Here is a 114,145-nt window from a genome sequence, read left to right on the forward strand (position 1 = left end):
CTCCTGAGTCGCCGAAAGCGATTCCGGATCAAGGGATTCGAGGGACAAAGAATGTCGAACATGATGAAGGCGCTGGTGAAGGCCAAGGCCGAACCAGGCATCTGGATGGAGGAGGTGCCGGTGCCGGAGATCGGCCCCAACGACGTGTTGATCAAGGTCAGGAAGACGGCGATCTGCGGCACCGACGTCCACATCTACAATTGGGACCAGTGGGCGCAAAAGACCGTGCCGGTGCCGATGGTGACCGGCCATGAATTCGTCGGCACCGTCGCCGATTTCGGTGCGGCGGTCACCGAGTACAAGGTGGGCCAGCGCGTGTCGGGCGAAGGCCACATCGTCTGCGGCCATTGCCGCAATTGCCGGGCGGGCAGGGGGCATCTGTGCCGCAACACGCTCGGCGTCGGCGTCAATCGCCCCGGCGCCTTCGGCGAGTATCTGGCGATCCCGCAGCACAATGTCGTGCCGATCCCGGATGACGTGCCGGACGAGATCGCCGCTATCTTCGATCCACTAGGCAATGCCGTCCACACCGCACTGTCCTTCGACCTGGTCGGCGAGGATGTGCTGGTCACCGGCGCCGGGCCAATCGGCATCATGGGCGCGCTTGTCGCACAATGCGTCGGTGCCAGGAAAGTCGTCATCACCGACATCAACCCGGTGCGGCTGGCGCTGGCGAAAAAACTCGGTGTCCAGCATGTTGTCGATGCATCCAAGGAAAAGCTGCGCGACGTGATGCCGGCGCTCGGCATGACCGAGGGTTTTGATGTCGGCCTCGAAATGTCGGGCGCGGCTCCCGCCTTCCGCGACATGATCGACACCATGAACAATGGCGGCAAGATCGCCATTCTGGGCATCGCGCCGACCGGCTTCGAGATCGACTGGAACAAGGTCATCTTCAAGATGCTCCATCTCAAAGGCATCTACGGCCGCGAGATGTTCGAGACCTGGTACAAGATGATCGCCCTGGTGCAAGGCCCACTCGACGTCTCCGGCCTGATCACGCACCGCATCGGCATCGACGATTTCCAGACCGGCTTCGATGCGATGCGCAGCGGCAGTTCGGGCAAGGTGGTGATGGACTGGTAGCCGATTAGAGACGTTGGCGGGACAGCACCTCCCTCTGGCCTGTCGGCCATCTCCGCGCAAGGGGGGAGATCGGGGGGTGTGAAGGACCTACGGTGCGGATAAGGTCCCCTCCAGCGCCACCACCCCGCGGACGATCGCCGCCCGGTCTTCCGCACCAAGCCTCCCCAGCAAATCCCTTTCAAACGCCTCCGCCAGCGGCACCATCTCGCGATAGGCGGCAAGCCCCGCCTTGGTCAGCGTCAGATGCTCGACGCGGCGATCGTTCTCATCCGGCGTGCGCGTCAGCCAGCGCCGCCGTTCGAGTTCGGCGACGGCGCGCGAAACCTTGGTCTTGTGCATGGCCGATTGTTCGCCGAGCGCCGTCGCGGTCATCGTGCCACGCTGCCCGAGCCCGGCCAGCGTGCGCCATTCGGGCCGGGTCAGGCCGTGACGATCCTTGTAGATCTTCGAGAATTCGTGGCTGACCGCATCGGCAAGACGGTACAGCCGGTAGGGCAGGAAGCTTTCGAGTTCAAGTATTTCCTGTTCCATGGTTCATAATCCGAGGCAGCGCCTGCGCGGCATTGATAGTTACATTTTCAATGGTTACAAATGAAACCAATTTGGTCAATCCGGGAGGAAGCGATGGCCTTTTCCTACATGCCGGGCTTCGGCAACGATTTTGAAACCGAAACCTTGCCCGGCTCGCTGCCGCAGGGGCGCAATTCTCCGCAACGGCCGGCCTATGGTCTCTATGCCGAACAGCTTTCGGGCTCGCCCTTCACCGCGCCGCGCGGAACAAACGAGCGCTCCTGGCTCTATCGCATCCGGCCGAGCGTCAGGCACACCGGGCGCTTCAAACCGGCCAGCTATCCGCTGTGGAAGACCGCCCCCAATGTCGGCGACCACGAACTGGCGCTCGGCCAGTATCGCTGGAACCCGGTGCCGATGCCGAAGGAGCCGACCGATTTCATTCAGGGCATGCGCAGCATGACCACGGCCGGCGACGTGCTGGGCCAAACCGGCATGGCTGCACACGTCTATGTCGCCAACCAATCGATGGTCGATGACCATTTCTTCAACGCCGATGGCGAATTGCTGATTGTGCCGCAGGTGGGTGCGCTGCGCTTCGTCACCGAAATGGGCGTCATCGAGCTCCGGCCGGGCGAAATCGCCGTTCTGCCGCGCGGTCTGGTGTTCAAGGTCGAGCTGGTCGACAAGGAAGTCCGCGGCTATGTCTGCGAGAATTACGGCGCCAAGCTGACGATGCCCGACCGCGGCCCGATCGGCGCCAATTGCCTGGCCAATCCGCGCGATTTCAAGACGCCCTGCGCCTGGTTCGAGGAGAAGGAGACGCCGTGCCGGCTGATCGTCAAATGGTGCGGCAATTTCCATGTCACCGAGATCGGCCATTCGCCGCTCGACGTGGTGGCGTGGCACGGCAATTACGCGCCCTATAAATACGATCTGGCGACCTTTTCGCCTGTCGGCGCCATCCTGTTCGACCATCCTGACCCGTCGATCTTCACCGTACTGACAGCGCCGAGCGGCGAGGAAGGCACCGCCAACATCGACTTCGTCATCTTCCCGCCACGTTGGCTGGTGGCGGAAGACACGTTCCGGCCGCCCTGGTACCACCGCAATATCATGAGCGAGTTCATGGGCCTGATCCACGGCCAGTACGACGCCAAAGAGGAGGGCTTTGTCCCTGGCGGCATCAGCCTGCACAATCTGATGCTGGCCCACGGCCCTGACGCCCCTGGCTTCGAAAAGGCCTCGCGTACCGAGCTGAAACCGGTCAAGCTCGACAGCACCATGGCCTTCATGTTCGAGACCCGATTCCCACAGATGCTGACCCGCTACGGCGCCGAACTGGAAACCCGGCAGGACAATTACATCGACTGCTGGGCCGATCTGAAGAAGCGTTTCAATGGCACGCCGGAGGGCGACTGGTCTTGAGGCTCACCCAATGAGCAATCGGCTGGTGCTTCTCGGTTCCAAGGGCGGCCCAGCACTGCGGCCGGGCGGACCATGGCCGAGTTCGTCATTGTTGGAACTCGGCGGTCGAACCATCGTCGTCGACTGCGGGCTCGGCATCACTCGCGGAATGGTCGATGCCGGCATTGGCCTGAAGGCGCTCGACCTGATCTTCATCACGCATCTGCATTCCGACCATGTTCTGGAACTCGGGCCACTCATCCACACCGCCTGGACAGCCGGCCTGGCGAACCCAGTCAAGGTCTTCGGACCACCCGGCACCGGCTACATCTGGCAGCATTTTTGCCAGGCGATGGCGTTCGACATCGAGATCCGCATCGTCGACGAAGGCCGGCCGGATATCCGCGAGCTGGTTTCGGTCGTCGAGTTCGGCGAAGGCCTGGTTCTGGAGGAGGGCGGTCTGAAGGTCACGGCACTGCGTGTCGACCATCCGCCGGTGACCGACTGTTTTGCGTTGCGCTTCGAGCATGGCGGCGGAAGCGTCGTCTTCTCCGCCGACACGGCGTTCTTCCCGCCGCTGGCCGGTTTCGCCAGGGGCGCCGACATTCTTGTCCACGAGGCGATGCTGGAGCAAGGCATCGAGCGGCTGGTCGCAAAAACCGGCAACGGCGCGCGGCTGAGGGAACACCTGCTCGCAAGTCATTCGTTTGCCGAGGAAGCAGGGCGCATCGCCAGCGACGCCGGTGTGAAAAGACTTGTGCTCAATCACCTCATTCCGGCCGACGATCCGGAGGTCGGCGAAGCCGATTGGATCGCCGCCGTCAGGAAAACTTGGACTGGCGACTTGACGATTGCCCGCGACGCCCTTGTTGTGGGCTTAAGCTGCGCCGAAGCCGCAGTAGGAGAGGAAACCGCATGAAGCTTGCCACATTGAAGGACGGGACGCGCGACGGGAAACTTGTCGTCGTCTCGCGTGACCTGACGCGCTTTACCGATGCCTCGTTTCTGGTGCGCACCCTGCAGGCCGCGCTCGACGACTGGAGCCGCATCGCGCCGCATCTTGCCGCCATGGCGGAATCGCTGGAGAACAATGCGGTACCTTCGGCGCGCTTCCACGAACATGACGCCCATTCGCCGCTGCCGCGCGCCTATCAATGGGCCGACGGTTCGGCCTATGTGAACCATGTCGAGTTGGTGCGGAAAGCGCGTGGCGTCGAGATGCCGGCCAGCTTCTGGACCGATCCGCTGATCTACCAGGGCGGCTCCGACAGCTTCGTTCCGCCGCGCGATCCGATCCGCATGGCGGATGAGGAATTCGGCATCGACATGGAGGCGGAGGTCGCCGTGATCGTCGACGACGTGCCGATGGGTGCCGGCCTCGACGAGGCAAAAGCCGCAATCCGGCTGGTCATGCTGGTCAACGACGTGACGCTGCGTGGCCTCACCGGACCTGAACTCGCCAAGGGTTTTGGCTTCTTCCAGTCCAAACCTTCGTCGGCCCTCTCGCCGGTCGCGGTGACGCCGGACGAATTGGGCGATGCCTGGGATGGCGGCAAGGTCAGTCTGCCGCTGCTCGCCGATCTCAACGGCAAGCCGTTCGGCCGGGCGAACGCCGGCATCGATATGACCTTCGACTTTCCGGCGCTGATCGTCCATGCCGCGAAAACAAGACCGCTGGTTGCCGGCACCATCATCGGCTCCGGCACCGTGTCAAACAAGCAGGGCGGCGGGCCGGGCAAGCCTGTCTCAGCAGGTGGCGCCGGCTATTCCTGCATCGCCGAACTGCGCATGATCGAGACCATCGAAGCTGGCGAACCCAAAACGCCGTTCCTGCGCTTCGGCGACACAGTGCGCATCGAGATGAAGAACAAGGCGGGAAGTTCGATCTTCGGCGCCATTGAGCAGAAGGTCGAGAAATACGAGAGGTAAGGGAATGGCGGGCGGGGCATTCTATCTTCTGTGCGGCGTCTGGGCGCTAGAGCAGTTCATATTTTGAGAGAATCATAGGATTCCCAAAGCAGCTGGTTTGTGATTCAAGATACTGGCTGGACGGAGGCCAGCGTCTGATGACACGAGCCCTTTCGAACGATCTTCGTGAACGTGTTGTTGAAGCCGTCGGCACCGGCGAGAGCTGCCGTGTGGTGGCGTCGCGTTTTGGCGTCGCAGTATCCTCGGTGGTGAAGTGGTCGCAGCGTTACCGCGCCACCGGCTCGGTTGCGCCGGGCAAGATGGGCGGGCACCGCAAGCGGGTTCTGGAGCCGCATCGAGCTTTCATCGTGGAGCGGATCAACCAGACCTCTGATCTGACGCTGCATCGGCTGAAGGATGAGTTGGCCGCACGCGGGGTGATGGTCTCGCACAATGCGGTCTGGATGTTCTTGAGGCGCGAGGGCCTGAGCTTCAAAAAAAACGCTATTCGCCCTTGAGCAGGCCCGTGCCGACATTGCTCGTCGCCGCCAGCGCTGGAGGTCGTGGCAGGGTCGCCTCGATCCGGCGCGTCTGGTCTTCATCGACGAGACGTGGATCAAGACCAACATGGCTCCGCTGCGAGGTTGGGGGCCGAAGGGCAAGCGGCTGCGCGGCTTGGCTCCGCACGGCCACTGGCGCACGCTGACCTTCCTCGGCGCGTTGCGCTGCGATCGGCTCGCGGCACCTTGCGTCTTCGACGGACCAATCAACGGCCAATGCTTCCGTGCTTATGTCGAGCAGCAGCTTGTCACCGTGCTGAGGCCCGGTGACATCGTCGTCGTGGATAATCTCGGAAGTCATAAGTCGGCGGCCATCAGGCAGATGATCAAGGCTGCCGGCGCCAGGCTCTGGTACCTGCCGCCCTACTCCCCGGACCTCAATCCGATCGAGCAGGCCTTCGCCAAGATCAAACACTGGATGCGCCAAGCCCAGAAGCGCACCGTCGAGGACACTTGGCGCCACATCGGCCACCTCGTCGCCACCATCGAACCCGGCGAATGCAAGAACTACTTCGCAAACGCCGGATACGCTTCCGTCAAAACGTGAAAGGCTCTAGTGATGCTGGCGATCTTCATCCAGGCGATCCGGCTGAGCTATCGCATCGAGGCGCGCTCGCCTGACCTCACTAACCGCAGCGGCTTTCCGCGCAACGCGATGATGTTCCACACCGTCACCAACACGAACGTCGCGCGCGACGAGGAAACCCAAGCCATGCGGCGCCGCATGAACCGGCTGCTGCTGATCGTTCTCGCTGGATTCGTGGTCATGTGGGCAGGCCTGTATCTGGTGCGGTCAGGAGGAGCGTGACTGAAAATGCCCTACACTGCTCAATACCTTTGGGTTTCAGGACTTTGCAGCGTCGCAACCGGCTGGCTTCTGATTTCCGCAATCCGGCTCTGCCGGCAGGTCGAGGATCGATCTGAAAGACTGCGCAACTTCAGCAGCGTAGCGCGCCGGGCGAGGCTTGTTCATGTCGCTTTGAACCGAGACGTAGCAACTAAAACGCAAGGGCTGCGGCGCGGCATCAACGTTCGTCTTCTGGGCATAGTTGCCATAGCCGCCATTGTGAATTTGGTTGTCTGGGCTGGTTGGGCAAGCGCATAGCATGGATATTCTCACCCATCTCCGCCGCATGGCCGGCAACAATCTCTGGTCGAACGACCGGCTTTATCGGGCCGTGCTGCAGCTTGGGCCGGGTGAGTTCGAAGCCGAACGCACCAGCTTCTTCCCCTCGATCAAGGCGACGCTCAACCACATCCTTGCGGTCGATTATCTCTATCTCGATTTCCTGGAGCAGGGTGGTGTCGGCGCTGCTGCCTATGATGATTGCGTACCGTTCGACAAGCCGCAGGCGCTGTTTGCCGCCCAGGTCGCGGCCGACCGAAGGCTCATCGCTTTCTGCGACGCCCTGTCAGAGGCCGATCTCGACCGCCGCGTCATCACCGAACGGCGCGAGGATGGCTTGATCCCGGAAAAGATCGGCGACCTCCTCGCCCACGTCTTCCTGCACGACATCCATCACCGCGGCCAGGTGCACGCCATGCTTTCGGGCACCTCGGTAGCGCCGCCACAACTCGACGAATTCCTGCTCGACTATGATCTGAAGCTCAGGCGGGCGGAGGTGGAGCGGCTTGGCATCGATGGCAGCGATTGAATTATTGTAGCTACGAAAATTCTTGACTCAATTGTTGTAGGTACATAAATTCTGATGAAGATCGTTTGGGATGAACCGAAACGGTTGGCCAACATCGGCAAGCACGGGCTGGATTTCGCCGATCTGGATGAGGACTTTTTCCTTGCCTCGACGATCCGGGCGGCCAAAGACGGTCGTCTCATGGCGATTGGCCGGATCGTCGACGGTGTCGTTGCCGTGGTTTTTGCTCGGCTCGGCTCCGAGGGCATCTCGATAATTTCGATGCGGCCGGCTAACCAGGCGGAAAGGAGATTGTTCGATGGCAAAACCTAAGCTGAACGCTACGAAGCCTGACAGGGAGTTTCAGCCAGGCAAAGGCTTTACCAAAGAAGATTGGGATGCCGTTTCGGACAACCCCGAATGGACCGAGCAGGATTTCAGAAACGCCCGTCCCTTCGCCGAAGTGTTTCCGGATCTTGCCGAAAGCATTCGTCGCTCGCGCGGCCGGCCGGCACTCGACAATCCGAAGAAGCAAGTGACGCTCCGGCTCGACAGCGACGTAGTCGCCCGCTTTCGCGCCGGCGGCCCCGGCTGGCAGAGCCGGATCAACGACGTTCTGCGTAAGGCCGCGGGCCTCGCCAAATAAACGTCGTGCCGTGCGGCTGCCTTACGCGGCCTTGCCATCCACCTTGATGACGCCGCGCTTGATCTGGTCCTGCTCGATCGACTCGAACAGCGCGCGGAAATTGCCCTCGCCAAAGCCTTCGTCGCCCTTCCTCTGGATGAACTCGAAGAAGATCGGGCCGATCACGGTTTTCGAAAAGATCTGCAGCAGGATCTTGGTCGTGCCGCCATCGACCACACCTTCGCCGTCGATGAGGATGCCGTGCTTCTTCATCCGCTCGATCGGCTCGTCATGGCCGTTCACCCTGTCATAGGACATGTCGTAATAGGTTTCCGGTGGTCCCGGCATGAATTTCAGCCCGTTGGCCGCCAGCTTGTCGGTGGCGCCGTAGATCTCGTCCGTGCCGACCGCAATGTGCTGGATGCCTTCGCCATTGTACTTCTTCAGGTACTCGGCGATCTGGCTGGTCTCGTCCTTGGACTCGTTGAGCGGGATGCGGATCTTGCCGCAGGGCGAGGTAATCGCCCGGCTGACCAAGCCGGTGATCTTGCCGTCAATGTCGAAGAAATGGATCTGCTTGAAGCCGAACAGTTCGCGGTAGAAATCCCACCACTTGTCCATCTGGCCGCGATAGACATTGTGGGTGAGGTGATCGAGATAATAGAAGCCGACGCCTTGCGGCCGCGGGTCACGCGCGCCCAGCCATTCGAACTCGGCGTCATAGGCCGAACCCTTCTTGCCGTAGCTGTCGATGAAATAAAGCAGCGATCCGCCGATGCCGACGATGGCCGGCATGTCCAGCGCCTTGTCCTTGCCTTCGTAAGGCGTGGCGCCCTTGGCCACGGCATGGTCGAAGGCATGCTTGGCATCGACCACCCGCCACGCCATCGAGGCCGCGCATGGTCCGTGCTTGTCGACGAACTTCATCGCATGCGAGCCGGGCTCGGCGTTGACGACATAGTTGATGTCGCCCTGGCGCCAGACGGTGATGTTCTTCGAGCAGTGCTTGGCCACCGCGACATAGCCCATGCGGGTGAAAAGCTCGGCGAGCTTCTCCGGCTCCGGATGCGCGAATTCGACGAACTCGAACCCGTCGGTGCCGGCGGGATTGGTCTTGCTGATCTTGGCGGGCGGTGCGTCGTGCGGGAAGGGGCCCATGGCAATTCTCCAAAAGCTGTTCTGGCCGCTCTTGGCCATCCTTGCTCATTATAGCGCCAACCAACTGCACAGAGCTTGCATTCAAACGCTTGAAATGCTGATCTGATGCGCAAAGCGTGCACAGGAGGAGAGACGACCGTGGATGATGTGCGCATTGATCAATTTGACCGCAAGATACTGGCGCTGTTGCAGGCTGACGCGCGGCTGACCAACAGCGATTTGTCGGACCGGGTGAATCTATCGCCGTCGCAATGCTCGCGCCGCCGTCAGCGACTGGAGGAGGACGGCTATATCAAGGGCTACCGCGCCGTGCTCGATCGCGACCGACTGGGCTTTTCGCTGGTCAACGTCATCTCGGTGACCTTGGCCACCCACAACCGCGACAATGCCAGGCGCTTCGGCGAATTGCTGGCGCGGCTGCCGGAAGTGCAGGAGGCGCACGCGCTGACCGGCGAGATGGACTACATCTTGAAAGTCGTGACGCCCGATCTGAAGTCGCTGTCCAAATTCGTCAACGACGTGCTGTTGCCGCACGAATCCGTGCAGCACGTGAAGACGGCGATCGTGCTCGAAACACTGAAGGAAACCGGTGCGCTGCCGATTTAACCCTTCTGCTGCTGGATCAGTCCATAAAGGTTGGTGCAGCGCGCGCCGGAGCGGCAATAGGCGAAGACGGGGCCTTCAAGTTCGTCGAGCGCTTTGGCCTGGTCCTCGACATTCTCAATGCTGATCTGGCCGCTGATAACCGGGATGAAGCGGAAGGTGAGCCCCGCCGCTTCGGCCGCTGCCTTGACGCTGTCGGCCGAGGGTTGGCCGGGCTGCTCATTGTCGGGCCGGTTGCAGATGACGCTCTTGAAGCCGGCTTCCTTGATGGCGACGATATCGTCGGGCTGGATCTGCCCCGCGACCGAATAGTCTTCGCTGATCTGGCGGTATTCCATGGTGTCCTCGCAATCCGATTTGGCGGCAGTCTTGCCACTCCCCGGTCGGACCGGCAATCCGCGCAGGGAAGAAATCTCTCTGCGCAGATAGACATTTCCGGCGAGGAATCCAACCGGCCTCGCTCAACTGCCGAGGATCGCGCCTTTGATCTGGGCGATATTGTTGTGCATCATGTCGATATAGGTCGAGGCCGGGCCGTCGGGCTGCGACAGCGCGTCCGAGTAGAGCGTGCCGCCCACCTTGATGCCGGTCTCGCTGGCGATCTGCTCGACCAGGCGCGGATTGGTGATGTTCTCGACGAAGATCGCCGCCGCCTTGTCCTGCTTGACCTGTTGGACCAGCTTGGCGACGTCGGCGGCCGAAGGCTCAGAATCGGTCGACACGCCCTGCGGCGCCAGGAACGTCAGGCCGTATTCGTGTTCGAAATAGCCGAAGGCGTCATGCGAGGTGATGACGACGCGCTTTTCCTCTGGGATCGACTGGATCGCCGCTTTCACTTCGCCTTCGACCGCATCGAGCTTCTTGGTGTAGGCGGCGGCATTGCTCTGGTAGCTGACGCAGCCCGCGGAATCGGCGGCGCAGAAGGCATCGGCGATGTTCTTCACATAGATTTTTGCGTTAGCGATCGACTGGAAGGCATGCGGGTCGGTGACCGTCTTGCCGCCACCCGTGCCGGCCCCTTCGGCAGCGTCGGCATCGGCGAATTCAGGCTTGAAATCGATCGGCGTCACACCCTTGGTCAGCACCGCGATCGTCGCCTTGGTGGCGCTGGCGTCGACCAGGCGCTGCAGGAAACCTTCGAAATGCAGGCCGTTGACCAGCACCACATCGGCGCCGGCCATCGCTACCGCATCGGCCGGGCTCGGCTCGTAGACATGCGCGTCGCCATCGGGCCCGACGATGGTGGTGATGTTGACCCGGTCGCCGCCGACATTTTTCGCGAAATCGGCAATGACCGTGAAGCTGGCGACCACTTTCAGCGGCGCCGCGAAGGCCGAGGAGGCTCCAAAGGCGCTTAATGTCATAACGCTCATTGTCAGAACGGCACGGAACGATTTCAGCATTGGGAAGGTCTCCTTAGGGCGCGGATGGGGATCAGGCGGTTCGGTGGCGGTGATGCACGATGCTGGCGCGCAGCACGCCGCGCGTACCGAACAGGATCGAGGCGAAATAGACGACGCCGGCCGACAGGATGATGGCAGGCCCCGAAGGCAGCGACGCGTGATAAGACAAAAGCAGCCCGGCAATGCAGGAGGCAAAGCCGATCAGCACCGCCAGCACGCACATAGGCTCGACGCGCACGGTCCAGAAGCGGGCAGCTGCGGCCGGCAGCATCATCAGCCCGACCGAGAGCAGCGTGCCGAGCGCCTGGAAGCCGCCGACGAGGTTGAGCACGACGAGGCCGAGGAAGATGAAATGCACCGGGCTGCCGAGACGGCTGACCGAACGCAGGAACAGCGGGTCGAGGCATTCCGCGACCAGCGCTCGCCAGAAGATGGCGAGACTGACCAACGTCACTGCGACAATGCCGCCGATCAGCGCCAGCGCCTCGTTGTTGAGCGCCAGCACGGTACCGAACAGCACATGCATGAGATCAACGCTGGAGCCGCGGATCGACACCATCAGCACGCCGATGGCCAGCGAAATCAGATAGAAGGCCGCCATCGAGGCGTCCTCGCGCTGGATGGTGAAGCGCGAGACGGCGCCGGCACCGAGCGCCACGATGATGCCGGCGATCAGCCCGCCAATGGTCATCGGCAGGATTTCCAGCCCATAGAACAGGAAGCCGGCGGCCGCGCCCGGCAGAATGGCGTGCGCCATAGCATCGCCTGACAGGCTCATGCGCCGCAGCATCAGGAAGACGCCGACCGGGCAGGCACCGAGCGACAGCATCAGCGAGCCGATCAGAGCCCGCTGCATGAAGCCGAAATCGGCGAACGGCGCGATGAAGAGGCCGTAGAGCGCGTCCATCAGGCCGCTCTCGGCCCGGAGTCATGATGGTGGTCATGAGCGTGATCGTGCCCGTGGACATGGTCATGCCCGTGATCATGGCCTTCCGGCTCGCACCACGGCGCATTCTCTTCCCAGGCTTCGTGGAAGCGGCGGGCGCGCAAAAGGTTTTCCGGCCGCAGCGTTTCCTTCGTTTCGCCCCAGGCGACAGGCTGGCGGGCAAGCAGCAGTGTCTCCGGAAAATTCTGCCGCACCAGTTCGAGATCGTGCACGACGACCATGATGGTGCGTTCCTCGCCATGCCAGCGCTTGATCAGCGCGATGAGGTCGCCGACCGTCTTGGCATCGACGGCGTTGAACGGCTCGTCGAGCAGGATGAGGTCGGCATCCTGCAACAGCACCCGGGCAAACAGCGTGCGCTGCAACTGACCGCCCGACAACGTATCGATCGGGCGCTTCTCGAAGCCGCCCAACCCGACAGCCATCAGCGCCTGGCTGACGGAGTCGCGGTCTTCCTTTGTATAGCGGCCAAGCATGCCGCGCTTGGGCCAGAGGCCCAGCGAAACCAGGTCGACGACCCGCGCCGGAAAGGAGCGGTCGAGCTCCGATTGCTGCGGCAGATAGGCGGCGCGCACGCCGGGCGCGCGGATCACGCTGCCGGCCATCGGCTTGAGAACCCCGACAATGCCCTTCATCAGCGTCGACTTGCCCGAACCGTTGGCGCCGACGACGGCGGTCAGCGATCCCCGGCGGATGGTGCCGTCGAGATGATGGATCGCCGGGTGGCTGCCATAGCCGAGCGTCAGGTCGCGGAATGTCAGGCAGGCATTTGTCATAAAGCGATCCGTGGCGCGGAAATCCGCGCTGCTGCAGGCGGCCATGTCGATATGTGATGTTATTACATAAGTCAACAAGCCAATCCGGCGGAATTGCGGCGCTCCGGTCAACTCGCCGTGTACGGTTGGCTTCGCGCCCATCGCTTGGCTCAAGAGGATTCGGCCCGGCGGCCTTGCCCGAAGCAGGCCGCGACTCTAAAGAGGCGCGACCCACAAAAGGAAGGAAACGTCCCATGAGCATTCGTCGCATCGATGTAGGCCCGCGCATGACCCAGATCGTCATCCACGGCAACACCGTCTACCTGGCCGGCCAGGTCGGCGAGCCCGGCGGCAACGTGGCCTCGCAGACCCGCGATATTCTGGCGACCGTCGACGAATTGCTGGCCAAGGCCGGCACCGACAAGACCAAGATCCTGCAGGCGATCATCTGGCTGGACGACATGGGCACTTTCGCCGAAATGAATGCGGAATGGGACAAGTGGGTGCCGAAGGGCCACACGCCGGCCCGCGCCACCGGCGAGGCCAAGCTCGCCGGCCCGGAATACCTGGTCGAGATGATCATTACTGCTGCGATTTGAGAGCGCAGCGCTTTACCTTCTCCCTTGTGGGAGAAGGTGGCCGAGCGGAGCTCGGTCGGATGAGGGGTGTTGGACGGATCGCCACGCCAAGTATTAAACTCCTAAAATCATTCGATATTTTAACGCCTCTGCGCGCCGATCCACCTTCTCCCACAAGGGGAGAAGGGGCGTGGCGCTACCCCTGCGATGGCCTGAACCGCGCCACCAGCGTGTGGCTCTCGGCCGCATAGGTAAAGCGGACATGGGTGACCGGATGCTCGGCGCTCCATGTCCGCCGTTCGACCACCAGGCAGGGCGCGCCGGGCTCGATGTCGAGGCTATCAGCGATGTGCTGGTCGGCGGCGATGGCGCGGATGCGGTGTTCGGCCTCGCTCCACGGCACGCGGCCGATCAGCCAGGGGCCGGGCGCGATATCAAGAAATTCCTCGTCGGCTGCTTCAGTGACGGCGGTCAGATTGATCAGCCGCTGTTCGTGCGCGAACGGCCGATGGCCGGCGAAATGCAGGCATTCCAGCGCCAGCACCGGCCCTGCGCCGGTTAGCTCCAGCAGCGCGCGGTCCTCGGCGCTGCTGCGCCGCTTCAGCCGCGCCAGCCTTTCATAGCGATAAAGCAGGCCGAGGGCCTCGACCTCGATCCGGATGTCGTGGATTTCCAGCACCGCGGCCTGCGATTGCGGCCGGCGCACAAAGCTGCCCGAGCGGCGGCGGCGCTCGATCAGTCCGGCCTTGGCCAGCTGCGACAGCGCCTTGTTCACCGTCATGCGCGAGCAATTGTATTGCGCCGTCAGCTCGTGTTCGAAGGGGATGCGGTGACCGGGCGCCCAGGCACCTGACAGGATTTTCTCGCTGATGTCGGACAGGATGCGCTGATGCAGCGAGCCGCCGCCTTCGACCGCCGCTGTTTCGATCAGGCTCATGCCGAAAGCGCCGTCATCACTTTGCGAAAACGTGCGGCAATCGCCTCGCGCTTCGCGTGCCTGCCGCCGCTAACCAGTTTTGCGCCATGCACCCAGACGCAGTCGACCTTGGTGCCATTGGCGAAGATCCAGGCGTCCAGGATCGCGTCGCCAGCCTTTCCGGCCAGCGATGGATTATCTGCATCGAGCGAGACGAAATCGGCAGCAGCCCCCGCGACAATCCGCGACGGGCCGGCACCGAGCGCGGCGCTGCCGCCGTCGAGCGCCGCATCGAACAAGGCGCGCCCGGTCGAGCCGCCGGCGACCGCCAGCACATTGCGGGCGCGATGCGCAAGGCGCTGCGAATATTCGAGCTGCCTGAGCTCGTCAGGCAAGCCGATCAGCACATTGGAATCGGAGCCGACACCGAAGCGTCCGCCATGTTCTCTGAACAGCGGCGCGGCAAAGGTGCCGTCGCCGAGATTGGCCTCGGTGATCGGACACAGACCGGCGATGGCGCCGCTTTTGGCCATGCCGATTGTCTCGGTTTCAGTCAAATGGGTGGCGTGGATCAGGCACCAGCGCTGGTCCACCGCGACATTGGCGAGCAGCCATTCGACCGGGCGTGCGCCGGACCAGGCGAGGCAGTCCTCGACCTCCTTCACCTGCTCGGCGACGTGGATGTGGATCGGCCCGTCCGGCGCCATCGCAGCGACCGCGGCGAGTTCATCCGGCGTCGCCGCGCGCAGACTGTGCGGGGCGACGCCGACGACGGCTTGATCTAGAGCGCGAACACACTCCCGGCTTTTCTCAAGCAGCAGCGCGAACCTGTCCACATCATTGATGAATCGCCGCTGGCCTTCGTTGGGAGCAGCGCCACCCAAGGAGGAATGCGCGTAAAACACCGGCAGCAGCGTCAGGCCGATGCCGGTATCGGCGGCAGCGGCAGCGATGCGCTCCGCCATCTCGGCGAGATTGGCATAGGGTTTTCCGTCGCGGTCGTGATGCAAATAGTGGAACTCTCCGACGCGTGAAAAACCGGCCTCCAGCATCTCGACATACAGTTGCGCCGCGACTGCCTCGACCTGGTCGGGCGTCATCGACAGCGCGAACCGGTACATCACCTCGCGCCAGCTCCAGAAACTGTCGGCGGAAGGGCCGCGCAATTCGGCGAGACCCGCCATGCCGCGCTGGAACGCATGGCTGTGCAGATTCGGCATGCCGGGAACCACTATGGCATGGCGTTCGTCGCCGGCTTGCGGCGATGCACTTGGGTCGACTGTCACGATGCGGCCATCAGCCAGCGATATCCTGACATTGCCGTGCCAGCCGTCGCTCAGCAGCGCCTGTTCCGCAAAGATCGCCGTCACGTTTTTCTCCGAATCCCGCTTTCCATTCACGATAGCACTTGCAGTGCGTTTCAATATGTATATACATAATCGCCATCCATTGAAACGGAAAAGATGATGGCGGCACAAATGAAAAGCCGGGCAGGGGGCCTTCACCTTTGGCGCAATGCGCGCCTGGCGACCATGGCCGAAAACACAGCCGGGCTGAGCATCGTCGAAAAGGGCGCGATCGCCGCGCACGATGGTCTGATCGTCTATGCCGGCCCGGAAGCTGAGATGCCGTCGGGCCTCGCTCAAGGCGCCGAGACCATCGACTGCGACGGCCGCTGGATTACGCCCGGCCTGATCGACTGCCACACGCATCTTGTTTATGCCGGCAACCGCGCCAACGAATTCGAGATGCGGCTGGCCGGCGCCACCTATGAAGAGGTAGCAAAGGCCGGCGGCGGCATCGTCTCCTCGGTCAAATCCCTGCGTGCCGCGAGCGAAGACGAACTGGTCGCCCAGACGCTGCCGCGCCTCGATGCGCTGATGGCGGAAGGCGTCACAACGATAGAAATCAAGTCGGGCTATGGCCTCGACCTCGATAATGAGAAGAAGTCACTGCGCGCCGCGCGAAAGCTCAGCGCCGAGCGTCCAGTAACGGTCCGCACGACATGCCTCGCCGCCCACGCGCTGCCGCCAGAGGCAAAGGGCGACAAGGACGCTTTCATCGATCTGGTCGCCAAGGAGATCCTGCCTGCCGTTGCGGCCGAAGGCCTGGCTGATGCGGTCGACGGTTTTTGCGAAGGCATCGCCTTTTCGCCCGAGCAGATGGCACGTGTCTTCGACGCGGCGAAGGCGGCAGGCTTGCCCGTAAAACTCCACGCCGACCAGCTTTCCAACCTGCATGGCGCCGAGCTTGCCGCCCGCTATGGCGCGCTGTCGGCCGACCATCTCGAATACACCGACGAGGCGGGTGCGGCAGCGATGGCCAGGGCCGGCACCGTGGCGACGATCCTCCCCGGCGCCTATTATTTCATCCGCGAAACCAAGAAGCCGCCGATTGCGCTGTTCCGCCAGCACGGCGTCAAGATGGCGGTCGCTACCGACTGCAATCCCGGCACCTCGCCGCTGACCTCGCTGCTGCTGACCATGAACATGGCCGCGACTCTGTTCGGCCTGACGGTCGAGGAATGCCTTGCCGGCGTTACCCGCGAGGCCGCCCGCGCGCTGGGGCTGCAGGACAAGACCGGCACTTTGGAGGCCGGCAAATCCGCCGATCTTGCCATCTGGGACATCGAGCGCCCGGCCGAACTCGTCTACCGCATGGGCTTCAACCCGCTGCATGCCCGCATCTGGAGAGGACAATGACCGAACTCATTCTGCAGCCCGGCAATGCGACGCTGGCCGACTGGCGCGCTATCTATCGTGGCGCCGTGCCTAAGCTGGACGATGCCTGCCGGCCAAAGATCAAGGCAAGCGCCGAGGCCGTGGCCCGGATCGTTGCCAAGGGCGAGCCGGTCTATGGCATCAACACCGGCTTCGGCAAATTGGCGAGCGTCCGCATCCCCGCCGCCGACCTCGAAACGCTCCAGCGCAACATCGTGCTGTCGCATGCCGCCGGTGTCGGCGAGCCGATGCCGGTTGCTGTCACCAGGCTGATGATGGCGCTGAAGCTCGCCAGCCTGGCGCAGGGCGCTTCAGGCGTGCGGCCGCAGACCATCGAATTGCTGGAAGCCATGCTCGCCAACGACGTTATTCCGGTGGTGCCGGCGCAAGGTTCGGTCGGCGCCTCCGGCGATCTGGCGCCGCTGTCGCACATGACCGCGGTGATGATCGGCGTCGGCGAATGTTTTACCCCGCATGGCCGTTTCCCGGCCAAGGTCGCCTTCGTCTCGCACGGGCTGGAGCCGGTCACGCTCGGCGCCAAGGAAGGGCTGGCACTGCTCAACGGCACGCAGTTCTCGACCGCCTATGCGCTGGCCGCCCTGTTCGAGGCCGAAGTACTCTACCAGTCAGCGCTGGTCGCCGGTGCCCTGTCGACCGATGCCGCCAAGGGCTCCGACGCGCCCTTCGATCCGCGCATCCATCTCTTGAGAAAGCATCGCGGCCAGATCGAGACGGCGGACGCGCTGCGCAATCTGATGGCCGGCAGCGCCATCCGGGAATCGCACCGTGTCGGTGACGAGCGCGTGCAGGACCCATACTGCCTGCGCTGCCAGCCGCAAGTGATGGGTGCCGCGCTCAATGTCCTGCGCCAGGCCGCCGATACGCTCGGCACCGAGGCCAATGGCGTCACCGACAATCCCCTGATCTTCGCCGAGGACGATACCGCGCTTTCCGGCGGCAATTTTCACGCCGAGCCGGTGGCCTTCGCCGCCGACATGATCGCGCTCGCCGTCTGCGAGATTGGCTCGCTGTCGGAGCGCCGCATCGCCATGTTGGTCGACCCGGCGCTGTCGGGCATGCCGGCTTTTCTCACGCCGAAGCCCGGGCTGAATTCCGGCTTCATGATCCCGCAGGTGACTGCGGCGGCCCTCGTTTCCGAGAACAAGCAGAAGGCTTACCCGGCCAGCGTCGATTCCATCCCGACCTCGGCCAACCAGGAAGATCATGTTTCGATGGCAGCACACGGCGCGCGCCGGCTGATCGGCATGATCGAGAACGCGACGGCTGTCATCGGCATAGAATTGCTGGCCGCAGCCCAAGGCTGCGACTTCCACGCGCCGCTGGCGTCGAGCGCCGCCCTTGAGGCCGTGCGCAAGCTGGTTCGGGCGGAAGTGCCGCATCTCGACAACGACCGCCACTTCCACCCCGATATGGAAAAGGCCATCGCCATGGTGCGCAGCGGCGCTGCGGTGAAGGCGGCCAGCGCGGTGGCACTGCCGGCGATTTCGGGAGCGGCATGATGAACGAGCGGGATTGGCTCACCGTCCACGAGGGAAGCAAGCCGCTGATTGTCAGCTTGCCGCATACCGGCACCGATTTGGCTGGTTTGGAAGATCGGTTCGTTTCGCCGTGGCTCGCACGTCGCGACACCGACTGGTGGATCGAGCAACTCTACGACTTCGCGGCCGATCTTGGCGCCAGCGTCGTTCGGACATCGATCTCGCGCAGCGTCATTGACGTCAACCGCGATCCGTCCGGCGTTTCTTTGTATCCCGGACAAACCACTACCGGCCTTTGTCCGACGGAAACATTTGATGGCGACCCCCTCTACCGTTCCGGCCAGGAACCGGACACTGAGGAGATAGAGCATCGGAGCCGTCGCTTTTTCCATCCGTATCACGCCCAAATTGCGGGAGAGATTGCGCGGATAAAGGGCGCTCATGGCAGGGCCGTCGTCTACGACTGCCATTCGATCCGCTCGGTGTTGCCGCGCCTGTTCGAAGGCACGCTGCCGGTCTTCAATCTCGGCACCAACGATGGCAAGAGCGCCGATCCTGCGTTGCAGGCGATGGTTGGCCAGATCATGGCCGAGACCGGCGAAAGCTTCGTCGTCAATGGCCGCTTCAAAGGCGGCTGGATCACGCGCAATTTCGGCCAGCCGCAGAACGGCGTCCATGCGCTGCAGATGGAACTCTCCAACCGGGGCTATATGCGCGAGCCCGAGGGCAAAGGCACGCCGGACAATTGGCCGGTGCCTTACGACGCCGAATTTGCAGCACCGATCCGCGCCACGCTGAAAAAGATCCTCGAAACCGCGATTGACTGGGCCGGGCGCTGACGCGCCGCCTTACTCGAAAGGGATAATGATGACCGATCCTCGCCACAACATCCGTGAAGTCCGCAGCCCGCGCGGCGCCGAGCTCAACGCCCGCACCTGGCTGACGGAGGCGCCGCTGCGCATGCTGATGAACAATCTCGATCCCGACGTTGCCGAAAACCCCAACGAACTGGTCGTCTATGGCGGCATCGGCCGCGCCGCGCGCACCTGGAACGACTTTGATCGCATCGTCGCATCGCTGAAGACGCTCGGTGACGACGAGACGCTGCTGGTCCAGTCCGGCAAGCCGGTCGGCGTGTTCCGCACGCATCCGGATGCGCCGCGCGTGCTGATCGCCAATTCCAATTTGGTGCCGCACTGGGCGACCTGGGAGAAATTCAACGAGCTCGATAGGAAGGGCCTGATGATGTACGGCCAGATGACGGCCGGCTCCTGGATCTATATCGGCACGCAAGGCATCGTCCAGGGCACCTACGAGACGTTCGTCGAGGCCGGCCGCCAGCACTATGGCGGCAATCTCAAGGGCAAGTGGATCCTGACCGGCGGCCTTGGCGGCATGGGCGGCGCCCAGCCATTGGCCGCCGTCATGGCCGGCGCCTGCTGCCTGGCCGTCGAATGCGATCCCGACCGCATCGATTTTCGCTTGCGCACCCGTTATGTCGACGAGCGCGCCGATACGCTGGACGAGGCGCTGGAGAAGATCGAGCGCTGGACCAAGGCCGGCGAGGCGAAGTCGGTCGGCCTGGTCGGCAACACAGCCGACATCGTGCCCGAACTGGTACGGCGCGGCGTGCGCCCCGACATGGTCACCGACCAGACCTCGGCGCATGACCCGCTGAATGGCTACCTGCCCAAGGGCTGGACGCTGGCCGAATGGCGCGAGAAGCGCACGTCTGATCCCAAGGCAGTTGAGAAGGCGGCCCGCGCGTCCATGCGCGAGCATGTCGAAGCGATGGTGGCGTTCTGGAATGCAGGCGTGCCGACGCTCGACTATGGCAACAACATCCGTCAGGTGGCCAAGGATGAAGGCTTCGAGAACGCCTTTGCCTTCCCGGGCTTCGTGCCCGCCTACATCCGTCCGCTGTTTTGCCGCGGCATCGGTCCGTTCCGCTGGGCGGCGCTGTCTGGCGATCCGGAAGACATCTACAAGACCGACGCCAAGGTGCGCGAACTCACCCCCGGCAACACCCATCTGCACAACTGGCTGGACATGGCGCGCGAGCGCATCGCCTTTCAGGGTCTGCCGGCGCGCATCTGCTGGGTCGGCCTTGGCGACCGGCACAGGCTTGGCCTCGCCTTCAACGAGATGGTCGCCAAGGGCGAGCTCAAGGCGCCTGTCGTCATCGGCCGCGACCACCTCGATTCCGGCTCGGTCGCTTCGCCCAACCGCGAGACGGAAGCGATGAAGGACGGCTCCGATGCCGTCTCCGACTGGCCGCTGCTCAATGCACTGCTCAACACCGCGTCCGGCGCCACCTGGGTGTCGCTGCACCATGGCGGCGGCGTCGGCATGGGCTTCTCGCAGCATTCAGGCATGGTCATCGTGGCCGACGGAACTCCGCAGGCGGCCAAACGGCTGGAGCGGGTGCTGTGGAACGACCCGGCGACCGGCGTCATGCGCCACGCCGATGCCGGCTACGACATCGCTATTGAATGTGCGAAGCAGCACCAGCTCAACCTGCCGGGCATTTTGGGGTGAGAAACGTCCGGCCGCAGGCAGGCGAAAAGCCGCAGAATCGGCTTTTCGAGTTTCGAACGCCCGTAGCCATAGCGGAGGGCTAAGCATGCGCATCCTTCGTGCCGCCGACTACCGCGTCATGCCGTGGAAGAACGGCGGCGGCACGACGACCGAAATTGCCGTCTCGCCTGAAAGCGCCGGGCTCGACGATTTCGACTGGCGCGTCTCGATCGCGCGCGTCGAGGCCGGCGGGCCGTTCTCGAGCTTTGCCGGTGTCGATCGCACTTTGGCCGTGCTGGAAGGCGAGGGCATTGTCCTCGATATCGCCGGCCGGGTTCCGAAGGAACTGACCAGCGCCTCCACCCCGCTTTCCTTCCCGGCCGACGTGCCGACTGGAGCATCGCTGATCGCCGGGCCGATCACCGATCTCAACGTCATGACCCGCCGCACCCGCATGACCCACGCTGTCGAGCGGCTGCTGATTTCGGCCGCGAGCGACGTTCTGCCGGCGGCCGATGCGACGCTGGTCCTGTGCCTCGACGGCGAACTCGCGGTGCACGGCGCCTCCCCCGTGCGCCTGGGTCCGCTGGACGCGGTTCTGCTGGGGCAGGGCGCCGAAAAGCTTCGCCTTGAGCCCGCCGGGACGGTGGCTCTGTTCGTCGTCCGCATCGGTCGCGTTGCCGGCAACGGTTAACGCCTGTCTCCAAACATGATCGCGCTGCCGGCGAAATATCGCGTAAGCTGTTGCCCGTACCACGAAAAAGCCTGAATCCGATCAAATCCGAAAGGGTGCGAGGGGCGCTCATCCGGAAGTTGTCGAGAGACAGCGCCCTGTCGCGCGCGGAAACAACATTTCGGCCAATGTCGCAATGCAACCAATTGCATTTGAATCGGTTTTAGGGACATTGCCGTGGCGGGGACGCCGCATCGCGCCCGCTATACGGAATTTTCAATGAACATACAGACGAACCCCGCCAAGATCGAAAAGACGAGCGCCGCCTTTCCGGCCATTACGGAAGAGCCGATCCGCTCCAATTTCCTCCCAGAGGACCGCCTGCGTACGCTGGGCAGCGGCCTTGCCGAGGGCGAGGTCGGGGATCTGTTCGGGCTGACGCCGTTCGAATTCCAGGCCCGTATCCGCGATAGCGCGAAACGGATTCTCGAAGTCTACCGCTCGACCAACGCCGCACAGGCCAAGGGCGAAACCATCACGCCGGCGGCGCAATGGCTGCTCGACAACAACTACCTGGTCGAGGAGACGATCTTCCAGGTCAAGCGCGATCTGCCGCGCCGCTTCTATCGCCAGTTACCGACCCTGAAGCTGGCCGATGGCACCAGCGTGCCGCGCGCCTTGGCGCTGGCCTGGACCTATGTCGCGCATTCCGACAGTTCCGTCTCGGCGACCATGTTCAAGTCGATCGTTGAGGGCTTCCAGTCGATCGAGCCGCTGAAGATCGGCGAACTGTGGGCGCTGCCGTCGCTGCTGCGTTTCGTGCTGATCGAAAACCTTCGCCGCATCGCCGTGCGCGTCAACCGCACGAGGCAGATGCGCCAGATCGCCAACGAGGTCGCCGACCGCGTGCTGGCGACCGACGACAATGCCGACCGCCAGGCGATCCTGTCGCATTACGTCACCCATGCGCAGGACACCACCTTCGCCACCCAGTTGCTCTACCGTCTGCGCGACGGTTCGCAGAATGCCGGCCGGGCGCTGGAATGGCTGGAGGGCGAGCTCGAGAAGACCGGCTCCGACGCCGAGGAAATCATCATCTCGGAGCACCACACGCTGTCCAGCGGCAACGTCACCACCGGCAACATCATCCGCGGCCTGCGGCTGATCAACGACGTCGACTGGACGGTGTGGTTCGAAGGCGTCAGCCGCATCGACACGCTGCTGCGCGAGCGCACCGATTTCGCCGCGCTCGACTTCTTCTCGCGCGACCAGTACCGCACCGCGATCGAGCAACTGGCGCGCCGCTCCGAGCTTTCGGAATACCGCGTCGCCGAGAAGGCGATCGAGCTTGCCGGCCATGCTACCGGCGCTGACGCCGTCGAGGCTGCGACGCATACGGATGTCGGTTTCTTCCTCGTCGGCCCGCGCCGGCTGGAGCTGGAAAAGGCGATCGGCTACCGGCCGACCGTCAGCGTCACGGTCAAGCGGACCTTCGCCAGCACCGGCTGGCTGGGCGTCGTCGTGCCGGTGTTTGCGCTGACCGTCCTGCTTCTGGCGCTCGCCGGCAATGCGCTTGCCCATCTCGGCCTGTCCATGCCGTCGACCGTGCTGATGCTGGCGCTGTTCGCGGTGCCGGCCAGCGAAGGCGCGCTCGCCTTCTTCAACACCGTCGTGTCGCTGTTCCTGAAGCCGACGCGGCTCGTCGGTTACGACTACAAGCACGGCGGCGTCCCGGCCGAAGCGCGCACCCTGGTCGTGGTGCCCTCGCTGATCGGCTCGCGCGACGATGTCGAGGAAAACATCCGCAACATCGAGGTGCATCACCTCGCCAACACGGCCGACGAGATCCGTTTCGCGCTGCTTTCGGACTGGCCGGACTCCAAGACCGAGATCGACGCCGCCGACATCGAAATCCTGCAATATGCCCGCGACGAGATCGCCCGGCTCAACGCCCGCTATCCGTCGGAAGGCGCGCCGCGTTTCTATGTCCTGCACCGGCGCCGGCTCTACAACGCCGCGCAAGGCTGCTGGATGGGCTGGGAGCGCAAGCGCGGCAAGCTGCACGAGCTGAACCTCTTGCTGCGCGGCGACAGCGACACCACCTTCCTGCCGCTCGACGTGCCGTTGCCGGAAAACGTCGTCCATGTGATGACGCTGGACGCCGATACGCGCACCACCCGCGATGCCGTGGCCACCTTGGCCGGCAAGCTCAGCCATCCGCTCAACCGGCCGCATTTCGATGCGGCCAAGCGCCGTGTCACCGCCGGCTACACCATCCTGCAGCCGCGCATCACCGCCTCCTTGACCAGCGGCGACGACGCCTCGTTCTTCCAGCGGATTTTCTCCGCCAATCGTGGCCTCGACCCTTACGTCTTTGCCGTTTCGGACGTCTACCAGGACGTCTTCGGCGACGGCTCCTTCACCGGCAAGGGCCTCTACCATGTCGATGCCTTCGAGGCGGCGCTGAAGGGCCGTATCGAGGAGAACACCATCCTCAGTCACGATCTGCTCGAAGGCGCTCTGGCGCGCTCGGCTTTGGTTACCGACGTCGAGCTGGTTGAGGACTATCCGACCCGCTATTCGGTCGATGCTTCGCGCCATCACCGCTGGGCGCGTGGCGACTGGCAGCTGCTCCGCTTCATCTTCAGTCCGCGCTCCGGCGTACCGGCACTGTCGCGCTGGAAGATGGTCGACAATCTGCGCCGCTCGCTGACGCCGATCTTCTGGGTGATGGCGGCGATCGCCGGCTGGACGCTGCTGCCCTTCACGCAGGCCGCGCAATGGCAGGCGCTGCTGATCCTCAGCCTGTTCATGGCGCCGACCTTCGACATCGTCAACGGCATCCTGCCGAAGAGCGGCGACCAGACACCACGCGGCCATTTCTCGGCGCTGGCGCGCGACACCGTCTTCGGCACGGCCCTGGTGGCGCTCAAGGTTCTGTTGATGGCGCACAATGCCTGGATGATGGGCGATGCCATCGTCCGCACGATCTACCGCCTGTTCGTCAGCCGGCAGAACCTGCTCGAATGGCGCACCGCCTCGCAGGCGCACAAGAGCGGCGGCAGCGATCTCGGCGCCTATTACGGCATGATGTATGGCGCCGTGATCATCGGCGTCGTCGGCTTGGCCATTCCGGTGCTCGCCGATTCCACCGGCGCCTTCGTCGCCTTCTTCTTCGCGATTTTCTGGATCGGCTCGCCGGCGGTGGCGTGCTGGATCAGCCGCTCGGCCGAGACCGAGGACCGGCTGCGCATCTCGGCCGCCGATATCCATACGCTGCGCACAGTGGCGCGGCGCACCTGGCATTATTTCGAGACCTTCGTCACCGCCGAGCACCACAATCTGCCGCCCGACAATTTCCAGGAGAGTCCGGCACCGGTGGTGGCGCCGCGCACGTCGCCGACCAATATCGGCGTCTATCTCCTGTCGGTGGTTTCGGCGCGCGATTTCGGCTGGATCAGCCTGTCCGACGCCATCACCCGCATCGACGCGACGATGGCGACGATAGAGAGCATGCCGCGCGACCGCGGTCATCTCTACAACTGGTACGACACCACCACGCTGAAGCCGCTCTATCCGCTCTACATCTCGGCGGTCGACAGCGGCAATCTTGCCGGCCATCTGGTGGCGGTGGCGGCAGCCTGCGCCGAATGGGCGGAAGCGCCGTCCGTTCACCTGCAGGGCGATTTCGAAGGCATCCTCGACACGGTGACCATCCTCGACGAGAGCCTCGAGGAATTGCCCGACGACCGCCGCCAGCTCAGGCCGCTGCGCCAGCGGCTCGCCGACCGTCTCGACGGCATGCGGCGCGCGGTGATGACCATCAAGGCACAGCCCGAGATGGCGTCGATCCGCACCATCAACCTGGCCGTGCTCGCCGGCGAGATCCGCAAGCTTGCCGTTGCCATCCACACCGAGGCGGCGTCGCCGCGCAGCGACGTTATCGCCGATTGGGCGGCGAGGCTGGAGGCCACCTGCGAGGCGCACGTCCATGACTCGCACAATGACGAAAACGCCGTCGAAACCTTGCGCGGCAGGCTCCTGGCGCTGCGCGAGCGCACGCGCCGCTACGCCTTCGAAATGGATTTCTCCTTCCTGATGCGGCAGGAGCGCAAGCTTCTGTCGATCGGCTACCGGGTCGAGGAACACCAGCTCGACGAAAGCTGCTACGACCTTCTCGCCTCCGAGGCGCGGCTGACCAGCCTGTTCGCCATCGCCAAGGGCGACCTGCCGACCGAGCACTGGTTCCGGCTTGGCCGGCCGATCGTCGAGATCGGTTTCCAGGGCTCGCTGATGTCCTGGTCGGGCTCGATGTTCGAGTATCTGATGCCGCCGCTGGTGATGAAGGAGCCGCAGGGCAGTATCCTCAACCAGACCAGCAAGCTGATCATCAAGCGCCAGATCCAGTATGCCCGCTCGAAGAATGTGCCGTGGGGGATTTCGGAAGCCGCCTACAACGCCCGCGACCGCGAACTGACCTACCAGTACACGAATTTCGGCGTGCCCGGGCTCGGCCTGAAGCGCGGCCTCGGCCAGAACACGGTGATCGCGCCTTACGCGACGATCCTTGCGGCGCAGTTCACGCCGCGCGAATCCGTGCAGAACCTGGCCAGGCTGAAGGCCATCGGCGCGCTTGGCCGACACGGCTTTTACGACGCCGTCGATTTCACGCCGCAGCGTGTGCCCGAAGGCGCCGACCACGCCGTGGTGCTGAACTACATGGCCCACCATTCCGGCATGTCGATCGCAGCCGTTGCCGACGCCATCTTCGAAGGACGCCTGCGCGACCGCTTCCACAGCGACCCGGTTATCGAGTCGGCCGAACTCCTGCTGCAGGAGAGGGCGCCGCGCGACATCCCGACCGCCACCGTCAGGACCGAAGCCGACGAGCGCTCCAAGGACGAGACCGAGACCGAGAGCCCCGATACACGCATCATCCTCGATCCGGCGCGGGCGCTGCGCTCGACCAACGTCATGTCCAACGGCCGCTATTCGGTGATGGTCACCGCCACCGGCTCGGGCTACAGCCGCTTTGGCGAGCTTGCAGTAACCCGCTGGCAGCCGGACCCGACCGAGGATCGGCTCGGTTCTTACGTCTTCCTGCGCGACGCCGGCACTGGCGACTGGTGGTCGGCGACCTCAGAGCCGAGGCGGGCGGAGAACGAGCGCGTCCAGACGCTGTTTTCCGACGACAAGGCGAGCTTCATCAAATCCGTGGGATCGCTGCGTTCGGAGGTCGAATGCATCGTCATCTCGGAAGGCAACGGCGAAGGCCGTCGCGTCACGCTCTACAATGACGGCGCCGTCGACCGGTACATCGAGGTGACCTCCTTCGCCGAACTTGTGTTGGGCAACGAAGCCTCGGACAATGCCCATCCGGCCTTCTCGAAAATGTTCATCGAGACGGAGATTGCGTCGAACAAGGCTGCGATCTTCGCCACCAGGCGCAAGCGCGAGAAGTACGAGCCCGACCTCACCATGGCGCATTTCGTCACCGATCCTTCGGGGCCGGCGCGCGATGCCGAGGCCGAGACCGATCGGCGCGCCTTCATCGGCCGCGGCCGCAACATCGTCGATGCGGCTGCTTTCGATCCCGGCGCCAAGCTCGGCGGCCATTCCGGCTTCACGTTGGATCCGGTCGCGGCCCTTCGCCGGCAGGTGCGCGTTCCCGCCAACAAGAAGATTTCGCTGACCTTCTGGACCGTCGTCGGCGCCAACCGGGCCGAACTCGACGAAGCCATCGCCAGGCTCGACCATCCGGAAAGCTTCGCCCGCCAGGCGATGCTCGCCTGGACCCGCAGCCAGGTGCAGACCCGCCATCTCGGCCTCAGCCTGACCGACGCCGCCAATGTGCAGAAGCTGGCCCGCTACCTGGTCTATCCCGATCCGTTTCTGCGCCTGCCGGCCGAATCCATCGCGTCGGGGCTCGGCAAGCAGTCCAGCCTGTGGCCGACCAGCATCTCCGGCGACTTCCCGATTTTCCTGGTCCGCATCGGCGACGTCGCCGACCTGGAGATCGTCGCCCAGGCACTGCGCTTCCAGGAATATATGCGCGCCCGCGGCATGATGATCGACTTCGTCGTCGTCAACGAGCAGGCGTCCTCCTATGTGCAGGACCTGCAACGGGCGGTCGAGACGCTGTGCGAAAACGCCCGCCTGCGCGGCAAGGAACTCGGACCGCGCCAGCACATCTTCGCTGTGCGCCGCGACCTGATGGACGAGGCCACCTACAAGACCTTGCTCGCGGTTGCGCGTGTCGTGCTGCACACGCGCAACGGCACCATCTTCGACCAGATCGAGCGCGCCGAGGCGGCAGCGCTGCAGGCGCGTGATGCCCTGCAGCCGGCGCTGGGCGCGGTAGGCCCGCGCGAGCCATCGCTGCCGGCACCGGCCTTCATGGCGCGCCCCTCGGCGGAAAGCAGCGCCGATGGCAGCGGCTTGAACCTCTGGAACGGTTTTGGCGGCTTCGACGGCGACGGCCGCCACTACGTCACCCGTTTGACCGGCTACCGCACGACGCCGCAACCCTGGATCAACGTCATCTCCAACGCCTCGTTCGGTTTCCATGTCTCGGCCGAGGGGGCGGCCTTCACCTGGAGCCGCAACAGCCGCGACTACCAGCTGACGCCATGGTCGAACGATCCGGTTTCGAACCGGCCGAGCGAGGGCATCTACATTTACGACCACGCCAGCGGCAAGGCATTCTCGCCGATGGCCGCTGTGCTGCGCGATCCTGCCATGAGTTACGAAACATGGCACGGGCAGGGTTTTTCCACCTTCCGCTCGAAGCGCGGGCCGCTGTCGATGGACCTGACGCATGTGGTGGATCCGGACGATCCGGTGAAGATCACCCGGCTGCGCATCCAGAATTCCGGCTCGGTGTCGGCGCGGCTGCGCATCTATGCCTATGCCGAATGGGTGCTTGGCGGCCATCGCTCGCGCACGGCGGCGACCATCGTCCCGTCGCGGGACGTGGCCACAGGCGCACTGCTGGCGAAAAATCCCTACGGGCTCGACTTCAGCGAGCGGGTGGCCTTCCTGGCCGCCGGCGGCCAGGTGCATTCGGTGACGGCGGACCGTGGCGAGTTCATCGGCCGGCACGGCAGCAGCGAGTACCCGCAGGCGGTGCTAGCCGGGGCCAACCTGTCCGACCGTGTCGAGGCCGGTGACGATCCCTGCGCTGCGATCGCCAGTGACGTCGACATCCCAGCCGGCGGCGACGTGACGTTGTTCTGGCTGCTCGGCGACGCGGACTCGGCCGAAGAGGCGAGCGCGCTGGTGCAGACCCATCGCGGCAAGGATTTCGACCAACGGCTGGCCGACAATGAGCGCGCCTGGCGCGGCTTCCTCGACACCATCCAGGTCGAGACGCCCGACAAGGCGCTCGACGCCATGGTCAACCACTGGCTGCCCTACCAGAGCCTCGCCTGCCGCATCCGCGCCCGCTCGGCCTTCTACCAGGCGAGCGGTGCCTTCGGCTTCCGCGACCAGCTGCAGGACACGCTGGCGCTCTTGGCGCATGATCCGAAGCTGGCGCGCGACCAGATCCTCAACGCGGCGCGCCGGCAGTTCCCCGAGGGCGACGTGCAGCACTGGTGGCTGCCGCGCACCGACGCCGGTGTGCGCACCATGATCTCGGACGACGTGGTCTGGCTCGCCCACGCCACCAGCCGCTACATCGACGTCACCGGCGATGCCGGCATCCTGAAGGAGCAACTGCCTTTCATCGACGGACAGGAGCTCGGCGAAGGCGAGCACGATGCCTTCTTCACGCCGGAAATCTCCAAGACCCACGCTTCGCTCTACGACCATTGCGCGCTGGCGCTCGATCTTGCCATCAAGCGCAGCAGCCCCGCCGGCCTGCCGCTGATCCTCGGCGGCGACTGGAACGACGGCATGAACCGCGTCGGCGAAGGCGGCAAGGGCGAGAGCGTCTGGCTGGGCTGGTTCCTGCTGAAGACGCTGGGCGACTTCGCCCCCGTTGCCAGGACGCAGGGCGACACCAAGCGCGCACAAGCCTGGAAAAAGCACGCCGATGCGCTGAAGCGGGCGTTGGAAAGCACCGCCTGGGACGGCCAATGGTATCGCCGCGGCAGCTTCGACGACGGCAGCCCGCTCGGCTCGCACAACTCCGCAGAGTGCAAGATCGACTCCATCGCCCAGTCCTGGAGCGTGCTGTCGGGCGAGGGCGATCCGGCGCGTTCGACCACCGCCATGCAGCAGGCGACGAAGATGCTCGTCGACGACGAGCTCAAGATCGTCAAGCTGTTCACGCCGCCCTTCTCCAGGACCGACAAGGACCCGGGCTACATCAAGAGCTACCCGCCGGGCGTGCGCGAGAACGGCGGCCAGTACACCCATGCCGCGACATGGTTCGTCATCGCGCTGGCCGAGATGGGCCGCACCGACGATGCCTACCGCTGCTTCTCGATGCTGAACCCGGTCAACCATGCTGCTGACGAGGCTGCCGCCGAGCACTATCGGGTCGAGCCCTATGTCGTGGCGGCCGACATCTATGCCGGGGAAGGCAAGGGCGGCCGCGGCGGCTGGACCTGGTACACCGGCTCGGCCGGCTGGCTTTACCGGGCCGCGGTCGAAGGCATTCTGGGCATCGAGCGGCGCGGCAAGCAGATCACGTTCCGGCCGAAACTCCCCGGCCACTGGGACGGCTATGCGGCGACGCTCAAGATGCTGGAGGCCGAGGTCAAGGTTCGCGTCATCCGCGACAAAAAGGCCAAATCCATCTCGCTCGAGGTCAATGGAACCAAGACAAAATCCTCGTCCTTTGAGCCGAAGGCCGGCGACAAGACCGAGGTGGTTGTCAGGATACCTGCGTGAAATCAAAGGCTTGAAGCACTATCTGCACGCCCCTCGGGGCGTGCAGTACTCTCTCGTCTTTATTTGCGGATGATCTTGGCGAATGGGCGGTTCGGCCTATTGGCCCCAGCTACGCAAGCTTCCGGTGATTAAAAATGTGGCAGCGCTTCGGCGCTGCCATGATTTTGCCGCAAGGCTGACATTTCACCTTTTATCTCAAACCGTTAGGTGATCACGACAGATTTCGCAGCGTCGTCATCTTTTGTTCGCGAATTGGGAACGGAAGAGCTAGACGGGCATTGTTTTGCGACACGTTAACCGGTACGTGTCAAGAAATGGTGCGGTGCACAATAATATTTTTGGCGGAGTAGCTGAAGTGTCCCTTCTGCAGATCTACTGGAGAGCGCTGGGTTATCTCGCGGCCGACAGAAAGCGCGTTGCGCTGATCTGCGGCGCGAATGTCGCGCTTGCCATTATCGCCATCCTCGAGCCGATCATGTTCGGACGAGTGATCGATGCCATCTCCGAGCATGGCTCGGTGTTCTCGACGCTGGGCTTGTGGGCCGGCCTCGGTGCGTTCAACATCGTCGCCTTCGTGCTGGTGGCGCGCGGCGCCGACCGTTTCGCCCATAAGCGGCGCAGCGAAGTCCTGTGCCAGTCGTTCGAGCGCGTGATCACCATGCCGCTCGCCTGGCATCACCAGCGCGGCACCTCCAACTCGCTGCACACGCTGCTGCGTGCGGTGGAGACCCTGTTCAGCCTCTGGCTCGAATTCATGCGCCAGCACCTGTCGACCGCCGTCGCCCTGGCGCTGCTGATCCCGACCGCGCTCAGCATGGATGTTCGCATGTCGATGGTGCTGCTTGCCCTCGGCGCGCTCTATGTCGGCATCGGCCGACTGGTCATGCGCCGCACCAAGGCAGGCCAGGCAGCGGTCGAGCGGCACTACCACACCGTGTTCGCGCATGTGACCGACTCGGTCAGCAACGTCGCCGTGCTGCAGAGCTATAACCGCATCGGCCATGAGACCGAGGCGCTGAAGCGTTACGTCAAGAACCTGCTCGATGCGCAGAACCCGGTGCTCGACTGGTGGGCCATCGCCAACGCGCTGCACCGCCTGTCGTCGACCATCTCGATGATGATCGTGCTCTTGATCGGCGCCTATCTGGTCACCCATGGCCAGCTGCGCATCGGTGACGTCATCGCCTTTACCGGCTTTGCCACGCTGCTGATCGCCCGTCTCGACCAGATGTCGGCCTTCGCCAACCAGATCTCCGAGGCCCGCGCCAAGCTCGAGGACTTCTACCGCCTCGAGGACTCGGCCGCCGAAACCGCCGAGCCCGACGGTCTGCGCGATCTCGTGAACGTCACAGGTCACGTCCGTTTCGAGCATGTCGGCTTTGAGTTCGCCAATTCCGGCCAGGGTGTCGACGACGTGTCGTTCGAAGTCCAGGCCGGCCAGACGGTCGCCATCGTCGGCCCGACGGGCGCCGGCAAGACGACGCTCATCAACCTGCTGCAGCGCGTCTTCACGCCGTCCAGCGGCCGCATCCTGATCGACGGCATCGATACCCGCTCGGTGACCCGCAAGTCGCTGCGCCATTCGATCGCCACCGTGTTCCAGGACGCCGGCCTGCTCAACCGCTCGATCGAGGACAACATCCGCGTCGGCCGCGCCGAGGCGACCTATGACGAGGTGCACGCCGCCGCCAATGCCGCTGCCGCGCAGGATTTCATCCTGTCGAAGAGCGGCGGCTACGACACCGTCGTCGGCGAGCGCGGCGGACAGCTTTCGGGCGGCGAGCGCCAGCGCATCGCCATTGCCCGCGCCGTGCTCAAGGATGCGCCGATCCTGGTCCTCGACGAGGCAACCAGCGCGCTCGACGTCGAGACCGAGGACCGCGTCAAGGAAGCGATCGACGAACTGCGCCGCGACCGCACCACCTTCATCATCGCCCACCGCCTGACCACTGTCCGCGACGCCGACCTGGTCGTGTTCATGGACAAGGGCAAGGTGGTCGAGTTCGGTGGTTTCGCCGAACTGTCGCTGCGCAACGGCCGTTTCGCCAGCCTGCTGCGCGCCGGTGGCCTGCTCAACGACGAAGAGGTCCGCCGCCTCAGCCGCACAGTGAACGAAGCCGCGTAAGCTCCTCTTCCTTCTCCCCTCGGGGGAGAAGGTGAGACCTTGGTGCGACAACCACTCGATTGCCCCAAACACGCCGCCGGTCTATGTAAGGCCGCATGAGCGACACCACCTCACGCCTTGCCGGCTGGATGGATCTGGCCAACCCGACGCGGTTCGTCGGGCTGGCCGACAGGCTCGTGCCGTGGCTGGCCTCGGTCGCCGCTATCCTGCTTGCTGTCGGCCTCTATATGAGCTTCGCAGCGCCTGAGGATTTCCAGCAGGGCACCACCGTGCGCATCATGTACATCCACGTGCCTTTCGCATGGCTCGCCATGATGTGCTACACGCTGATGGCGGTTTCGGCGCTCGGCACGCTGGTCTGGCGCCATCCGCTGGCCGATGTGGCGCTGAAATCGGCGGCACCGATCGGCGCCGTCTTCACGGCACTTGCGCTGATCACCGGCTCGATCTGGGGCAAGCCGATGTGGGGCACCTGGTGGGTGTGGGACGCCAGGCTGACTTCGGTCTTCGTGCTGTTCCTGATGTATCTCGGCATCATCGCGCTGACCCGCGCGCTCGATGACGCAAGCCGCGCCGCCTGGGCGGCAGCCGTCATCACGCTGGTCGGCTTCATCAACATCCCGATTATCAAATTCTCGGTCGACTGGTGGAACACGCTGCACCAGCCGGCATCAGTGTTCCGCATGGGCGGCTCGGCCATCGATCCCTCGATGTTGCGGCCGCTGCTGGTGATGGCGCTCGGCTTCACCGTGCTGTTCTTCGCCCTCCATCTGATGGCGATGCGCACGGAGATCCGCCGCCGCCGCGTCATCTCGATGCGCCGTGTCGCGGCACGGCAGGCTAACTGACCTCGGCCGAGAATCAGCTACCGCTACTCACCCCATCCGCCCACGCGCGGCCACCGGCAGCGTTTCCAGCACCTTGTCGCCGTCGACCAGATGCACCTGGTCGAACAAATTGGTAACGACGCAGCAATGGTCGGGCACGACCCGCACGCGCTCGCCGATGCGCAGCTTTGCATCGCCCGAAAGCGTGACGTTGCCGTGCTCTTCGCTCAAGCCGGTGACCCTGGCGCCCGGAATGCCCAGCAACTCGCCGAAATCGGCCAACCCCAGCGTGTCGCTGGACAGCGCCTTGCTGCCGGCATCGAGAATGGCGCGCGTCGGCGTCGGGTGGCTGACAACCGTCGACAGCACCGTCAGCGCGCAATCGTCGAGGCTGCCGACGCCTTTGGCGACCTGGTAGCGGTCGAGATAGATGTAGGTGCCGGGACGGTATTCGGTGACGACGCTGTCCTCGCCCGAGCGCCACATATCTGGCGTGCCGCCGCTGGAGATGCGCTGGCATTCGAGGCCCGCTGCCGCCAGCGCTTGTTTGGCATCCACTAGCCACGCCTCGGCTTGCGCCGCGCGGCCCGCCGCCGGATAGGTCATCAGCCCGCCGAAGCGAAGGCCCCTGGCCTTGTCGATCTCGCGCGCCAGCGCGACCGCTTCGTCCGCCGTCTGCACGCCGCAGCGGCCCATGCCGGTGTCGCATTCGACCAGCACCGGCAGGGGATGGCCGACATCGGTGAAGGTGGCAGCCAGCCCCATCAGCGTGTCCCTGCTGTCCGATGTCACCGACAGCGTGACGCGGCCGTGCAGCGCCTTGAGGCGCTCGAGCTTCGCCCGGCCAAGAATATTGTAGGGGAGAAAAATATCGGCGAGCCTCGCATCGGCCATCACCTCGGCCTCGCCGATCTTCTGGCAGGTGATGCCGACGGCGCCGGCCGCGACCTGCTTCTTCGCCCAATAGGGCAGCTTGTGGGTCTTGATATGAGGCCTGAGCTTTAGCCCCTGGCGGTCGGCATGCGCCTGCGCCCGCGCTATGTTGGTTTCGGCGCGGGCGGCATCGATCAGGATCGCCGGCGTATCGAGGTCGTCTATGTTGCGCATGGATTGTCACCTTGGGATTTGCTGGACTTATGACCCTGATCGGTCCGGATGTCATGAGGCCAGCATAGAGTTTGCGTCGACACCGGATCGGTGTTCGGCTATGCGCTGTAGGCGCCGCCTGAAGAAGGGATCACCACCATGAAACGCTCCACCATCAACGACATCATCCGCGACGCCGACGCCTTCATCCGCTCGTTCGGCTACATCATGCCGCCCTTCGCCTACTGGAGCCCGGAAGAGATGAAGACGCGCAAGGCTGACTCCGCGGCCATTTTCACCTCGCGCCTCGGTTGGGACATCACCGATTACGGCCAGGAGAAGTTCGACGAACTCGGTCTGTTCCTTTTCACCGTGCGTAACGGCGTCTACGCGGACATGAAAAAGGGCATGGGCATGCTCTATGCCGAGAAGATCATGATCTCGCGCAAGGACCAGCTGTCGCCGATGCATCGCCACAACATCAAGGCCGAGGACATCATCAACCGCGGCGGTGGCAAGCTGGTGCTGGAACTGTTCATGCACGATCGCGACGGCGGTATCGATCCGAAGGCCGAGGTGTCGGTGCCGGTCGACGGAACCATCCACAGATTGCCGGCCGGCGGGCTGCTGAAGCTCGATCCGGGCCAGAGCGTTACCCTAATGCCGGGCGTCTGGCACGCCTTCTGGGCCGAGGGCAAGGACGTGCTGATCGGCGAGGTTTCGACCGTCAATGACGACCTGACCGACAACGTCTTCCGCGAGCCGATCGGCCGTTTTTCGAACATCGACGAAGACGTCGCGCCGCTGCACCTGCTGGTGTCGGATTATGAGAAGTGGGTGGGGTAGGGGCGGCGGCCCGCCTTCCTTCCTTCCTTCCTTCCTTCCTTCCTTCCTATGTCGGGCGATTGAGGAGTCCGCGCAGTCTACGGACTTCGGCGATCAGACGAGGGATGTCCTGACGCGCGGCGGCCATGAAATCCTGGTCCGCGACAGTCGCACCGCTGAGTTCGATGTCATCGCCTCGATCCGTTCCTTCACCGGTTTGGATGAAATTCGATCCGCCAAGAAAATCCCGACCCTCGACCCATGATTTCCAAGGGCCAGTTTGGGCCGCGGCCACTCGGGCTTCCATCTCTTGAAGTTCAAGCTCGGACAGAGAAGTGTTCATGGCAAGCCTCATCCGTTCGTGGACGCTACCGTGCGTGCTTGTCGGCCTTGCGGGTGCCGAGCAGCAGCTTGCGCTCGAGATGCGCCCTGAGATCTCCGTAATAGGCGGTCAGGAACGGCTTTGCGTCATGAGGCTGCGGCGCGGCGCCAATCTTGCGCCCGATCGTGTCGGCGACTGCCCTTAGCGCGAAATAGTCGTCACGGCGCAGCACCTCTTCCAGCTTGTGCAGTTCGGCGATGCCATAGGCGTCGAGCTGGGCCGGGCTGAAATGGAACGCGTTGGCGACCGGATCCTGCCGCAGCGACAGGTCCTCGACCAGCGCAAGCTTCGGCGCCTCGACCACCCAGGTGCCTGCCAAAAGGTCGCCGATGCGCAGGCGGTCGCGGTTGAAGAGCGGGAACAGCGCGAACAGCAGCGCCCACACCAGCCCGAAGATCGTCGTCAACGTGTCCGCTACGCCCGCGCCGCCGCGCCCGGCGAGGATGGACAGCGGCAGGAAGATCTCGATCTCACGCATCAGATTACGCGCGATCACCTGATCGATCGAGAGACCCGCGCCGCTGCGCGAGGCGACCCGTATGCCGACGATACGCTTGCCGGGCGTCGCGGCGCGCCGGCCGGCCTCGAAGGCGATGAAATAGGCATTTCGCAACAGGAAGATCAGGATGATCCAGACGATGAAAAGCGGCTGCAACTCGTGCTCGCCAAGGCCTCTCAACCCGAACAGCGCGACGATCGTGATCACCACCGCCGCGGTGGAGATGATCACGACATCGAGCAGGAAGGCGGAAGCCCGCGTGCCGGCGTCGGCAAGCCTGACCCTGAGATCGACACCCTCCGGCGTGATCAGCGGTCGTGCCGCCACAAAGGCAGCGCGCCTAGCCATGTCGCACCACCCGGAACAGGTAGAAATAGCCGCTCCCCAGCGCCAGCATGCCGCCACCTATGGCATAGCGCGCGCCATCGCTGGTGATCGTCTGCCGGCCGATGCCTTCGAGCAGGCCGGCAAACAGCAGCATCACCACGACGCCAACCATGGCGGTCGCGGCCGTCCGCCCGGCCTGGGCAGCGGCCGCCATGCGGGGCAGTTCGCCGGGAAAGGCGATGCTCGTGCCGATCCGCATGCCGGCGGCGCCCGCCAGCGCGATCGCGAACATCTCTGTTGTGCCGTGGATGGAGAGCCAGCCGCCGAGTTCGAAGCCCAGCCCCTTGGCCGCGTAAATCTGGAATATCGCGCCGAGCATGCAGCCGTTCATCAGGATGAGCAGCACGCTGGGCACGGCAAAGGCGAAGCCGAGGGCAAAGGCCAGGATCGCCACCTGCGTATTGTGCGTGAAAAGATAGGCGGCGAAGCTCGACAGGAATTCGCTGCTGGCGCCGTCATAGAGCACGCTGCGCAGCATCTCGGCCGACGAATCCGGATTGCGGCCGCCGGCAAGGCCAGGCGCGATGATGGCGTCGTACCAGCCCTTGTCGGACGCCACCAGCCAGTAGCCGGCGCCGGCGCCGATCGCCGTCAGCCCGACAGACACCAGCGTCTCGCGCCACAGGTCGCGAATGGCGTGCGGCCAGTCGTGCAGGAAGAAATCGCCGATGCGCTGCCGCAGGCCGCGGCGCGCGCCATAGAGGTAGAAATAGCCGCGCAGGCAGAGCGATTCGAGATAGGAGACCAGGGCATTGTCGAGCGATGTTGCCCGCGCCACCGATAGCGAAGACAGCGCCGACCGGTAGAGCAGGGGCAGCGACAGCAATTCCTCTTCCGATAGCGCGCGCGGCGCCCGTTTCTCGACACGCGCCAGCAGCGCCTCAAAAGACTTCCAGTCGGCCTCGCGTTCCTGGCGGAAGCTGGCCAACGACTGGCGCACCGCTTTCGTGCCGGCTTGCATCGTCACAACAGATCCTCCTGCTTGAGCTGCAGGTAGCGTTCGACCAGCGCCGGGCCCAGCCGCTGATGGCTGGCCTCGATCACATGCGCGCCGAGCAGGCGCAGCCGGCCGATCACCACTTGCCGCTCCCTGAGCAGGCTGCCGGCGGTCACGGCGCGCGCGACGTCTTCGGGGGCGATAGGCGGCATGTCGGCCAGCGTTTCCAGTTCGACGTCCTTCATCATCATGAACAGCACCAGATGCCGTTCGGTCAGCCGGCCGACGGTGCGCAGCATCAGTTCGGCACTGATCGGGTCGACGAAATCGGTGAAGACGATGACCAGCGAGCGCCGGTCGAGCTTGGCGGAAAGTGTCGTCAGCGCCAGCGTGAAATTGGTCTCTTCGCTGGAATAGTCGATCTCGGCCGCCCGCTTCTGGATCATCGCGAAGCTGGCGGAGCCGCGCACCGAACCGCTGGTGACGCGAGGCCGGGCATCGAACGAGAACAGGCTGACCATGTCGCCGCCCTTCAGTGCGATGAAGGCCGACAAAAGCGCCGCCGTCACGGCACGATCGACCTTCGGCACACCGTCGACCGGCTCGCACATCAGGCGCCCGCTGTCGATGGCGAGCACGATATTGTTGTTCTCCTCGATCCGGAATTCGCGCGCCAAAAGCTTGCCATGGCGGGCGCTGCGCTTCCAGTCGATCATCCGCCGGCCCATGCCGGGCTGATAGTCCTTCAGCGCCTCGAACTCGCGGCCCTGGCCGGCGCGGCGCTGGGCATGGCCGTCGGCGAGCGCCGAGCGTTGCAAAAGGGTGATCGCCTCGTCGCGGGCGCTGCTGACATCGGGCAGCACCGCCACCTTCTTGTCCATCGGCAGCACGACCTGGTTCCAGACCAGCCCGAACGGTCCGCGCCAGCGCAGCCACAGGCGATCGAAGCTGGCAATGCCGCGCCGCAACGCCTCGAACTGCAGGTCGAGCGTGCCGCCGTCCTTGGTCGGAGCCAGCGCGCCGCCGCTGCCGGCGACCGGCACTAGCCGCGCATCATGGCCGACCCGCGCCTGCAGTGCCCGCGGCCGGCCGGCAAAGCGAGCGGCGATCTGCAGGTTGAAGCGACCGCCGACGCCGATCTGCGGCGGCGCGTCGAGGCTGGCGCTGAGCGATGCCCGTCCGCGTCCGGCGGCCGCATCCACCGCCAGGAAGGCAAGCAACAGGCAGATCCACAGCAATCCAAGATACCAGAGTGACGGCAATGCCAGCGCCACCAGGAATGCCGGAATGGCCCCCGCCGCTGCTGCCCAGATCGCTCTGCCGCTTGGATAGATCAACGTGGCGCTTCCGTCTGGTCGACGAGGTCGGAGACGATCTGCTCGACCAGCCGCCCGTCGATCTGCGCCGCCGGCGAAAGGATGACGCGGTGGCGCAGCGCCGGCACGGCGAGCGCCTTGACGTCGTCGGGGATGACATAGGCGCGGCCGTCGAGTGCCGCCCTGGCGCGCGCCGCCCGGGCGAGCATTGCGCCGGCGCGCGGGCTGGCGCCGACTTCAAGTTCCGGGCTTTGGCGCGTAGCGCGAACGAGGGAGGCGATATAGCCGACGACATCGTCGACGAGCGTGACATCGCCGACCGTGGCAAGCGCCTTCTCCAGCGTCTTGCGGTCGGTCTGCGCCTCGATGCCGTATTGCTTGATGTCATGCGAGGCGGAGCCGCCGCCATGATGGACGATGATCGCGCGTTCCTCCTGCGCGTCGGGGTAGCTCACCCGGTGCTTGAACAGGAAGCGGTCGAGCTGCGCCTCCGGCAGCGGATAGACGCCCTGGTGCTCGATCGGGTTTTGCGTCGCCACCACCATGAAGTTGCTGCCGAGCGAATGCGTGGTGCCATCGAAGGTGACGGCGTGCTCCTGCATGGCTTCCAGAAGCGCTGCCTGCGTCTTTGGCGGCGTGCGGTTGATCTCATCGGCGAGCAGCAGGTCGCAGAAGATCGGGCCGCGCGTCAGCGTGAACTGCCCGCTCTGGAAATTGTAGATGTTCGAGCCGACGATGTCGCCGGGCATCAGGTCGGGCGTGAACTGGATGCGCCCATAGGCGACGCCGAGCGCTTGCGCGAAGCAGCGCGCCGTCATCGTCTTGGCGGTGCCCGGCGGTCCTTCGAGCAGGATGTGCCCGCCGGCGAACAAGGCCGTCAGCATCAGGTCGACCGTATCGTGCTGTCCCGTGATCGCCTTCGCCACCTCTTCCCTGATCGCATTCGCCAGGGTCTTCACATCATCGACGTTCACTGAGCCTCCTTGCCGTCCAGTCGTGCAGCCGTTCGGCTGCCTCATGCATTTGCGCCAGGGTCCTGGCATTGTTTGCGGCCTGCAGGCGGACAGTAAAGCCGCCGGCTTCATCCTTGTCGCGGGAATCCAACCAGTGGTCGAGCGCTTCGCCCTGCAGGCCGTGCGGCGCGCCGAGAAGTGCCGCGGCGCGCGCCCGCGCCAGGGCGCCGTAGCGGTCGCCCAGTTTCTCCAGCCGTCCGGCGCGCCTGAGCAGCATCGCCGTGGTGTCGACCAGCGCCTGTTTGCCGAAGGCGATCGCACGGCCCTCGGCACGCGGCGGCCCGAAACGGCCAAGGCCGTGCAGGAACGCCAGCGCCGAGGCGGCGAGGATCGTCAGCGTCAGTGCCAGGAACGGCGGCTCGACCAGGAGCTTGGCGAGATCGTATTTGCGCCCTGCGCCATGCAGGGTGAGGTCGAAGATGACCGCGCCCTCATCGGGCGCCAGAAAGGTGATCAGGTCGCGCGCCGCCGCTGCCTTGTCCGTGTCCTTGAGCGCGGCGTTGTTGATCAGGTCGGGGTCTGTCAGGATGTAGAAAGGCTTGTCGGCAAGCTCGGTGAGAACGGCCTTGCCATTGCCAGCGGCGATCAACGGGTGATCGTCGGCCACCCACTGCATATCCTCTGGCGCGGCAATGAGCCTGCCTTCAATGTCGAGTTTCTCGACCGTGCTTTGGCCGACGCCAAGCTTTGCCGTGGCGATGCGGCTAAGCCACTGGTTCACCACCATGTCGGGCAGCCGCTCGATCTTCATCTCCCAGCCCTCGTGCTCCCGATGCGGCATCGTCTGCCATTTGGGCAGCACGAAAAGCGTCGGCAGGTCCTGGCGGAGATCGAGGATGCGGGTGAGCGCTTCCGGATCGCTTTCCGGCGAGATGGTGACGATCAGCAATTTGTCGCTGGTAAGGTCGTCCTCGTTCCTCGCCATCGACGGCGGCTCGCCGGTCAACTTCAGCCATTCCACCAGGCCCGCATAGCCGGAGCCGCCCTTGGACAGTGGCGTGGGGCCGCCGCTGCTGGGCTGCCGGAAGTCGGGGGCATAGGTGGAAAGCAGGAAAAAACCGGCCGCGGCCAACAGGCTGGCGAAAATGCCCCAGAACAGCGTTCTGCGGCTGAATGGTTCCTGCGACGGAACTTCGGCTGCCGAAGCGCTCATGCCCAGGCGTCCCGGAAGGCGAATCGCTCATAGGCGCCGCGCGCCTGTTGCCAGCCTTCGGCACCGACCGGCCGCTGGGCGAACAGGGCGGCCTCGACGATGCGCGCGATCTCGCTGAAGGCGCCGCGGGCCCGCGCCGGCAGGGAAGGCGCATTGGCGATGTCGCGCGACGTCAGCGACGGCCGTAGGAAGTCGGGCAGCCGTCCGGCAATGTCGGCGACGCTGCGGCGAAGCAAAAGATGCACCGCCTCGTCATAATCGCCGCGCGCGGCGAGCGCGTCCGCCTCCGACAGCAGGATCTGGGCTGTGCCTGCGTCGGGGCGCCATTCCTCTTCCGCCTCGGTCTCCTTGCGCGCGCGCCGCCACGGCAGGCGCCAGGCGACGCCTTTCACTTCAAGCGCGATCAACAGCAGGATGATGGCGGCGCCAGATATCACCGCGGCCCAGAACAGATAGATCATATAGGGGCCGAGCCGCGCCAGCATCTCCAGCAACGGCTTCAGCCATTCGGGCGGCTCAGGCTGAACAAGGGCCGGCAGGCCGAACTGAATCGAATCATCGGCCAGCAGCTGCTTGTGCATCTTGGCCAGCCATTCGGCGTCCACCGTGCCCGGCCCTGCATTTGCCACCCGCTCGCCCCCTGCAACCTGCGGTTCCGCGCCGACAGTGGCAATGCAGAATAAGAATTGCAAGTGGGCTGGACGCCGACCTTCTATCTTGGCAAATTTACTGTCGAGGCTGCCAGCTTGCATGCGGCGGCGAGCACGGGGGGTGCATCATGACTTCGACGACACTGGAACGGCCCGAGAAATTTCAGATCGGCAGGGTGTTCAACAACTCATTTGCCGTAATCGGTCGCAATATCGGTCTTTGCGTTGGTTTGGCTTTGCTGTTTTCAGGTGTGCCGACGGTTGTTTTTCGATTTTGGACCGACTCGCGCATGCAAGCGATCTTGCAGACCGATCCTGGCGCCGCGGCAGACCCCACCTTCGCGTTTGGCAATCCCTGGATCACGATTGTTGCCGTTCTCATAAGCTCCATGCTCGCGCTGCTGCTGCAGTCGGCGCTTGTGCGGGCCACCATCGAGGACCTGAACGGCAAGCGGCCGACCTTTGGCGACAGCCTCCAGATCGCCACCCGCTTTTTGCTGCCGACCCTGGGGATCGGCCTGCTCGTCGGCCTGGGATCGGGCTTGGCCATGATCGCCTTGGTGGTGCCCGGCATCATCCTGTGGCTCGGCTGGTCGGTGTCGGTGCCGGTTCTGATCCAGGAGCGGCTCGGCGTGTTCGGTTCGATGTCGCGCAGTCGCGTCCTGACCAAGGGCAGCCGCTGGTCGCTGTTCGGCCTGTTCTTGGTTTTGATCATCATCGCCATGGTCATCCAGGGGGCGGTTGGAGTGGTTGTCTACCTGTTTCACGGCACTGTCGCTTCCATCATGGAGGGGCTGGTGCAGAGCGTGGTGTCGATGGTGCTGTCGGTCGCCGCCGCGGTCAGCTATGTCGAACTGCGCCAGGTCAAAGAAGGCACCAGCGTCGACGAACTGGCGGAGATCTTCTCCTGACGAAAGAGACCGCCGTCACCCTGTTCGTGGCCGCTGTAGCGGCTTTGTTGGCTCGCTCGACGCGTGATCCTGCACTCGCCTCCATGATGAAGGCGTATAATACGCAGCACAGAGAGTGATTGCCGCCAGCAATGGTGGGAGGACGCTCGACATGCTCGCCGATCCCGACGAGCCGCGCGACCTGTTTGGCATGCTGCTGAGGGCGGCAGTGCCGGTGAAGGTGGGTTCGCCTGGAAATAAGTGAATCCATTGCGTGGGCGGCGCGCACATTGAGCGCAGGGACGCGAGCGGCCTGCTCACGGCCCCAAAGCCTTGAGCGCCGCCGGAACCGGATAGCGGCTGCCGTCATAGCGCAGCCGGTAGGTCCGGTTGACAGGCTTGCCGGGATGGGACTGGCATTCGCCGTTCGTGTCGGGGGAGGGCTCGTCGGTATCCCTTCGCTCAACCACGGTGATGTCGTGATAACCGTGGTGGCTCGCCTGGTTCATCGCCAGGCTGACCTGGCTGGAATGAAAGGAGCCGGCGCAACTGGCATCGCCTTCGCCGCCAAAGTCGGCCACGACGAGGCCGTCGAGCACAACGCGCAGGGCATCGCGGGTGAGGGCATAGAGCCGCAGGTCGGTTTCACGGAAGGGATTGGGCTGCGAATGGTTTGCCATTTCGATGCGCAGGCCGAAGGCAGAGACATCGGACGCCAGCCTATAGCGGCCAGTATCGAATTCGATCGTGCGGATGGCGATGGCATCATCGTTCATCAGCCCGGGTTGGAGCAGGCGCTGGCGCACCTGCAGGCTGTTCTTGTCAACGACCAGGAGTTCGATATCGCCGACATGCTGGCCGTCGCTGGACTTGGCGCTGTCGATCAGCGGCACTGCGACCAAAAGCAGATCGTCATGAGCGGGCCAGATCTTGCAGACCAGGCCAAATGAATTATCGCCCTCCGGGAGCGTCAGGGCGATGCTGGCATGGGGTTCGAGCGTGAACGAGGCGCCGTCGGCGCTCTTTTGGGCCTGCGGATAAGCGAGTTGCACCAGTGCGGCAGCATCGCCGCAATCGTCGGCCGCGGCCTGGGTGGGCGACAGGCTGACGGCGGCGAGGCCAAGGAAGAGAGTACTTAACAGCAATCGCATGGGAGGTTCTCACGTCGCAGGGCCGGGTTCGGCCAGGATTGTCTACGCGAGATTGGTGGCGGCGCACAGGGGCGCAGGAAGTCACGACACCTCCTTAGGCTATCGTCAATGGCAGCAGCTCTGCCCTGACTGCACACTCGTCCGGCAGAGGCAGGACGAGGTGATCGGCATGTCCGTTCGGGCCAGCGCGGTGGCGAGCCTCGCCTGCAGCAAGGGTAGTTCCTCGATCTCGTCGCGTCGATTCAGGCATTCGACCAGGCCATGCAGCGCCCAGACATTGTCCGGGTGCTGCGCGCAGCGCTGCACGGTGCCACTGAGGCCCAGATCGTCGCGGTAGACCTGCTCGGCCTCTTCAGCGTGACCCTGGTCGAGAAGCAGCGCGGCCAGCGCATGGCGCGGCGGATGCATCCACGCCCACGGCTCGGTGTAGGACAGATTGTCGTCGAGCTCGACCGCTTCCCTGAGATTGACATAGGCCTCCTCGTGCCGGCCCTGGTGATACGCAAGCTCGCCGTCGAGCAGGGCGGCGCCGACGGCGAGCGAGGCGCGGGTCGGGTTGCTGAGGAAGCGCCGCTCCGGCGGGATGCGGCTCAGATGAAGGTGGAAGCGCTCGCGCTCCTCTTCGGCTGCTCGGAAATCCCGCAGCGTCGCATGCGCGACGCCCTTGGCGTAGTGCTGCATGGCCGTGGTCAGGACATAGAGCTCGGGCTCTCCAGCCATCGGCTCGTCGATGATCTCCCGCCAGCGGCCGAAGCGCACCTGCACATGCGATTTCATGGCGTGGTAGCCTTCCACCGTCTGGGTGAGTTTCGGCCGGTCCGGCATGCCGACGACGTCGCGCGTCACCAGGCTGCGCACCTTGTCGGCCGCCCGCAGCGCCGGTTCATGCTGACCGAGGAACATGCAAGAAAACATCATCAGGTGCAGATCGTGGCAGCAGCCAAGCAGGTAATAGGAAGTCTCCTGCGCATAGGCCAGATAGAGGTCGTTGGCGCGCACCGCCTTTTCGCTGGCGAGTTTTGCTTTCTCGTATTCGCCGCACAGAACATAGATATGCCCTGGCATATGGTTCATATGCCCGGCATCGGGGCACATCGTGCCGAGCAGGTCCGCCGAGCGCATGCCGCGTTCCGGCATGGTCGACATTTCCAGAAGATGAATATGCAGATGGATGATCGCCGGATGCTGCGCGACGCGACTTTCGTCTGCGAGTTTGATCGACCGCTCGCAGACCTCCAGCGCCTCAAGCACGTTCGAGTTCGGCGCCGGCCTGCCGGTCTTGAGGTCCCACAGACGCCGGACTGTGCGCATCATCAGCGCCTCGACGAACAGCGCCATCACATCGTGGTCATCGGAAAAGGCTTGGTAGACGCGCCGCATCTCGGCGGCATAGGCATCGTCCCATTGCTCGAATTCCGCTGGCGTCACGCGCTGCGGCTTCTGGAAGCGACAGGCCAGCGCCTCGATCAGCCGCCTTTCGACCGCGCTCGCCTGATCGGCCTTGGCACGCGCAAGCTGGACATGGTCGAAGCAGAGTTTGGTCGCCCTGTTCGCCTCGGCCTCGCCATGCTCCTTCCAGGTCAGATTGTAGAAAGGTCCGGCGGCATAGGCGAGGCCCCAATGCACGAAGGCACAATCAGGGTCCGTCTCCAGCGCCTTCTCGAAACACTTGATGCCTTCCTCGTGGTTGAAGCCGTAGCACCAGTTCAGCCCGATATCGAACCAGCGCTGCGTCTCCGCCGATCGCGTGGTGATGGGGCGCCGGTAGGTGCCGAGATCGAAATGATCCATGCCTGATTGCTTCTCGCGCCGATGGTCGGTCAGGCGCAATCTGTGCCAAAATTCACGCGCATGGCAAATGGCATTCGGCGGGCGATTGCTTCCGCTCAGCTATCAAACCGTCCAGGGCGAAACGATTCAAGCAGCATGTGAGGGCTGCCGCTGACGATTTCTCCGGCCAGCAATTCTCCGGCGACAAGGCCAAGCGTCGCGCCGCTATGGCTGAAGACGACGTGATAACCCGGAATGCCGGTCAACTGGCCGATCACCGGCTCGCCGTCGGCGGGAATTGGTTTTGGCCCGGTGTGATGGCTCTCCAGAGCGAGCGTCGGATTCCCCTCCAGCACCTTGGAGGCTTCATCGAGCAGTCCCGCAATTGTCGACGGCTTCGCCTCGTACGCCCCGTCGTCCCGCACGATGACTTCGTCTTCGGACCAGGCCGAGTCGAGCGCAAAGGCACCGTTCGGCGTCGGCCGGATGGCGACGCGCGGCGTGTTGACCACGGCCCGAAGCGGGTGCTGCAGCGGCTTGGCGAGGACAAGCAGCGCGCGTGTCGTGCCGTCGCCTATGCGCTTGCCGACTTTCGCGACCATGCCCGGCACCGCCGAGCCCGTCGCAACCACGACGGCGTCTGCATTGACGACCTGGCCGGAAGCGGTCTTCACGCCGCTGACACGGCCGTTGGCGAGCGTGACGTCGGCGGACCCGGCATCGGTCAGGACACGGCCGCCGCGTTCGCCAAACTCCTTCAGCAGCAGGCCGATGAGCGACGGGAGGTCGACCCATCCTTCGCCGGCATTGAAGATCGCGCCCTGAGTTGAAACCGCCTTTGCATCGACACCCGGGGTGACGGCGGCGATATCGTTGGGCGCGAGCAGGCGCGTCACATAGCCGATCGCCTGCTCATGACGGAAGATTTCCGGGATCTGGTTGGAAGCATCGTCGGCATCCCAGGTGAGGCCGCCATCGAAGCACAGCCAAGCGCCGCAATCATTGCCGGCGGCAAGCGCCCGGTAGCGGTCGAGGCCCTGCATGCGGAGCTTGTGATAAGCGGCCGAACGCTTTCGCGCCGAATTGAGCCAGGCGAGCGAGCGCGACGATGCGCCATTGGCAACCGGGCCGTCATTGATGACCGTCGTCTCCACGCCGAGGCGGGCGAGATGGACGGCCGTGGAGATGCCGAAGATGCCGCCGCCGATGACGACGACCTTGAGGGCAGGATTGTGGGTCATGAATGCAGCTTTCGATGGTCGGACGATTGGATTTCGGGGTGTGCCCTGCGCCTGGCCCGGCCGGCCCGTGCGCGGCGGCATCGTTCATAGGACCTCGGCGAGGAATTGCCTGAGCCGCGGGCTCTTCGGCCTGTCGAATATCTCCGCGGGTGGGCCGACCTCGACGATACGGCCTTCGTCCATGAAGGCGACCTGGTCCGCCACCTTGCGGGCAAAGCCCATCTCGTGGGTGACGACGATCATCGTCATGCCGCGCCGGCCGAGATCGGCCATCAGGTTGAGAACGCCCTTGACGAGTTCGGGATCGAGCGCGCTCGTCACCTCGTCGAAGAGGATGACTTCGGGGTCCATCGCAAGCGCGCGTGCAATCGCCACGCGCTGCTGCTGGCCGCCTGACAGACGGCTCGGCCGGTAGTCTTTGCGCGCGGCGAGGCCCACTTCGGCAAGGCGTGCTTCCGCCTGGCGCCTGGCCTGGTCTGTCGCCATGCCCTTGATCTTGGTCAGGGCGAGCATGACGTTCTCGAGTGCCGTATGGTTCGGGAACAGATTGAAATGCTGGAAGACCATGCCGACACGCCGACGCAGCGTCTCCGGTCTCATCGCCAGGATGCTTTCGCCATCGAGCAGCACGTCGCCGGCCTTCGGCTCGACCAGGCGATTGAGGCAGCGCAGCAGCGTCGACTTCCCGGAGCCCGACGGTCCGATGACGCAGGTGACCGTGCCCGGCTCGACCTTGAGCCGGATCTGCTTGAGCACCTGAAGCTCGCCATAGGCCATATCGAGATCGCGGACTTCCAGGCTGCCGGCCTTGACGGCTGACGGCGTGGCACCAGTCGTCGCTGAGGCTTTGCCCGCTGTGTTCTCCAGCTCGCCGACTTCGACAAGGCCGCTGACAACGCCGCCGTGCTTCTGCTTGCCGAGCCGAAGGCGATTGTCGATGGTGTTGACCACATGCGTCAGCGGCACGGTGATAATGAGATAAAACATGCCGGCCAGAAGCAAGGGCGACAGGTTCCCGGTGACCACCGCCTGGTCCTGGCCGATGCGGAAAATCTCGCGTTCGGAGGCAAGCAGGCCGAGGAAGTAGACGAGGCTGGAATCCTTGACGTTGCCGATGAACTGGTTGACCAAAGCAGGAAGCACGCGGCGCACACCCTGCGGGATCACGATCAGCCGCATGCCCTGGCCGTAGCTCATGCTGAGCGCGCGGCACGCTTCCATCTGGCCGGTTTCGACACTCTGGATGCCTGAGCGAAAGATTTCGCCAATATAGGCGCCGGCGATCAGGCTGAGCGCGAGGATGCCGAGCGGGTAGGGGGAAGGGCCAAAGATGTCCCGGCCAATGCGCGCGAACCCCTGCCCGATCAGCAGGATGGTGAGGATGGCGGGCAGCCCGCGAAAGATGTCGGTGTAGATCCGCGCCGGTATGCGCAGCCAGGCGGAGCGCGAGATGCCCATCACCGCAAGGACCATGCCGAGGAAGATGCCGATCACGGTCGAGGCCGCCGCGAGGATCAGGGTATTTTTCAACCCGACGGCAAGCAGCGCTGGCAGGACCGATGCCATCGCGTCCCAGTCGAAAAAGCTCCGCTGAAGGTTCTCGAGCCAATTCATCTGCAAACCTGCCTTGTGCGGCGGCATAGCCGCCGGTCGCGCGATTGCTCATGCCTATTTGAGGCCGCCGGCACGAATGCCGGCGGCCTCGTGCGGCTCAGTTCTTCTTGGGAAGATATTGCTCCGGCATCGGCGATCCGGGGAACCATTTCTGGTAGAGATCCTTCCAGGTGCCGTCCTGCATCGCTTCGTGAATGCCCTTGTTGAGTGCTTCACGGAATGCGTCGTTGCCCTTGCGAACGACAAATCCGGCCGGTGCATCGAAGGACGGGATGTTGATCGCGATCTTCAACGCCGGATAGCGCTCGCCATATTGTTTCGCCGCCTCGTAGTCGAGGAAGTGCGCATCGACCGTGCCATTGTTGAGCGCGGCGATGGCGGAGTTGTTGTCCGGGAATTTTACAAGGTCCGTATTCTTGAAATTCTTCGCGGCATAGATCTCCTGCAGCGTGCCCTGGACGACGCCGAGGCGTTTGCCGGCGAGGCCTTCGGCGCTGGTGATCTTGGCGTCGGACGTCAACACCGACAGATATCCGGCCAGGTAGCCGTCGGAGAAATCGACGTTCTTCTTCCGCTCGGCCGTGGTTCCGATGGCGGCGACCGCGACGTCGAAACGTTCATTGGCGACCGAGGGCATGAGCGCGGAGAATTCCTGGCCGGTGAAGGTCACCTGGTCCGCCTTGAATCCCATCCGGCCCACCACGTTCAGGAAGAACTCGAGGTCGAAGCCGGTGAACTTGCCGTCGGCGGTCGTGAAGGCATAGGGCTTGGCATCGCCCATCGTGCCGACGCTGATGGTCTTGGCATCGATCAGATTGTACGGGTTGTCGGCGGCCCAGGCCTTGGGCAGGGACAGGGCGGCCAGCGTGATGGCGAAAATGATGGAGCCGATGCGCTGCCGCGGGCTCGATGTGAAAAGACCTCTGATGCTCATGGTTGTTCTCCACTCTGAAGATCGGTCCGCGGGGGGCGCTGAAGCTTTCACGGCGGACACGCGCCAATTTTCGATACGGCTTGCGATGCGACGCCTCCAGGCGCTCTTTTTCTTGTGAGACCGGTCTCAAACGGAAATGAGACCGGTCTCTTGACATTTGTAGTCACGGGAATGACCATCCGTCAACGAATTCGGAAGCGATTTTTTCCACAATGAAACGTCCGCCCAAGGCTCCCTCCATCACTGTCAGCGACGTCGCCCGCCAGGCGAAGGTCTCGAAAGCCACGGCAGCGCGCGTGCTGGGCGGCTATGGCCGGGTGAGCAAGACGGTGCGTACCGCCGTGCTCGAAGCCGCGAAGGCGCTCGACTATCGTCCGAACGAGCTGGCGCGCAGCATGACGACGGGACGCTCAGGCAGCATTGGCGTGGTCGTCGGCGACATCGAGAACCCGTTCTTTTCGCTTGCGGTGCGCGGCATCAGCGACGTGGCGCGTCTGTCGGGCATCAATGTCATCCTGGCCAATTCGGGCGAACAGGTCGAAGCCGAGAAGAATGCGATACGCGTCCTCATGGCCAAGCAGGTTGACGGGCTGATCGTCACGCCCGCCCAATCCGGAGAAATCGCCCATCTCGTCGAGATTGCGCGCTCCGCCTGCCCTCTGGCGCTGCTCGACCGGGCGCTGCCGGACCTCGATGTCGATACCGTCACCGTCGATGACCGGGATGCGGCCTTGCGCGCCACCCGCATCCTAACGCAGGCAGGGCATACCAGGATCGCCTATATGACCGCTGCGGTGTTGTCTGGGGATTTTCGCGGCAGCGAGTCGAGGATCAACACGTCTACCGTGCGTGAGCGCATTCTGGGATTTCTCGATGCCTGCCGGGAAGCCGGCATCGGGCGAGCCGAGCGCAACATCCATTTCGGAACCGGACGCTCCGAGACGTCGCGGGCCGCGATGCAAGAACTGCTCCGGAGCCCCGGCCGGCCGACGGCCATTCTCGCATCCGACAGCCTCGTGGCGCTCGAACTGTTCAAGGCGATCCGGGAATGCGGCCTGCGCATTCCGCAGGACATGTCGCTGATCACCTTTCACGATGCCGACTGGACGAGCGTGACGACGCCTCCCATCACGGTCATCGACCAGCCGGTCTACGCGCTGGGAAAATCAGTGGCGGAGCTATTGATACGCCGCCTGAAGGGCGATGACCGGCCGCCCGAAAGGATCATCCTGCCGACGACCATCATCGAGCGGATGTCGGTCGCGCAGGCTCCGGATGTCGTCAGGCAGGCCACTGCCTGACGCGCCCACATTGGGTGGCCACGTCAGAAGCCGATCAACAGATCAGCTCTCCAGCCAGACCTTCTCGAAATGCTGCTCGAGCGACTGGTGCTGCTCGCAGCCATGCACGCCCTTGCGGTAGGTGCGGTAGACCGAACGCCAGTAGGGCTGGATGATGATGCCGGAGTCGCGCAAATTCTGTTCGATCTTGGCCATGATCTCCTTGCGCGCCTTGGCGTCGGGCATTGCCAGCGCCTTGTCGAGAAGTTCGTCGAACTCCTTGTTTGCATAGGCACTTTCGTTCCAGGCCGCACCCGATTTATAGGCGAGCGCCAGCACCTGGACGCCGAGCGGCCGTCCCAGCCACTCGGTGCAGGAGAAGGGATATTTGCTCCAGTCGTTCCAGAAGGTGGCCGCTGGCAGCACGGTGCGCTTGATCTTCAGCCCGGCTTCGCGCATCTGCGCGGCGATCGCATCGCCGGTGCTCTTCTGCCATTCGACGTCGACGGAGATCAACTCATACTCGTGGTCGGCCTTGCCGGCCTCGGCAAGCAGCTTCTTTGCCTCATCCACATCACGCCTGGCCAGGCCGATATCGGCATATTCGGGGTGCATGGGGCCGACATGGTGGTTGTCGGCGGGCTTGCCACGACCGTCGATACCGAGTTTCAGCACGGCTGAATTGTCGACGGAAAGCTGTGCGGCGCGGCGAACCTTGACGTCGTCATAGGGCGCATTGCCGACATTGAAGCGGGCGACAATGGTCGAACCGGTGGCGATCTCGGAATTTTCGAGCCCCATCTGCTCGGTCTGCGACACGGCATCGGAAGCGGTCTCGTGGTCGGTGTCGATCTCGCCGGATTCGAAGGCCGACAGCATCGCGTTGGGGTCGGAGCCGTAGTCGACCCATGTGATGCCGTCGAGATGGAACTCGCCCTTCCACCAGGGCTTGTCCTTGCGCCGCACCTCGGCGCTGGTCTCGGCATCCCATTTCACCAACTCGCAAGGGCCGGTGGTGATGGCCAGCGCCTTCATCGGATCGCCGTCGCCCTCATAAGAGCGGTGCATGATCAGCGCCGGATAGTCGGCCATGCCGGCGATCAGCGAGATGTCGGGCTTCGGCAGATTGAGCTTGACGGTGAAGTCGTCGACCTTCTCGATGCCGCCGTCGACCGGCTTCTTGGTGTCGGCATTGACCAGCGCGCCCATGCGCGCGGCGACCGAATTGCCGGCGACGGAGGCGTCGCACCAGCGCGTCAGATTGTGGATGACATCGTCGGCGTTGAACGTGTCACCGTTCGACCAGGTGATGCCTTTGCGCACATGCAGCGTCAGCGTCTTGGCGTCGTCGCTGGTCTCCCAACTTTCGAGCAGCCATGGCTCGAAGCTGAAGTCGGTGTTCCAGCGCACCAGATATTCGTTGCAGTGGCGCGCCACATTGGACATTTCGACGCCGTCGAAGGTGCGCGGGTCCTTGAAACCCTTGACGTTCATGGCGACGCGCAAGGTGCCGCCGCGCTTCGGCTCCTCTGCGCGGGCGGGCGAGGGCGCAAGGCCGCCGAGCGCCAGCGCCCCGGCGGCGCTGACGCCGAACCCGGCCATCAGGGCGAGGTACTCGCGCCGGCTGATGCCGCCCTTTTTGAAATCGTCGGCGATCGGCTTTGCGCGCGGGTGCAGCTTTCGGTCGGTCAGCATGAATTTCATCGTCGTTCCCTCCTGTTGGTGCATGTCGCCCAAAAGTGCGCTGCGGTTTTTGGGGCAACGACATGCACGAAAAACCAAGGCGCCCCGGTTGCCGCCAGACGCGGGGGAGGATGCGGTTCACCGGAGCGCCATTGCCTCGGGCGATGATAGGGCGGGCTGACGCCGGGAAATGTTCGCTCTTCCGCAATTCTTGTGCGTTGTTCCGCAACGGACTGCGCGCGCGGCGAGGCAACGAGATGGCGTTCAGGACGGCCGGTTGTTCTTTCCCAGCATGGTCACGGAAGCGATGGCCGAAAGGATGTCGAGGAAAGCCTCGCCGGCGCGCGGCACGCTCTTGCGGGCGCGCAGAAAACTGTGCACGAGGCGCGGCTCCTCCTGCCACCAGGCCGAGCCGCCGGCGGCGACGATGCGGTCTCGGTAGGCCTCGCCGTCCGACGATAGCGGGTCGCATTCGGCTGTGATGACGAAAGTCGGCGGCAGGCCGGAGAAAACGCTGTCCTTGAGCGGTGAAAAGGTCGGCTCGTCGAGCGATTGTCCCGACGCCGAGCGGATGCGGCGATAGAAATCGACATCGCTGATGCTGAGTAGCGGCGCGTCCGCATGCTCGACGTAGGAACGGCCGGTCCCGTCGCCGCCGAGATCGGGATAGATCAGCACCTGTCCGGCAGCGTGGCGCGGGTGGCGGCGCGTGGCGTGCGCCACTGCCGCGGCAAGATTGCCGCCGGCGCTCTCGCCGCACAGCACGATCGGCAGGGCGCTCGTCGCGGCAATCCATTCGAATACGGCCAGCGCATCCGCGAAGGCGGCAGGATGGAGATGTTCCGGCGCCAGCCGGTAATCGGCCGACAGCACCTCGAACCCGGTCGCCGCGCAGATCTCGGCGCAGATATCGTCATGGCTGTCGAGCCCGCCCAGCACAAAGCCGCCGCCATGATAGTAGACGACGATCGCCTGCGGCGCCTTGCCGGCGATTTGGTAGCGCCGGACCGCGATGTCATGATCGGCGACGACGATCAGGCCGTCATTGGCCGAGACACCCGGCGGATGGCCCTGGTGGAAGGCCCGGCACATCGCGTCGTAGACGGCCCTCTGCTCGGCGATTGGCAACTCGGCGATCTCGGGCGGATACCATTCGTTGACCCGGTCGATATAGACCCACAAAGCCGGATCGAGCCGCCGGGCGTATTTCCCGCGCTTGGTCATGTGGTGGACCGTGCCCATCGCATCCGATCCCGGGTCAGAGGTCGTCGTAGAGCCCGGCCGCGTTCTCATAGGTGAAGCGCAGCGGCACCGAACCCTCGACCTGCCAGACGCTGACCGTGTCGCCCGACAACAGCCGGCAGGCATCCACGGTGTTGCTAACGGCGCCGCCATAGAGCCGGTTGGCGAGGTTGAGGATGGCGGTCTGGTGCATCGCGGCGCTGGCGCTGCCGCAGGCGTCCTTGACCAGCAGTACGCGAAAGCCCAGCGCCGCCGCGTCCCTGACAGTGGCGTCGATGCAGGCCTCGGTCCACACGCCGGCGATAACCAGCCATTCGATGCCGCGCGCTTTCAGTTCGCCCGCCGCGGAGCCTGCGCCGAAGGCGCTGGCCTCGGTCTTGACCAGCATCGTCTCGCCGGCAGCCGGCGCCACTTCCGGGCAGATCGCGGTGAGCGGATCGTCCTTGTCGGAGAAGGCCGATTTGCCGCTCGCATCGACCGGATGAAACGGCCGCGCCTTGGCGAGGTCGACGACATAGGCGAAGTGGTAGAGCGGCACGAAATTGCGCCGCGCTGCTTCTTGCAGGCGCTGGACGTTGGCGAGGATGGCGCCGAACCCTTCGACCAGGTAGCGCTTGTCCTGGCGATGCTCCTCCTGGAGATCGATGAACACCGCCGCCACGGTGCCTCTGCTGATCGAGATCGGGCTCTTCATTCAAACGTGCCTGTCAAGAAACTCATCTTCATAGGGGAAGCGCGACAGAAGCTCGGTGCCGGTCTCGGTGATCAGGATCTCGTCCTCCAGCTTGACGCCCTCGCGGCCGCCTTTCTCGCCGATATAGCTTTCGACGCTGACCACCATGCCGGGCACGATGATACCGTCGCGGCCATAGGTCTCGTAATCCATGGCATGCGCGATGAACGGCGTCTCGCCATGCATGCCGACGCCGTGCATCACCGACGTATAGCGCTGGTCGATGAAACGGTCTGGGATCTTCCACGCCCTTTCGGCGATCTCGCGAAACGCCATGCCGGGCTTGACGATCGAGATGTTGTGCTGAACCTGGTCGTGCGCCATGCGGTAGAGCGATTTCTGATAGTCGGTCGGTCTGCCCGGCCCGCAGCGGAAAGTGCGCGAGAAGTCGGAATAATAACCGTAGCAGCCGATCGTGTCGGTATCGAGCGCCAAAAGTTCGCCCGGTCTGATCTTGCGGCCGCTCGCTTCGTTGAACCACGGATTGGTGCGCTGGCCGGAGGTGAGCAGTCGGGTCTCGATGAACTCGCCGCCCTGCCGGATCACCTCGTGATACATGATGGCGAACAAATCGTTCTCGGAAACGCCAGGCTTGATCGCCTCGCGTACGGCCGACACGGCGGCTTCGGCGCCGGCCATCGACACCTGCAGGCATTTCACTTCCTCCGGCGTCTTCACCGCGCGCACCGCCAGGATCTCGCCCTGGCAATCCCTGACCTCGCAGCCGCGCTTTTCCAGCGCCAGCGCCTGCAGATGGCCACAGCGGTCGAGCCCGAGCTTCATAGAGCCGCCGCCGTGTTTTTTCAGCAATTCGGCGATCTCGTCGGCAAAGGGACCGGCCGTCTCATCGTCACGGCCCGAGACGGAAGACCAGACCAGTTTGGACGGTCGCGCCTCGTCGATCGTGTCGAGCACCATCGAGACATGGTAGCTCTGCGGATACTCGAACAGCACGATCGGCCCTTCGGTCGGGATGAAGAAATAGCGCGTCGAGTTGCGCAGGAAATAGCCAAACATGTTGCGCGAGCCGGTGGCGTAGCGCTGGTTGTAGGGGTCGAACAAAACAACGCCGCCATAGCCCGCCTCGCGCATCCAGCCGCGTAGCTTGGCGAGCCTGCCTTTGCGCAAAGCGTCTGCGTCGATGAAGGACGGCTCGGTGTCCGACAGCCACATGCCGCCGGCCGGGTCCGCTGCTGCCGGGTGGCGCATGCGGTCCTTGAAGTCCACGTCCTCAGTGCTATCGGGATCGAAAACGACGATGCTCATGGGTGCCTCCTGAAGCGGCGAAGATGGGCCATGCGTCATGCAAAGGCTGTGCGGAATCCCGCAAATGTCGTGCCGGATGCCGCACCCTAATGCCGCCGCATCCCCTTCGGCGCGTGCCCATGCTCCTCCCGAAACGCCCGCGCAAAGCTCGACATCGAAGCAAAGCCGCAGGCCAGTGCCACGTCGCGCACCATCAGCGTCGAATGCGCGAGCAGGTCGGCGGCGCGCTTTAGCCGCAGCCGGCGATAGTAGCCATTGGGCGAGATGCTGAGCTCTGCTCGAAAATTGCGCTCCAGCTTGTCGGGCGACACGCCGAGCCTTGTCGCCAATTCCGCCATGCCGAGCCGTTCTTCCACCGCGTCCTCCATGATGGCGATGGCCGACAGCACCAACTCGTTCTGGACGCCGGTGCGCAGCCTCAGCGGCATCAGCTTGCGGTCGACGCTGGAGCGCAGCGGGCTGTGTACGAACCATTCGGCGACGCCGGCGGCAAGCTCGGCGCCATAGTCGCGGGTGATGATCTCCAGCATCATGTCGAGGCTGCCGACACCACCGGCCGAGGTGAAACGCTTGCGGTCGATGACATACAGGTCGCGCCGCAGTTCGATGTCCGGAAACGCCTCGGTGAAGGCCGCCTGGCTGGTCCAGTGCAAGGTGCAGGCATGGCCGTCGAGCAGGCCCGCGCGGGCGAGGAAGAACGCCGCATCTGCCACTGCACCAATATCGGCGCCGCCACGCAGGCTTTTGCGGATCCAGCTCACTGCCTCATCGGCGACGAGGTGATCGGCATCCCCGCCGGAGCAGACGACGATGCGGTCGACCTTCGGCGCATCGCCGGCAAAGAAGCCCGGCTGGATGACGACGCCGTTCGAGGCCTCGACCGGACCCTTGCCGGCGCCGACGATCACCCAGCGGTAGCATTCCTTCTTGGCCAGCACATTGGCCGCGCGAAGCGGTTCGATCAGCGAGCTGAACGCCATCATCGGAAAGCCGGGGAAGACCAGCACGGCGAAGGTGAGGGGGGCTTCGGCCGCCGCCGGCGGCGCGCGCTCACGTTTTCGGTCGGCGAGGGTGGCGTTCACGATTGTGTATTTCCCAGGCGCGTCATTGGTGGCAGACAGGAAACTGTAGCGGGCGTTCCGGGACGCTGGCAACGGAGACACGACACCATGTTTGCGGCAACCGCCATCGACAGCAGCGACAAGGCAGTGTTTTACCGCGATCTCGCCACCCAGCTGAAGGCGCTGCTCGAGGGCGAGCGCGACTCGATCGCCAACGCCGCCAACACGTCGGCGCTGATCTACCAGATGGTGCCCGATCTCAACTGGGCCGGCTTCTATTTCCTGGCCTCCGACGAGGAGCTGGTGCTCGGGCCGTTCCAGGGCAAGCCGGCCTGCGTGCGCATCGCGGTCGGCAAGGGCGTCTGCGGCACCGCCGTCGATCTCGGCATGTCGATGCTGGTCAAGGATGTGCATGACTTTCCCGGCCACATCGCCTGCGATGCGGATTCGCGCTCGGAGCTGGTCGTGCTGCTCAGGGACAATGACGGCGTCTTCGGCGTGCTCGACCTCGACAGCCCGACGCCCAGCCGCTTCGACAAGGAGGATCAGGCCGGCATCGAGAAGCTCGCTTCGATCTTTGTCGCGGCGAGTTCCTTCGAGGATTAGTTCCTCGACATAGAACTCAGCATCCGTCGTCGAGTTCTACGGCGCCCCCCTCTGTCCTGCCGGACATCTCCCCCACTTGGGGGAGATTGGATGTCGCGACCGCTTTCGCCAATAACCAACGCTGAAGGATGATCGCCGTCGGTGACACTGCCAATCTCCCCACCTGTGGGGGAGATGTCCGGCAGGACAGAGGGGGGCGCCGTAGAGCGCTACCTTCGAGCCTTATACGAATTTCACCAGCATCAGGCTAAACGCGGCAACAAACACGAAAGCCGAAAAAGCCAGAGCCAGCGGACGCAGGCCGCGCGAGCGAAGCTGCGAGATGTCAGCCTGAAGGCCCATGGCGGCGAGACCCATGGTCAGCATGACCTGGGTGGCCAAAGCGATCGCCGAATGGATTTCGGCAGGCATGGCAACCAGGCTGTTCAGCGCCACCACTGCGATGAACGCCACGACGAACCACGGCATGGGCGCCTTCGCCGCCGACGGGTCGGCACTGCGGCGGCGCGCCATCAGGCCGAGCGCGAGCACCATCGGCGCCAGCATGGCGACGCGCGTCAGCTTGGCGACGGTTGCGGTTTCGCCGGCCTGGGTGCCATTCTGGAAGCCGGCGCCGATCACTTGCGCCACCTCGTGGATCGAGGCGCCTGCCCACAGGCCGAAGGCGTGCTGGTCGAGGCCGAACACGGGCGCCAGCAGCGGAAAGCCGAGCATGGCGATGGTGCCGAACAGCGTGATGGCGGCAACGGCGTAGGTGACGTCCTCGTCGCGCGCGTCCGTCACGATGTTGGTGGCGACGATGGCCGAGGCGCCGCAGATCGAGGTGCCGGCCGCAATCAACTGCGCCAGCTTGCGGTCGACGCCAAGCAGCCGGCCGAGCGTGATGGTGAAGATGAAGGTGGCGCCAAGCGTGGCCGCGACAATGCCGACGCCGCCGGCGCCGATCGCCGCCACCTGGCCGAGCGTCAGCTGGAAGCCGAGCAGCACGATGGCAAAGCGCAGCAGCCGACGCTGCGAAAAGGCGATGCCGGCCCTGGCATGCGCGGGCGTGCCAAGCACGTTGGAATAGATCATGCCGGCGACCACGGCGAGGATCATCGGGCTGAACAGCGCGAAGCCGGAAACGTTGCGGGCCGAGTAGGCGACGCTGGTGATCATGGCGACCAGCACGATGCCGGGCCAGACCGCGTTGGCTGACGTGCGTCCGGGCGCCAGGATTGCCGGTGCCCGGCCTGAGGGAATATCGTTCGCGATGTGAGAGACGGAAGACAATGCAATGCTCCAGGCGGGTTCGCCAGTGGAATGCCATTCCATTACCAATCTTTCCAACGAATTATTCGCATCACAATGATCGATTTTTCCGAACGATTGCGGTGCCGTCGAATTGGCCTGCGGATGATGGGGCCATGCGGCCGCTCTATCCGCCCCGGCGGGCGGCTTGACGCTTCGCCGTTTCTGCTCCAGCTTGCCGCCATGATCGCCTTTCCCACCAACTCGCAGCGACGCCGCCGTTCTCAGGAGCGGCAAGCTGATTGCGCGAAGATAAAGGCCGGCTAGTCGACAATCCGGTCTGTTCGTCCCCAGCCCCGCCCATCCAAAAGGATCGGCGGGTTTTTTGCATTTGGAGCATTTGAATGACTAATCTTTCCATCCAGTTTCGGCCGGCCGAGCCGGCGGACGCCGCCGCCATCAGGGACATCGTGTGCGCCGCTTACTCCAGATGGGTGCCGGTGATCGGCCGCGAGCCCTTGCCGATGCGCGCCGATTACGACAAGGCCATCCGCGAGCATCAGTTCGACCTCGCTGTCGAGAACGGCGAGATCGTCGGCTTGATCGAAACCATGCGGCATGACGATCATATCTGGATCGAGAATGTTGCCGTCGCGCCCAAGGCGCAGGGCAGGGGCATTGGCCGGCTGCTGCTCGACAGCGCCGAGCGCAAGGCGATCGAAGCCGGCTGCCCGGAGCTTCGCCTGCTGACCAATGGTGCCTTCGAAGCCAATGTGCTGCTCTATCGGAGGCATGGCTATGCCATTGATCGGGAAGAGGAATTCATGAACGGGATAACGGTGTATATGAGCAAGACGCTCGATCGGCGGACGGTCGCGTGATGACCGGCACGCCGGACGTCTCCCCTTCGGCGGCTACAGGCAGTCCGGCGACGCATCACTGAGAGCGCCTTGAATACCAGGCGTTCCGCAATTCGAGGCTCGTGGGTTTCTTTCTCTCAAAGGGGCTCTACAAGGCGCCGGTTACAAAACAGATGGAGCGCCGGCTCGCACTCTGGACCACCATTGAAAAGCAGGCAGAGATCGTAAAGGGCGGAGCGATGTTTGAACTTCAGATGAAGAGCAATCGGATTGCTCAGTTGAAGTAGCTCAGCAACCGCGCGAAGCTAACAGCAACTCGTCACGCTGGCGTTGCCGGAGCCCCTTTGGTAGCGCTCCATTCTCCAGTGCTCGCCTCTATAGGGTCGGCGACGCATGTCGAGTTCTCCCCATGCCGCATTGCACAATTCCCTCGCATCAGCAAAATACCGACATGGTCCGCTCCTCACTCGCCGTTCTGGTGATCGACGAAAACCGCATCCGTGCCTCGATCATCGAGGCCGGGTTGCGGGAGGCCGGGCATGATCGGGTCACCGTCATCCATGATGTCGCCGGCATTGCGCGGCGGATCGCCGAGATCGAGCCCGATGTCATCGTCATCGATCTGGAAAACCCGAACCGCGACATGCTCGAAAACATGTTCCAGCTGTCGCGCGCGGTGAAGCGGCCGATTGCCATGTTTGTCGACCGCTCCGACCAGGCCTCGATCGAGGCGGCGGTCGATGCCGGCGTGTCGGCCTATGTCGTCGATGGTCTCAGGCAGGAGCGCGTCAAGCCAATCCTCGACATGGCGGTCAGCCGCTTCAACGCCTTCTCGCGCATGGCGCGCGAACTGGAGGAGGCGCGCAGTGAACTGGAGAGCCGCAAGGTCATCGATCGCGCCAAGGGCATTTTGATGAAGTCGCGCGGCTTGAGCGAGGAGGCGGCCTACACGCTGCTGCGCAAGACGGCGATGAACCAGAACCGCAAGATCAGCGACATCGCCCAGAGCCTGGTGACCGCCGCCGGGTTGCTCTCGGAGGACGAATAGGCATGACTGCTGCGCACCAGATCACCGCCGGCTTCATGCCGCTCTTCGATAGCGCCGTGCTGGTCGCGGCCGGCGAGATGGGCTTTGCCGCGCGCGAAGGCATCGAGCTGACGCTGCACCGCGAGACCTCCTGGGCCAACATTCGCGACCGCATCGCCATCGGCCATTTCCATCTGGCGCACATGTTGGGGCCGATGCCGCTCGCCTGCAATCTTGGACTGACGCCGCTTGCCTCGGAAACCATCGTGCCGTTCTCGCTCGGCCTCGGCGGCAATTGCGTCACCGTCTCCAATGCCGTCTGGGAAGGCATGGCGGCGCACGGCGCCGAGCCCGACCTCGACCCGGCGCGCGCGGGTGCAGCGCTCCGCGCGCTGATCCGCGAGCGGGCAGGGGCCGGCCGCGATGCGCTGCGCTTTGCCGTCGTCCATCCGCATTCGGGGCACAATTACGAACTGCGCTACTGGCTCGCCGCCTGCGGCATCGATCCGGAACGCCAGGTCGAGATCGTCATCGTGCCGCCTCCCTTTATGACCGATGCGCTGGCCGCCGGTCGCATCGACGGCTACTGCGTCGGCGAGCCCTGGAACAGCGCCTCGGTTGCCGCCGGCACCGGCCATATCGTCACCGTCAAGGCGCTGCTGTGGCGCAACAGCCCGGAAAAGGTGATCGGCGTGCGCAAGGCGTGGGCGCAGGAGAGCCCGGAGGCACTGGCGGCCCTGCTGCGCGCGCTGCATCATTCGGCCCGCTGGTGCCAGGATCCGGCGAACCATGGCGAATTGGCCGCGCTGATGGCGCAGCCCGGCTTCCTCGGCCTGCCGCCGGCGGTGCAGATGCCGATCCTGACCGGGCATCTCGATCTGGGCGGCGGCGCCGAGCGGGCGATCGACGATTTCTTCGTGCCTTTCGACAAGGCGGCGAATTTTCCCTGGAAGAGCCACGCGCTGTGGTTCTACACGCAGATGGTGCGCTGGGGGCATGTCGCGCACACGCCGGAAAACCTCGCCATCGCCAGGGAGTGTTATCGGCCCGACCTCTACCGCTCGGCGCTGAAGCCGCTCGGCGTGGCGCTTCCCGGCGCCAACGCCAAGGTCGAGGGCGCGCTGAAGTCGGCGACGCCGGTCGGTTCGGCAGGGGCAAGCCTGGTGCTCGGTCCCGACGGTTTCTTCGACGGCCAGATCTTCGATCCCGACGAGATCGACGCCTACATTGCCAGCCAGAAATCGGTCCGCGCCGAAGCCTGATCATTTCCGCGCCATTCTTGTGCATTGCACAAAAATTGTGCGTGCAATTGCGCTAATGAACAATCTTTGGCCTGTTCGGTTTGTGGCCCGGCGCGGTCGCAATCGGCATGAATCGCTGATTTAATTGATATTTTCGCTCCAGCTCGAAACTGGCACGGTTCCTGCTTTGTCATAGGCAGGCTCTTCTAGGGTCACGGAACCGGCGTCCAATGGCGGGCGCCACAGGCAAAGCTGCCGCTCAGGTGAAATTCGAACCCGGTCTCTCGGGCGCGAAGAACCTGGCCGGCGGCTTTTTTGTTTTGACCGAACACGCAATCGACGACGCGGATCCCAAGCCGCGCCCAACCGGAGACGACGATGACGAAACGGATCGTGACTGGAACAACGCTCAAGGACATGACGCGCCGCGATTTCCTGGCCAGCAGTGCGCTGACGGCAGGGCTGTTCGTGGCGGCGCGCAAGCTCTTCCCCTCCGGCGCCTATGCCGCCACGACGGCTCCCGAGGTGACCGGCGCCAAGCTCGGCTTCATCGCGCTGACCGATGCCGCCCCGCTGATGATCGCCAAGGAAAAGGGCCTGTTCGCCAAATTCGGCATGCCCGATGTCGAGGTGCTGAAGCAGGCCTCCTGGGGCGCGACGCGCGACAATCTGATGCTCGGCGGCGAGGCCAACGGCATCGACGGCGCCCACATCCTGACGCCGATGCCCTACCTGATGCACACCGGCAAGGTGACGCAGAACAACCAGCCGCTGCCGATGGCGATCGTGGCGCGGCTGAACTACGACTGCCAGGCCATCTCGGTTGCCCAGGAATATGCCGCCACCGGCGTCGGCCTCGACGCCTCCAAGCTGAAGGAAGCCTTCGCCGCCAAGAAGGCCGCGGGCACGGAAATCAAGGCCGCCATGACCTTCCCGGGCGGCACGCATGACCTGTGGCTGCGCTATTGGCTGGCCGCCGGCGGTATCGATCCCGACAAGGACGTCTCGACCATCGTCGTGCCGCCGCCGCAGATGGTGGCCAACATGAAGGTCGGCAACATGGATGTGTTCTGCGTCGGCGAGCCGTGGAACGAGCAGCTCGTTCACCAGGGCGTCGGCTTCACCGCCGCCACAACGGGCGAGTTGTGGAAGGGCCATCCCGAAAAGGCGCTCGGCCTGCGCGCCGCCTTCATCGAGAAGAACCCGAACGCCACCAAGGCGATCCTGATGGCCGTGATGGAAGCCCAGCAATGGTGCGAGGCCAAGGAGAACAAGGACGAGATGGCCGCCATCATCGGCAAGCGGCAATGGATGAACGTGCCGACCGCCGACATCATCGGCCGCCTCAAGGGCGACATCAACTACGGCAATGGCCGCGTCGCCAACGGCACCGACCTCTACATGAAGTTCTGGAAGGACGGCGTGTCCTATCCGTTCAAGAGCCATGACAGCTGGTTCCTGGCCGAGAACATCCGCTGGGGCAAGTTCGCGCCGACCACCGACATCAAGGCGCTCGTCGACCAGGTCAACCGCGAGGATCTGTGGCGCGAGGCGGCCAAGGACCTCGGCGTCGCGGCAGCCGATATTCCGGCCTCGTCGTCGCGTGGCGTCGAGACCTTCTTCGACGGCAAGATCTTCGATCCGGCCAACCCGTCGGCCTATCTCGACAGCCTGAAGATCAAGGCATCGGCCTAAGCGCAACGGCGCCTTCGCGCCGTTGTCGCCTCCGACCCAGGCGCAAGCGGCATCAGCCGCTTGTCGCCCACACCGACCACGGAGTTTTGCTCAGACATGTCCATTCAAGCCATCGAGGACACCAAGGTGAAGGCGTTTCCCGCGCCGGCCAAGCCCGCCGAGGTGATCGCTTTCACCGCCAAGGCGCGGCGCCGTTTCGACCCGCTCGCGATCGCCGGCAACCTGGCCAGCACGCTGCTGCCGCCGGCCGTCGTCATCGTCCTCATGCTCGTCGTCTGGCAGATCGCCTGCTCGTCGCCGACAGCCAGCCTGCCGCCGCCGAGCCAGGTGTGGAACGAGGCCTATGACCTGATCGCGCATCCGTTCTTCGATAACGGCCCGCAGGATATCGGGCTCGCCTGGCGGGTGCTGATCTCGCTGCAGCGCGTCGCCATCGGCTTCGGCCTCGCGGCTGTCGTCGGTGTCGCGCTCGGCGCCCTGGTCGGCCAGTCGGTGTGGGCGATGCGCGGCCTCGATCCGGTGTTCCAGATCCTGCGCACCGTGCCGCCGCTCGCCTGGCTGCCGCTGTCGCTGGCGGCGTTCCGCGATTCCAGCCCATCGGCGATCTTCGTCATCTTCATCACCTCGATCTGGCCGGTGATCATCAACACCGCCGTCGGCGTCCGCAACATCCCCGAGGATTACCGCAACGTCGCCCGCATCCTGCGGCTCAACCAGATCGAATTCTTCGTCAAGATCATGGTGCCGGCGGCAGCGCCCTACATCTTCACCGGCCTCAGGATTGGCATTGGCCTGTCCTGGCTCGCCATCGTCGCCGCCGAAATGCTGACCGGTGGCGTTGGCATCGGCTTCTTCATCTGGGACGCGTGGAATTCGTCGCGGCTGCCCGACATCATCGTCGCGCTCGCCTATATCGGCGTCACCGGCTTCTGCCTCGACCGGCTGGTCGCGGCGGTCGGCACCTTCGTCACCCGCGGCACAACGGCAAAGTGAGGAAAGCGCCATGACGGCCTATCTGAAGCTCGACCATATCGACAAATCCTTTGCCCGCGGCGGCCAGGTCAGCGAGGTGCTGAAAGACATCCGGCTGACCATCGACAAGGGCGAATTCGTCTCCATCATCGGCCATTCCGGCTGCGGCAAGTCGACCTTGCTTAACCTGATCGCCGGGCTGACCAAGGTCTCCGCCGGCGCCGTGCTGCTCGAGGACAAGGAGGTCGACAGCCCCGGACCGGAACGCGCCGTGGTGTTCCAGAACCACTCGCTGCTGCCGTGGCTGACCGTCTACGAGAACATCAACCTGGCGGTGTCGAAAGTCTTCGGTTCGACCAGGACCAGAGCCGAGCGCCATGACTGGATCATGCGCAATCTCGACCTCGTGCAGATGGCGCATGCGAAGGACAAGCGGCCGGCCGAGATCTCGGGCGGCATGAAGCAGCGCGTCGGCATTGCGCGCGCGCTGGCCATGGAGCCGAAGATCCTGCTGCTCGACGAGCCCTTCGGCGCGCTCGACGCGCTGACCCGCGCCCATCTGCAGGACGCGGTGATGGACATCCATTCCAGGCTTGGCTCGACGACGATCATGATCACCCACGACGTCGACGAGGCGGTGCTGCTCTCCGACCGCATCGTCATGATGACCAACGGTCCGGCAGCGACCATCGGCGAGGTGCTTGCCGTGCCGCTGGCCCGGCCCCGCCGCCGCGTCGAGCTTTCGTCCGACCGCACCTTCCTGCGCTGCCGCGAGGCGGTGCTGAAGTTCCTCTACGAACGCCACCGCTTCGTCGAAGCCGCGGAGTAACGCCATGAGCGAAAAACTCGTCATCATCGGCAACGGCATGGCCCCCGGGCGCATGCTGGAGCATCTCTTGGAGCAGGCGCCGGGCCGCTACCAGGTCACCATCTTCAACGCCGAGCCGCGGGTGAACTACGACCGCATCATGCTGTCGCCGGTTCTGTCGGGCGAAAAGGCCTATGAGGAAATCATCATCCATGGCGACGGCTGGTACATCGCCAACGGCATCACCCTCTACAAGGGCCACAAGATCGTCGCCATCGACCGGGAGGCGAAGACCGTCACCTCGGATCACGGCGTCACCGAGCCCTATGACAAGCTGGTTATTGCCACCGGCTCGGTGCCGTTCATCATCCCGGTGCCCGGCCATGACATGCCGGGTGTGCTCACCTATCGCGATCTCGACGATGTGCAGGCGATGCTGCTTGCCGCCCAGTCGCGGGCCAAGGCGGTGGTCATCGGCGGCGGTCTGCTCGGGCTTGAGGCGGCGGCCGGGCTGAATTCGCAAGGCATGGACGTCACCGTGCTGCATGTCATGCCGACGCTGATGGAGCGCCAGCTCGATCCGGCCGCCGGCTACCTGCTGCAGCGCGCCGTCGAGCAGCGCGGCATCAATGTCATCACCAAGGCCAACACGCAGGCGATCACCGGCAATGGCAAGGTGGAGCAGGTGGAACTCGCCGACGGCACTGTCATCCCGGCGACGCTGGTCGTCATGGCGGTCGGCATCAGGCCGAATTCGGCACTGGCAAAAGAGGCCGGCATCGCCGTCAATCGCGGCATCGTCGTCGACGCCGGCATGCGCAGCAACGACCCCGACATCTACGCGCTCGGCGAATGCGCCGAGGTCAACGGCATGGTCTACGGGCTGGTGGCGCCGCTCTACGAGATGGCGCGCGTCGCGGCCAGCCAGCTTGCCGGCGACGAGGCTGCGGCCTTCGTCCATATGGACACGCCGACCAAGCTCAAGGTCACCGGCATCGACCTGTTCTCGCTCGGCGACTTCGCCGAGGGCGAGGATCGCCAGGAGATCGTGCTGCGCGATGCCGCCGCCGGCGTCTACAAGCGCCTGGTGCTCAAGGACGACCGCATCATCGGCACCGTGCTCTATGGCGAGACGGCCGACGGCGCCTGGTTCAACGATTTGAAGAAGAAGCAGACCGACATATCGGAGATGCGCGACACGCTGATCTTCGGCCAGTCCTACCAGGGGGGTGCCCCGCTGGACCCTATGGCGGCCGTTGCAGCCTTGCCGGATGATGCGGAAATCTGCGGCTGCAACGGCGTTTGCAAGGGAAAGATCACCGGCGCGATCACGGCCAAGGGCCTGACCTCGCTCGACGACGTGCGCGCCCACACCAAGGCGTCCGCCTCCTGCGGCTCCTGCACCGGGCTGGTCGAGAAGCTGATGGTGCTGACCATCGGCGACCAGTACAACCCGGCCGCCGTGCAGCCGATGTGCTCCTGCACCACGCTCGGCCATGACGAGGTGCGCCGGCTGATCAAGGCCAAGAGCCTGAAGACCATTCCCGCCGTCATGCAGGAGCTGGAATGGAAGACCTCCTGCGGCTGCGCCAAATGCCGGCCGGCGCTGAACTACTATCTCGTCTGCGACTGGCCGAACGACTACGCCGACGACTACCAGTCGCGCTTCATCAACGAGCGCGTCCACGCCAACATCCAGAAGGACGGCACCTATTCGGTGGTGCCGCGCATGTGGGGCGGCGTGACCAGCGCCTCTGAGCTGCGCGCCATCGCCGACGTCGTCGACAAGTTCGAGATCCCTATGGTCAAGGTCACCGGCGGCCAGCGCATCGATATGCTGGGCATCCGCAAGGAGGATTTGCCGGCGGTATGGGCCGATCTCGGCCAGGCCGGCTTCGTCTCCGGCCATGCCTACGCCAAGGGCCTGCGCACGGTGAAGACCTGCGTCGGTTCCGACTGGTGCCGCTTCGGCACGCAGGATTCGACGGGTCTCGGCATCCGCATCGAAAAGTTCATGTGGGGCTCGTGGACGCCGGCCAAGGTCAAGATGGCGGTGTCGGGCTGCCCCAGAAACTGCGCCGAGGCGACCTGCAAGGATGTCGGCGTCATCTGCGTCGATAGTGGCTACGAGATCCACTTCGCCGGAGCCGCCGGCCTCGACATCAAGGGTACCGAAGTGCTCGGCCTGGTCAGGACCGAGGATGAGGCGCTGGAGCATATCGTGGCGCTGACGCAGATGTATCGCGAGCAGGGCCGCTATCTCGAGCGCATCTACAAATGGGCCAAGCGCATCGGCATCCCCGAGATCAAGCGCCAGATCATGGACGATGCCGAGAAGCGCAAGGCCTATTACGAGCGCTTCGTCTTCTCGCAGAGATTCGCCCAGGTCGACCCATGGTCGGAGCGCGTCTCCGGCAAGGACAAGCACGAATTCCGGCCGATGGCGTCGGTGGGGTTTGCCGAGGCGGCGGAGTGAGCATGATGAACTGGATTGCTATTGGTTCCATCTCCGACATCCCCCGCCGCGGCGCGCGTTGCGTCGCCACGCCCGAGGGCAAGATCGCCGTCTTCCGCACCGCCGATGACCAGGTCTATGCCATTGACGACCACTGCCCGCACAAGGGCGGACCGCTCAGCCAGGGCATCGTCCATGGCGCCGCGGTGACCTGTCCGCTGCACAACTGGGTCATTTCGCTGGAGACGGGCAAGGCGCTCGGCGCCGATGAGGGCGTGGTGCGCACCATCCCGGTGAAAATCGATGGCGAGCGTCTGTTCATCGCGCTGGAAGCGCTGGCCAGCCGCGCGGCCTGAAACATGGAGATCGACGCAGCGCGCGAGGTGAGGACCACCTGCCCCTATTGCGGGGTGGGTTGCGGCGTGCTGGCGAAGGTCGCCGCGGACGGGCAAGTGTCGGTCCGCGGCGACGCTGATCACCCGGCGAATTTCGGTCGGCTCTGTTCCAAGGGCTCCGCGCTTGCCGAGACCATCGACCTCGACGGCAGGCTGCTCCATCCGGAGATCGACGGCCGCCGCGTCGGCTGGGACGAGGCGCTCGACCGCGTCGCCTCGACTTTCTCGCAGACCATCGCCGAGCACGGCCCCGACGCGGTCGCCTTCTATGTCTCGGGACAGTTGCTGACCGAGGATTATTACGTCGCCAACAAGCTGATGAAGGGTTTTGTCGGCTCGGCCAATATCGACACCAACTCGCGCCTCTGCATGGCCTCTTCGGTCGCCGGCCACCGCCGCGCCTTCGGCTCCGACACGGTGCCGGGCACCTACGAGGATCTCGAGCTTGCCGACCTCATCGTGCTGGTCGGCTCCAACCTCGCCTGGTGCCACCCCGTGCTCTACCAGCGCATCGCGGCGGCGCGCGAAAAGCGGCCCGAGATGAAGATCGTGCTGGTCGACCCGCGCCGCACCATGACCGCCGACATCGCCGACATGCATCTGGCGATCGCGCCGGATGGCGACGTTGCCTTGTTCACCGCGCTGCTCGCCTATCTCGGCCAGCACAATGCGCTGGACCGCGCCTATATCGACGAGCACACGACCGGCTTCGGCCAGGCCCTTTTCGCCGCTTCGAAGCTCGACCTTGCCGGCATCGCAGAAGCCACGGGCCTCAGCGAGGACGAGCTTGGCCGCTTCTACAGCCTGTTTGCCCGGACAGAAAAAACCGTGACCGTCTACAGCCAGGGCGTCAACCAGTCGTCCTCGGGCACCGACAAGGTCAACGCCATCATCAACTGCCATCTCGCTACCGGCCGCATTGGCAAGCCCGGGGCAGGGCCGTTTTCGGTCACCGGCCAACCTAACGCCATGGGCGGCCGCGAAGTCGGCGGCATGGCCAACATGCTCGCCGCCCATATGGAGATCGAAAACCCCGCGCACAGAGCGCGCGTGCGCCGCTTCTGGAATGCGCCCGCCCTCGCCGAAAAGCCCGGCCTGAAGGCGGTCGACATGTTCAAGGCCGTGGCCGATGGGCGCATCAAGGCACTGTGGATCATGGCCACCAACCCGGTCGATTCCATGCCGGACGCCGATGCCGTCGAGGCGGCGATCAAGGCCTGCCCCTTCGTCGTCGTCTCGGACGTGCTGGAGAGCACCGATACGGTACGCCACGCCCATGTCCGCCTGCCCGCAACCGCCTGGGGCGAGAAGGACGGCACCGTCACCAATTCGGAGCGCCGCATCTCGCGCCAGCAGGCCTTTTTGCCCGCGCCCGGTGAGGCGCGGCCGGATTGGTGGATCGTCGCCGAGGTGGGCAAGCGGATGGGGTTTGGCGAGGCGTTTGCGCACGCGACGCCGGCGGGGATTTTTGCTGAGCACGCGGCGCTATCGGGCCTCGAGAATGATGGCACGCGGGATTTCGACATCGGCGCCTATGCCGGCATCGATGGAGAAGACTACGACACGCTGGCGCCTTTCCAATGGCCAGCGGCGAGCCAAGGTTCCCCACCCACCACCCGCTTCTTCGCCAACGGCAATTTCTACACCCCCGACCGCAAGGCGCGCTTCATCCCCATCCGCCCCGTCGTGGAAACCCGCACGGACGAAAAATTCCCGCTGGTCCTCAACACCGGCCGCGTCCGCGACCACTGGCACACCATGACGCGCACCGGCAAAAGCCCGCGCCTGTCCCAGCACATCGCCGAGCCCTTCGTCGAAATCCACCCGGCGGATGCGCAGCTCTTTGGCATCGGCGATGCCGACATCGTGCGCATCTCCAGCCCGCGCGGCGAGGTGCTGGTGCGCGCGCTGGTGACACCCCGCCAACGCCAGGGCAGCCTGTTTGCGCCGATGCACTGGACCGACCAGTTTGCCGCCAAAGGCCGGCTCGACGCGCTGACGGCGTCGCTCACCGATCCCGTTTCCGGCCAGCCGGCCTTGAAACATGTCGCGGTGCGCATCGAGAAATTCGCGGCAAAAGCCTTCGGCTTTGCGGTTATGCGAGCACGCCCGGCGTCGGTTGCCGCGACCTATTGGGTCGTGGCCAAATGTCGGGGCGGCTGGCGGGTCGAGCTCGCTTTCGCCGACGACAACATGGGTTGGGCGGACTTTGCCGCATCATTGTTTGGCGCACCACCGACATCCGACACGCTCGCTTATCACGACCGCGACGCCGGCCAGCATCGCATCGCCGCCTTCGACGGCGAGCATCTGGCAGGCGCGCTGTTCGTGGCGCCCGGCCCGGTCGCGGTGTCGCGCGGCTGGGCGGCCGAGAAACTCGAGGAGGTTCACGCCGGCCAGCGCGAGCGCTTCCGCATCGTCGCCGGCCGTGCCGGCGCCGGGCGGCCGGATGCCGGCGCCACCGTCTGCTCCTGCTTCAGCGTCGGCGCCAACCAGATCGCGGCGGCGGTGGCGGCCGGCTGCACGACCGTCGCGTCCATCGGCGAGACGTTGAAGGCCGGCACCAATTGCGGCTCCTGCCGCGCCGAAATCCGCGCGATCATTGAGGCGAGGCGGGTGCAGGCGGCGGAGTAGGGGGCGCAGCGCAGGCTTTTTAGCCTTCCTGACGCGTCGCCCTTTGAAGGCTGGCAGGCATGGGTGATGAAGCTACTGCGATCGCCCAGGCTGCCAAACAGTCGAGCTCTCGCCCAGTGGCCAATTGGCGCCTCGCCCTGCGTCCGACCCGTGGCCTGCCTCAATGACCCCGACCATTGCGCGCGTGAATTCAACCACGCTGTTTGCCGTGCCTGCTGCCTTGTCGGGGCTTTGCCCAATCTGCTCGGCGGCTCCGCAACATGACAGGCGGATGAGATCGTAGTGCAGATCTCTCTCATCGTCCGGCAACGCCGCCAAAGTCAGGGCGCGGCAGTGAATCATCCGCAGCAACTGTGCCAATGCAGTTTCGACACTCATGCGTTTTACTCCGCATCGGTCGAACGTCCCGGCCAGAGGGCCGCTGGAACGTCGATCGGAGGTTGGTTTCTGCCCCCAATGCCGAAAGGCTGCATGACAGCCGTTAATATATCGTTGATCGCTAATATATTTGCCGGCTTACGCTGCAAACTCCGCCCTGTAGCCGCAAGTCAGCAAGGCAGCGCGAGAAACCAAAAGCTAACTGAAAAACAATCATTCGATGGAAAGATGGCTGTTCCGCCGACAGTATCGGCGAGCCGGCAAGAGTTGGTACTGACCATAAAAATGGAAAGGACTGCGTTGTGTCGATGCTCAAGGGAAGATTCTTCGCCTTTCGCCGCAGCATGATCCTGCTGGTTGTTTCCGCAATCGGCGTGTTGCCGGCATTCGCCCTGGAGCCAGCCAAATATCCGGAGCCGCCCGACACAGTCGCCTTCAAAGTTGAGAAAAACGGGGAATCGATCCCGGTCACATTGCGGCAGCTGGAAAAGCTCGATCTTTACAGCGTCTCCACCCCAAGTCCCTTCGAAAAGGGGCAGCTTAAGTTTCAGGGTGTCTTGTTCCGGGATGTGCTCAAGCTGATCGGATTGGACGGCGAGGGATCCGTCGTGCTGCGGGCACAGGACGACTATGTGCAGACAATCCCGAAGGAAGACTGGACCGAAGGTCCTCTTCTTCTTGCAACGCGCCAGGACGGCCAGCTGCTGACAAGGCGCACGCAAGGTCCCACGCGGCTGATCTACCCTCTCGACGACCATCCGGCGTTTGATACGCCGGTTCACAAACCGCGATGGATCTGGTTGATAAAGACGATCGCGCCAGGCAATTGAACCCCAGCGTGACGTCCAGCCATGTGGTTTAGAAGCACAGCCTGGCGGGTTCCTGCAACCTACGCGGCCGCGGCCGCGTCGGCAGCCATCTGCTCAGCCGCCCTGATAGCGGTGCTCTTCACGAGCATCAGCAGGATAGAGTCGGCGATGCCGCGTTTCGGCTTCTTCGCCATTCGCGAGTTCCACATTGCAATACGCGACGTGACGCATCTGCGGGATATGATTTCGCTTGCCCAGACGGCTCCCAAATCACCGGAAAGCCTTGAGCAATTGTCGACCGCGAACGACCTGGTCTACATCCGTTTCGAGCGCATCGACGGCGGCGACACCATCAGCGAAATCCCCGCCTACGCTGGTATCGTGCCGCGGGTCAACGACGCGGTGAAGCAGCTTGACGCTGTCATCGCGGCCGGCGTGCCTCTAAACGAAAACAGCCTGAAGGAAGTGGGAGTTGAGCTCGACCAGATCGTCGCTCGCATGAACGATGAATACTACAAATATGGGGAGGAAGTTAACGTCGATCTCTATTCGGCGGAGAAGAACCTGAACAGGTTCAATCACCAGATTGCCTTTGCCTTGACCGTCTTGTCGGCGCTCGCGATAGGAACCGCCGTGTTGCTGATCGGTCGTCGCGAGACGATCAGGAAACTCGAATTCCTCGCCTGGCAGGACGCGACGACGGAGTTGAAGAACCGCGCCTGGATGTCCGCCAACCGGGACGGGCTGCTGGAGCGGGCAAGGCTGACTGGCAAGGAACTGCGGCTGTTCCTGATAGACCTCGACCATTTCAAGAGCGTCAACGACACGTTCGGCCATCACATCGGCGATCTGCTGCTGAAAGCCGTTGCCGAAACCCTGCAGTCGGTCGAACGTCCCGGTGAAGTGGCCGCTGTCCGTTTGGGAGGAGACGAGTTCGCCATCATGGCGATCGGGGACAGGCACTCGGCGGATTTGGGACATCGGCTTCGCGAGCAGTTGAACCGCTTTGCTGATCTGGACGGCCACCAGGTGCGCATTGGCGCCAGCATCGGCATGGCGTCCTTCCCGGATCATGGTTCGGATATCTCCACCTTGCTGCGCAATGCAGACAGCGCCCTTTATGTCGCGAAAGCGGAGGGACGATCCGGGTTCGTGACCTACTCGCCCGCGATCCTCAGCCAGATCGACGTCCAGCTCGGCGAGGAAGCGGCGATCAAGCGAGCGCTCAATGGCGATGAGTATTTCCTGGTCTGGCAACCGCAATTCGAATTGGCGACCGGGCATATGATCGGCGCCGAAGCCCTGGTCCGCTGGCGCGACCGCGTTTCGGGAGCGGTTCGCTTGCCTGACTCATTCATTCCGACAGCGGAACGGAGTGATTTGATATTGGAAATCGACAAGACCGTGCTGAGCAAGGCCTGCGCGCAGGCAGCGCAGTGGATGTCGATTTCCGCCGACGATTTCATTTGCGCGGTCAATGCTTCGGGCAAAAGCCTGCAGGACGATGCATTCTACATCCACCTCGTCGACGTGCTGCGGCAAACGGGATTGCCGCCGTCGCGGCTGCAGCTGGAGATAACGGAAGGGGTGTTCATCCACAGCAGAGACGCTTTGGACAATTTGTCGAAAATCCGGAACCTCGGCGTCAGTTTGGCGCTCGACGATTTCGGATCCGGATATTCGAGTTTCGGCTACCTTGCCGACATTGATCTCAATCGACTGAAGATCGATCGATCGTTCCTGAACGATCTGGAATCGTCCATCAAGAAGCAGGACGTGGTCCGAGGGGTCATCGCGTTGGCCAATTCGCTTGGCCTGGTCGTCATGGCCGAAGGCGTGGAAACGGAAGGGCAGTTGGCTTTCCTGATCGCCGAACAATGCCACGGCGCCCAGGGGTTTTTCATGTCGGAACCCATCGACGTGAAATTGCTGACAAATCACCTGACCGCGCGGCGCGGCAGCCTCAAAGCCAAGGCCAGGTCCAAGCTGAACCTCTCGGCCTGATCATTGAGATACGAAATAGCTAGAAGCGATTTCTCTCGCAAGGGAACGACAATGGTCGAGCGGCCTGATCGCTTTGGGAAAAGGTGGGAGACATACGAGGAGCATTACGCGTGGTTCGGCCTATTGGCAGGGCGCTCCGTGAGCGGGTTATGCCGTCATTGAAAAGGGCGGCGGCTCATTGGGAAGGAAAGGTCGATTTTGAGATAAGAGATTCCTGCACAAGCTTCGATTTTTTTGGAGAGCGTGCGTCGACAATTCCTACAATCTCAATTTCTGTCCATGCGCCGAACGGCCACAGCACTTGGCTCATCGAGAGTTCAGAGGTGGATACTATTTCTTTCGGTGGGTTATTTGGTGAGCAACAAGCCATACCGCTACACAAATTCACAGACAGAAAGATAGAAGAGTTCTTCGAACACGTGATCGATGCATCGTTGAACCCGCCTCCAAAGCCGCCTCCACGTCCTATGTGCCTTCCACTTTTCTCATTTCAGATTTAGGTCAGTTGGGCTTTCGCTACAGACAGCCGCTGACAATCCCTGGCGGGATCGGCGCCTTAATAGGTATCGCTGCTATGGCAATCATAATCGCCATTTGGGGCAGGTAGCTTGATTGAAAAAAGAAGCTTTGGCTGGGGTTCTTGGAAGCTTTTCGAACTTTCTGGGTCGCGCCTCAGCCCGAATTGCGTGCGCTTATAGGACACCTTGGGACATTAGATTCGGTTTTAGAAAAAATTTGACGAGGCATCGACTTTCTGGCGCGTGCCCTCCCTGGTCGTGAACGTCAGCACGAATCCCCCCGGCCGAAAGCTAGTGCCCATCCTCTGTGATCCGCCAATCGGCATCCAACGCAAGGTATCACTCATAAAAATCGTCGAAATTGATCGGCATGGAGAATCCGACCTTCACACGGTCCATGATGACCATCGTCTTGAAACCCTTAATGTCAGGGTTCTCGTAAAAGAATTTCCGCGTGAAGGCCTCGTAGTCTTCCATGCTTCGGGATGTCACTATGAGGACGAAATCCGATTCCCCGGTCACATAGTATCCGTTCATCACTTCAGGCGTCTGGCGGATCGATTGCTTAAAACGGTCGACAATGTCAGCCCGTTCGCGCTCGAGCGAAACCAGCACTAACATCGCAACAGGCCGGCCGACCATTTTAGGTTTCACGATCGAGACGTCAGCTTCGATCACACCCTCGTCACGAAGCCGCTTGAGACGACGCTGGACTGCCGTTGCCGAGAGTCCGACCATCTGACCAAGCTCTTCCGTGCTGGAGCGGTTGTGGGTTTGCAGGATGCTGAGCAAGCGCGAATCCAGCCGATCGAGCTTCAGGGATGTTCGCATATTTTCCTCGTTTGGATCTAAAGTATGCAGCAAGACTGCGAAACCACAACTAGATAAGCCGAAAATCCTCGTCTTATGTCCATAGCCTTAGCTCATGAACGTAGTCGTCGAGAACGGAAGACAAAACACCGCAGCGAAGGCGCAACCAGCGCTCGCCCGGTTCAATGTCCGGGGCTTCAGCGTTCGCAGTTCTTCATTGGCGGAGTCTGGAAGAATGCAGCCGAAGAAATGGGGAACGCCGATCCGGCGACGGGACGGGAAATCTCCCAGGGCGCGATCAGCAACGGGCTTGATCTGGACGCCGCAGTCGCTGCGGCCAACGGGCGAAAACGTTTCAACACAGCCTTGGCAATTCATGGACCTGAAGGCCGCTTGAGGATCCGAGGATGACAACTACCGCCGATATCGCTGAAATGGATCGCCGCTCGGTTCTGCATCCCTTCACTTATTTGAAAGATTTCGCTTCTGGCATGATTGAGCCAACAATCGTGGAAACCGGCAAAGGTGTCCGCATCCAAGACGCCAGCGGGCGGGAATATATCGATGGCTTCGCAGGGCTCTATTGCGTCAATATCGGTTATGGCCGCACTGAAGTCGCGGAGGCCATTGCACGCCAAGCCTACAAGCTGGCGTACTATCACTCTTATGCGGCACACACGACCGAAGAACTCGCCCGCCTGTCAGATCGGCTCGTCAGGATGGCGCCGGGCAAGATGTCGAAAGTCTTCTACGGGCTTTCTGGGTCTGACGCGAATGAGACGCAGGCCAAGATCGTTTGGTATTTCAACAATCTGTGCGGCAGGCCGAAGAAGAAGAAGATCATAACTCGCGAGCGCGGCTATCACGGCTGCTCGGTGCTGTCTGGCTCGATGACGGGACTGAGTTTTTATCACGATCATATGGATCTGCCTATTTCCGGCATCCTGCGCACGGGTGTACCGCATTTCTATCGCGGCGCCCTGCCGGGCGAAACGGAGGAAGCCTTCTCGCAACGCCGTGCAGATGAGCTGGAAGCGCTGATCGTTGCCGAAGGACCAGATACCGTCGCCGCTTTCATAGCCGAGCCGGTGCTCGGGACTGGCGGGATCACGCCCCCGCCAGCCGGCTATTGGGCCAAGATCCAGGGCGTATTGAAGAAATACGATGTGCTGTTGATCGCCGACGAGGTGATTTGCGGTTTCGGCCGGACCGGGGCCATGTTCGGCTCAGATCTCTACGGGATGGAACCTGATCTGGTTACCGTCGCCAAGGGGCTGACTTCCGCCTACGCACCGCTGTCGGCTTCTATCATCTCCGAGGAGATCTATAGGGTCATGGAGGAGGCCACACCCAGGATCGGCTCCTTCTCGCATGGCTACACCTATTCGGGGCATCCGATCGGGGCGGCGGCAGCGAATGCGGTGCTCGACATTGTCGAGCGTGAGGATCTCCCCGGGCAAGCTGCTAGCAAGGGGGCCTATCTTCTCAAGTGCCTTAAGGCGGCATTCGAGCAGAATCCGATTGTCGGAGAAGTGCGCGGCGTCGGCATGATGGCCGCCGTCGAATTCGTTGCCGACCGCGAGACCAAAGAGGCATTTGACCCAGCCCTGAAGGTCGGGGGGCGCATCGCTCAGGCGGCGCGCGACCGCAATCTTATTGCCCGTGCCATGCCGCATGGAGACATCCTAGGGTTTGCGCCGCCCCTTGTTATGACGGAATCCGAAATCGATGAGATGGTCTCGATCGCCAAGGCTGCCGTAAACGAGGTCGTGCAAACGATCGAAGGCTAAAGGCGCCGAGCAACGGTTGAGTGGTGGAAATGGCACGCATGGAAGACGCCTCGACAATGTCGCCTGTTCTGAAAGTTCACGAACTTCGCAAAGCCTTTGGTGCGACCAGCGTTCTCAATGGGGTGAGCTTCCGGATGCAGCAGGGCGAGGTCATTTCCCTCGTTGGCTCGTCTGGGTCAGGAAAGAGCACCGCTCTACGATGCATTAATTTCCTGGAGACCCCGAGTTCGGGTGAGATTGAGGTGATGGGCGACACTATTTCCGCGGTCCAGAATGAACGTCACAAAACGGAAATCGTCAACGCGGCTAATATCCAAGTTTTTCGCCGCCGCATCGGCATGGTGTTTCAGAGCTTCAATTTGTGGCCGCATCGGACCGTGCTCGGAAATGTAACCGAAGCATTGATCTACGTCCTGCGGAGGGACAAGCGGGAAGCAGAAGAAACAGCGCTTTCCGCACTCTCGAAGGTAGGCATGGCCGACTTCAGCCACCGCTATCCAAGCCAGCTTTCGGGCGGCCAGCAGCAGCGTGTGGCAATCGCTCGGGTCCTGGCGATGCGGCCCAAACTTATGCTTTTTGATGAACCGACCTCCGCGCTTGATCCCGAACTGGTCGGCGAGGTCTTGAAGGTCATCAGAGCGCTTGCCGGCGAGGGGGCGACCATTCTCCTCGTCACGCATGAAATGAGGTTCGCACGGGAGGTGTCGAACCGAATGATATTCCTGCACAAAGGTACCGTTGAGCAGGATGCTTCGCCGGAAGAACTGTTTTGCAATCCCGCATCCGAGGCGGTGAATCGGTTTCTTTCCAGCGTTATCTCAACCGCCGCCTGATGGCGGCCATCAACCAAAAGCAAAAAGGGGAAATTGCATGCGTACTAAGAACACACTTCGCTCAGTTTTCGCATCCTGCCTTGTCCTGACGGCGGCAATGGGGTTCGCACGGGCCGACGATGGCGTTTTGCGCGTCGGCACCGAAGGCGATGCGCCGCAGTTCAGCATGGCCGATGCCAACGGCAACGTCACCGGGTTCGACGCAGATATCGCCAACGGCATCTGCGCTGAACTTAAGGTTAAGTGCAAATTCGTGGTTCAGACGTTCAGTTCGCTGGTTCCGTCGATGGACAAGGATCGCTTCGACATCATCATCTCGGGTCTCGGCATCACCAACGAGAGAATGAAGAAGATCGACTACTCCATCCCATACGCAACCACGCCCCAATACTTTGTGGTCCCCAAGGATTCTCCGTTCGTCGGGCTGAAGACCCTTCCGGAAATTGAAAAGGCGCTGGCTGGAAAGACCATAGGTGTAGTGAACGGCACCACCTACGCTCAGTTCATCAAGAAACATATTCCGACCGCAGACTTGAAGACCTACGACGCCACCACTCAGCAGAATTCGGACCTTGCGACAGGCCGGCTTGACGCCGCCTTTGGGGATTCCCCGACCTGGGTTGACTTTCTCGGCTCCCCGGACGGAGCTAACTTTGCCCGCATCGACGTCAAGGTCACCGGAACCGACGATCACGAAGCGCTAGGTTATGGCATGGGTGTCGGCCTGCGCAAGGGCAATGCCGAGCTCAAGACCAAGCTGGACGCTGCGCTCTGCGACATGATCAACAGCGGCAAGGTAAAGGCGGCCTCGGAAAACTGGTTCAAGGACGACTACACCATACCGTGCAAGAAGTGATCATTCGAGAGTCAACAGATCGTCGCGGCAGTGCCGCGACGATCCCGGGATTTTTTCATGCTGAACGATATCTGGGTGCTGATGGTGGAGAAGGGCTGGACCCTTGCACTGCTGCGTGGCGCCGGCGTTACGATCCTGATTGGTGTTCTTGGCGTGGTTATAGGGCTGGCGGCGGCGATACCGCTTGCCATTCTCCGTTGGCGCCGCCTGCCTGTCCTGTCTCAGCTTGTCGACGCCTACAGCATCGTCATTCGCGGCGTTCCGGGTCTGCTGGTCATCTATCTCCTGTTTTTCGGCTCGGTCGATTGGGTGCAGAAAATCGCCTCCGCATTCGGCTATGCCGACAGCGCCGACAACGCTTATCCATTCATTGTCGGCATCATCGCAATCGCCGCCATCTCATGCGCATACTCGGTAGAAGTCATACGAGGCGCACTGCAGGCCGTTCCCGTCGGTCTGCTGGAAGCGGCTCGTTCGCTTTCGTTGTCGCCACGCTTGACCTTCTTTCGCGTGACACTGCCGCTCGCCCTCAGATTGGCGTTGGGGGGGATCAATAACGTATGGCAGATGACGATCAAGGATACGTCGCTCGTATCCGTCGTCGGCATGCAGGAACTGATGCGTACAGCAGCGGTCGCCGCGGGCATCACGCGTTCGCCGCTTCTGTTCTATTGCCTGGCGGCAGCTATGTTCTTTGCCATGACTGCGGTGAGCCAACTTCTGTTCAATCGCGCTGAAAAATACTTCAATCGCGGCTTCAGTAGAGATTAAAATGGATTTGAGCATCATCACATATGCGGTTCCATTTCTCCTCGTCGGCGCGAAGACAACTCTGCTGATTGCACTAATCGGAGTCGGAATAGGATTACCATTCGGCATTCTTGTGGCAACAGCCCGCACATCTAACGCCGGCATGATCCGGAGATGCGCCGATTTCTATTGCGCGGTGTTCAGGGGCACCCCGATGCTCGTGCAGATATTCGTGATTTATTATGGCCTCGCTCAGATAGGTTTCGTACGCCATAACGCGATCCTCTGGTGGCTGATCGGCGACAGTCTGCATGCTGCCGTCCTCGCCGTGATTCTCAACACAGGTGCCTATACGGCGGAAATTTTCCGCACTGCTCTCCTCTCGCTGCCGCGTGGGCTGATCGAGGCGGCGGAGGCTTGCGGCATGTCCCCGTGGGTGATCTTCCAGCGTATCAAGTTCCCCCTGGCGCTGCGGCAGGCCTTGCCTTCCTACAGCACTGAGGTCGCCGTTATCGTCAAGGAATCAAGCCTTGCTTCCACCATAACGGTGCTTGAAATCACCGGCTATGCCAAACGCCTGATGAGCGAGACATTTGCCATCATGGAAGTCTTCGTCATCACCGCTGTCTTTTATCTCGTGATCAACGTCGTCTGTCTAACTGCTCTGAATGTCATCGAGAGACGCCTGTCTTTCGAGTCGTCCGCACGCTGAGAGGTGCCCTATGTCAAAGCTTACCTTTGTCGACCAGAAAAATCTCCCCGAACCCAGGAAAGGGGTACCACTGCCGGAACGACGCGTGGAAGGCGACCCCCGTTTTCTGACTTGGGATATCGCTCAAACCGCCGACGGCCAGGTGCAAGCCGGGGTATGGGAGGTTACGCCTGGCGCCTATCGTTCCGTCAAGGGCGAGACCTTCGAATTCTGCTACATCCTTTCGGGGGTTTCGGAACTCATTGAGGATGGATTCGAGCCACGTCGAATCTCAGCAGGCGATGCCTTCGTCATGCACCCCGGATTCACGGGGGTCTGGCGGGTGATCGAAACGACGCGAAAGCTCTGGGTCTCCCGCGATTGAGCGGGATACGTCCGAGCTGATTGAACCAAAGATGCACGCCATGAGTATCGATCCCGCGAGCCGATTCAAATCCTTGCCGTATTGGTGGGACGACTGCGCTTTTGCTCCCTTGCCGGTGCGGCCGGTGGTCCCTCGATGCGATGTCGCCATCGTCGGGGGAGGCTACGCGGGCCTTTCCGCAGCCATCGAGCTTGCGAGGGCTGGGCGCAGCGTTCAGCTTTTCGACCGGTTGCCGATAGGGCAAGCCGCATCCAGCCGCAACGGCGGCATGGCGAGCGGCAGCATCAGGCCGGGCCGTAAAGAGTTGATCAGGAGGTTTGGAGAGGCTCGCGCCAACGGCATCTTGATGGAGGGGAAGGCTGCCCGGGAGGATCTTTGGAGCTTCCTTCAAGAGGAGGAGGTGGACTGTGACTTTTTCCTGTCTGGCCTTTTCGATGGAGCGATCAATCGGCACGAATGTGACGAACTGAGCCGCCACGCCGAATTATTGCAACGTTTTCTCGGGATTGAGGCGTTTTCAGTCCCCCGCGCGGACGTATCGCGTTACATCGGAACCGACTTCTACGCTGGCGGTTTCGTGCGCATGGATATTGGTGGGCTGCATCCCGCCAAGCTGCTTTCCGGCATACTGCGAATCGCCCAGACGACAGATGCGGTCATCCATGAGAACACCGCGGTTCTGGGGACGAGTGCTGAGGTGGGCGGGGTGCGTGTCGCCACATCGCGCGGCGAGGTGTTCGCCAAGAAGGTGCTGGTATGCACCAATGCCTATACTGACGGCTTCGATCCCTGGCTTCGCCGTCGTCTCGTGCCCGTGCGCAGCCGCATCGTCGCCACTGAGCCCCTGGGTGACGGCGTTATGGAGCGCCTGATGCCCAAGCGCATGATGTACGGCGACACGAGGCAGCTCAGCTACTACTACCGTCCATCGCCGGACGGCTCGCGCATTCTCTTTGGCGGGCGCGACGGCACGACGGAAGGCGACCCGCTTGCCCCCACCACACATCTGCGCTCCGAACTTGGCCGCATATTCCCCGAATTGGCGGGCATCGGTCTTACGCATAGCTGGTTCGGCCAGGTTGCGATGAACCGAGACATGATCCCGCGCATGTTTACTTTGGGAGACACGGTCTACGCCACCGGCTTTTGCGGCTCCGGCGTGGTCTGGGCGCGCTGGCTCGGCAAGAAGGCAGCCTTCAAACTTCTTGGTGAAACGGAGAAGGCACGATCGGCCTTCGACTTCGATCCTGCGCCCAAGGCAGTGCCCTTCTACCGGGGCAGGCCTTGGTTCATCCCGATCGTCTATTCACTCTACGCGTGGAAGGACAAACGCGCCATGTTCCGACGGAATGGAAGGCAAACGCGGCCATGACCTTTCTTCCCCTGTGATCGCACTGAGTAGCACACCCGACCATCGCTCTCCGTTGCCGGCAAGTCGAGCGACCGCCACGTTCAGCCCAAGTTATCCGACGAAACCGCCCCGCAGAAGCAAGGGGATGACCGTCAAAGCCTCGCAAGGCCGGGTCATCAATTGGTCTTGTTGGGCCTTCTCTTGGTCAAGGATATCGCTGAGCAGCTTGTGCGCCTCGTCATGCCCGAGATCCTGTGCCCATTACCGCAAAGAGGCCGTTCACGTCGCGCCGCGCAAGTCAGCTTCGGTCCAAAGCGGTCGCTTTACGGTTCTACAATTAGGGATCGACTGGGGTTCCTGAACGCTTATCGAACTTGCTGTCTCGCGCCGAGCCCAGAAATCCGGCATCTGTTCGATGAACTCGAGCAAATCAGGCTGGCTGCGTAGCGGAGGTGTTGCCGCCGCCTGTTCAGTTTCAGAGAACTGGGTAGAGGGGGGCGCTGAAAACAGACTTTCTCCGTTTTTCGGGACGACCAACTCGCCATTTTGATTGGTCGCATAGCTGTCATAGGCTGGGCCAACGCACTGTTCCACCACCCCGGCAGTCCTAAGCTGTTCCTTCGGTATCGCTGCCCGAGAGTGCGGGAGGTGAGCATTGCTTGGCGCTCGGCATCAAAGCGACAGTTCCGTCATCCTTGATGACAAGATTGGTGCCGCTGATGCGGCCGTATCTGCGAACTCCTTCCGCGAGTTTTATCGACGGCTGCTGGATCCCGAGACGCCCACGGCGGACGCTGGTGAGGTCAGTCGTTTTCATTTCAGCGCAACTAGTTCTATAGTCCGTCGGGGATGGGCCAGATCGATGGACCGCAAGCTTTCCGCCATTCTCGCCGCCGATGTTGTGGGCTATTCCACCCAGATGGAGCGCGACGAGGCCGGCACGTTCGAGCGCCTTCGTGCTGGACGCAAGGAACTGTTCGAGCCCGAGATTGCCCGCCACCACGGCCGCATCTTCAAGCTGATAGGCGATGGACTGCTGGCCGAATTCGGCAGCGTCGTGGACGCGGTCGAATGTGCCGTGTCGTTGCAGCGCGGCCTGGTGGAACGCAACGCCGCCGTTTCCGAAGATCATCGGATTCGCGTCAGGATCGGGATCAATCTCGGCGAGGTGATTGTCGAGGGCGAGGACCGGTATGGCGAGGGCGTCAACGTCGCTGCCAGGCTTCAACAGCTAGCGCAACCTGGCGGCATCTGCGTCTCAGGAAAGGTCGCCAAAGAGGTCGAGAAGAAGTTGGCTTTCGGCTTTGAGCCGATGGGCGAACAGAAGCTGAAGAACATCGCCGAACCGGTGAAGGTATACAGGGTACAGCTCGATCCCGCGGTGGCGGGAAAGCCTGGGGATGATGTCAATCAACACCCACGCTTCTGGCGCAATCTGGCCGTCTCTGTTGCGGTCTTGGTTGTCGCAGTCGGCCTTGCAGCAGCGTGGTGGCGACCGTGGGAGCCGACGATTCGGCCCGCCGCTTTGGAGGCCAACGCGAAAGCCGACGCCCGGCCATCCCTCGTCGTGCTTCCATTTGACAATCTCAGCGACGACAAGGCGCAAGGCTATCTGGCAGACGGTTTCACCGAAGACCTGACCACAGAACTTGCACGCATACCCGGCTTGTTCGTCGTGTCGCGAAACGCGGCTTCCGCCTACAAGGGCAAGGAGACTAAACCCGCAGAGGTCGCCGCAGCGCTTGGTGTCCGGTACATGCTGGAGGGCTCGATACGTCGGGTCGGCGACGACATGCGTATCAACGCTCAATTGGTCGACGGCTCGACCACCGGTCATCTCTGGGCGGAACGTTTCGACGGCCAGTGGGCGGATGTCTTTGCGCTACAGGACAAGGTCGTCGCCAGCATCGCAGGCGCGCTCAAGCTCCGTCTCGTCAGCGCCCAAGGTAAGGCAGACTTCGCAGGAGGCACGCGCAATCCCGCAGCCTACGAAGCTTACCTCATGGGCATGGAAATCTATAATCGTCGCAATACTCCAGAGGAGTTTGCGCAGGCGGTGAGGTTATTCCAGCAGGCGCTGGAACTCGATCCGAATTTCGGCGCGGCGGCAGCATCGCTCGCATGGGCCTATTGGGAGATGGACGGGCCGCGGGTCAAGGCTTTGGCAGTCTCGGACATTATCGCGATTTACAACGTCTACAAGTACCTGGAGCAGGCGGCCAAGCATCCTTCGCCCTCCTACTATCAGCTCGTCGCCAGTTTGCTGGTTCGCGAGCACCGGTCCGATGAGGCAGTCGCGGTTATGTTCAAGGCAGTGGCGCTCGACCCGAGCGATCCCCTGAACTATGTCGGGCTGGCAGAGGCCCTGAGTTTCAATGGCAGGCCGAACGAGGCGCGCGACTATCTCGACGCGGCCAACCGTGTCGACCCAGGCGGCAATGACCATCGGCACTACCAGACTGGGCTGGCTGCATTTGGCCAGGGTCGTTTCGAGGAAGCCGTCGACTACCTTGAAAGGATCGATCTCCAATCGCCCGATCCATGGCCGAAATTCTACGGCCTGCAGGTATTGGTTTCGGCCTACGCACATCTCGGGCGCAGTGACAAGGTCGCCGCCTATAGCGACAGGCTAAGGAACGTCATGTTGGAACGAAAGGATGGAGGGGCAAATCAGCTGGTTACGCAGAGGTATTTTGTGTTCAAGAACCCGGCTGACATCGTGCGCCTGCTGGACGGCCTGGACAAGGCCGGTGTGCCGGAGTTGCCAGAACAGCTCGATTTGGATGCGAAGGACCGGCTTACCGGTTCGGAGATCAGGTCGCTCATCCTCGGTCGTGACCTGCGTGGGGGAGGCGCATGGATAGATAAAGGAACCAGTTGGGTGCAGGAGAACTTCCTGTGCGACGCTATTCCGAAAGTTCAGACAACCTGCGGCGCGATCTTCCGCAATCCTGCCGGGACGCCGGGGCGGGGCCAGGAGTATACGGCAGTTTTCCGTTTTGATCGTTTTGAGTTTTCGACCATCAAATGAGACCATTTGAGAATCGCCTCCCCATTGTTCGGCGCGAATTCGGCGTTTGGTCAGATGCGGCAGCCCGTCGACAATGGAGGTCAGGACGCTTTATCCACGTTTCTGCCGTCGAGCGCGCTGGTCTTTCGGCAACCGTTTGACATCCTTGTGGAAACGGCTGCAGCGGCCGCGCATTGAGGAAACGCGAGCGCCAAACTTCGAAATCTGAGATTTGGCTGGGGAACCTGGATTCGAACCAGGACTAACGGAGTCAGAGTATGTTTTTCGGTATTGATTTTATTGAGTAATTTGGCGCTTGTTGCTTGCATGTTGCTATCGGAATGAATCGCAACATATCGCAATGGTTGTTAGGCGAGGAGTGCAGCCGCAGCGCTATCCATGGCGCCAGCGTCGTCGCCCTTCGGAAATAGATGCGAATAGGTGTTGAGCGTCACCTGAATAGAGCTATGACCCATCCGCTCCTGCACTAACTTGGCCGGTAAGCCGAGGCCGCCGTCTTCAGGGCGGTTGATGCACCATGACGCGTAGAAATGGCGCAGGGCATGAAGGCCGGAGTATTTCGGCTCTAGCATAGGCTTGCCCTCGGAGTCCTCTTCCCCCGTCTCAGTTGTGATGCCTGCCGCAAGCAGCGCGGGATAGAACCAGCGCTTGGTGATATTCGCGTAGAACTCAACATTGCCCGTGCCGGACGGGAACACCAAGCCAAGCGTTCCGGCTGGACAATCATTTTTCCATTCCTTCAGCTCTCTCACCAGGTCGACGGGCAGGGGAATTGTTCTGCGGCCTTTCGATGATTTTGGGGATCCGATTTCATGGTAGGCGTCGGCCCGCTGGCGCACCGTGACGCTTGCCTTGTCGAGGCTCACATCGGACCAACGTATGCCGCGTAGCGATTGGACTGCACGGCTTTTCACCCAGCAAGGTCGCTGGCAACGTCCTGAAGTTCCATGCCCCTCTTGTCCGGCCGGCACGCGATCGGTATGGCGCCACCATGACCGGCCCAACCGGAACGACTGTGAGCGACCATAGTTTTCGTGTCGTCTACCCGGCGTTCTAGCCAGCGCCGGATAGGCGCGTCTTCGGGATGGGTAGAGTGGTGGTCCCGCCGATAAGGTCAGCGCTTAGCGAAGTCGTTGAACGTGATCTGAATGCTGTTCTCGCTCGCGAAGTCGATCGCGGCATTGTAGCTATGCTGTATTCCGGCCAGTACATGGCCGTCGTTGGCAATCTGATCCCAAACCAAGAACGCAGCAGCCGCGACGAGGATTAAGAGAATCGGTCGCATCGGACACCTCCCTTCAGAGAGGAACTAGGCGGGCTGAAGGTTCCAGACAGCGTGCTTGCGCATCCTCAAGACGAGAAGGCGGGTCGCCGCAAACGGTGTCATGACGAGGAACGCCATCGCGACGCTGACGAGGAACGACAACAGACAGAATGCGCTGGGGACGTAACAAACGGCTTCCATAACCTAACCCCTTCAACCATCGTTAACCTGATGGCCTCCTCCGCCCGCTCCCTAAGCATGATCCTGCTTCAGGAGAAATACAAGCACATGCTAATACACGATAGCGAGATGAGCCGACGAGAACGCGCGCTGGCGGAGCGTCCCGGCCGCGGGGCCGGAACGCCTAGGCAATGGCTGGTCTGCTCCACAACGGGTCATTCGCCGCTGGCACCAGAATTGCAGTGTCAGAAGCGCCGGGTGTGTTGGGGCCCGGCAATTGGGGCGGCTGGGGCCTCGCCGCTTCGCAAATGAAGCGGCGAGGTTTTTCATTCAGCCGAGCTGCGACGGGAAGAAAGCACCAAGCGGCAATAGACGGTCGCCCACACAGCGTTTGCCTAGTATCCACAGGCGACGGGCCGATCGGTAAAATTGTCCGGGTTCCGTTAAGGTCTTCCGCATTGGCGCCGGCTCATGGTCTCGATGTTGCCTAGCAACGAAGCCCGCTGCCGCCCCAACAAGCCCACCCCCAGGCAGCGGGCTTTTTCCCCTTCGTGGCTTATGTTTTCGGGGTTTGCAGCCGCGCTGGCGGGGCTTCTCCGGCGGCGGTTCCATCAAAGTCTAACGATCGGCACAGCGCACTAGAAAGCACGTGTGGTAACCGTTGATTCAACCATTGCTAGTATATTAGCAGAGTGGCGGCTCCGACCGGCTTGGGGGCTGGGTTTAGCCGGAGCCGCCTGCGCAGCCAGGGGTAGATGTTTGACCGCGCTGTCTCAGAATAGGACAGCGCGGTCTACGATTGGTTAATTCAGCCACAGCTAACGGAACGGAAACGACCGTGCGATTATTGAATCAAATTCGATGTTGCGTGGGGTTTCTATACGTAAGTCTGCCGGCGGGGGCCGGTTGTCGTTCATCGAGCCGCTGACGCCTTCGGGGCTTGTGTGGCGGCGCCGATCAATCGCGCCGGAATGTCCGTGATGGATCGGAGCAGGCGCAATGTGCTGATCGGTGCGTCTATCTTCGGGGCCCTGAGCCTTGCGGGGCTGCTTCCTACCATGTGCGCAATGCGGCAAATCAGGACAAAATCCCCCATGGCCGAAGCCAGCCGTCCCAAACGGCCGCCGGGACAGGCGAAGCCGTTGCTGGACGAAGATATCGCGCCGGTGCTTGCGCGCCTTGATGCCTGGTATGCTGCCCATCTGCCGCCAGACAAATATGTGTTCAATCCGCCGGCCACGGACGCGCAACTGGATGCGTTCGAGCGCCTGATCGGCCTCAAGATGCCGCGCGCCTATCGCGACCTATACCGATGGCACGACGGCGAAAACGACGACCGTCGGGGCCATATCTATGGACTTCCGCTGCTGCCGCTGCACCAGGCAGGGGCGCAATGGAAAGCCTGGGTCGATGTGCTCGCCGATTTCGGCGGCAATCGCTATGAAATTCCCGGAGGGGCGTGGCCTGAACGCGCGGTTGACCCGGCCTATATCAATCCGCGCTGGATACCGCTGACCCATGATGGCTCAGGCAATCATATCGGTCTCGATTTCGATCCCTGGCCCAGCGGTCGCGTCGGCCAGGTCATCCTCTTTGGGCGCGACGAAGATGTGAAGGCGGTGCTTGCGGAATCCCTTGGCAAGTTCCTCGACTGGATCGCCGGCCTGCTGGAAAGCGGCAATTTCAGATTGGAAGCGGCGGAAGAGCCAGTGCTGCGCCGGTTCCGATTGAAAGCCCCCCCATCAAACGACTTCCACGAAGGCGCACGAAGCCTTCTGGGCGCACCTGGCCCCTTCCTATGACGGCCGCTTGGCAATCCTGTCACAATCTACGAACTTGGTATTAGCCTTGCCAGTGAGATCGAGACGAGGAATATAATCCTCCCGTTGCGGCGAACCCTTCAACGGAGATCGCCTGTCCAATGACCATGAAATACCCCTTCGTCGAGAACACGTTGGGCAAGAAACTGCAGATCGGCTCGGGACTATCGGTCGACTGCATGACGTGCAACCGACATGTGAAACTCGACGTCCAAGCGCTCGTCGACCGCCTCGGCGAGGACCATGGGTGCCTGCACTGGGATCTGATCACGGTGCTGTTCTGTCAGCCGTGCCGGGACGCGGGGCGCCCTGACCGCACCCTGGTGTTTACCAACTATTCGAGGACGCCAGAGCAGCGTCGCTAAACGGTCTCAGTTTGAAATATCGGGCAGTTGAATCATGACCGCATCGAACGGCTCATCAGAGATGACCTCTGTGAAGTGGCCGCCACCTTCCGTATCCTCCATCTTTAGAATGTCGCCAGTCGAGATGACACGGGATTCGCCAATATCTGGCGTAATCCTCATCCTGCCGCCGAGGCCGAACAGGATGTGTCGCCTGGGGGTTGGATGTTTTTCACCATTCCAGCCAACGGGTAGCCGGATCAATACGTACGCCGAAGCAGGTTCGGCATCCGAAGCCCATAGAGGGGCGGTTGGCGGTGCGAAGTCCCTTAGATTGTGGGAGATTTCATAAGTTTCAAAACAGCTCGCACCTGAAGCATTCGCAAAGAGCCGTAGCGCCGTTCTGGGAGCGTTCACAACGATCTCCACAAGGTTGATAGCGACTTAGAATTATATGCGGCGATTTCAAACCGAGACACTACAAAAAAGCCTGGGCGCTTTCCAACAAGATCGGCGTCAAGGCACAGATCGAGGAGATCACGCCGAAGGTGAAGAGGTGTTGAACTCTGTACGGAAATAACCAACGACGACAGCAGCGGAACGATTTCCTGCAGCCGCCGTTGATTGTGCTGGCCGGATCCCCTTGTGCCCCCCACATCCTTTCCGGCCCGTTTCCAAGGCTCGCTGCCCCCCCCGGCAGCGGGCTTTTCGCTTGAAAGAGCCGCCCGCCTTAGCGCAGCAGCAGGTAGGCGCCCGAGGCTGGACCTAGACTAAGGGTTAGTTGCAACCCGTCACGAGCATCCCAACGTTATACGGCGGACTGTAAACGAGTAGAGATCAATGAGAAGTCTAGCCCGCACCGCAAGCGTGATTGCGTCGATAGCAGTGGCTATCGTGCTGCTCTTCATGGCGCCTAAAGGATTCGAGCTATCGGGGCCAGATCCGATCGTGGCTCATACCCTAGCGAGGAACATTGAGGGGCAAGAGGCGCTACGCTAGGGCGCTGGTTTCTTGAGCCTCACCCCAGCGCCGCCGCCGTTCTCAGCGATGAACTCGACGCCGGCCGCAATGAGAGCCTGCTCGATCGCGGCCAAGGCATCTTCCGAGCCGGCATACCTGCCTGTCTCGAAATTCGAGATCGTATTGCGATGAACTCCCGCCGCTTTCGAAAGGTCGGCCAGGGACCAGTTCAATGCCGCTCTCGCCATCCTCACTTGTGCAGGCTTCACAACTCATATCCCTTGTGCTAATTTCACAAGTGTAAGTATCACAACCAACTGGAGAAATCCAATGCCGAACACCCATGTTACGGCAGCCGGCGAAGCTATGCCCGCTGCCAAGCCGATGGCCGCTGCGGCGCTGCGGATCGAGCGCGACGCCGCCTTTATCGCAACTGCAATGTCGTTGATCGACGGCGGCGCGGAATATCGCGTCCAGATCGACCATGAGGCAGGGTTTGTTTTCGTGGTGAGGCAGTCATGACCTACGCCGCCATAGCCATGCTGCTGGCCGCAGGGGCGCTCCGCACGCGTCTTGGACGCGTAACCTTAGCCTTCGTCCTCCTGAAGACCTCCAACGTCCTACACGCCGCTGGCGCCCGCGCAATCGACAACCTTGCGGAGGATGTCCGCCATGACAACCACGGTTGACATCGCCATGACCGGCAAGGGGCAGCGCTACGCCGCCGAAAAGTCAAACGCGTTTGACACCGGCGCACTGTCCACATCTGTGGACATGTCCACCGTGGTGGACACCGACGAGGAGTCAACCCAGGTTGACCTTCTCACCCTGCAGATCGACCGCACCAGCCGGAAGGCGCTGGCAACGTCGATCGAGGTGCTGATCGACATGCTTGACGCCATCAGCCCTGACCCAGACCTCGAGGACACAGCTGACGACGAGCCCTATCTCGGCTGGACGGCGCATGGGTCCAACGCCGGCACCACCGACGACCGCGAAGGCGACGATAGCGACTTCGAAGACAGCGGCGACGAGCACGACGCATCAGCAACCGCCAATTGGGCAAAGGGCGGTCACTGGTGCGAAGACGTCGAGGAGGAGAACGAACACGGCGGGGATATCCTCGATGAGCCCCACGATGGCCGAGACGACGACAAGCCTTGGCTGGGCTGGGCAAACGCCACCGGGCAGACCGGCATTGACGTCGAGAGCGTGCAGGAAGTGAAAGACAGTCCCGACTATGGCGGCGCCGGCAACTTCACCGGCGAGGGCTGCGACCAAGCCAGGGACTTGCTGCGCAGTCGCCGCCACCGGTTGCGGCCTGAGCCGTCACTGACGATCGTCGGGCCGGCATTCCCGCTCTTCGCCCGCTAATTCTTCCGGTCTGGAATAATTGGCCCGCTACCTCACGGTGGCGGGCTCTTTTACTGGCACTATTCGCTGTCGTTGCGGACAAAATGTGGCTGACGTAAGGTTAACTAGGCGCAATCATTTCGGATTGTGCAGGAGAGGGTGAGGGCGTTTCAATGAAACTCGTTGTCTTTGGCGTAGCAATGGTATTGGCCGCCACCGGAGCAGCTGTTGCGAAAGAGAAGAAAAAGGTGGCCACCGCTCAGGCTGCAACCTCGTGTTCTGCAGCTCATATGAAGGCTGGCAGCAAGCCGACCCCGAAACTGGATTGCAAATCGACGGGCACCGTTGTTGCGCGACCGTCAAATAGGGCCGCAAACTTCCTGGATCATTATAATCCGCATAATCCGCGCTTAGGGTATGACACCAGTCCGTGGTTTTCGAACTGGCTATAATTGACGGCGGCTTCGGCTTCCGGGCCTTTCTTTATCCAGCGACGGCCTAGGATGCACTGTGGACGAACCCCGCTACGATCGCGAAGGTGACGACGAGCGGGAGGCTGATCACGCCGATTATGATCAGCCCGGCTTTATCGAGGGCGCCCAAGGGCTGTAATCATTCCACACCCGAAACGATGTTGAGCCCGTTGCCTCTTTATGGTGGCGGGCTTTTTCGTTGGCGAACAGGCGCAGAACAAATCGGCTTGCTCGTGTTGCAGTTGTGTTGCACGGAGTGCGTGGGACAGTTTTGTAATGCGTGGAAAAACAATGTGTTAGCTGGAAGCAAGTTGCAGTCGCTATGCAACATGCGAAGGTGCCTGTGCTGGGCCGCTAAGTGCTTGGCTTTATTGGCTTAATTGCTTGGCTGGGGAACCTGGATTCGAACCAGGACTAACGGAGTCAGAGTCCGTGGGTCTACCGTTAACCTATTCCCCAGCAGGCGCGGAGACCACGCGAAGCTGACGGCAAATTCGCCGTTGCGGCTGCCTTGTAGCCGCCGCCGGAAAATAGTCAAGCCTGCGCCGCGTTTCAATCACCAGGTTTGATCAGACTGTTCCAACGCCGCGTTCACCGGCGCGTCGTCAGGCCGAGAGCCTCATCCGAGCTTTACCCAGCGCCTCAATTCGCCCAGCGCCTCAATTCTCGCTCCGGCTGTATTGCGAATGCTCGAAGAACAGCACGACACAGAGCGCGATCAGCAGCGGGATGATCAGGTAGAACAGGCGGAACACCAGAAGCGCCGCCAGCACGCCGACCGGGTCCATGTGCGACAGGCCGGCGAGGAACACCACCTCGAACACGCCGAGCCCGCCCGGCGCGTGCGAGATCTGCGCCACCGAGAACGACACCAGGAAGACGCCGAGGATGACGAAATAGCCCGGGTTGCCGGCGGGCAGCGCAAAGAAGATGATCGCCGCCGCCGCCAAAAGCTCGACCGGACCGATCAGCAATTGCCGCGCCATGATCGGCAGCGCCGGATAATGCAGCTGGAAGCTGCCGATCTTGAGTGGCTTCAGATGCAGCCAGCTGCCGAAGACATAGGCGCCGACGAGGATCAGCATGGCAAGGCCGGCGGCGATCGCCAGCCCGTGATGCGGGGCGCCGGAGAAACGGTCGATGATCTCGGGTTCGAACACCAGCACGAGGCCGCCCACGAGCAGGCTGGACAGCACGAACGTGATCCAGCAGATGGCGACGAGCACGCCGACGTCCTGGCCGGTGAGCCCCCTGGTGCCGTAGGCGCGGTAGCGGATCACGGCACCCGAGATCACCGAACCGCCGATATTGTGCGACAAGGCATAGGTGGTGAAGGAGCAGAAGGTGACGAACAGCCACGAGACCTTCTTGCCGATATGCAGCAGCGCGATGTGGTCGTAGCCGGCGAGTGAGGCATAGGCGATGACGGAGCTCAAGCCTGCCAGCAGCCAGGCGCGTGCGGGGATCGCGACAATGCCGGCCCAGACGTCGTCGATCGAGATGCCGCGCAACTCGTGCCACAGGAGCAGAAGCGAGAAGATGACCGCCGCAATGCCGATGACCGGCCAGAGATAGCGTCTCCAGTTCATGCGTTGCAGCTCATGGTCAGGCTTTGGCCCCGCGTCTCTTCCCTGTCCGCCCTCGATTTCAGACATGCCTGATTGAAGCCGGCTATTCAACAGCGAAGCGCTGCCGTCACATTGCGCCGCGAAAATTCACCCGCGCGCGCTCTTGGTGATCCGGCCCGGCGCTGTTAGTCTGGCGGCAACTTGAAACATTTAAGCGCCTGCTGCGTCCGGTCTCCGGTTCGCGCGGCGCCGGAAGGAACTGAAGTGGAAGACCACGACACCGGCGCTGGTGCGCCGGCAGTGGGCGTGTCCAGGGCTTCGCCGACGCCGCCAGGTCAGGCAAGCCCATCCGCCGGGCGGCATCACGATCGCCATGCGGGGCCAGGCAGCAGGCATGCTGACGAGGCGGGCGAGGCCCAGCACCAGAAAGGCAAATCAAGAAAACGGCGCAAGCGCCGGCGCGGCCGCAAGGTTTTCGCACGCGACGACAATACTGCCGCGAAGGCACCGGCGCCAGCCGCCAGCGCCGCCCCGGTGAGCCGTCCGCCCGAGGCCGCGCCTTCGCCGGTAGCGGCCCGGCCGCAGCCCGGCCGGCCGCCGATGCAGGAACTGCCGGTGTTCGCCGCGCTTGATCTCGGCACCAACAATTGCCGCCTGCTGGTCGCGGTGCCGACGCGCCACGGCCAGTTCCGGGTCATCGATGCCTTTTCGCGCATCGTCAGGCTGGGCGAGGGGCTTACCGCCAATGGCCGCCTCGGTCAGGCCGCCATGGACCGCGCCGTCGAGGCGCTGAAGGTCTGCGGCGACAAGCTGCGCAACCGCAAGATCAGGAAGGCGAGGCTGATCGCCACCGAAGCTTGCCGCTCGGCCGACAATGGCGTCGAATTCCTCGAGCGCGTCGAGCGCGAGGCCGGACTGAAGCTCGAGATCATCGACCGCCAGACCGAGGCGCGGCTGGCGGTGTCGGGCTGCGGCTCGCTGGTCGAGCGCGACACGCAAGGCGTCGTCCTGTTCGACATCGGCGGCGGCTCGTCCGAAATCGCGCTGATCGACCTAACTGGCCGCCGTTCGCCACGGCTCGCCAACCACATCGTCTCCTGGACCTCTCTGCCGGTCGGCGTCGTCTCGCTGGCCGAACGCTTTGGCGGCCGCACGGTGACGCGCGAGATCTTCGCCGCCATGGTCGAGGATGTCGCGGTCCGGCTGAAGGCCTTCGACGGGCGCGACCGGCTGGCACATGTGCTCGCCAGTCCGAATTTTCATCTGCTCGGCACCTCCGGCACGGTGACGACCTTGGCCGGTGTCCATCTCGATCTCGAGCGCTACGACCGCCGCCGGGTCGACGGGCTGTGGATGGATCGTGACAGTGTCGACCGCATGGTCGAAAAACTGGTCGGCTGGGATTTCCAGCAGCGCGTCGCCAATCCCTGCATCGGCGCCGACCGCGCCGACCTTGTGCTCGCCGGCTGCGCCATACTGGAAGCGATCCGCGCGGTGTGGCCGTCGGAGCGTCTGCGCGTCGCCGACCGCGGCTTGCGCGAGGGCATATTGAGCGAGCTGATGGCCGACGACGGCGTCTGGCGCGGTGATGGGCGGGTCAGAGCATGACCAAAAAGCCTGAGAAGCCGGGTTCGGGAAGCATTCGCGTCCTGAAGACCAGGATCAAGAAGAAAAGCGGCCTGAAGGAATCGTCGCGCCGCTGGCTGCAGCGTCACATCAACGACCCCTATGTGCAGCGCTCCAAGGCCGACGGCTACCGCTCGCGCGCGGCCTATAAGCTGATCGAGATCGACGACAAGCATCATCTGTTGAAGCCCGGCATGAAGGTGATCGATCTTGGTGCCGCCCCTGGCGGCTGGTGCCAGGTCGCCGCGGCGCGCACCAAATCGACGGCCGACAAACCGCATGTCATCGGCATCGACTATCTGGAAATGGATGCGGTGCCCGGCGCACCGGTGCTTTTGATGGATTTCCTCGATCCTGAGGCGCCGCAGAAGCTCGCCGAGGCGCTCGGCGGCGATCCTGACGTCGTGCTCTCCGATATGGCCGCGCCGACCACCGGCCACAAGCGGACCGACCACATCCGCACCATGCATTTGTGCGAGGTGGCGGCGGATTTCGCGCTTTCTGTCCTGAAACCCGGCGGCCATTTCCTGGCCAAGACTTTTCAGGGCGGCGCCGAAAACGAATTGCTCGCCATGCTCAAGCGGAATTTCCGCTCGGTCCACCACGTCAAGCCGCCAGCGTCGCGCGACGAATCGGTCGAGCTTTATTTATTGGCGAAAGACTTCAAAGGGCGAGAGGCCGGTCCGCCGTCAGGCGGATCGAAACGTCCTGTGGACGTTTCGAAGGACTCGAGCGGCCGGAGCCATAGCGAAGGGCCGAAGCCGTCCGAAGGATGAGGCCGCCGTTGCGTGGCGTCAGCTTCCGGCGTGCTGACCGGCTCCAGTTCCTTGGGCGTTGTCAGCCGACCATGTCCCGACACTGCATTGCCGGCATCGGGCGCCAGTCGCATGAACGACAGCGATGCGGCTGCGGAAATCGCCGCCACGATGAAGAAGGCGGTGTGGAAGTCGGCGAGCGTCAGCGGTCCGCCGTGGATCGATGTCGACACTTCCAGGATGCCGCCCGCCACAGCCACGCCGAGCGCGATCGACAGTTGCTGGAACACGGCGGCGATCGGTGTTGCCTTGCTGGTGTCGGCGGCCGCGACCTCGGCATAGGCCAGTGCGTTGACGCCGGTGAAGAACATCGAGCGGATGAAGCCGCCGACCAAAAGCATGGCGAGCATCAGCACATAGGGCGTGTCGGGCGTGAACAGCCCGTAGGCGGCGATCGATGCCGCCGCCACCAGCGAGCCGACGATCAGCACGCGGCGGAAGCCTGCCACCCGGAAAATCAGCGCGGTGACGAATTTCATGCCGATGGCGCCGATCGCCGAGACGAAGGTGATCAGATCTCGCCCTCGAAAGCGGTGTGATCTCGTCCTCGAAAGCGGTGCGCCGATGACGCCCCTGTACGAATGTGACGCTGAATGGGTGCCACGAATGGTACCGCGCTACTAGCGAACCCTGAGCCCGTTGCGCCACAAGCGTTTGAGGGCTGTACTGTATGATTGAGGTTGAATTATTCAAGGGCCGCAACGTACTTCATTGCATCCCCCCGTCGTCGGCCGTCGACTGATTCTCCGAGGCGATCTTTGCTGCCTCAGCCGACTGCTCGGGCGTCGGGTTCGTGTAGGTCGTACAGGCTGCGAGCGTCGTGATGATGGCGCACAGAATGAGAGTGCGAAGCTTTGTGTCCATGCTGATTCCCCTCGTTGCGTTCTGCCGAGGACGTTTTGACATATTTGGGCGTCAAGACTCAAGACCAACGACAGGAGCAGTGTCCGTCAAGGTTCAGGCCGCCAACTGGGTGATAAACTGGGAAGCGCGGCGCAAGCCCATCCTCAAACCCTTACGCCACAACGCCTCGTGCCTTGGACGCATTGATTGATGTCGAATTAGGGTTGGGGGGTAGTGTCTCAGTTTGATGCCAATTCACTTGAAACACGATACCCGATTGACGGGTCAAAGCACTGGGGTCGGGCGACCGTCAAACCGACCCCATTCCTGACACACAGCGCGGTGTGACGCGTCGAGTGCCCCGCGACGTATCATCGTACCCCCGACGACAAACGTTTGCTGACCGCACTGCCTGCCCTCACCCGAAACGCATGTTATGAGTCGGCGTTATGAAAGGGAGCGCAGCACAGCGCAACCCCTTGCGAAAGCGGACCTCTACGTGTTTCCATGAAAAGAGCGACCGCCAGGATGAGCGGAATGGTGCGGTTCACAAAACGCGTCCGGACTTGATTCTCTGTGCCGTCGACCGGGGACAAGCCGACACGAGGGGCGGTTGCCTCGGTCCGGTTGTCGCATTAATTTGCTGTCACTTTTGTGCGACCCTCAACCCTTGGTGGCGGCTGTCAGGACAAACCCCATAGTTTGCGATGGCGTGCAATGATCGGCTTTTCATCGACGCCGTGACGTGTTACCAGCCAGCGCCAATCCTGAAAGGGAAGAAACGAGTCGGCGCTGTCCATTGCGGTCCAGCGCTTTTTTGTATTCCGAGGACTGGCCATGGCAAAAATTATCGAAACGTCCACCGGCGCGTTGGCGCTGACCTTTGACGACGTGCTGTTGCAGCCCGGTCATTCCGAGGTCATGCCCGGCGAGACCGACATCCGCACCCGCATCGCCGGCGACATCGACCTCAACGTGCCGATCCTGTCGGCTGCCATGGACACCGTCACCGAGGCCAGGCTCGCGATTGCCATGGCCCAGGCCGGTGGCATCGGCGTCATCCACCGTAATTTCTCGCCGGCCGAGCAGGCCGAGCAGGTGCGGCAGGTGAAGAAATTCGAATCCGGCATGGTCGTGAACCCGGTCACCATCGGTCCCGACGCGACGCTCGCCGACGCCCTGGGGCTGATGCGCACCTACTCGATCTCGGGCATTCCGGTGGTCGAGAACGGCGGCACGGGCGGACACACAGTCGGCCGGCTGGTCGGCATCCTGACCAACCGCGACGTGCGCTTCGCCTCAGATCCTTCGCAGAAGGTCTACGAATTGATGACCCGTGAGAACCTGATCACGGTCAAGGAGAATGTCGACCAGGACGAGGCCAAGCGGCTGCTGCACCAGCACCGCATCGAAAAGCTGGTCGTCGTCGACAGGAAGGGCAATTGCGTCGGCCTGATCACCGTCAAGGACATCGAGAAGTCGCAGCTCAATCCGCACGCCACCAAGGATGCGCAGGGACGTCTGCGCGCCGCCGCCGCCACCAGCGTCGGTGATGACGGCTTCGAGCGCGCCGAGCGGCTGATCGATGCCGGCGTCGACCTCCTGGTCATCGACACCGCGCACGGCCACTCGCAGCGCGTGCTCGATGCCGTGACGCGGGCCAAGAAACTGTCCAATTCGGTGCGCATCCTGGCCGGCAACGTTGCCACCGCCGAGGGCACGCAGGCGCTGATCGATGCCGGCGCCGACGCCGTCAAGGTCGGCATCGGCCCGGGCTCGATCTGCACCACCCGCATCGTCGCCGGCGTCGGCGTGCCGCAGCTTTCTGCCATCATGTCGGCGGTCGAGACAGCGCACAAATCGGGCGTCTCGGTGATTGCCGATGGCGGCATCAAATATTCGGGCGATCTCGCCAAGGCGCTCGCAGCGGGCGCAAGTGCGGCCATGATCGGCTCGCTGCTCGCTGGCACCGACGAGAGCCCGGGCGAGGTCTATCTGCACCAGGGGCGCTCCTTCAAGGCCTATCGCGGCATGGGATCGGTCGGCGCCATGGCCCGCGGCTCCGCCGATCGCTACTTCCAGGCCGAGGTCCGCGACACGCTGAAACTGGTTCCGGAAGGCATCGAAGGGCAGGTTCCCTACAAAGGACCTGTGTCTGGCGTGCTGCACCAGCTTGCGGGCGGCCTGAAAGCCGCTATGGGTTATGTCGGTGGCCGCGACCTTGCCGATTTCCGCGGCCGCGCCACTTTTGTGCGCATATCCAACGCCGGACTTCGTGAAAGCCACGCCCATGACGTCACGATCACCCGCGAAAGCCCGAATTATCCGGGCGGACTTTGATCAGGCCGATCGGGCCGATCAGCCCGATCAACGGGATCGCTACGCATTTTGGCGTAATCTGACGGCGATTGTGCTCCGGCTGTCGCGCCACGCCGCTGCACTCAGTTTCGCGACCGCGGCGGTCTTCGTCGCCATGAATGCGATGGAGTTCCTCTATTTCCGCAGTTTGAGCGGCGGCCTGACGTCGCTCGACATGCGTCTTGGCGGCTTTACCCCGGACGAAGGCATGGCCTGGCTGACGGCGCTTGGCCGGCGTGGCGGCGAGATCATCCTGGTCTGGCACTACCTGACCTTCGATCTGCTGTTCCCGGCGCTGTTGTCGCTGACCCTGGTCAGCCTGATTCTGGCAACCGGCCGGCAACTGAGGAATTTCCGGGCGATGATCGCGCCGGTCCAGGCGCTGTTCGCGGTCGTGCTCGTGCTGCCCTACACGCTCGCCGATTATGCGCAGAATTTCGCGGTAGCGCGGCTCTTGTCCGATTTCCAGTCGGCCAACCCCGACTCGCTCGCCTTCGCCTCGGCGCTGACCGTCACCAAATTCGCGCTGCTGGCGATACCCTTAGCCGTCATTGCGGTCTTTTACCTGGCAGGTCAGCGGCGGCCCGCTGAGGGCGGGGAGCAATCGTGAACCAGACCGCGATCTTTTGGCCTGTTCTGGCGCATGTGCTGCTTGTCTATATCGTCTATCTGGTGATGGCCCGGCGCCGGTATTTTGCCGTCAAGTCCGGCGAGGCCAAGGTCGGTCAGTACAAGGTCCGTTCGACCGAGCCGGCCTCCAGCGTCACCGTCGCCAACAATTTGATCAACCAGTTCGAATTGCCGGTGCTGTTCCACGCGCTCTGCCTGGCGCTTTTCGTTACCAACGGCGTCAACTACCTGACGCTGGCACTGATGTGGATCTTCATCCTGTCGCGCTATGTCCATGCCTGGGTGCATCTGACCAGCAACCGGGTGCTGCTGCGCAGCCGCGCCTTCTTCTTCGGCGCGGTTGTCCTGCTACTGGCCTGGATCTGGTTCGCGTTCCATTTGCTTGGGGTAGTCTGAGCCGCACCAGCGCAGTCGCTACAGATCGAACAGCGCGATCTTGCGCTTGTCGAACTTGATGCCGATCTCGCCGCGCACCAGCTTGAGCGCCGCTTCGCCGAACACGGCCCGCCGCCAGCCCTGCAGGGCCGGCACGTCGGCTGCCTCGCCCTCGGCGGCGATGCGGTCGATGTCGTCGCTGGACGCCAGCACCTTCGACGCCACGCCTTCCTTTTCGGCAACGATGCGCAAAAGCACTTTCAACAGTTCCGACGCGGCATTTGAGCCTTCCGGCGGCTGAAAACTCTTCGGCAGCTTCGGCATCGCTTCCTTCGGCAAGGCCAGGGCGGTGTTGACTGCGCCGAGCAGGGCGGTCGCCGTCGCCGAGCGTTCCCAGCCTTTCGGCGTGGTGCGCAGGCGGCCAAGTCCCGCCGTATCGCGCGGCGCCTGCTGCGCGACCTCATAGATCGCGTCGTCCTTCAGCACCCGTCCGCGCGGCACGTCGCGCTCGCGCGCCTCGCGCTCGCGCCATGCGGCCACTGCCTGCACGATCGCCAGCTCCTGCGGCTTGCGCAGCCGCATCTTCAGCCGCTTCCAGGCGTCCTCCGGATGCGGATCGTAGGTCTCGCGCGAGGTCAGCACCTCCATTTCCTCGTTCAGCCAATGGGCGCGGTTTTCCCGTACCAGTTCGGCGCTGAGGTGCTGGTAGACCTCGATCAGGTGGGTGACGTCGGCCAGCGCATAGTCGAGCTGCTTATCGGACAAGGGACGATGCCGCCAGTCGGTGAAGCGCGAGGATTTGTCGAGCCGGGCCCCGGTGATGCGCTGCACCAGCTGGTCGTAGGAGACGCTGTCGCCGAAGCCGCAGACCATCGCCGCCACCTGGGTGTCGAACACCGGGTGCGGCACGAGGTTGCCGAGATGGACGATGATTTCGATGTCCTGGCGCGCCGCGTGGAAGACCTTGACCACCGCTTCGTTGGCCATCAGCCGGAAGAACGGTTTCAGGTCAATATCGGGCGACAGCGGGTCGATCAGCGCCGTCACGCCAGGCGCCGCCATCTGGATCAGGCAGAGAATCGGCCAGAAGGTCGTTTCGCGGATGAATTCGGTGTCGACGGTGACGAAATCCGACTTTTCGAACGCGGCGACAACGGTCTCGAGTTCACTTTGGGTGGTGATGACGTGCATCAAATCGCTTTTGGCAACATATTAGGTCTCTTTCAATTTCAGCCGCGCGGGCTTTCGTCAAGCCGCCGCACGGTCATGTGTCCGTCGATCCATCGGAATCACCGTTCCGCCGCGCCAGCCGCGCAAATACCGTCGATGTACGCAACAGCGCGATAAACCGGCTGCGGTGGCCCGCCGGCACGCCGGAGCGCACCTGCATCCGGTAGAGGATCACGATGATGAGAATGGCGTACACGACAGCGCTGAAAACAAACAGGGCGCCCGGTCCGAAATACTGCATCGCCGTCGAGGCCGCGAACGGACCGCCGATGGCGCCGAAGGAATAGAACAGCATCAGCGCCGCGTTGATCAGCACGAACTCGCCCTTGCCGGCGCGGTCGTTGGAATGCGCCGCCGAGAGCGAATAGAGCGGCATGGCGAAGCTGCCGAAGATGAAGACGATGACGAAGTTGAGGAACGGGTCGTTGCCGGGGATGAACACCAGCGCCAGCGCCGCGAGCATGGCGCAGCACGTCGTCGCCAGGAGCACCGTGCGCCGGTCCCGACGGTCGGAGAGGTAGCCCAGCGGATACTGGATGAGGGCGCCGCCGAAAATGCCGACACTGACGAAGGTGACGACGTCGGCCACAGACATACCGAGCTGTTCGGCATAGACCGGCGACAGCGTGCGGAAGGCGCTGTTGGTGACGCCGACGCAGATGCAACCAAAGCAACCGAGCGGCGAGATCCGCCAGACGCGCGCAAGGTCAAGCTTGACGTCCCCCGGCGGCGTCGGGTTGGAGCGGTCGCCGAGCGACACCGGCACCAGCGACAGCGTGATCATCATCGACATGATGGCGAAGATGGTGAAGCCGCCAGCGCCGAAGACCGGGATCAGGAACTGCGCTGATGTCACTGAGCCGATATCGACCATGCGGTAGATGGCAAGCACGCGTGCGCGGTCCTTGTTGGTGACGCCCGAATTCAGCCAGGCTTCCATGACGGTGAACAGCCCGGCGAAGCAGAAGCCGCCGGCAAAGCGTACCGCGCACCACATCACCGGGTCGATGACCAAAACCAGCAGCAGCGTGCCGGCCGATGCGGTCGCCGCCAGCGCGGCGAAGGTCCTGACATGGCCGACCGCCTTGAGGATGCGGGTGACGGCCAGGCAGCCGAGCAGGAAGCCGGCGAAATAGAACGTGCCCAGCAGGCCGATGATTGTGGCGGAAAACCCTTCCTGGGCACCGCGCAGCGCGATCAGCGTGCCCTGCAGCCCATTGCCGCCAAGCAGGATGCCGGCGGCGATGAGGAGTGGGATCAGCGGACGGATGGAGGACATGAAGGAAAGGCAATCACTTTTCGTTGCCCCTTCTTGAACCATCGCCACCGCCAATGCCAGCGGCAATTCCCGGCGGCGTTGAGCCAACAAGGGAGCCCGGCTGGTTCCAACAGAAAGCAGCTTGGCCGTATTCCGAAGTGCTTGCTACACTCCATGGGGCTCATGACAAAGAGTGGGACTTTCCATGTCAGGCTATTTCGGCACGGAGCTTCAGCAGCGCCTGCAAGCTGAGGCTGAGGCGAGTGTCGACTTCATCAGGACGACCCCCGGCGCGTGCCAGACTGGGCGCACGATGGGGTGCGATGATCCCGATCAGTTCGGGTGGGAGCTGATCGACAAGATCCTCAATCGCGACGGCATCTTCGGCTTTCGCATGATACCTGCAGGCAAGGTGGGCGAACTCAAGTCGCGATTGGCCAAGGGGGGCTACCGCTTCGACACCTGGGACGTGTTCGTGGCCGATCAGGCAAATGCCCTGGTGGCATCGGAAGCGATTGTCGGTCGAGGATTGCCCGACGGATTTGTCGATAGAGAAAGGCCGGCCGAGCCGGATGGCGAGTATACGGCCCGCATCCAGGCGCTCATGGCGGCGTCGGGCGTGGTGCCATTTTCGGGATCACTGCTGGCCGGAACCTTGGGGCCGGCGACGACGGTGGTGGTGGGCGACGAGGCAGGAGCTGTCGCGGCAACCGCGCATGGCTACTTGCCTCACAATCCCTACAGTGCCTATCACCGATATGCGTGGGGCGGACTGGTTGCGGTCGCGCAATCGCATAGGGGCCGACGGCTCGGCGCCTACATCAACGCTCGCATGATCCTCAATGTGTTTCGCGATCTGCATGCAACGCACATCTATGAGCTCGTATCGGCATCGAACATGCCGTCCCGGCGAATGGTGGAATCATGCGGACTTCGTCCAGATCCGGCTGTCGTGTGTGGGGCTGCCACGCCTGGCGAAAGTGCGCGCTTCACCCACTGACCGCCTGATGGCGGGAGACCAGTCTATGCCTCGCCGGCCCGCGCCAGTATTTTCTCGTTCGACGGCGCAGCGGGCTTCTCCGAGGGCGCCCTTCGGCCAAGCGACCCGGCGGTCAGCAGGCTAAGCGCGATGAACGGGATGCCGATGGCAAAGGCCGAGCGGATACCCCAATGGTCCGAGACGAAGCCGAGCAGCGGCGGACCGAGCAGGAAGGCGACGAAGGAGATCTGCGACAGCGCCGCGACATTGATTGCCGCGGGGCGATCCGTCCGCTGGGCGGCTGCGGAGATCGCCAGCGGAAAGAGAGCGCTGCTGCCGATGCCCAAAAGGGCAAAGCCCAGCATGGACACAAATGGGGCAGGCGACAGGAAGACCAGCAGCACGCCCGCCGCCATGCTCGCCAGCAGCACACGCGCCACACCGCTTGGCGAGTGGCGGTCGACAAAGCTGTCGGCGAAGAAGCGCGTGGTCGCTTGCGAGAATGCGAACAGCGCCACCGTGAATCCGGCGACGAAGGGACCGGAGTCGAACACGGTGCGCATGTAGATCGCCGACCAGTCGATGCTGGCGCCTTCCAAGAGCATTGCCGACAGCGTCACCGCGACGAGGACGAGGATCGGCAGCGTCGGCCTTGCCAGCCTGGGCGCCTTGTCGCCGTTGCCGGCGAAGCGGCTTGGCGCCGGTTCGTAGCCGCCGAGAAACAGCGCCATCGATATCGCCACCATCGGCACGACGATCGCCAGGTGAAGTTGCGGCGACATGCCGAGATGGCCGAGCGCCGCACCGAACAGGCCGGCGCCGAAGAAGCCAATGCTCCAGAACGAATGCGCCCGGTTCATAATCCGGCGTTTCAGCAGGAACTCCGTCCTGTCGGCCTCGACATTGAGCATGATCTCGATGCTGCCGATCATCAGCCCGACCGGAAGGAGCATGAGGAACAGGGAGACAGGCCCCGGAGCGTGCACCGCGATGGCATAGGTTGCCGCCACCAATGGGACCAGTCCGAGCAGCGCGCGGCGGAAGCCGACCCGTTCCAGCATCGGCGTCGCCAGTGTCAGCGCGGTCAAGGTGCCAATCGGCGTTCCGATCAGGCTGAGCCCGAGCGTGCCGTCCTCGATGCCCATGGCGTGCTTGATGTCGGGCAGCCGCGGAAAGATGTTGCCCATGGCGAACGAATAAATCGCAAACCCGGCATAGACCCGGTGCTGAGGGGCGAGGCTGAGGCCAAGGGTCATCGCAATGCCTTCAGGGAAAGAGGTGCCGGCGGCTGGCCTGTCCAACTGCCTGAATTGCTCGACTTCTTGCATAAACACGGAAAACATGCAAGAATGTGCACAAAGAAACAGGATCGTGCAATGCTTACCGACGAACGGCACCAGCTCATCCGCGACCGGCTTGCGGCGGAGGGAAGGGTGCTGGCCGGCGAACTGGCGAGCCGCTTCGGCGTTTCGGAAGACACGGTCCGACGCGACCTGAGGGAGATGGCCAAGGCCGGGCAATGCCGCCGCGTTTATGGCGGCGCGGTCGCGGCCGCACCTTTCGCCGCCGCACCAGTCAGCCAGCGCGATAGCCATGCGGTCGAGGAGAAGATGCGGCTGGCGCGCGCGGCGGTGGCTCTGCTCTCCAGCGGGCAAAGCCTGTTCATCGACGGCGGCACCACCAATGCCGCGATCGCCAGGGCCATTCCGCGTGACCTCGAACTGACCATAGCCACCAATTCGCTCGGCGTCGCTTCGGCTCTCTCCGAACACGCATTGGTCGAACTGATCGTGCTGGGCGGCAGGTTCGACCGCGACCTAGGAACCTGCGTCGGTGCCGATACGCTGGCTGCCGTCGCGCAGCTTGGCGCCGACCTGTTTTTCCTGGGCTCCTGCGGTCTCGATGCCTCACGCGGCGTGACGGCGTTCGATTCGGCGGAGGCCGAGGTGAAGCGGGCCATGGCCAGGAACAGCGCCGGCATCGTCATCGCCGTCACCAACGACAAGTTGGCCACGGCGGCGCCTTACCGCGTCGCCGGGCCCGAAGCGATCCGCCATCTGGTGGTCGAAAAGACGGCGCCGGCCGCTATCCTCGCCGATTTCGAGCGTCAGGGCGCTGAAATCCGCTTCGCCTGAACAGTTTGCGCGCCGCCCGCTTGCCTTGACAAAACCGGCCTCTCATGCGCTTTTCGCGCAAATTTTCCGAGCCGGCCCGTCGGCCTGCAACCAGTTCCGGACTTCATCATGACAATGCATCGTTACCGCAGCCACACCTGTGCCCAATTGAGAAAGAGCGACGTCGGCGTCCCCGTCCGCCTGTCGGGCTGGGTGCATCGCGTGCGCGACCATGGCGGCCTGCTGTTCATCGACCTGCGTGATCATTACGGCCTGACCCAGATCGTCGCCGACCCGGATTCGCCGGCCTTCAAGATCGCCGAGACCGTGCGCGGCGAGTGGGTCATCCGCGTCGACGGCGAGGTCAAGGCGCGCCTGCCCGAGACAACCAATGCCAATCTACCGACCGGCGAAATCGAGATTTTCGCGCGCGAGATCGAGGTGCTGTCGGCGGCCAAGGAACTGCCGCTGCCGGTGTTCGGCGAGCCCGACTATCCGGAAGACATCCGCCTGAAGTACCGCTTCCTCGACCTGCGCCGCGAGACGCTGCACAAGAACATCGTGGCGCGGACAAAAATCATCGCCGAGATGCGCAAGCGCATGGACGAGGTCGGCTTCACCGAATTCTCGACGCCGATCCTGACCGCGTCGTCGCCCGAGGGCGCGCGCGACTTCCTGGTGCCGTCGCGCATCCATCCCGGCACCTTCTACGCGCTGCCGCAGGCGCCGCAGCAATACAAGCAGCTGATCATGGTGTCGGGCTTCGACCGCTACTTCCAGATCGCGCCCTGCTTCCGCGACGAGGATCCGCGCGCCGACCGTCTACCCGGCGAATTCTATCAGCTGGACCTGGAGATGAGCTTTGTCGAGCAGGACGACGTGCTCAGCACGATGGAGCCCGTCCTCCGCGCGGTCTTCGAGACCTTCGCCAACGGCAAGCCGGTGACGCAGAAATTCCAGCGCATTCCCTATGATGTCTCCATGCGCAAATACGGCACCGACAAGCCGGACCTGCGCAACCCGATCGAGATGCAGGCGGTCTCCGACCATTTTCGCGAGTCCGGCTTCAAGGTATTCGCCAACATCCTCGCCAACGATCCGAAGGCCGAAATCTGGGCCATCCCGGCCAAGACCGGCGGCTCGCGCGCCTTCTGCGACCGCATGAATTCCTGGGCGCAAGGCGAGGGCCAGCCGGGCCTGGGCTACATCTTCTGGCGCAAGGAGGGCGAGAAGCTCGAAGGCGCGGGACCGCTGGCCAAGAACATCGGCGAGGAACGCACCGAGGCGATCCGCCTCCAGCTCGGCCTTGCCGATGGCGACGCCGCCTTCTTCGTCGCCGGCGACCCGAAGAAGTTCGTCTCCTTCGCGGGTGCTGCACGCACCCGCGCCGGCGAGGAACTGAACCTTGTCGACCGCGAGCGCTTCGAACTGTGCTGGATCGTCGACTTCCCGTTCTTCGAATGGAACGAGGAGGAGAAGAAGATAGACTTCGCCCACAACCCGTTTTCGATGCCGCAAGGCGGCATCGACGCGCTCAACGGCGAGGATCTGCTCGGCATCAAGGCGTTCCAGTACGACATGGTCTGCAACGGCTTCGAGATCGCCTCCGGCGGCATCCGCAACCATCTGCCGGAAACCATGGTCAAGGCCTTCGAGACGGTCGGGCTCGACCGCGCGACCGTCGAGGAGCGCTTTGGCGGCCTCTACCGTGCCTTCCAGTACGGCGCGCCGCCGCATGGCGGCATGGCGGCCGGCATCGACCGCGTCGTCATGCTTTTGGTCGGAGCCAAGAACCTGCGCGAGGTTACCATGTTCCCGATGAACCAGCAGGCTTACGACCTCCTGATGAACGCGCCCTCGGAGGCCACGCCGCAGCAGCTTCGCGAATTGTCGCTGCGCGTCGCGACGGCGAAGAAGGACGCCTGATCCCGTTTCGACCGGTACTTTAAAAAACGGCCGGAACCGATTCTTTCGATTCGACAATCCAACAAAAAAGCCCGGCATCGCTGCCGGGCTTTTTGCTTTCAGGAACCCTGTCGATCAGTCTTCGTTCGCCCTGACCTTGACGCCCAGCGTCTTCGGCAGGTCGAGCGGGTTGGACATCGCGCCGGCCATGATCAGCGCGAACGGCACCGAGGCCGGCGGCTCGGCCGAAATCTCGAGGCTCTTCGGGTCGTCCAGATACTTGCCGACCGCGGCGGTCACTTCGGCCGTCAGTTCCGGATTGTTGAGCTGCGCCATGCCGAACGGCACGATCGCCTTGGCCTGGTTGGCGATGTCCTTGGCCGACATGCCTTGCTGCTTGCCGACATATTCCAACACCTTGCCGGTCAGCGAATCGTCGTCGAAGCGGATCGAGGCGCCGTTGAAGGAGAGCTGCTGCATCAGGCCGAGCATGGCCATGCCTTGCGCCGAATTGTCGGCACCTTCGGGCTGCGCCGCCATCTTCTTCTGCATCTCCTGCACCGACTTGACGAAATCGAGCGTATAGCCGCCGAGGTCGAAGGTCATGCCGAACTTGCCGGCATTGTCGACCGCGATGTCGTATTGGGACAGTTCCATCTTGCCGTCCGAAGGCTGCCAGGTGCCGGCCACGTCGATATTGCCGGTGATGTTCTGGTAGCCGAGCGCGTCGATGACCTCCTTCGACTTCGGGTCCTCGACCAGGGTCAGGTCGGCATTGAACTTTTCCGTCGTACCGGTGAATTCCATCGCCTTGCCGTCAGCGGGCGGCGTGATCTCGATGGCGAGGCCGTCCATCGAGAAGGCGGTCTTGTCGGCGACCTTGACCGTCATGTTGGCGAGTTCGGCCGATTTGTACATCAGCATCGAGCCCGTCGGTCCGGTGGCGCCATCGGCCGGAACCGTCATGTCATGGATGACGAAGGGGCTGAGATCGAGCGTGATGCCGTCCTGGGTGCGCTGGAACGCCGAGGTCGACACGGTCGCGATGTCATAACCGCCATTGGCCTCGGCCACGCCCTCGAGCTTGACGTCGCCGATCGGCAGCGCCTCCTTCTCGGCCGCCGGTTTCACCGACACGCCCTGCAGCACCATGCTGGTGGCGTCGCCGGTCACCCCGGTCCAGGAAATGTCGACGCCCTGAGCGGCGAGCGTCGCCTTGAGCCGGTCGGCGACGGCAGTGTCCTGCGCGAAAGCGGCATTCAGCGGCAGCGTCAGCAAAAAGGTCGAAAAAGCGAGTTTGCGGAATGAGTGTTGGATTGTCATTGCAAGTCCCCTGAGATGTCCTGAAAAAATGTCTTCATTGGTTGCGCCTCTCCATTCTGTGACGAACTGGACGGGATAAAGGCGTTGTCGGACAGAATGGTCGAAAATCACGGCGAAAGGCAAACCCGATCCTCGGTCTTTGCGTGGTGCGGTGAATTTGTCATGAAGATCGGATTTCCATGCGTCATCGCGTCATGCCTTAGACAGGGCTTGTAACAGATTGATGTTGGCTGGCGCCGGCACCGCTTCCGATGCTGTTGCACATAGACGTGGCCGCGCCGGCAATTCCGTGAAGTCCATCACATCCGTGCGGTAGGTTTGAGGTGGCTGCCCCCGCCCGGGTGTCGCCCGTTTTTTGCCGCCCAAAGGCCGCGCGAAGTGCGGAATCGCACACCGGCGCTTGCCGCGAATCACCCGCTCGGCTAGTGCAGCCCCATGGGAAAAAGGCTTTTGCCGCCTCAAGATGGCGGCGGTGATCACGTTGAACCGGTCGATCTGAAGAAGGCGCTGGAAGAGCGCTATCTCGCTTATGCGCTGTCGACCATCATGCACCGGGCGCTGCCGGATGTGCGCGACGGGCTGAAACCCGTGCACCGCCGCATCATGCATGCGATGCGGCTGCTCAGGCTCAATCCCGACCAGGGTTTCGCCAAATGCGCCCGTATCGTCGGCGAGGTGATGGGCAAGTTCCATCCGCATGGCGACCAGTCGATCTACGACGCGCTGGTGCGCCTGGCGCAGGATTTCTCGATGCGCTACCCGCTGGTCGACGGGCAGGGCAATTTCGGCAACATCGACGGCGATAACGCCGCCGCCATGCGCTACACCGAAGCGCGCATGACCGATGTGGCGACCGAGCTGCTTGCCGGCATCACCGAGGACGCGGTCGACTACCGGCCGACCTACAATGAGGAGGACGAGGAGCCGGTCGTGCTGCCCGGCGCCTTCCCGAACCTGCTCGCCAACGGCTCGTCCGGCATTGCGGTGGGTATGGCGACCTCGATCCCGCCGCACAATGCCGCCGAGCTTTGCGACGCGGCACTGCACCTGATCGAGCATCCGGACGCGCCTGTGACGGCGCTGATGGATTTCGTCCAAGGCCCGGATTTCCCGACCGGCGGCATCATCGTCGACAGCCGCGCCTCGATCCTCGAAGCCTACGAGACCGGCCGCGGCGGGTTTCGCGTTCGGGCGAAATGGGGTCAGGAGGACCAGGGCAGGGGTACCTGGAGCATCGTCGTTACCGAAATCCCCTACGGCGTCCAGAAGGCGCGGCTGATCGAGAAGATCGCCGAGCTGCTGATGGCCCGCAAATTGCCGCTTCTGGAGGACATCCGCGACGAGAGCGCCGAGGACATCCGCGTCGTGCTGGTGCCGAAGAGCCGTTCGGTCGATCCGGGCATATTGATGGAATCGCTGTTCAAGCTGACCGAGCTCGAAAGCCGCTTCCCGCTCAACATGAACGTGCTGTCGCGAGGCAAGGTGCCGAACGTGCTGTCGCTGAAGGGCGTGCTCAAGGAATGGCTCGAGCACCGCCGCGACGTGCTCATCCGCCGTTCGAAGCATCGGCTTGGCGAGATCGAAAGGCGGCTGGAGATCCTCGCCGGCTATCTGATCGCTTACCTCAACATCGACGAGGTGATCAGGATCATCCGCGAGGAGGACGAGCCCAAGCAGGTGATGATGGCCCGCTGGTCGCTGACCGACACCCAGGCCGAAGCCATCCTCAACATGCGCCTGCGCGCTCTTCGCAAGCTGGAAGAGATCGAGATCCGCAAGGAGTTCGACGGCCTCACCGCCGAGAAGAAGCAGATCGAGGCGCTGCTGGCGTCGAATGCCAAGCAATGGGCGACGATCAAGTGGGAAGTCAGCAGCATCCGCGACAAGTTCGGACCGCAGACCGAACTCGGCAAGCGGCGGACCCAGTTCGCCGACGCGCCCGAGCATGACCTTACCGACATCGCGCACGCCATGATCGAGCGCGAGCCGGTCACCGTGGTCGTCTCCGAAAAGGGCTGGCTCAGGGCGATGAAAGGTCATTTGAGCGACCACTCGACGCTCACCTTCAAGGAGGGCGACAGCCTCAAGCTCGCCTTCCACGCCCAGACCACCGACAAGATCCTGGTCTTCACCACCGGCGGCAAGTTCTACACGATCGGCGCCGACCGGCTGCCGGGCGGACGCGGCCATGGCGAACCGATCCGCATCATCGTCGACATGGACAACGACCAGGACATCGTCACCGCCTTCGTCCACGACCCCAAGCGCAAGCTGCTTCTGGTGTCCTACGACGCCAACGGCTTCGTCGTGCCGGAGGAAGAGGTCGTCGCCAACACCCGCAAGGGCAAGCAGGTGATGAACGTCAAGGCGCCGGACGAGGCCAAGCGCTGCCTGGTGGTGGGCGGCGACCATCTCGCCATCGTCGGCGAGAACCGCAAGATGCTGGTCTTCCCGCTTTCCGAGATCCCGGAAATGGGCCGCGGCAAGGGCGTTCGCCTGCAAAAATACAAGGACGGCGGCGTTCTTGACCTGAAAACCTTTACGCTGGAAACCGGCCTGTCCTGGCAGGATTCGGCCGACCGCACTTTCGTCAAGTCGCGCGAGGAACTGGCGGAGTGGATCGGCGCCAGAGCGTCGGCCGGACGGATGGTGCCGAAGGGATTCCCGCGGACGGGCAAGTTCGGGTAGCGCCGCTAAATCTCCCCCCTCGAGGGGGGATGTCGCCGAAGGCGACAGAGCGGGTCGGTACGTCCTGACGCGACCTCCCAATCGCGAACGGACGTGGCCGGCACTCCATGCGAGACGACCCCCTCTGGCCTGCCGGCCGAGCATTTGGACTATCGTCACGATTGCTGCACTATGATTGTGCATAAGCAGTAGGATGGGCAGGGAGAAACGCGCGTTTGAAGCGGACTGAGATCCAGAAACCGGAGCGGCAGCAGCGCCTGTTCGGCCTGTCGGCGCCGCTGAGATCCGCCGTCATTCCGCCGCTGTCGGCGGCGCGCTGGCTTTTGGTGCTGATCGTTGCCGCCGGCGTCTACCTCTTCCACGGCTTCCTGTTTCCGGTGCTGGCCGCGCTCGTCATCGCCTTCGCCAGCTGGCCGCTCTACCGGCGGCTGCTTGCCGCCGTCGGCAGCAACCGCACCATCGCAGCGACTTTCGCGATCTTGTTCATCTTGACCTTCCTGGTGGTGCCGATCGCGCTCGCCGGCACCTATGCCATCAACGAGGTCCGCGAATGGGTCGCCTGGGCGATCGAGACCAACCGGCACGGTGCGGTGACACCGCACTGGATCGCCACAATGCCCATCGTCGGCGAGTGGCTGAATGAGCAATGGACGACCAATCTCGGTCATCCCGGCGGCATAGGCGAACTGATCCAGCTGGTCAGCGGCGCCAACATCGGCAGCATCTATCGCGGCGTGCTCGCGGCCGGCGGCAGTGCCTTCGGCCTGTTGCTGACGCTGCTGTTCATGATGATCGCGCTGTTCTTCGCCTATCGCGATGGCGAGCATTTCGCCGGCCAGGTCGACCGCCTCGGCGAGCGCATCCTGCCGATGAGATGGGAGCGGATTTCGCGGGTTGTGCCGGCGACGATCTCCTCGACAGTGACCGGCATGACCGTGATCGCCATCGGCGAGGGACTGGTGCTGGGCATCGCCTATTGGCTGGCCGGCGTGCCGTCGCCGGTGACGCTCGGCGCCTTGACCGGCGTCATGGCGCTGATCCCCGGCGGTGCGCCGCTGTCCTTTACGCTTGTCTCGATTTACCTCGCCGCCAGCGGTTCGCCGGTGGCGGGGTTCGCGCTGTTCATCTGGGGCGCGGTCGAACTCTTCATCGTCGACAAGACGCTGCGCCCGAAGCTGGTCGGCGGGCCGATCAAGCTGCCCTTCCTGCCGACCTTTTTTGGCCTGATCGGCGGCGTCAAGACGATGGGCTTCCTCGGCCTGTTCATCGGCCCGGTGCTGATGGCGCTGCTGGTCGCGATCTGGCGCGAATGGCTGCGCGAGGTCGAACTGATGGACGAGGCCGCTCCTGCCGCGCCAGAGGAACTGGACGATCATCCGCCGCAGATCGAGATCGCCGCCGAGCGCGGCGTGCCGAAAAAGAGTCAGGCCGGGTGACTGACGGCCAGCGCGGCGCTGCGCTTGCGTCCTTCATGCAACTGCCACAATGAGTGGGCGACCAGCGCGGTGATCAGGATGACGCCGCCGATCAGGCTGTTGCGCGACGGTGTTTCCGCAAAGAACATCCACACCCAGACCGGCGCCAGCACGGTTTCCAGCAGATAGAACATCGCCACTTCCGGTCCTGAAATGTATTTCGGTCCGTTGGCAAGGCAGAAGAACGAGATCGGCATGATCACGGCGCCGTTGAAGATGATCCACCATGGCGCGTTGACGTGAAAGCCTTCGCCCGAGACCATGAACGTGGCAACCGCCAAGGGCAGGACGACGCCGACCAGCGAGGTGAAGCCCATGTCCTTGCCGCTGGCGCGCGAGATGGTGATGGCGAGAGCGACGAAGAAGGCCGAGCAGAGCGCCATGAAATCGCCGAACAGGTGCCCGGTGCCGACCGAACCGCCGACGATGATCAGCACGCCAAGGATCATGACCAGCATCGTCGCGAGCGTCACCAGCCGCGGCCGCTCCCGCAGGAACAGCCAGGACAACAGCGCTGCGAACACGGCGTTGAAGGCGAGGATGAAGACCAGATTGGCGGTCGAGGTGTGGAAGACGGCGGTGATGAAGGTGATGCCGGTCAGGCCATAGCATATGGCCACCGCCAACCCTGACCAGCCTGGGATGAGTTGTGGCGCGTTCCTGCTGAGCGCACGCCAGACGGCCCAGACCACGAGCGCGGCGGCCAAGGTCGTGGCGTTGCGCAGCATCATGATGGTCCATGGGCTGCCGTCGGCGAGCCGGATCAGCGGGATGTCGATGGTAAGCGTCAGTCCGCCGATGGCGGTGATGAGGAGGCCCTTCTGATGATCGTGGTGGGATGACATGCCGGTCTCGCGATGAATGGGGAGGCAGGCCGCAATATCGGCCTGTCGCCTTCCAGCCATGCGGCCGGAAGACCAGCTTCCTCTCCCTTGAAACAGTTTAGGGATGAATGGCGGAAGGAAAGGTCAGCGCGAAACCGCTTCGTGGTCGTAGCGTTCCCAGCCCTTCGGGCCGAGATGCTCCTGCGGCATGAAGCGCATCTTATAATTCATCTTGCGCGAGCCGTTGACCCAGTAGCCGAGATAGACATGGGGCAGGCCCATCGCCCTGGCGCGGGCGATGTGGTCGAGGATCATGAAGGTGCCGAGCGAGCGGTCCTCGAAGTCGGGATTGAAGTAGGAATAGACCATCGACAGGCCGTCGGCCATCTTGTCGGTGAGTGCCACCGCGATCAGCTCGCCCTGGCCCTTGCCGGTGATGAAGGTGTCGGGGCCGCGCCGCCGGTATTCGATGATCTTGGTGTCGACATGCGTGTCCTCGACCATCATGGCGTAGTCGAGCACCGTCATGTCGGACATGCCGCCGCGGCGGTGCCGGGCATCGAGATAGGCGCGAAACAGCGAATACTGCTCGGTGGAAGGCTGCGCGTCGTGCATGGCGCCGATGAGATCGGCATTGTGCTGGATCACCCGCTTCATGTTGCGGCTGGCGGTGAACTCCTGCGCCAGGATGCGCACCGAAACACAGGCGCGGCAGGTTTCGCAGGCCGGCCTGTAGGCGATGTTCTGCGAGCGCCGGAACCCGCCTTGCGTCAACAGGTCGTTCATCTCCGGCGCCTTGTCGCCGACCAGATGCGTGAACACCTTGCGCTCGAACTGGCCCTCCAGATACGGGCACGGGGACGGCGCGGTCAGGAAGAACTGCGGCGACTGGGTCGGGTGCTGCGTCATCGAGTCTAGGAAACACTCCTGCGAATCGCCTTACCTTTGGCCCGGTCGGCGAAAAATTCAACAGGATTGTGTAGCGGCGGCCGATCGAAGGCCTTCATATTTGCGCATAGGCGCCCGCGCAGCCCTTCGAAACGCTGTTTCAACGATCCCTGCGGGTCACCACCGTGCCGAGCAGCAGATCGTGCAGGGTGCGCTTGCGGTCGGAAAACAGCGTCACCAGCAGAACCAGCGGCGTCAGGATGACGTTGGCGGCCCAGAACAGCACCGAATGCACCACGGCGGTCAGTCCGTCGATGCGGGT

At 63.2% G+C, this 114,145-nt stretch carries 102 protein-coding genes, 1 tRNA gene and 1 pseudogene (2 of these 104 running past the window's edge); 60 read left to right on the forward strand and 44 right to left on the reverse strand.

Annotation, left to right across the window (positions count from 1 at the left end; all coding sequences use genetic code 11):
* Positions 1-7, forward strand: the end of a protein-coding gene (locus ACSQ3Z_RS27645; protein ID WP_436174450.1) for a glycine C-acetyltransferase. It extends 1,181 nt beyond the left edge of the window; the window shows 7 of its 1,188 coding nt (coding positions 1,182-1,188); its start codon lies off the left edge, out of view; it ends in the stop codon at positions 5-7.
* Between the two features lie 44 nt (positions 8-51).
* Positions 52-1,086: an L-threonine 3-dehydrogenase gene (gene tdh, locus ACSQ3Z_RS27650; RefSeq protein ID WP_096456834.1), complete on the forward strand. Its 1,035-nt coding sequence runs from the start codon at positions 52-54 to the stop codon at positions 1,084-1,086.
* Between the two features lie 87 nt (positions 1,087-1,173).
* On the opposite strand, the gene ACSQ3Z_RS27655 is transcribed toward tdh, so the two are convergent.
* Entirely contained in the window at positions 1,174-1,617 is a 444-nt protein-coding gene (locus ACSQ3Z_RS27655; RefSeq protein ID WP_436174451.1) for a MarR family winged helix-turn-helix transcriptional regulator, read from the reverse strand.
* A gap of 93 nt (positions 1,618-1,710) precedes the next feature.
* On the opposite strand from ACSQ3Z_RS27655, the gene hmgA reads away from it, so the two are divergent.
* The 8 genes from hmgA (at position 1,711) to ACSQ3Z_RS27695 (ending at position 7,751) form a co-directional block, all read left to right on the forward strand.
* Positions 1,711-3,024, forward strand: a complete 1,314-nt coding sequence (gene hmgA, locus ACSQ3Z_RS27660; protein ID WP_436174452.1) for a homogentisate 1,2-dioxygenase — start codon at positions 1,711-1,713, stop codon at positions 3,022-3,024.
* Between the two features lie 10 nt (positions 3,025-3,034).
* Positions 3,035-3,922 (forward strand): MBL fold metallo-hydrolase, encoded by an 888-nt coding sequence (locus tag ACSQ3Z_RS27665; RefSeq protein ID WP_436174453.1) that lies wholly within the window; start codon positions 3,035-3,037, stop codon positions 3,920-3,922.
* Positions 3,919-4,932 (forward strand): fumarylacetoacetate hydrolase family protein, encoded by a 1,014-nt coding sequence (locus ACSQ3Z_RS27670; protein ID WP_436174454.1) that lies wholly within the window; start codon positions 3,919-3,921, stop codon positions 4,930-4,932. The genes ACSQ3Z_RS27665 and ACSQ3Z_RS27670 overlap by 4 nt, the downstream gene beginning before the upstream one ends.
* A gap of 137 nt (positions 4,933-5,069) precedes the next feature.
* A protein-coding gene (locus ACSQ3Z_RS27675; protein ID WP_436174455.1) for an IS630 family transposase occupies positions 5,070-6,018 on the forward strand; the annotation gives its coding sequence in 2 pieces (ribosomal slippage) (positions 5,070-5,405 and positions 5,407-6,018; 948 coding nt in all).
* Between the two features lie 12 nt (positions 6,019-6,030).
* A complete protein-coding gene (locus ACSQ3Z_RS27680) occupies positions 6,031-6,279 on the forward strand; it encodes a hypothetical protein (protein ID WP_436174456.1) in 249 nt (82 codons plus the stop codon).
* A 298-nt stretch (positions 6,280-6,577) separates the two neighbouring features.
* A complete protein-coding gene (locus ACSQ3Z_RS27685) occupies positions 6,578-7,126 on the forward strand; it encodes a DinB family protein (RefSeq protein ID WP_436174457.1) in 549 nt (182 codons plus the stop codon).
* 54 nt (positions 7,127-7,180) lie between these two features.
* A complete protein-coding gene (locus tag ACSQ3Z_RS27690; RefSeq protein WP_436174458.1) occupies positions 7,181-7,438 on the forward strand; it encodes a BrnT family toxin in 258 nt (85 codons plus the stop codon).
* Entirely contained in the window at positions 7,425-7,751 is a 327-nt protein-coding gene (locus ACSQ3Z_RS27695; protein ID WP_436174459.1) for a BrnA antitoxin family protein, read from the forward strand. Before ACSQ3Z_RS27690 ends, ACSQ3Z_RS27695 begins: the two co-directional genes overlap by 14 nt.
* Positions 7,752-7,772: 21 nt before the next feature.
* Here the strand turns inward: ACSQ3Z_RS27695 and hppD are convergent, their stop codons facing one another.
* Positions 7,773-8,888, reverse strand: coding sequence for a 4-hydroxyphenylpyruvate dioxygenase (gene hppD / locus ACSQ3Z_RS27700; RefSeq protein ID WP_436174460.1), 1,116 nt, complete (start codon positions 8,886-8,888; stop codon positions 7,773-7,775).
* 138 nt (positions 8,889-9,026) lie between these two features.
* Between hppD and ACSQ3Z_RS27705 the strand changes: the two genes are divergently transcribed.
* Positions 9,027-9,494: an Lrp/AsnC family transcriptional regulator gene (locus ACSQ3Z_RS27705; RefSeq protein ID WP_436174461.1), complete on the forward strand. Its 468-nt coding sequence runs from the start codon at positions 9,027-9,029 to the stop codon at positions 9,492-9,494.
* Here the strand turns inward: ACSQ3Z_RS27705 and ACSQ3Z_RS27710 are convergent.
* From ACSQ3Z_RS27710 to aztA, 4 genes are all read right to left on the reverse strand, one after another.
* Complete coding sequence (locus tag ACSQ3Z_RS27710) at positions 9,491-9,829, reverse strand: TIGR01244 family sulfur transferase (protein WP_436174462.1); 339 nt, start codon at positions 9,827-9,829, stop codon at positions 9,491-9,493. The two genes, ACSQ3Z_RS27705 and ACSQ3Z_RS27710, sit on opposite strands and share 4 nt — an antisense overlap.
* 123 nt (positions 9,830-9,952) lie before the next feature.
* Entirely contained in the window at positions 9,953-10,894 is a 942-nt protein-coding gene (gene aztC / locus ACSQ3Z_RS27715; RefSeq protein WP_436174463.1) for a zinc ABC transporter substrate-binding protein AztC, read from the reverse strand.
* Between the two features lie 31 nt (positions 10,895-10,925).
* Positions 10,926-11,801, reverse strand: a complete 876-nt coding sequence (gene aztB, locus ACSQ3Z_RS27720; RefSeq protein WP_436174464.1) for a zinc ABC transporter permease AztB — start codon at positions 11,799-11,801, stop codon at positions 10,926-10,928.
* Positions 11,801-12,616 (reverse strand): zinc ABC transporter ATP-binding protein AztA, encoded by an 816-nt coding sequence (aztA, locus tag ACSQ3Z_RS27725; RefSeq protein WP_436174465.1) that lies wholly within the window; start codon positions 12,614-12,616, stop codon positions 11,801-11,803. Before aztA ends, aztB begins: the two co-directional genes overlap by 1 nt.
* Positions 12,617-12,849: 233 nt before the next feature.
* On the opposite strand from aztA, the gene ACSQ3Z_RS27730 reads away from it, so the two are divergent.
* Complete coding sequence (locus ACSQ3Z_RS27730) at positions 12,850-13,194, forward strand: RidA family protein (RefSeq protein ID WP_192182714.1); 345 nt, start codon at positions 12,850-12,852, stop codon at positions 13,192-13,194.
* A 175-nt stretch (positions 13,195-13,369) separates the two neighbouring features.
* On the opposite strand, the gene hutC is transcribed toward ACSQ3Z_RS27730, so the two are convergent.
* Together hutC and ACSQ3Z_RS27740 are read right to left on the reverse strand one after the other, a co-directional pair.
* Positions 13,370-14,110, reverse strand: a complete 741-nt coding sequence (gene hutC / locus ACSQ3Z_RS27735; RefSeq protein ID WP_436174466.1) for a histidine utilization repressor — start codon at positions 14,108-14,110, stop codon at positions 13,370-13,372.
* Positions 14,107-15,459, reverse strand: a complete 1,353-nt coding sequence (locus ACSQ3Z_RS27740; RefSeq protein ID WP_436174467.1) for a formimidoylglutamate deiminase — start codon at positions 15,457-15,459, stop codon at positions 14,107-14,109. Before ACSQ3Z_RS27740 ends, hutC begins: the two co-directional genes overlap by 4 nt.
* Positions 15,460-15,555: 96 nt before the next feature.
* Between ACSQ3Z_RS27740 and hutI the strand changes: the two genes are divergently transcribed.
* The 8 genes from hutI (at position 15,556) to ACSQ3Z_RS27780 (ending at position 33,309) form a co-directional block, all read left to right on the forward strand.
* A complete protein-coding gene (gene hutI, locus ACSQ3Z_RS27745) occupies positions 15,556-16,791 on the forward strand; it encodes an imidazolonepropionase (protein ID WP_436175165.1) in 1,236 nt (411 codons plus the stop codon).
* Positions 16,788-18,329, forward strand: coding sequence for a histidine ammonia-lyase (hutH, locus tag ACSQ3Z_RS27750; RefSeq protein ID WP_436174468.1), 1,542 nt, complete (start codon positions 16,788-16,790; stop codon positions 18,327-18,329). Before hutI ends, hutH begins: the two co-directional genes overlap by 4 nt.
* Positions 18,329-19,147 (forward strand): N-formylglutamate deformylase, encoded by an 819-nt coding sequence (gene hutG / locus ACSQ3Z_RS27755; RefSeq protein ID WP_436175166.1) that lies wholly within the window; start codon positions 18,329-18,331, stop codon positions 19,145-19,147. The genes hutH and hutG overlap by 1 nt, the downstream gene beginning before the upstream one ends.
* A gap of 25 nt (positions 19,148-19,172) precedes the next feature.
* Positions 19,173-20,846: a urocanate hydratase gene (hutU, locus tag ACSQ3Z_RS27760; protein ID WP_436174469.1), complete on the forward strand. Its 1,674-nt coding sequence runs from the start codon at positions 19,173-19,175 to the stop codon at positions 20,844-20,846.
* A gap of 85 nt (positions 20,847-20,931) precedes the next feature.
* Positions 20,932-21,519 carry a HutD/Ves family protein gene (locus ACSQ3Z_RS27765; RefSeq protein WP_436174470.1) on the forward strand — a complete coding sequence of 196 codons (588 nt, stop codon included), beginning with the start codon at positions 20,932-20,934 and terminating at the stop codon, positions 21,517-21,519.
* 258 nt (positions 21,520-21,777) lie between these two features.
* Positions 21,778-30,336, forward strand: coding sequence for a GH36-type glycosyl hydrolase domain-containing protein (locus ACSQ3Z_RS27770; RefSeq protein WP_436174471.1), 8,559 nt, complete (start codon positions 21,778-21,780; stop codon positions 30,334-30,336).
* Between the two features lie 355 nt (positions 30,337-30,691).
* Positions 30,692-32,461: a glucan ABC transporter ATP-binding protein/ permease gene (locus ACSQ3Z_RS27775; protein WP_436174472.1), complete on the forward strand. Its 1,770-nt coding sequence runs from the start codon at positions 30,692-30,694 to the stop codon at positions 32,459-32,461.
* A 95-nt stretch (positions 32,462-32,556) separates the two neighbouring features.
* Positions 32,557-33,309 (forward strand): heme ABC transporter permease, encoded by a 753-nt coding sequence (locus tag ACSQ3Z_RS27780; protein WP_436174473.1) that lies wholly within the window; start codon positions 32,557-32,559, stop codon positions 33,307-33,309.
* A gap of 27 nt (positions 33,310-33,336) precedes the next feature.
* On the opposite strand, the gene ACSQ3Z_RS27785 is transcribed toward ACSQ3Z_RS27780, so the two are convergent.
* The gene (locus ACSQ3Z_RS27785) at positions 33,337-34,395 is read right to left on the reverse strand and encodes a D-TA family PLP-dependent enzyme (protein ID WP_436174474.1); all 1,059 of its coding nucleotides are present in this window, start codon (positions 34,393-34,395) and stop codon (positions 33,337-33,339) included.
* Positions 34,396-34,533: 138 nt separating this feature from the next.
* Between ACSQ3Z_RS27785 and ACSQ3Z_RS27790 the strand changes: the two genes are divergently transcribed.
* On the forward strand, positions 34,534-35,220 hold the full coding sequence (locus ACSQ3Z_RS27790) for a D-lyxose/D-mannose family sugar isomerase (RefSeq protein ID WP_436174475.1): 687 nt from the start codon (positions 34,534-34,536) through the stop codon (positions 35,218-35,220).
* Between the two features lie 46 nt (positions 35,221-35,266).
* Here the strand turns inward: ACSQ3Z_RS27790 and ACSQ3Z_RS27795 are convergent, their stop codons facing one another.
* From ACSQ3Z_RS27795 to ACSQ3Z_RS27825, 7 genes are read right to left on the reverse strand one after another with little or no spacing between them, the layout of a single operon-like run.
* Positions 35,267-35,542, reverse strand: coding sequence for a hypothetical protein (locus ACSQ3Z_RS27795; protein WP_436174476.1), 276 nt, complete (start codon positions 35,540-35,542; stop codon positions 35,267-35,269).
* 25 nt (positions 35,543-35,567) lie between these two features.
* Entirely contained in the window at positions 35,568-36,428 is an 861-nt protein-coding gene (locus ACSQ3Z_RS27800; RefSeq protein WP_436174477.1) for an RDD family protein, read from the reverse strand.
* Positions 36,421-37,428 (reverse strand): stage II sporulation protein M, encoded by a 1,008-nt coding sequence (locus ACSQ3Z_RS27805; RefSeq protein WP_436175167.1) that lies wholly within the window; start codon positions 37,426-37,428, stop codon positions 36,421-36,423. The genes ACSQ3Z_RS27800 and ACSQ3Z_RS27805 overlap by 8 nt, the downstream gene beginning before the upstream one ends.
* 2 nt (positions 37,429-37,430) lie before the next feature.
* On the reverse strand, positions 37,431-38,741 hold the full coding sequence (locus ACSQ3Z_RS27810) for a DUF58 domain-containing protein (RefSeq protein WP_436174478.1): 1,311 nt from the start codon (positions 38,739-38,741) through the stop codon (positions 37,431-37,433).
* Positions 38,738-39,694, reverse strand: coding sequence for an AAA family ATPase (locus ACSQ3Z_RS27815; RefSeq protein WP_436174479.1), 957 nt, complete (start codon positions 39,692-39,694; stop codon positions 38,738-38,740). Before ACSQ3Z_RS27815 ends, ACSQ3Z_RS27810 begins: the two co-directional genes overlap by 4 nt.
* A complete protein-coding gene (locus ACSQ3Z_RS27820; protein WP_436174480.1) occupies positions 39,681-40,886 on the reverse strand; it encodes a DUF4350 domain-containing protein in 1,206 nt (401 codons plus the stop codon). The genes ACSQ3Z_RS27815 and ACSQ3Z_RS27820 overlap by 14 nt, the downstream gene beginning before the upstream one ends.
* Positions 40,883-41,515, reverse strand: coding sequence for a DUF4129 domain-containing protein (locus ACSQ3Z_RS27825; protein ID WP_436174481.1), 633 nt, complete (start codon positions 41,513-41,515; stop codon positions 40,883-40,885). The genes ACSQ3Z_RS27820 and ACSQ3Z_RS27825 overlap by 4 nt, the downstream gene beginning before the upstream one ends.
* On the opposite strand from ACSQ3Z_RS27825, the gene ACSQ3Z_RS27830 reads away from it, so the two are divergent.
* Positions 41,509-42,447 carry a hypothetical protein gene (locus tag ACSQ3Z_RS27830; RefSeq protein ID WP_436174482.1) on the forward strand — a complete coding sequence of 313 codons (939 nt, stop codon included), beginning with the start codon at positions 41,509-41,511 and terminating at the stop codon, positions 42,445-42,447. The two genes, ACSQ3Z_RS27825 and ACSQ3Z_RS27830, sit on opposite strands and share 7 nt — an antisense overlap.
* A gap of 296 nt (positions 42,448-42,743) precedes the next feature.
* On the opposite strand, the gene ACSQ3Z_RS27835 is transcribed toward ACSQ3Z_RS27830, so the two are convergent.
* The 5 genes from ACSQ3Z_RS27835 to ACSQ3Z_RS27855 form a co-directional block, all read right to left on the reverse strand.
* The gene (locus ACSQ3Z_RS27835; protein ID WP_436174483.1) at positions 42,744-43,577 is read right to left on the reverse strand and encodes a hypothetical protein; all 834 of its coding nucleotides are present in this window, start codon (positions 43,575-43,577) and stop codon (positions 42,744-42,746) included.
* Positions 43,578-43,682: 105 nt separating this feature from the next.
* Positions 43,683-45,368 carry a hypothetical protein gene (locus ACSQ3Z_RS27840; protein WP_436174484.1) on the reverse strand — a complete coding sequence of 562 codons (1,686 nt, stop codon included), beginning with the start codon at positions 45,366-45,368 and terminating at the stop codon, positions 43,683-43,685.
* A gap of 95 nt (positions 45,369-45,463) precedes the next feature.
* On the reverse strand, positions 45,464-46,588 hold the full coding sequence (locus ACSQ3Z_RS27845) for an NAD(P)/FAD-dependent oxidoreductase (protein ID WP_436174485.1): 1,125 nt from the start codon (positions 46,586-46,588) through the stop codon (positions 45,464-45,466).
* An 84-nt stretch (positions 46,589-46,672) separates the two neighbouring features.
* On the reverse strand, positions 46,673-48,202 hold the full coding sequence (locus tag ACSQ3Z_RS27850) for an amino acid ABC transporter permease/ATP-binding protein (RefSeq protein ID WP_436174486.1): 1,530 nt from the start codon (positions 48,200-48,202) through the stop codon (positions 46,673-46,675).
* Positions 48,203-48,299: 97 nt separating this feature from the next.
* A complete protein-coding gene (locus ACSQ3Z_RS27855; protein ID WP_436174487.1) occupies positions 48,300-49,136 on the reverse strand; it encodes an ABC transporter substrate-binding protein in 837 nt (278 codons plus the stop codon).
* Between the two features lie 212 nt (positions 49,137-49,348).
* On the opposite strand from ACSQ3Z_RS27855, the gene ACSQ3Z_RS27860 reads away from it, so the two are divergent.
* Entirely contained in the window at positions 49,349-50,437 is a 1,089-nt protein-coding gene (locus ACSQ3Z_RS27860) for a LacI family DNA-binding transcriptional regulator (RefSeq protein ID WP_436174488.1), read from the forward strand.
* A 42-nt stretch (positions 50,438-50,479) separates the two neighbouring features.
* Here the strand turns inward: ACSQ3Z_RS27860 and ACSQ3Z_RS27865 are convergent, their stop codons facing one another.
* The 5 genes from ACSQ3Z_RS27865 to ACSQ3Z_RS27885 form a co-directional block, all read right to left on the reverse strand.
* The gene (locus ACSQ3Z_RS27865; protein WP_436174489.1) at positions 50,480-52,120 is read right to left on the reverse strand and encodes an ABC transporter substrate-binding protein; all 1,641 of its coding nucleotides are present in this window, start codon (positions 52,118-52,120) and stop codon (positions 50,480-50,482) included.
* Between the two features lie 243 nt (positions 52,121-52,363).
* Positions 52,364-53,341 carry an alpha/beta hydrolase gene (locus ACSQ3Z_RS27870; RefSeq protein ID WP_436174490.1) on the reverse strand — a complete coding sequence of 326 codons (978 nt, stop codon included), beginning with the start codon at positions 53,339-53,341 and terminating at the stop codon, positions 52,364-52,366.
* Positions 53,342-53,357: 16 nt separating this feature from the next.
* Complete coding sequence (locus ACSQ3Z_RS27875) at positions 53,358-54,035, reverse strand: isochorismatase family protein (RefSeq protein WP_436174491.1); 678 nt, start codon at positions 54,033-54,035, stop codon at positions 53,358-53,360.
* Complete coding sequence (locus ACSQ3Z_RS27880) at positions 54,036-55,340, reverse strand: M24 family metallopeptidase (RefSeq protein WP_436174492.1); 1,305 nt, start codon at positions 55,338-55,340, stop codon at positions 54,036-54,038. It abuts the gene before it with no gap.
* Positions 55,341-55,426: 86 nt separating this feature from the next.
* On the reverse strand, positions 55,427-56,422 hold the full coding sequence (locus ACSQ3Z_RS27885) for a GlxA family transcriptional regulator (protein WP_436174493.1): 996 nt from the start codon (positions 56,420-56,422) through the stop codon (positions 55,427-55,429).
* Between the two features lie 87 nt (positions 56,423-56,509).
* Here ACSQ3Z_RS27885 and ACSQ3Z_RS27890 point away from each other — a divergent pair, with 87 nt between their 5' ends.
* On the forward strand, positions 56,510-57,007 hold the full coding sequence (locus tag ACSQ3Z_RS27890) for a GAF domain-containing protein (protein ID WP_436174494.1): 498 nt from the start codon (positions 56,510-56,512) through the stop codon (positions 57,005-57,007).
* Positions 57,008-57,229: 222 nt separating this feature from the next.
* On the opposite strand, the gene ACSQ3Z_RS27895 is transcribed toward ACSQ3Z_RS27890, so the two are convergent.
* Positions 57,230-58,321, reverse strand: a complete 1,092-nt coding sequence (locus ACSQ3Z_RS27895) for a YeiH family protein (RefSeq protein ID WP_436174495.1) — start codon at positions 58,319-58,321, stop codon at positions 57,230-57,232.
* A gap of 320 nt (positions 58,322-58,641) precedes the next feature.
* Here ACSQ3Z_RS27895 and ACSQ3Z_RS27900 point away from each other — a divergent pair, with 320 nt between their 5' ends.
* The 10 genes from ACSQ3Z_RS27900 to ACSQ3Z_RS27945 all read left to right on the forward strand — a co-directional run bounded on the left by ACSQ3Z_RS27900 (position 58,642) and on the right by ACSQ3Z_RS27945 (position 70,324).
* Positions 58,642-59,118, forward strand: a complete 477-nt coding sequence (locus ACSQ3Z_RS27900) for a GNAT family N-acetyltransferase (protein ID WP_436174496.1) — start codon at positions 58,642-58,644, stop codon at positions 59,116-59,118.
* A gap of 101 nt (positions 59,119-59,219) precedes the next feature.
* A complete protein-coding gene (locus ACSQ3Z_RS27905; protein WP_436174497.1) occupies positions 59,220-59,384 on the forward strand; it encodes a hypothetical protein in 165 nt (54 codons plus the stop codon).
* 164 nt (positions 59,385-59,548) lie between these two features.
* Positions 59,549-60,145, forward strand: coding sequence for an ANTAR domain-containing response regulator (locus tag ACSQ3Z_RS27910; protein WP_436174498.1), 597 nt, complete (start codon positions 59,549-59,551; stop codon positions 60,143-60,145).
* 2 nt (positions 60,146-60,147) lie between these two features.
* Positions 60,148-61,386 carry a CmpA/NrtA family ABC transporter substrate-binding protein gene (locus ACSQ3Z_RS27915; RefSeq protein ID WP_436174499.1) on the forward strand — a complete coding sequence of 413 codons (1,239 nt, stop codon included), beginning with the start codon at positions 60,148-60,150 and terminating at the stop codon, positions 61,384-61,386.
* A 447-nt stretch (positions 61,387-61,833) separates the two neighbouring features.
* The gene (locus ACSQ3Z_RS27920; protein ID WP_436175168.1) at positions 61,834-63,060 is read left to right on the forward strand and encodes a CmpA/NrtA family ABC transporter substrate-binding protein; all 1,227 of its coding nucleotides are present in this window, start codon (positions 61,834-61,836) and stop codon (positions 63,058-63,060) included.
* A gap of 96 nt (positions 63,061-63,156) precedes the next feature.
* Positions 63,157-64,053, forward strand: a complete 897-nt coding sequence (gene ntrB / locus ACSQ3Z_RS27925) for a nitrate ABC transporter permease (protein WP_436174500.1) — start codon at positions 63,157-63,159, stop codon at positions 64,051-64,053.
* A 10-nt stretch (positions 64,054-64,063) separates the two neighbouring features.
* Positions 64,064-64,861 carry an ABC transporter ATP-binding protein gene (locus tag ACSQ3Z_RS27930; protein ID WP_436174501.1) on the forward strand — a complete coding sequence of 266 codons (798 nt, stop codon included), beginning with the start codon at positions 64,064-64,066 and terminating at the stop codon, positions 64,859-64,861.
* Positions 64,862-64,865: 4 nt separating this feature from the next.
* A complete protein-coding gene (gene nirB / locus ACSQ3Z_RS27935) occupies positions 64,866-67,316 on the forward strand; it encodes a nitrite reductase large subunit NirB (RefSeq protein WP_436174502.1) in 2,451 nt (816 codons plus the stop codon).
* A gap of 5 nt (positions 67,317-67,321) precedes the next feature.
* Entirely contained in the window at positions 67,322-67,651 is a 330-nt protein-coding gene (nirD, locus tag ACSQ3Z_RS27940) for a nitrite reductase small subunit NirD (RefSeq protein WP_436175169.1), read from the forward strand.
* 3 nt (positions 67,652-67,654) lie between these two features.
* On the forward strand, positions 67,655-70,324 hold the full coding sequence (locus tag ACSQ3Z_RS27945) for a nitrate reductase (RefSeq protein ID WP_436174503.1): 2,670 nt from the start codon (positions 67,655-67,657) through the stop codon (positions 70,322-70,324).
* Between the two features lie 72 nt (positions 70,325-70,396).
* On the opposite strand, the gene ACSQ3Z_RS27950 is transcribed toward ACSQ3Z_RS27945, so the two are convergent.
* Positions 70,397-70,702 carry a hypothetical protein gene (locus ACSQ3Z_RS27950; RefSeq protein WP_436174504.1) on the reverse strand — a complete coding sequence of 102 codons (306 nt, stop codon included), beginning with the start codon at positions 70,700-70,702 and terminating at the stop codon, positions 70,397-70,399.
* Between the two features lie 308 nt (positions 70,703-71,010).
* Between ACSQ3Z_RS27950 and ACSQ3Z_RS27955 the strand changes: the two genes are divergently transcribed.
* Both ACSQ3Z_RS27955 and ACSQ3Z_RS27960 read left to right on the forward strand, forming a co-directional pair.
* A complete protein-coding gene (locus ACSQ3Z_RS27955) occupies positions 71,011-71,532 on the forward strand; it encodes a molybdopterin-dependent oxidoreductase (protein WP_436175170.1) in 522 nt (173 codons plus the stop codon).
* A 147-nt stretch (positions 71,533-71,679) separates the two neighbouring features.
* Positions 71,680-73,515: a putative bifunctional diguanylate cyclase/phosphodiesterase gene (locus tag ACSQ3Z_RS27960; protein ID WP_436174505.1), complete on the forward strand. Its 1,836-nt coding sequence runs from the start codon at positions 71,680-71,682 to the stop codon at positions 73,513-73,515.
* Between the two features lie 857 nt (positions 73,516-74,372).
* Here the strand turns inward: ACSQ3Z_RS27960 and ACSQ3Z_RS27965 are convergent.
* Positions 74,373-74,852, reverse strand: coding sequence for an Lrp/AsnC family transcriptional regulator (locus ACSQ3Z_RS27965; protein WP_436175171.1), 480 nt, complete (start codon positions 74,850-74,852; stop codon positions 74,373-74,375).
* A gap of 398 nt (positions 74,853-75,250) precedes the next feature.
* Here ACSQ3Z_RS27965 and ACSQ3Z_RS27970 point away from each other — a divergent pair, with 398 nt between their 5' ends.
* The 8 genes from ACSQ3Z_RS27970 (at position 75,251) to ACSQ3Z_RS28005 (ending at position 84,530) form a co-directional block, all read left to right on the forward strand.
* On the forward strand, positions 75,251-76,633 hold the full coding sequence (locus tag ACSQ3Z_RS27970; protein WP_436174506.1) for an aspartate aminotransferase family protein: 1,383 nt from the start codon (positions 75,251-75,253) through the stop codon (positions 76,631-76,633).
* A gap of 56 nt (positions 76,634-76,689) precedes the next feature.
* Positions 76,690-77,466, forward strand: coding sequence for an amino acid ABC transporter ATP-binding protein (locus ACSQ3Z_RS27975; protein WP_436175172.1), 777 nt, complete (start codon positions 76,690-76,692; stop codon positions 77,464-77,466).
* A gap of 37 nt (positions 77,467-77,503) precedes the next feature.
* Positions 77,504-78,322, forward strand: a complete 819-nt coding sequence (locus tag ACSQ3Z_RS27980; RefSeq protein ID WP_436174507.1) for a transporter substrate-binding domain-containing protein — start codon at positions 77,504-77,506, stop codon at positions 78,320-78,322.
* A 57-nt stretch (positions 78,323-78,379) separates the two neighbouring features.
* Entirely contained in the window at positions 78,380-79,093 is a 714-nt protein-coding gene (locus tag ACSQ3Z_RS27985; RefSeq protein ID WP_436174508.1) for an ABC transporter permease subunit, read from the forward strand.
* A gap of 1 nt (position 79,094) precedes the next feature.
* Complete coding sequence (locus ACSQ3Z_RS27990) at positions 79,095-79,784, forward strand: ABC transporter permease (protein WP_436174509.1); 690 nt, start codon at positions 79,095-79,097, stop codon at positions 79,782-79,784.
* Between the two features lie 10 nt (positions 79,785-79,794).
* Positions 79,795-80,148, forward strand: coding sequence for a cupin domain-containing protein (locus ACSQ3Z_RS27995; RefSeq protein WP_436174510.1), 354 nt, complete (start codon positions 79,795-79,797; stop codon positions 80,146-80,148).
* A gap of 40 nt (positions 80,149-80,188) precedes the next feature.
* Positions 80,189-81,520, forward strand: a complete 1,332-nt coding sequence (locus ACSQ3Z_RS28000) for an NAD(P)/FAD-dependent oxidoreductase (protein WP_436174511.1) — start codon at positions 80,189-80,191, stop codon at positions 81,518-81,520.
* Between the two features lie 841 nt (positions 81,521-82,361).
* Positions 82,362-84,530, forward strand: a complete 2,169-nt coding sequence (locus ACSQ3Z_RS28005; RefSeq protein WP_436174512.1) for a tetratricopeptide repeat protein — start codon at positions 82,362-82,364, stop codon at positions 84,528-84,530.
* A 347-nt stretch (positions 84,531-84,877) separates the two neighbouring features.
* On the opposite strand, the gene ACSQ3Z_RS28010 is transcribed toward ACSQ3Z_RS28005, so the two are convergent.
* Together ACSQ3Z_RS28010 and ACSQ3Z_RS28015 are read right to left on the reverse strand one after the other, a co-directional pair.
* Entirely contained in the window at positions 84,878-85,501 is a 624-nt protein-coding gene (locus ACSQ3Z_RS28010; protein ID WP_436174513.1) for a site-specific integrase, read from the reverse strand.
* Between the two features lie 143 nt (positions 85,502-85,644).
* Complete coding sequence (locus ACSQ3Z_RS28015) at positions 85,645-85,815, reverse strand: hypothetical protein (RefSeq protein WP_436174514.1); 171 nt, start codon at positions 85,813-85,815, stop codon at positions 85,645-85,647.
* Between the two features lie 1,253 nt (positions 85,816-87,068).
* Between ACSQ3Z_RS28015 and ACSQ3Z_RS28020 the strand changes: the two genes are divergently transcribed.
* Positions 87,069-87,776 carry an SMI1/KNR4 family protein gene (locus ACSQ3Z_RS28020; protein ID WP_436174515.1) on the forward strand — a complete coding sequence of 236 codons (708 nt, stop codon included), beginning with the start codon at positions 87,069-87,071 and terminating at the stop codon, positions 87,774-87,776.
* Between the two features lie 119 nt (positions 87,777-87,895).
* Positions 87,896-88,159 carry a hypothetical protein gene (locus tag ACSQ3Z_RS28025; RefSeq protein ID WP_436174516.1) on the forward strand — a complete coding sequence of 88 codons (264 nt, stop codon included), beginning with the start codon at positions 87,896-87,898 and terminating at the stop codon, positions 88,157-88,159.
* Positions 88,160-88,165: 6 nt separating this feature from the next.
* Here the strand turns inward: ACSQ3Z_RS28025 and ACSQ3Z_RS28030 are convergent, their stop codons facing one another.
* Both ACSQ3Z_RS28030 and ACSQ3Z_RS28035 read right to left on the reverse strand, forming a co-directional pair.
* Positions 88,166-88,555, reverse strand: a complete 390-nt coding sequence (locus ACSQ3Z_RS28030; protein WP_436174517.1) for a hypothetical protein — start codon at positions 88,553-88,555, stop codon at positions 88,166-88,168.
* 578 nt (positions 88,556-89,133) lie between these two features.
* Positions 89,134-89,346, reverse strand: coding sequence for a helix-turn-helix domain-containing protein (locus ACSQ3Z_RS28035; protein ID WP_436175173.1), 213 nt, complete (start codon positions 89,344-89,346; stop codon positions 89,134-89,136).
* 82 nt (positions 89,347-89,428) lie between these two features.
* Between ACSQ3Z_RS28035 and ACSQ3Z_RS28040 the strand changes: the two genes are divergently transcribed.
* The 4 genes from ACSQ3Z_RS28040 to ACSQ3Z_RS28055 all read left to right on the forward strand — a co-directional run bounded on the left by ACSQ3Z_RS28040 (position 89,429) and on the right by ACSQ3Z_RS28055 (position 90,903).
* The gene (locus ACSQ3Z_RS28040; protein WP_436174518.1) at positions 89,429-89,620 is read left to right on the forward strand and encodes a hypothetical protein; all 192 of its coding nucleotides are present in this window, start codon (positions 89,429-89,431) and stop codon (positions 89,618-89,620) included.
* Positions 89,617-89,787, forward strand: coding sequence for a hypothetical protein (locus ACSQ3Z_RS28045; protein WP_436174519.1), 171 nt, complete (start codon positions 89,617-89,619; stop codon positions 89,785-89,787). Before ACSQ3Z_RS28040 ends, ACSQ3Z_RS28045 begins: the two co-directional genes overlap by 4 nt.
* Positions 89,771-90,472 (forward strand): hypothetical protein, encoded by a 702-nt coding sequence (locus ACSQ3Z_RS28050; protein ID WP_436174520.1) that lies wholly within the window; start codon positions 89,771-89,773, stop codon positions 90,470-90,472. Before ACSQ3Z_RS28045 ends, ACSQ3Z_RS28050 begins: the two co-directional genes overlap by 17 nt.
* A 152-nt stretch (positions 90,473-90,624) precedes the next feature.
* The gene (locus ACSQ3Z_RS28055) at positions 90,625-90,903 is read left to right on the forward strand and encodes a hypothetical protein (RefSeq protein ID WP_436171928.1); all 279 of its coding nucleotides are present in this window, start codon (positions 90,625-90,627) and stop codon (positions 90,901-90,903) included.
* Between the two features lie 406 nt (positions 90,904-91,309).
* On the opposite strand, the gene ACSQ3Z_RS28060 is transcribed toward ACSQ3Z_RS28055, so the two are convergent.
* Together ACSQ3Z_RS28060 and ACSQ3Z_RS28065 are read right to left on the reverse strand one after the other, a co-directional pair.
* Positions 91,310-91,383 (reverse strand) — tRNA-Gln (locus tag ACSQ3Z_RS28060).
* A 200-nt stretch (positions 91,384-91,583) separates the two neighbouring features.
* On the reverse strand, positions 91,584-92,513 hold the full coding sequence (locus ACSQ3Z_RS28065) for a lysylphosphatidylglycerol synthase domain-containing protein (protein ID WP_436174521.1): 930 nt from the start codon (positions 92,511-92,513) through the stop codon (positions 91,584-91,586).
* Between the two features lie 243 nt (positions 92,514-92,756).
* Between ACSQ3Z_RS28065 and ACSQ3Z_RS28070 the strand changes: the two genes are divergently transcribed.
* Both ACSQ3Z_RS28070 and ACSQ3Z_RS28075 read left to right on the forward strand, forming a co-directional pair.
* Complete coding sequence (locus tag ACSQ3Z_RS28070; RefSeq protein ID WP_436174522.1) at positions 92,757-94,100, forward strand: Ppx/GppA phosphatase family protein; 1,344 nt, start codon at positions 92,757-92,759, stop codon at positions 94,098-94,100.
* Positions 94,097-94,894, forward strand: a complete 798-nt coding sequence (locus tag ACSQ3Z_RS28075) for an RlmE family RNA methyltransferase (protein WP_436174523.1) — start codon at positions 94,097-94,099, stop codon at positions 94,892-94,894. The genes ACSQ3Z_RS28070 and ACSQ3Z_RS28075 overlap by 4 nt, the downstream gene beginning before the upstream one ends.
* 26 nt (positions 94,895-94,920) lie before the next feature.
* On the opposite strand, the pseudogene ACSQ3Z_RS28080 reads toward ACSQ3Z_RS28075, so the two are convergent.
* Together ACSQ3Z_RS28080 and ACSQ3Z_RS28085 are read right to left on the reverse strand one after the other, a co-directional pair.
* Positions 94,921-95,448: pseudogene (locus tag ACSQ3Z_RS28080) on the reverse strand (MFS transporter); the annotation flags it as partial.
* A gap of 193 nt (positions 95,449-95,641) precedes the next feature.
* Entirely contained in the window at positions 95,642-95,797 is a 156-nt protein-coding gene (locus tag ACSQ3Z_RS28085; protein WP_167434201.1) for a hypothetical protein, read from the reverse strand.
* Between the two features lie 816 nt (positions 95,798-96,613).
* Here ACSQ3Z_RS28085 and guaB point away from each other — a divergent pair.
* From guaB to ACSQ3Z_RS28100, 3 genes are all read left to right on the forward strand, one after another.
* Entirely contained in the window at positions 96,614-98,116 is a 1,503-nt protein-coding gene (gene guaB, locus ACSQ3Z_RS28090; protein WP_436174524.1) for an IMP dehydrogenase, read from the forward strand.
* A gap of 67 nt (positions 98,117-98,183) precedes the next feature.
* Positions 98,184-98,744: a hypothetical protein gene (locus ACSQ3Z_RS28095; protein WP_436175174.1), complete on the forward strand. Its 561-nt coding sequence runs from the start codon at positions 98,184-98,186 to the stop codon at positions 98,742-98,744.
* Positions 98,741-99,160, forward strand: a complete 420-nt coding sequence (locus ACSQ3Z_RS28100) for an MAPEG family protein (protein WP_436174525.1) — start codon at positions 98,741-98,743, stop codon at positions 99,158-99,160. The genes ACSQ3Z_RS28095 and ACSQ3Z_RS28100 overlap by 4 nt, the downstream gene beginning before the upstream one ends.
* Before the next feature lie 18 nt (positions 99,161-99,178).
* Here ACSQ3Z_RS28100 and rnd read toward each other — a convergent pair whose 3' ends face one another.
* Together rnd and ACSQ3Z_RS28110 are read right to left on the reverse strand one after the other, a co-directional pair.
* On the reverse strand, positions 99,179-100,330 hold the full coding sequence (rnd, locus tag ACSQ3Z_RS28105; RefSeq protein ID WP_436174526.1) for a ribonuclease D: 1,152 nt from the start codon (positions 100,328-100,330) through the stop codon (positions 99,179-99,181).
* A gap of 73 nt (positions 100,331-100,403) precedes the next feature.
* Positions 100,404-101,648 (reverse strand): MFS transporter, encoded by a 1,245-nt coding sequence (locus ACSQ3Z_RS28110; RefSeq protein WP_436174527.1) that lies wholly within the window; start codon positions 101,646-101,648, stop codon positions 100,404-100,406.
* A 184-nt stretch (positions 101,649-101,832) separates the two neighbouring features.
* Between ACSQ3Z_RS28110 and ACSQ3Z_RS28115 the strand changes: the two genes are divergently transcribed.
* Complete coding sequence (locus tag ACSQ3Z_RS28115; RefSeq protein WP_436174528.1) at positions 101,833-102,627, forward strand: GNAT family N-acetyltransferase; 795 nt, start codon at positions 101,833-101,835, stop codon at positions 102,625-102,627.
* A 23-nt stretch (positions 102,628-102,650) separates the two neighbouring features.
* Here ACSQ3Z_RS28115 and ACSQ3Z_RS28120 read toward each other — a convergent pair whose 3' ends face one another.
* Positions 102,651-103,862 carry an MFS transporter gene (locus ACSQ3Z_RS28120; RefSeq protein ID WP_436174529.1) on the reverse strand — a complete coding sequence of 404 codons (1,212 nt, stop codon included), beginning with the start codon at positions 103,860-103,862 and terminating at the stop codon, positions 102,651-102,653.
* A 120-nt stretch (positions 103,863-103,982) separates the two neighbouring features.
* On the opposite strand from ACSQ3Z_RS28120, the gene ACSQ3Z_RS28125 reads away from it, so the two are divergent.
* Positions 103,983-104,741: a DeoR/GlpR family DNA-binding transcription regulator gene (locus ACSQ3Z_RS28125; RefSeq protein WP_436174530.1), complete on the forward strand. Its 759-nt coding sequence runs from the start codon at positions 103,983-103,985 to the stop codon at positions 104,739-104,741.
* Positions 104,742-104,855: 114 nt separating this feature from the next.
* Complete coding sequence (gene aspS / locus ACSQ3Z_RS28130; RefSeq protein ID WP_436175175.1) at positions 104,856-106,646, forward strand: aspartate--tRNA ligase; 1,791 nt, start codon at positions 104,856-104,858, stop codon at positions 106,644-106,646.
* A 114-nt stretch (positions 106,647-106,760) separates the two neighbouring features.
* Here aspS and ACSQ3Z_RS28135 read toward each other — a convergent pair whose 3' ends face one another.
* Entirely contained in the window at positions 106,761-107,948 is a 1,188-nt protein-coding gene (locus tag ACSQ3Z_RS28135) for a hypothetical protein (protein WP_436174531.1), read from the reverse strand.
* 435 nt (positions 107,949-108,383) lie between these two features.
* Between ACSQ3Z_RS28135 and parC the strand changes: the two genes are divergently transcribed.
* Positions 108,384-110,636 (forward strand): DNA topoisomerase IV subunit A, encoded by a 2,253-nt coding sequence (gene parC / locus ACSQ3Z_RS28140; RefSeq protein ID WP_436174532.1) that lies wholly within the window; start codon positions 108,384-108,386, stop codon positions 110,634-110,636.
* A 215-nt stretch (positions 110,637-110,851) separates the two neighbouring features.
* Complete coding sequence (locus ACSQ3Z_RS28145) at positions 110,852-112,072, forward strand: AI-2E family transporter (protein ID WP_436174533.1); 1,221 nt, start codon at positions 110,852-110,854, stop codon at positions 112,070-112,072.
* Here the strand turns inward: ACSQ3Z_RS28145 and ACSQ3Z_RS28150 are convergent.
* From ACSQ3Z_RS28150 to ACSQ3Z_RS28160, 3 genes are all read right to left on the reverse strand, one after another.
* Positions 112,060-112,956: a DMT family transporter gene (locus tag ACSQ3Z_RS28150; protein ID WP_436174534.1), complete on the reverse strand. Its 897-nt coding sequence runs from the start codon at positions 112,954-112,956 to the stop codon at positions 112,060-112,062. The two genes, ACSQ3Z_RS28145 and ACSQ3Z_RS28150, sit on opposite strands and share 13 nt — an antisense overlap.
* Before the next feature lie 123 nt (positions 112,957-113,079).
* Entirely contained in the window at positions 113,080-113,844 is a 765-nt protein-coding gene (locus ACSQ3Z_RS28155) for an arginyltransferase (RefSeq protein ID WP_120015873.1), read from the reverse strand.
* A 139-nt stretch (positions 113,845-113,983) separates the two neighbouring features.
* Positions 113,984-114,145: the end of an RDD family protein gene (locus ACSQ3Z_RS28160; protein WP_436174535.1), read on the reverse strand. The gene runs 309 nt beyond the window's last position; only the last 162 of its 471 coding nucleotides appear in the window; its start codon lies off the right edge, out of view; the stop codon is at positions 113,984-113,986.

Origin of the sequence: Mesorhizobium sp. LjNodule214 (genome assembly GCF_964252735.1) — a bacterium.
In the GTDB taxonomy this organism is placed as follows: domain Bacteria; phylum Pseudomonadota; class Alphaproteobacteria; order Rhizobiales; family Rhizobiaceae; genus Mesorhizobium.

Excerpts from the sequence above, each read along its gene's own strand:
- tdh (WP_096456834.1), top strand. The coding sequence starts at position 52 with ATGTCGAACATGATGAAGGCGCTGGTGAAGGCCAAGGCCGAACCAGGC.
- ACSQ3Z_RS27655 (WP_436174451.1), bottom strand. The coding sequence starts at position 1,617 with ATGGAACAGGAAATACTTGAACTCGAAAGCTTCCTGCCCTACCGGCTG.
- hmgA (WP_436174452.1), top strand. The coding sequence starts at position 1,711 with ATGGCCTTTTCCTACATGCCGGGCTTCGGCAACGATTTTGAAACCGAA.
- ACSQ3Z_RS27665 (WP_436174453.1), top strand. The coding sequence starts at position 3,035 with ATGAGCAATCGGCTGGTGCTTCTCGGTTCCAAGGGCGGCCCAGCACTG.
- ACSQ3Z_RS27670 (WP_436174454.1), top strand. The coding sequence starts at position 3,919 with ATGAAGCTTGCCACATTGAAGGACGGGACGCGCGACGGGAAACTTGTC.
- ACSQ3Z_RS27680 (WP_436174456.1), top strand. The coding sequence starts at position 6,031 with ATGCTGGCGATCTTCATCCAGGCGATCCGGCTGAGCTATCGCATCGAG.
- ACSQ3Z_RS27685 (WP_436174457.1), top strand. The coding sequence starts at position 6,578 with ATGGATATTCTCACCCATCTCCGCCGCATGGCCGGCAACAATCTCTGG.
- ACSQ3Z_RS27690 (WP_436174458.1), top strand. The coding sequence starts at position 7,181 with ATGAAGATCGTTTGGGATGAACCGAAACGGTTGGCCAACATCGGCAAG.
- ACSQ3Z_RS27695 (WP_436174459.1), top strand. The coding sequence starts at position 7,425 with ATGGCAAAACCTAAGCTGAACGCTACGAAGCCTGACAGGGAGTTTCAG.
- hppD (WP_436174460.1), bottom strand. The coding sequence starts at position 8,888 with ATGGGCCCCTTCCCGCACGACGCACCGCCCGCCAAGATCAGCAAGACC.
- ACSQ3Z_RS27710 (WP_436174462.1), bottom strand. The coding sequence starts at position 9,829 with ATGGAATACCGCCAGATCAGCGAAGACTATTCGGTCGCGGGGCAGATC.
- aztC (WP_436174463.1), bottom strand. The coding sequence starts at position 10,894 with ATGCTGAAATCGTTCCGTGCCGTTCTGACAATGAGCGTTATGACATTA.
- aztB (WP_436174464.1), bottom strand. The coding sequence starts at position 11,801 with ATGGACGCGCTCTACGGCCTCTTCATCGCGCCGTTCGCCGATTTCGGC.
- aztA (WP_436174465.1), bottom strand. The coding sequence starts at position 12,616 with ATGACAAATGCCTGCCTGACATTCCGCGACCTGACGCTCGGCTATGGC.
- ACSQ3Z_RS27730 (WP_192182714.1), top strand. The coding sequence starts at position 12,850 with ATGAGCATTCGTCGCATCGATGTAGGCCCGCGCATGACCCAGATCGTC.
- hutC (WP_436174466.1), bottom strand. The coding sequence starts at position 14,110 with ATGAGCCTGATCGAAACAGCGGCGGTCGAAGGCGGCGGCTCGCTGCAT.
- hutI (WP_436175165.1), top strand. The coding sequence starts at position 15,556 with ATGGCGGCACAAATGAAAAGCCGGGCAGGGGGCCTTCACCTTTGGCGC.
- hutH (WP_436174468.1), top strand. The coding sequence starts at position 16,788 with ATGACCGAACTCATTCTGCAGCCCGGCAATGCGACGCTGGCCGACTGG.
- hutG (WP_436175166.1), top strand. The coding sequence starts at position 18,329 with ATGAACGAGCGGGATTGGCTCACCGTCCACGAGGGAAGCAAGCCGCTG.
- hutU (WP_436174469.1), top strand. The coding sequence starts at position 19,173 with ATGATGACCGATCCTCGCCACAACATCCGTGAAGTCCGCAGCCCGCGC.
- ACSQ3Z_RS27765 (WP_436174470.1), top strand. The coding sequence starts at position 20,932 with ATGCGCATCCTTCGTGCCGCCGACTACCGCGTCATGCCGTGGAAGAAC.
- ACSQ3Z_RS27770 (WP_436174471.1), top strand. The coding sequence starts at position 21,778 with ATGAACATACAGACGAACCCCGCCAAGATCGAAAAGACGAGCGCCGCC.
- ACSQ3Z_RS27780 (WP_436174473.1), top strand. The coding sequence starts at position 32,557 with ATGAGCGACACCACCTCACGCCTTGCCGGCTGGATGGATCTGGCCAAC.
- ACSQ3Z_RS27785 (WP_436174474.1), bottom strand. The coding sequence starts at position 34,395 with ATGCGCAACATAGACGACCTCGATACGCCGGCGATCCTGATCGATGCC.
- ACSQ3Z_RS27790 (WP_436174475.1), top strand. The coding sequence starts at position 34,534 with ATGAAACGCTCCACCATCAACGACATCATCCGCGACGCCGACGCCTTC.
- ACSQ3Z_RS27795 (WP_436174476.1), bottom strand. The coding sequence starts at position 35,542 with ATGAACACTTCTCTGTCCGAGCTTGAACTTCAAGAGATGGAAGCCCGA.
- ACSQ3Z_RS27800 (WP_436174477.1), bottom strand. The coding sequence starts at position 36,428 with ATGGCTAGGCGCGCTGCCTTTGTGGCGGCACGACCGCTGATCACGCCG.
- ACSQ3Z_RS27805 (WP_436175167.1), bottom strand. The coding sequence starts at position 37,428 with ATGCAAGCCGGCACGAAAGCGGTGCGCCAGTCGTTGGCCAGCTTCCGC.
- ACSQ3Z_RS27820 (WP_436174480.1), bottom strand. The coding sequence starts at position 40,886 with ATGAGCGCTTCGGCAGCCGAAGTTCCGTCGCAGGAACCATTCAGCCGC.
- ACSQ3Z_RS27835 (WP_436174483.1), bottom strand. The coding sequence starts at position 43,577 with ATGCGATTGCTGTTAAGTACTCTCTTCCTTGGCCTCGCCGCCGTCAGC.
- ACSQ3Z_RS27840 (WP_436174484.1), bottom strand. The coding sequence starts at position 45,368 with ATGGATCATTTCGATCTCGGCACCTACCGGCGCCCCATCACCACGCGA.
- ACSQ3Z_RS27845 (WP_436174485.1), bottom strand. The coding sequence starts at position 46,588 with ATGACCCACAATCCTGCCCTCAAGGTCGTCGTCATCGGCGGCGGCATC.
- ACSQ3Z_RS27850 (WP_436174486.1), bottom strand. The coding sequence starts at position 48,202 with ATGAATTGGCTCGAGAACCTTCAGCGGAGCTTTTTCGACTGGGACGCG.
- ACSQ3Z_RS27855 (WP_436174487.1), bottom strand. The coding sequence starts at position 49,136 with ATGAGCATCAGAGGTCTTTTCACATCGAGCCCGCGGCAGCGCATCGGC.
- ACSQ3Z_RS27860 (WP_436174488.1), top strand. The coding sequence starts at position 49,349 with ATGAAACGTCCGCCCAAGGCTCCCTCCATCACTGTCAGCGACGTCGCC.
- ACSQ3Z_RS27865 (WP_436174489.1), bottom strand. The coding sequence starts at position 52,120 with ATGAAATTCATGCTGACCGACCGAAAGCTGCACCCGCGCGCAAAGCCG.
- ACSQ3Z_RS27870 (WP_436174490.1), bottom strand. The coding sequence starts at position 53,341 with ATGGGCACGGTCCACCACATGACCAAGCGCGGGAAATACGCCCGGCGG.
- ACSQ3Z_RS27875 (WP_436174491.1), bottom strand. The coding sequence starts at position 54,035 with ATGAAGAGCCCGATCTCGATCAGCAGAGGCACCGTGGCGGCGGTGTTC.
- ACSQ3Z_RS27880 (WP_436174492.1), bottom strand. The coding sequence starts at position 55,340 with ATGAGCATCGTCGTTTTCGATCCCGATAGCACTGAGGACGTGGACTTC.
- ACSQ3Z_RS27890 (WP_436174494.1), top strand. The coding sequence starts at position 56,510 with ATGTTTGCGGCAACCGCCATCGACAGCAGCGACAAGGCAGTGTTTTAC.
- ACSQ3Z_RS27895 (WP_436174495.1), bottom strand. The coding sequence starts at position 58,321 with ATGGAATGGCATTCCACTGGCGAACCCGCCTGGAGCATTGCATTGTCT.
- ACSQ3Z_RS27900 (WP_436174496.1), top strand. The coding sequence starts at position 58,642 with ATGACTAATCTTTCCATCCAGTTTCGGCCGGCCGAGCCGGCGGACGCC.
- ACSQ3Z_RS27910 (WP_436174498.1), top strand. The coding sequence starts at position 59,549 with ATGGTCCGCTCCTCACTCGCCGTTCTGGTGATCGACGAAAACCGCATC.
- ACSQ3Z_RS27915 (WP_436174499.1), top strand. The coding sequence starts at position 60,148 with ATGACTGCTGCGCACCAGATCACCGCCGGCTTCATGCCGCTCTTCGAT.
- ntrB (WP_436174500.1), top strand. The coding sequence starts at position 63,157 with ATGTCCATTCAAGCCATCGAGGACACCAAGGTGAAGGCGTTTCCCGCG.
- ACSQ3Z_RS27930 (WP_436174501.1), top strand. The coding sequence starts at position 64,064 with ATGACGGCCTATCTGAAGCTCGACCATATCGACAAATCCTTTGCCCGC.
- nirB (WP_436174502.1), top strand. The coding sequence starts at position 64,866 with ATGAGCGAAAAACTCGTCATCATCGGCAACGGCATGGCCCCCGGGCGC.
- nirD (WP_436175169.1), top strand. The coding sequence starts at position 67,322 with ATGAACTGGATTGCTATTGGTTCCATCTCCGACATCCCCCGCCGCGGC.
- ACSQ3Z_RS27945 (WP_436174503.1), top strand. The coding sequence starts at position 67,655 with ATGGAGATCGACGCAGCGCGCGAGGTGAGGACCACCTGCCCCTATTGC.
- ACSQ3Z_RS27950 (WP_436174504.1), bottom strand. The coding sequence starts at position 70,702 with ATGAGTGTCGAAACTGCATTGGCACAGTTGCTGCGGATGATTCACTGC.
- ACSQ3Z_RS27955 (WP_436175170.1), top strand. The coding sequence starts at position 71,011 with ATGCTCAAGGGAAGATTCTTCGCCTTTCGCCGCAGCATGATCCTGCTG.
- ACSQ3Z_RS27960 (WP_436174505.1), top strand. The coding sequence starts at position 71,680 with ATGCCGCGTTTCGGCTTCTTCGCCATTCGCGAGTTCCACATTGCAATA.
- ACSQ3Z_RS27970 (WP_436174506.1), top strand. The coding sequence starts at position 75,251 with ATGACAACTACCGCCGATATCGCTGAAATGGATCGCCGCTCGGTTCTG.
- ACSQ3Z_RS27975 (WP_436175172.1), top strand. The coding sequence starts at position 76,690 with ATGTCGCCTGTTCTGAAAGTTCACGAACTTCGCAAAGCCTTTGGTGCG.
- ACSQ3Z_RS27980 (WP_436174507.1), top strand. The coding sequence starts at position 77,504 with ATGCGTACTAAGAACACACTTCGCTCAGTTTTCGCATCCTGCCTTGTC.
- ACSQ3Z_RS27985 (WP_436174508.1), top strand. The coding sequence starts at position 78,380 with ATGCTGAACGATATCTGGGTGCTGATGGTGGAGAAGGGCTGGACCCTT.
- ACSQ3Z_RS27990 (WP_436174509.1), top strand. The coding sequence starts at position 79,095 with ATGGATTTGAGCATCATCACATATGCGGTTCCATTTCTCCTCGTCGGC.
- ACSQ3Z_RS27995 (WP_436174510.1), top strand. The coding sequence starts at position 79,795 with ATGTCAAAGCTTACCTTTGTCGACCAGAAAAATCTCCCCGAACCCAGG.
- ACSQ3Z_RS28000 (WP_436174511.1), top strand. The coding sequence starts at position 80,189 with ATGAGTATCGATCCCGCGAGCCGATTCAAATCCTTGCCGTATTGGTGG.
- ACSQ3Z_RS28005 (WP_436174512.1), top strand. The coding sequence starts at position 82,362 with ATGGACCGCAAGCTTTCCGCCATTCTCGCCGCCGATGTTGTGGGCTAT.
- ACSQ3Z_RS28015 (WP_436174514.1), bottom strand. The coding sequence starts at position 85,815 with ATGCGACCGATTCTCTTAATCCTCGTCGCGGCTGCTGCGTTCTTGGTT.
- ACSQ3Z_RS28020 (WP_436174515.1), top strand. The coding sequence starts at position 87,069 with ATGGCCGAAGCCAGCCGTCCCAAACGGCCGCCGGGACAGGCGAAGCCG.
- ACSQ3Z_RS28025 (WP_436174516.1), top strand. The coding sequence starts at position 87,896 with ATGACCATGAAATACCCCTTCGTCGAGAACACGTTGGGCAAGAAACTG.
- ACSQ3Z_RS28035 (WP_436175173.1), bottom strand. The coding sequence starts at position 89,346 with ATGGCGAGAGCGGCATTGAACTGGTCCCTGGCCGACCTTTCGAAAGCG.
- ACSQ3Z_RS28040 (WP_436174518.1), top strand. The coding sequence starts at position 89,429 with ATGCCGAACACCCATGTTACGGCAGCCGGCGAAGCTATGCCCGCTGCC.
- ACSQ3Z_RS28045 (WP_436174519.1), top strand. The coding sequence starts at position 89,617 with ATGACCTACGCCGCCATAGCCATGCTGCTGGCCGCAGGGGCGCTCCGC.
- ACSQ3Z_RS28050 (WP_436174520.1), top strand. The coding sequence starts at position 89,771 with ATGACAACCACGGTTGACATCGCCATGACCGGCAAGGGGCAGCGCTAC.
- ACSQ3Z_RS28055 (WP_436171928.1), top strand. The coding sequence starts at position 90,625 with ATGAAACTCGTTGTCTTTGGCGTAGCAATGGTATTGGCCGCCACCGGA.
- ACSQ3Z_RS28065 (WP_436174521.1), bottom strand. The coding sequence starts at position 92,513 with ATGAACTGGAGACGCTATCTCTGGCCGGTCATCGGCATTGCGGCGGTC.
- ACSQ3Z_RS28075 (WP_436174523.1), top strand. The coding sequence starts at position 94,097 with ATGACCAAAAAGCCTGAGAAGCCGGGTTCGGGAAGCATTCGCGTCCTG.
- ACSQ3Z_RS28085 (WP_167434201.1), bottom strand. The coding sequence starts at position 95,797 with ATGGACACAAAGCTTCGCACTCTCATTCTGTGCGCCATCATCACGACG.
- guaB (WP_436174524.1), top strand. The coding sequence starts at position 96,614 with ATGGCAAAAATTATCGAAACGTCCACCGGCGCGTTGGCGCTGACCTTT.
- rnd (WP_436174526.1), bottom strand. The coding sequence starts at position 100,330 with ATGCACGTCATCACCACCCAAAGTGAACTCGAGACCGTTGTCGCCGCG.
- ACSQ3Z_RS28110 (WP_436174527.1), bottom strand. The coding sequence starts at position 101,648 with ATGTCCTCCATCCGTCCGCTGATCCCACTCCTCATCGCCGCCGGCATC.
- ACSQ3Z_RS28115 (WP_436174528.1), top strand. The coding sequence starts at position 101,833 with ATGTCAGGCTATTTCGGCACGGAGCTTCAGCAGCGCCTGCAAGCTGAG.
- ACSQ3Z_RS28120 (WP_436174529.1), bottom strand. The coding sequence starts at position 103,862 with ATGACCCTTGGCCTCAGCCTCGCCCCTCAGCACCGGGTCTATGCCGGG.
- ACSQ3Z_RS28125 (WP_436174530.1), top strand. The coding sequence starts at position 103,983 with ATGCTTACCGACGAACGGCACCAGCTCATCCGCGACCGGCTTGCGGCG.
- aspS (WP_436175175.1), top strand. The coding sequence starts at position 104,856 with ATGCATCGTTACCGCAGCCACACCTGTGCCCAATTGAGAAAGAGCGAC.
- ACSQ3Z_RS28135 (WP_436174531.1), bottom strand. The coding sequence starts at position 107,948 with ATGACAATCCAACACTCATTCCGCAAACTCGCTTTTTCGACCTTTTTG.
- parC (WP_436174532.1), top strand. The coding sequence starts at position 108,384 with ATGGGAAAAAGGCTTTTGCCGCCTCAAGATGGCGGCGGTGATCACGTT.
- ACSQ3Z_RS28150 (WP_436174534.1), bottom strand. The coding sequence starts at position 112,956 with ATGTCATCCCACCACGATCATCAGAAGGGCCTCCTCATCACCGCCATC.
- ACSQ3Z_RS28155 (WP_120015873.1), bottom strand. The coding sequence starts at position 113,844 with ATGACGCAGCACCCGACCCAGTCGCCGCAGTTCTTCCTGACCGCGCCG.